The sequence below is a fragment of the Mycobacterium gordonae genome (assembly GCF_001417955.2).
Classification (GTDB): Bacteria; Actinomycetota; Actinomycetes; order Mycobacteriales; family Mycobacteriaceae; genus Mycobacterium; species Mycobacterium gordonae_B.
On record NZ_LKTM01000383.1, the window covers coordinates 1 to 115,343 of the forward strand.

97 protein-coding genes and 1 tRNA gene are annotated in these 115,343 nt (G+C 66.5%); 46 read left to right on the forward strand and 52 right to left on the reverse strand.

Going from position 1 to position 115,343, the window contains the following annotated elements; all coding sequences use genetic code 11:
- The 3 genes from AO501_RS32880 to AO501_RS32885 form a co-directional block, all read left to right on the forward strand.
- On the forward strand, positions 1-1,839 hold a 1,839-nt coding region (locus tag AO501_RS32880), incomplete at its 5' end, for an ABC transporter permease (RefSeq protein ID WP_331457996.1).
- 173 nt (positions 1,840-2,012) lie between these two features.
- Entirely contained in the window at positions 2,013-2,342 is a 330-nt protein-coding gene (locus AO501_RS37595; protein WP_156452914.1) for a hypothetical protein, read from the forward strand.
- A 463-nt stretch (positions 2,343-2,805) separates the two neighbouring features.
- Positions 2,806-4,746: an acyl-CoA dehydrogenase gene (locus tag AO501_RS32885; protein WP_055581750.1), complete on the forward strand. Its 1,941-nt coding sequence runs from the start codon at positions 2,806-2,808 to the stop codon at positions 4,744-4,746.
- On the opposite strand, the gene AO501_RS32890 is transcribed toward AO501_RS32885, so the two are convergent.
- Together AO501_RS32890 and AO501_RS32895 are read right to left on the reverse strand one after the other, a co-directional pair.
- Positions 4,743-6,197, reverse strand: a complete 1,455-nt coding sequence (locus AO501_RS32890; protein ID WP_082658993.1) for a nitrate/nitrite transporter — start codon at positions 6,195-6,197, stop codon at positions 4,743-4,745. The genes AO501_RS32885 and AO501_RS32890 overlap by 4 nt on opposite strands.
- A 142-nt stretch (positions 6,198-6,339) precedes the next feature.
- Complete coding sequence (locus tag AO501_RS32895; RefSeq protein ID WP_082658997.1) at positions 6,340-6,810, reverse strand: LppP/LprE family lipoprotein; 471 nt, start codon at positions 6,808-6,810, stop codon at positions 6,340-6,342.
- 361 nt (positions 6,811-7,171) lie between these two features.
- Here AO501_RS32895 and AO501_RS32900 point away from each other — a divergent pair, with 361 nt between their 5' ends.
- The 3 genes from AO501_RS32900 (at position 7,172) to AO501_RS32910 (ending at position 13,436) form a co-directional block, all read left to right on the forward strand.
- Positions 7,172-11,308, forward strand: a complete 4,137-nt coding sequence (locus AO501_RS32900; protein ID WP_055581751.1) for a bifunctional nitrate reductase/sulfite reductase flavoprotein subunit alpha — start codon at positions 7,172-7,174, stop codon at positions 11,306-11,308.
- 159 nt (positions 11,309-11,467) lie between these two features.
- Positions 11,468-11,725 carry a hypothetical protein gene (locus tag AO501_RS32905; protein WP_055581752.1) on the forward strand — a complete coding sequence of 86 codons (258 nt, stop codon included), beginning with the start codon at positions 11,468-11,470 and terminating at the stop codon, positions 11,723-11,725.
- Positions 11,726-11,789: 64 nt separating this feature from the next.
- Positions 11,790-13,436: an NAD-dependent malic enzyme gene (locus tag AO501_RS32910; protein ID WP_055581753.1), complete on the forward strand. Its 1,647-nt coding sequence runs from the start codon at positions 11,790-11,792 to the stop codon at positions 13,434-13,436.
- A 4-nt stretch (positions 13,437-13,440) separates the two neighbouring features.
- Here AO501_RS32910 and AO501_RS32915 read toward each other — a convergent pair whose 3' ends face one another.
- The 13 genes from AO501_RS32915 to AO501_RS32975 all read right to left on the reverse strand — a co-directional run bounded on the left by AO501_RS32915 (position 13,441) and on the right by AO501_RS32975 (position 27,392).
- Positions 13,441-13,956 (reverse strand): CAP domain-containing protein, encoded by a 516-nt coding sequence (locus AO501_RS32915; protein WP_055581754.1) that lies wholly within the window; start codon positions 13,954-13,956, stop codon positions 13,441-13,443.
- Positions 13,926-14,600 carry a hypothetical protein gene (locus tag AO501_RS32920; protein WP_055581755.1) on the reverse strand — a complete coding sequence of 225 codons (675 nt, stop codon included), beginning with the start codon at positions 14,598-14,600 and terminating at the stop codon, positions 13,926-13,928. Before AO501_RS32920 ends, AO501_RS32915 begins: the two co-directional genes overlap by 31 nt.
- A complete protein-coding gene (locus tag AO501_RS32925; RefSeq protein WP_055581756.1) occupies positions 14,597-15,247 on the reverse strand; it encodes a tetratricopeptide repeat protein in 651 nt (216 codons plus the stop codon). Before AO501_RS32925 ends, AO501_RS32920 begins: the two co-directional genes overlap by 4 nt.
- Positions 15,248-15,274: 27 nt before the next feature.
- Positions 15,275-16,765 (reverse strand): MCE family protein, encoded by a 1,491-nt coding sequence (locus tag AO501_RS32930; protein WP_055581757.1) that lies wholly within the window; start codon positions 16,763-16,765, stop codon positions 15,275-15,277.
- A complete protein-coding gene (locus tag AO501_RS32935) occupies positions 16,765-17,892 on the reverse strand; it encodes an MCE family protein (protein ID WP_055581758.1) in 1,128 nt (375 codons plus the stop codon). Before AO501_RS32935 ends, AO501_RS32930 begins: the two co-directional genes overlap by 1 nt.
- Complete coding sequence (locus AO501_RS32940) at positions 17,889-19,187, reverse strand: MCE family protein (protein ID WP_055581759.1); 1,299 nt, start codon at positions 19,185-19,187, stop codon at positions 17,889-17,891. The genes AO501_RS32935 and AO501_RS32940 overlap by 4 nt, the downstream gene beginning before the upstream one ends.
- The gene (locus AO501_RS32945) at positions 19,184-20,347 is read right to left on the reverse strand and encodes an MCE family protein (RefSeq protein WP_156452915.1); all 1,164 of its coding nucleotides are present in this window, start codon (positions 20,345-20,347) and stop codon (positions 19,184-19,186) included. Before AO501_RS32945 ends, AO501_RS32940 begins: the two co-directional genes overlap by 4 nt.
- On the reverse strand, positions 20,344-21,384 hold the full coding sequence (locus tag AO501_RS32950; protein WP_055581760.1) for an MCE family protein: 1,041 nt from the start codon (positions 21,382-21,384) through the stop codon (positions 20,344-20,346). The genes AO501_RS32945 and AO501_RS32950 overlap by 4 nt, the downstream gene beginning before the upstream one ends.
- A complete protein-coding gene (locus AO501_RS32955) occupies positions 21,381-22,649 on the reverse strand; it encodes an MCE family protein (RefSeq protein ID WP_055581761.1) in 1,269 nt (422 codons plus the stop codon). The genes AO501_RS32950 and AO501_RS32955 overlap by 4 nt, the downstream gene beginning before the upstream one ends.
- An 11-nt stretch (positions 22,650-22,660) precedes the next feature.
- A complete protein-coding gene (locus AO501_RS32960; protein WP_231752699.1) occupies positions 22,661-23,581 on the reverse strand; it encodes an MlaE family ABC transporter permease in 921 nt (306 codons plus the stop codon).
- Entirely contained in the window at positions 23,578-24,318 is a 741-nt protein-coding gene (locus AO501_RS32965; RefSeq protein WP_055581836.1) for an MlaE family ABC transporter permease, read from the reverse strand. Before AO501_RS32965 ends, AO501_RS32960 begins: the two co-directional genes overlap by 4 nt.
- A 277-nt stretch (positions 24,319-24,595) precedes the next feature.
- Entirely contained in the window at positions 24,596-26,470 is a 1,875-nt protein-coding gene (locus AO501_RS32970) for a family 2A encapsulin nanocompartment cargo protein cysteine desulfurase (protein WP_055581762.1), read from the reverse strand.
- Positions 26,457-27,392, reverse strand: coding sequence for a family 2A encapsulin nanocompartment shell protein (locus AO501_RS32975; protein WP_055581763.1), 936 nt, complete (start codon positions 27,390-27,392; stop codon positions 26,457-26,459). Before AO501_RS32975 ends, AO501_RS32970 begins: the two co-directional genes overlap by 14 nt.
- 356 nt (positions 27,393-27,748) lie before the next feature.
- On the opposite strand from AO501_RS32975, the gene AO501_RS32980 reads away from it, so the two are divergent.
- The 6 genes from AO501_RS32980 (at position 27,749) to AO501_RS33005 (ending at position 32,135) form a co-directional block, all read left to right on the forward strand.
- Positions 27,749-29,032: a thioester domain-containing protein gene (locus AO501_RS32980; RefSeq protein WP_055581764.1), complete on the forward strand. Its 1,284-nt coding sequence runs from the start codon at positions 27,749-27,751 to the stop codon at positions 29,030-29,032.
- Positions 29,029-29,961 (forward strand): cysteine synthase A, encoded by a 933-nt coding sequence (gene cysK / locus AO501_RS32985; RefSeq protein WP_055581765.1) that lies wholly within the window; start codon positions 29,029-29,031, stop codon positions 29,959-29,961. The genes AO501_RS32980 and cysK overlap by 4 nt, the downstream gene beginning before the upstream one ends.
- Positions 29,962-29,963: 2 nt before the next feature.
- Positions 29,964-30,671: a serine O-acetyltransferase gene (gene cysE, locus AO501_RS32990; protein WP_055581766.1), complete on the forward strand. Its 708-nt coding sequence runs from the start codon at positions 29,964-29,966 to the stop codon at positions 30,669-30,671.
- Between the two features lie 34 nt (positions 30,672-30,705).
- Entirely contained in the window at positions 30,706-31,125 is a 420-nt protein-coding gene (locus tag AO501_RS32995; RefSeq protein WP_055581767.1) for a thioredoxin family protein, read from the forward strand.
- A 22-nt stretch (positions 31,126-31,147) separates the two neighbouring features.
- Positions 31,148-31,600, forward strand: a complete 453-nt coding sequence (locus tag AO501_RS33000) for a DUF4395 domain-containing protein (protein ID WP_055581768.1) — start codon at positions 31,148-31,150, stop codon at positions 31,598-31,600.
- Between the two features lie 229 nt (positions 31,601-31,829).
- Positions 31,830-32,135 (forward strand): ANTAR domain-containing protein, encoded by a 306-nt coding sequence (locus AO501_RS33005; protein ID WP_055581769.1) that lies wholly within the window; start codon positions 31,830-31,832, stop codon positions 32,133-32,135.
- A gap of 23 nt (positions 32,136-32,158) precedes the next feature.
- Here the strand turns inward: AO501_RS33005 and AO501_RS33010 are convergent.
- A tRNA-Asn gene (locus AO501_RS33010) sits at positions 32,159-32,231 on the reverse strand.
- A 176-nt stretch (positions 32,232-32,407) separates the two neighbouring features.
- Between AO501_RS33010 and AO501_RS33015 the strand changes: the two genes are divergently transcribed.
- A complete protein-coding gene (locus AO501_RS33015; protein WP_055581837.1) occupies positions 32,408-32,698 on the forward strand; it encodes a hypothetical protein in 291 nt (96 codons plus the stop codon).
- A 7-nt stretch (positions 32,699-32,705) separates the two neighbouring features.
- On the opposite strand, the gene dnaG is transcribed toward AO501_RS33015, so the two are convergent.
- Positions 32,706-34,640 carry a DNA primase gene (gene dnaG, locus AO501_RS33020; protein ID WP_055581770.1) on the reverse strand — a complete coding sequence of 645 codons (1,935 nt, stop codon included), beginning with the start codon at positions 34,638-34,640 and terminating at the stop codon, positions 32,706-32,708.
- 4 nt (positions 34,641-34,644) lie between these two features.
- Positions 34,645-35,925, reverse strand: coding sequence for a deoxyguanosinetriphosphate triphosphohydrolase (locus AO501_RS33025; RefSeq protein WP_055581771.1), 1,281 nt, complete (start codon positions 35,923-35,925; stop codon positions 34,645-34,647).
- Positions 35,926-36,137: 212 nt separating this feature from the next.
- On the opposite strand from AO501_RS33025, the gene AO501_RS33030 reads away from it, so the two are divergent.
- On the forward strand, positions 36,138-37,091 hold the full coding sequence (locus AO501_RS33030; protein ID WP_055581772.1) for an esterase family protein: 954 nt from the start codon (positions 36,138-36,140) through the stop codon (positions 37,089-37,091).
- Between the two features lie 58 nt (positions 37,092-37,149).
- Positions 37,150-39,153: a TPM domain-containing protein gene (locus AO501_RS33035; protein ID WP_055581773.1), complete on the forward strand. Its 2,004-nt coding sequence runs from the start codon at positions 37,150-37,152 to the stop codon at positions 39,151-39,153.
- A gap of 142 nt (positions 39,154-39,295) precedes the next feature.
- Here the strand turns inward: AO501_RS33035 and AO501_RS33040 are convergent, their stop codons facing one another.
- The 6 genes from AO501_RS33040 to AO501_RS33065 form a co-directional block, all read right to left on the reverse strand.
- Positions 39,296-39,580, reverse strand: a complete 285-nt coding sequence (locus AO501_RS33040; RefSeq protein WP_055579135.1) for a WXG100 family type VII secretion target — start codon at positions 39,578-39,580, stop codon at positions 39,296-39,298.
- A gap of 61 nt (positions 39,581-39,641) precedes the next feature.
- Positions 39,642-39,938 (reverse strand): WXG100 family type VII secretion target, encoded by a 297-nt coding sequence (locus tag AO501_RS33045; RefSeq protein WP_055581774.1) that lies wholly within the window; start codon positions 39,936-39,938, stop codon positions 39,642-39,644.
- Between the two features lie 129 nt (positions 39,939-40,067).
- A complete protein-coding gene (locus AO501_RS33050) occupies positions 40,068-40,397 on the reverse strand; it encodes a hypothetical protein (RefSeq protein ID WP_306237111.1) in 330 nt (109 codons plus the stop codon).
- A 710-nt stretch (positions 40,398-41,107) separates the two neighbouring features.
- On the reverse strand, positions 41,108-42,301 hold the full coding sequence (locus AO501_RS33055) for a PPE family protein (RefSeq protein WP_055581775.1): 1,194 nt from the start codon (positions 42,299-42,301) through the stop codon (positions 41,108-41,110).
- A gap of 298 nt (positions 42,302-42,599) precedes the next feature.
- Positions 42,600-43,778 carry a PPE family protein gene (locus AO501_RS33060; protein WP_055581776.1) on the reverse strand — a complete coding sequence of 393 codons (1,179 nt, stop codon included), beginning with the start codon at positions 43,776-43,778 and terminating at the stop codon, positions 42,600-42,602.
- Between the two features lie 866 nt (positions 43,779-44,644).
- Positions 44,645-46,060, reverse strand: a complete 1,416-nt coding sequence (locus AO501_RS33065) for a glycine--tRNA ligase (RefSeq protein ID WP_197420009.1) — start codon at positions 46,058-46,060, stop codon at positions 44,645-44,647.
- 172 nt (positions 46,061-46,232) lie between these two features.
- Here AO501_RS33065 and AO501_RS33070 point away from each other — a divergent pair, with 172 nt between their 5' ends.
- Together AO501_RS33070 and AO501_RS33075 are read left to right on the forward strand one after the other, a co-directional pair.
- The gene (locus tag AO501_RS33070; RefSeq protein ID WP_156452916.1) at positions 46,233-46,625 is read left to right on the forward strand and encodes an ArsR/SmtB family transcription factor; all 393 of its coding nucleotides are present in this window, start codon (positions 46,233-46,235) and stop codon (positions 46,623-46,625) included.
- A complete protein-coding gene (locus AO501_RS33075; protein ID WP_055581778.1) occupies positions 46,622-47,029 on the forward strand; it encodes a Fur family transcriptional regulator in 408 nt (135 codons plus the stop codon). Before AO501_RS33070 ends, AO501_RS33075 begins: the two co-directional genes overlap by 4 nt.
- Before the next feature lie 7 nt (positions 47,030-47,036).
- On the opposite strand, the gene AO501_RS33080 is transcribed toward AO501_RS33075, so the two are convergent.
- The 3 genes from AO501_RS33080 to recO are packed head-to-tail and all read right to left on the reverse strand — an operon-like array spanning position 47,037 to position 49,127.
- The gene (locus AO501_RS33080) at positions 47,037-47,447 is read right to left on the reverse strand and encodes a hypothetical protein (protein ID WP_055581779.1); all 411 of its coding nucleotides are present in this window, start codon (positions 47,445-47,447) and stop codon (positions 47,037-47,039) included.
- A complete protein-coding gene (locus AO501_RS33085) occupies positions 47,447-48,337 on the reverse strand; it encodes a decaprenyl diphosphate synthase (protein WP_156452917.1) in 891 nt (296 codons plus the stop codon). Before AO501_RS33085 ends, AO501_RS33080 begins: the two co-directional genes overlap by 1 nt.
- Positions 48,330-49,127, reverse strand: a complete 798-nt coding sequence (gene recO / locus AO501_RS33090) for a DNA repair protein RecO (RefSeq protein ID WP_055581781.1) — start codon at positions 49,125-49,127, stop codon at positions 48,330-48,332. The genes AO501_RS33085 and recO overlap by 8 nt, the downstream gene beginning before the upstream one ends.
- A 61-nt stretch (positions 49,128-49,188) precedes the next feature.
- Between recO and AO501_RS33095 the strand changes: the two genes are divergently transcribed.
- The 3 genes from AO501_RS33095 (at position 49,189) to AO501_RS33105 (ending at position 54,509) form a co-directional block, all read left to right on the forward strand.
- Positions 49,189-50,688, forward strand: coding sequence for an amidase (locus tag AO501_RS33095; RefSeq protein WP_055581782.1), 1,500 nt, complete (start codon positions 49,189-49,191; stop codon positions 50,686-50,688).
- Positions 50,689-50,742: 54 nt separating this feature from the next.
- Complete coding sequence (locus AO501_RS33100; RefSeq protein WP_055581783.1) at positions 50,743-52,383, forward strand: RecQ family ATP-dependent DNA helicase; 1,641 nt, start codon at positions 50,743-50,745, stop codon at positions 52,381-52,383.
- A gap of 146 nt (positions 52,384-52,529) precedes the next feature.
- Positions 52,530-54,509 carry a PE domain-containing protein gene (locus tag AO501_RS33105; RefSeq protein ID WP_055581784.1) on the forward strand — a complete coding sequence of 660 codons (1,980 nt, stop codon included), beginning with the start codon at positions 52,530-52,532 and terminating at the stop codon, positions 54,507-54,509.
- Here AO501_RS33105 and AO501_RS33110 read toward each other — a convergent pair.
- Positions 54,506-55,471, reverse strand: a complete 966-nt coding sequence (locus tag AO501_RS33110; protein WP_055581840.1) for a GlxA family transcriptional regulator — start codon at positions 55,469-55,471, stop codon at positions 54,506-54,508. The two genes, AO501_RS33105 and AO501_RS33110, sit on opposite strands and share 4 nt — an antisense overlap.
- A gap of 76 nt (positions 55,472-55,547) precedes the next feature.
- Here AO501_RS33110 and AO501_RS33115 point away from each other — a divergent pair, with 76 nt between their 5' ends.
- Together AO501_RS33115 and AO501_RS33120 are read left to right on the forward strand one after the other, a co-directional pair.
- The gene (locus AO501_RS33115) at positions 55,548-56,204 is read left to right on the forward strand and encodes a DJ-1/PfpI family protein (protein WP_055581785.1); all 657 of its coding nucleotides are present in this window, start codon (positions 55,548-55,550) and stop codon (positions 56,202-56,204) included.
- 1 nt (position 56,205) lies between these two features.
- The gene (locus tag AO501_RS33120; protein ID WP_055581786.1) at positions 56,206-56,523 is read left to right on the forward strand and encodes a hypothetical protein; all 318 of its coding nucleotides are present in this window, start codon (positions 56,206-56,208) and stop codon (positions 56,521-56,523) included.
- On the opposite strand, the gene era is transcribed toward AO501_RS33120, so the two are convergent.
- The 5 genes from era to AO501_RS33145 all read right to left on the reverse strand — a co-directional run bounded on the left by era (position 56,512) and on the right by AO501_RS33145 (position 61,092).
- The gene (era, locus tag AO501_RS33125; RefSeq protein WP_055581787.1) at positions 56,512-57,411 is read right to left on the reverse strand and encodes a GTPase Era; all 900 of its coding nucleotides are present in this window, start codon (positions 57,409-57,411) and stop codon (positions 56,512-56,514) included. The genes AO501_RS33120 and era overlap by 12 nt on opposite strands.
- A gap of 73 nt (positions 57,412-57,484) precedes the next feature.
- Positions 57,485-58,771, reverse strand: coding sequence for a hemolysin family protein (locus AO501_RS33130; RefSeq protein ID WP_055581788.1), 1,287 nt, complete (start codon positions 58,769-58,771; stop codon positions 57,485-57,487).
- Positions 58,768-59,304, reverse strand: a complete 537-nt coding sequence (gene ybeY / locus AO501_RS33135) for an rRNA maturation RNase YbeY (protein ID WP_055581789.1) — start codon at positions 59,302-59,304, stop codon at positions 58,768-58,770. The genes AO501_RS33130 and ybeY overlap by 4 nt, the downstream gene beginning before the upstream one ends.
- Positions 59,305-59,323: 19 nt before the next feature.
- Positions 59,324-60,382 (reverse strand): PhoH family protein, encoded by a 1,059-nt coding sequence (locus AO501_RS33140; RefSeq protein ID WP_055581790.1) that lies wholly within the window; start codon positions 60,380-60,382, stop codon positions 59,324-59,326.
- 53 nt (positions 60,383-60,435) lie between these two features.
- Positions 60,436-61,092, reverse strand: a complete 657-nt coding sequence (locus tag AO501_RS33145; protein WP_055581791.1) for a TetR/AcrR family transcriptional regulator C-terminal domain-containing protein — start codon at positions 61,090-61,092, stop codon at positions 60,436-60,438.
- Between the two features lie 76 nt (positions 61,093-61,168).
- Between AO501_RS33145 and AO501_RS33150 the strand changes: the two genes are divergently transcribed.
- Positions 61,169-62,053 carry an alpha/beta hydrolase gene (locus tag AO501_RS33150; RefSeq protein ID WP_055581792.1) on the forward strand — a complete coding sequence of 295 codons (885 nt, stop codon included), beginning with the start codon at positions 61,169-61,171 and terminating at the stop codon, positions 62,051-62,053.
- Positions 62,043-62,699, forward strand: coding sequence for a maleylpyruvate isomerase family mycothiol-dependent enzyme (locus AO501_RS33155; protein WP_231752700.1), 657 nt, complete (start codon positions 62,043-62,045; stop codon positions 62,697-62,699). The genes AO501_RS33150 and AO501_RS33155 overlap by 11 nt, the downstream gene beginning before the upstream one ends.
- On the opposite strand, the gene AO501_RS33160 is transcribed toward AO501_RS33155, so the two are convergent.
- The 4 genes from AO501_RS33160 to hrcA form a co-directional block, all read right to left on the reverse strand.
- Positions 62,685-63,209 (reverse strand): ester cyclase, encoded by a 525-nt coding sequence (locus AO501_RS33160; protein ID WP_055581794.1) that lies wholly within the window; start codon positions 63,207-63,209, stop codon positions 62,685-62,687. The two genes, AO501_RS33155 and AO501_RS33160, sit on opposite strands and share 15 nt — an antisense overlap.
- Positions 63,202-63,984: a 16S rRNA (uracil(1498)-N(3))-methyltransferase gene (locus AO501_RS33165; protein WP_055581795.1), complete on the reverse strand. Its 783-nt coding sequence runs from the start codon at positions 63,982-63,984 to the stop codon at positions 63,202-63,204. The genes AO501_RS33160 and AO501_RS33165 overlap by 8 nt, the downstream gene beginning before the upstream one ends.
- Positions 63,985-63,999: 15 nt before the next feature.
- Positions 64,000-65,151 carry a molecular chaperone DnaJ gene (dnaJ, locus tag AO501_RS33170; RefSeq protein WP_055581796.1) on the reverse strand — a complete coding sequence of 384 codons (1,152 nt, stop codon included), beginning with the start codon at positions 65,149-65,151 and terminating at the stop codon, positions 64,000-64,002.
- 71 nt (positions 65,152-65,222) lie between these two features.
- A complete protein-coding gene (gene hrcA, locus AO501_RS33175; protein ID WP_055581797.1) occupies positions 65,223-66,254 on the reverse strand; it encodes a heat-inducible transcriptional repressor HrcA in 1,032 nt (343 codons plus the stop codon).
- A gap of 149 nt (positions 66,255-66,403) precedes the next feature.
- Between hrcA and AO501_RS33180 the strand changes: the two genes are divergently transcribed.
- Entirely contained in the window at positions 66,404-66,712 is a 309-nt protein-coding gene (locus AO501_RS33180) for a type II toxin-antitoxin system VapB family antitoxin (protein ID WP_055581798.1), read from the forward strand.
- A gap of 64 nt (positions 66,713-66,776) precedes the next feature.
- Here the strand turns inward: AO501_RS33180 and AO501_RS33185 are convergent, their stop codons facing one another.
- Positions 66,777-67,277 (reverse strand): hypothetical protein, encoded by a 501-nt coding sequence (locus AO501_RS33185; RefSeq protein WP_055581841.1) that lies wholly within the window; start codon positions 67,275-67,277, stop codon positions 66,777-66,779.
- Between the two features lie 189 nt (positions 67,278-67,466).
- Between AO501_RS33185 and AO501_RS33190 the strand changes: the two genes are divergently transcribed.
- A complete protein-coding gene (locus AO501_RS33190; RefSeq protein WP_156452918.1) occupies positions 67,467-68,840 on the forward strand; it encodes a SagB family peptide dehydrogenase in 1,374 nt (457 codons plus the stop codon).
- On the opposite strand, the gene AO501_RS33195 is transcribed toward AO501_RS33190, so the two are convergent.
- From AO501_RS33195 to AO501_RS33205, 3 genes are read right to left on the reverse strand one after another with little or no spacing between them, the layout of a single operon-like run.
- Positions 68,837-72,352: a non-ribosomal peptide synthetase gene (locus tag AO501_RS33195; protein ID WP_055581842.1), complete on the reverse strand. Its 3,516-nt coding sequence runs from the start codon at positions 72,350-72,352 to the stop codon at positions 68,837-68,839. The two genes, AO501_RS33190 and AO501_RS33195, sit on opposite strands and share 4 nt — an antisense overlap.
- Positions 72,353-72,372: 20 nt before the next feature.
- On the reverse strand, positions 72,373-76,896 hold the full coding sequence (locus AO501_RS33200; protein ID WP_055581800.1) for a non-ribosomal peptide synthetase: 4,524 nt from the start codon (positions 76,894-76,896) through the stop codon (positions 72,373-72,375).
- 8 nt (positions 76,897-76,904) lie between these two features.
- Entirely contained in the window at positions 76,905-81,935 is a 5,031-nt protein-coding gene (locus tag AO501_RS33205) for a non-ribosomal peptide synthetase (protein ID WP_055581801.1), read from the reverse strand.
- Positions 81,936-82,100: 165 nt separating this feature from the next.
- On the opposite strand from AO501_RS33205, the gene AO501_RS33210 reads away from it, so the two are divergent.
- The 4 genes from AO501_RS33210 (at position 82,101) to nbtC (ending at position 87,862) form a co-directional block, all read left to right on the forward strand.
- A complete protein-coding gene (locus AO501_RS33210; RefSeq protein ID WP_231752702.1) occupies positions 82,101-82,685 on the forward strand; it encodes a GNAT family N-acetyltransferase in 585 nt (194 codons plus the stop codon).
- Between the two features lie 73 nt (positions 82,686-82,758).
- Positions 82,759-83,517 carry a thioesterase II family protein gene (locus AO501_RS33215; RefSeq protein WP_055581802.1) on the forward strand — a complete coding sequence of 253 codons (759 nt, stop codon included), beginning with the start codon at positions 82,759-82,761 and terminating at the stop codon, positions 83,515-83,517.
- Positions 83,514-84,806 carry a polyketide synthase gene (locus AO501_RS33220; RefSeq protein WP_055581803.1) on the forward strand — a complete coding sequence of 431 codons (1,293 nt, stop codon included), beginning with the start codon at positions 83,514-83,516 and terminating at the stop codon, positions 84,804-84,806. The genes AO501_RS33215 and AO501_RS33220 overlap by 4 nt, the downstream gene beginning before the upstream one ends.
- Positions 84,803-87,862 carry a nocobactin polyketide synthase NbtC gene (gene nbtC, locus AO501_RS33225; RefSeq protein ID WP_156452919.1) on the forward strand — a complete coding sequence of 1,020 codons (3,060 nt, stop codon included), beginning with the start codon at positions 84,803-84,805 and terminating at the stop codon, positions 87,860-87,862. The genes AO501_RS33220 and nbtC overlap by 4 nt, the downstream gene beginning before the upstream one ends.
- Here nbtC and AO501_RS33230 read toward each other — a convergent pair.
- Both AO501_RS33230 and mbtG read right to left on the reverse strand, forming a co-directional pair.
- Positions 87,859-88,068 (reverse strand): MbtH family protein, encoded by a 210-nt coding sequence (locus tag AO501_RS33230; RefSeq protein WP_055581804.1) that lies wholly within the window; start codon positions 88,066-88,068, stop codon positions 87,859-87,861. The two genes, nbtC and AO501_RS33230, sit on opposite strands and share 4 nt — an antisense overlap.
- Complete coding sequence (mbtG, locus tag AO501_RS33235; protein WP_055581805.1) at positions 88,049-89,341, reverse strand: NADPH-dependent L-lysine N(6)-monooxygenase MbtG; 1,293 nt, start codon at positions 89,339-89,341, stop codon at positions 88,049-88,051. The genes AO501_RS33230 and mbtG overlap by 20 nt, the downstream gene beginning before the upstream one ends.
- A gap of 175 nt (positions 89,342-89,516) precedes the next feature.
- Between mbtG and AO501_RS33240 the strand changes: the two genes are divergently transcribed.
- The 9 genes from AO501_RS33240 (at position 89,517) to AO501_RS33280 (ending at position 100,339) form a co-directional block, all read left to right on the forward strand.
- A complete protein-coding gene (locus AO501_RS33240) occupies positions 89,517-91,142 on the forward strand; it encodes a (2,3-dihydroxybenzoyl)adenylate synthase (RefSeq protein ID WP_055581806.1) in 1,626 nt (541 codons plus the stop codon).
- A 122-nt stretch (positions 91,143-91,264) separates the two neighbouring features.
- Complete coding sequence (locus AO501_RS33245; protein ID WP_055581807.1) at positions 91,265-91,696, forward strand: hypothetical protein; 432 nt, start codon at positions 91,265-91,267, stop codon at positions 91,694-91,696.
- A gap of 35 nt (positions 91,697-91,731) precedes the next feature.
- Positions 91,732-92,130: an MmpS family transport accessory protein gene (locus tag AO501_RS33250; RefSeq protein WP_055581845.1), complete on the forward strand. Its 399-nt coding sequence runs from the start codon at positions 91,732-91,734 to the stop codon at positions 92,128-92,130.
- A 35-nt stretch (positions 92,131-92,165) separates the two neighbouring features.
- Positions 92,166-94,940: an RND family transporter gene (locus AO501_RS33255; protein ID WP_197420008.1), complete on the forward strand. Its 2,775-nt coding sequence runs from the start codon at positions 92,166-92,168 to the stop codon at positions 94,938-94,940.
- Between the two features lie 181 nt (positions 94,941-95,121).
- Positions 95,122-96,114, forward strand: a complete 993-nt coding sequence (locus tag AO501_RS33260; RefSeq protein WP_055581809.1) for an alpha/beta hydrolase — start codon at positions 95,122-95,124, stop codon at positions 96,112-96,114.
- The gene (locus AO501_RS33265; RefSeq protein WP_055581810.1) at positions 96,114-96,980 is read left to right on the forward strand and encodes an SDR family NAD(P)-dependent oxidoreductase; all 867 of its coding nucleotides are present in this window, start codon (positions 96,114-96,116) and stop codon (positions 96,978-96,980) included. The genes AO501_RS33260 and AO501_RS33265 overlap by 1 nt, the downstream gene beginning before the upstream one ends.
- Before the next feature lie 58 nt (positions 96,981-97,038).
- A complete protein-coding gene (locus AO501_RS33270; RefSeq protein ID WP_055581811.1) occupies positions 97,039-97,959 on the forward strand; it encodes a hypothetical protein in 921 nt (306 codons plus the stop codon).
- 2 nt (positions 97,960-97,961) lie between these two features.
- Entirely contained in the window at positions 97,962-99,431 is a 1,470-nt protein-coding gene (locus AO501_RS33275; RefSeq protein WP_055581812.1) for a flavin-containing monooxygenase, read from the forward strand.
- Positions 99,428-100,339 (forward strand): MerR family transcriptional regulator, encoded by a 912-nt coding sequence (locus AO501_RS33280; RefSeq protein ID WP_055581813.1) that lies wholly within the window; start codon positions 99,428-99,430, stop codon positions 100,337-100,339. Before AO501_RS33275 ends, AO501_RS33280 begins: the two co-directional genes overlap by 4 nt.
- Here AO501_RS33280 and AO501_RS33285 read toward each other — a convergent pair.
- The 3 genes from AO501_RS33285 to AO501_RS33295 all read right to left on the reverse strand — a co-directional run bounded on the left by AO501_RS33285 (position 100,326) and on the right by AO501_RS33295 (position 103,673).
- Complete coding sequence (locus AO501_RS33285) at positions 100,326-101,348, reverse strand: acyl-ACP desaturase (protein WP_055581814.1); 1,023 nt, start codon at positions 101,346-101,348, stop codon at positions 100,326-100,328. The genes AO501_RS33280 and AO501_RS33285 overlap by 14 nt on opposite strands.
- A gap of 8 nt (positions 101,349-101,356) precedes the next feature.
- Positions 101,357-102,103 (reverse strand): sigma 54 modulation/S30EA ribosomal C-terminal domain-containing protein, encoded by a 747-nt coding sequence (locus AO501_RS33290; RefSeq protein ID WP_055581815.1) that lies wholly within the window; start codon positions 102,101-102,103, stop codon positions 101,357-101,359.
- 214 nt (positions 102,104-102,317) lie between these two features.
- Positions 102,318-103,673 carry a salicylate synthase gene (locus AO501_RS33295; RefSeq protein ID WP_055581816.1) on the reverse strand — a complete coding sequence of 452 codons (1,356 nt, stop codon included), beginning with the start codon at positions 103,671-103,673 and terminating at the stop codon, positions 102,318-102,320.
- 348 nt (positions 103,674-104,021) lie between these two features.
- On the opposite strand from AO501_RS33295, the gene AO501_RS33300 reads away from it, so the two are divergent.
- A complete protein-coding gene (locus tag AO501_RS33300) occupies positions 104,022-104,243 on the forward strand; it encodes a hypothetical protein (RefSeq protein ID WP_055581817.1) in 222 nt (73 codons plus the stop codon).
- Positions 104,244-104,531: 288 nt separating this feature from the next.
- Entirely contained in the window at positions 104,532-105,785 is a 1,254-nt protein-coding gene (locus AO501_RS33305) for a sodium-dependent bicarbonate transport family permease (protein WP_055581818.1), read from the forward strand.
- Between the two features lie 8 nt (positions 105,786-105,793).
- Here the strand turns inward: AO501_RS33305 and hemW are convergent, their stop codons facing one another.
- Complete coding sequence (gene hemW / locus AO501_RS33310) at positions 105,794-106,966, reverse strand: radical SAM family heme chaperone HemW (RefSeq protein WP_055581819.1); 1,173 nt, start codon at positions 106,964-106,966, stop codon at positions 105,794-105,796.
- Between the two features lie 149 nt (positions 106,967-107,115).
- Here hemW and AO501_RS40950 point away from each other — a divergent pair, with 149 nt between their 5' ends.
- The 5 genes from AO501_RS40950 to AO501_RS36695 all read left to right on the forward strand — a co-directional run bounded on the left by AO501_RS40950 (position 107,116) and on the right by AO501_RS36695 (position 110,809).
- Positions 107,116-107,217 carry an Ms4527A family Cys-rich leader peptide gene (locus AO501_RS40950; RefSeq protein WP_371934948.1) on the forward strand — a complete coding sequence of 34 codons (102 nt, stop codon included), beginning with the start codon at positions 107,116-107,118 and terminating at the stop codon, positions 107,215-107,217.
- Positions 107,218-107,329: 112 nt separating this feature from the next.
- On the forward strand, positions 107,330-109,000 hold the full coding sequence (locus AO501_RS33315; protein WP_055581820.1) for a nitrite/sulfite reductase: 1,671 nt from the start codon (positions 107,330-107,332) through the stop codon (positions 108,998-109,000).
- The gene (locus tag AO501_RS33320) at positions 108,997-109,737 is read left to right on the forward strand and encodes a phosphoadenylyl-sulfate reductase (protein ID WP_055581821.1); all 741 of its coding nucleotides are present in this window, start codon (positions 108,997-108,999) and stop codon (positions 109,735-109,737) included. The genes AO501_RS33315 and AO501_RS33320 overlap by 4 nt, the downstream gene beginning before the upstream one ends.
- Positions 109,734-110,450 carry a sirohydrochlorin chelatase gene (locus tag AO501_RS33325; RefSeq protein WP_231752703.1) on the forward strand — a complete coding sequence of 239 codons (717 nt, stop codon included), beginning with the start codon at positions 109,734-109,736 and terminating at the stop codon, positions 110,448-110,450. The genes AO501_RS33320 and AO501_RS33325 overlap by 4 nt, the downstream gene beginning before the upstream one ends.
- Positions 110,451-110,572: 122 nt before the next feature.
- Entirely contained in the window at positions 110,573-110,809 is a 237-nt protein-coding gene (locus AO501_RS36695) for a DUF6480 family protein (protein WP_082658996.1), read from the forward strand.
- On the opposite strand, the gene AO501_RS33330 is transcribed toward AO501_RS36695, so the two are convergent.
- From AO501_RS33330 to AO501_RS33350, 5 genes are all read right to left on the reverse strand, one after another.
- On the reverse strand, positions 110,810-111,862 hold the full coding sequence (locus AO501_RS33330; RefSeq protein WP_055581823.1) for a sulfate/molybdate ABC transporter ATP-binding protein: 1,053 nt from the start codon (positions 111,860-111,862) through the stop codon (positions 110,810-110,812). It abuts the gene before it with no gap.
- Between the two features lie 22 nt (positions 111,863-111,884).
- Positions 111,885-112,697, reverse strand: a complete 813-nt coding sequence (gene cysW, locus AO501_RS33335; protein WP_055581824.1) for a sulfate ABC transporter permease subunit CysW — start codon at positions 112,695-112,697, stop codon at positions 111,885-111,887.
- Positions 112,697-113,566, reverse strand: a complete 870-nt coding sequence (gene cysT / locus AO501_RS33340) for a sulfate ABC transporter permease subunit CysT (protein WP_055581825.1) — start codon at positions 113,564-113,566, stop codon at positions 112,697-112,699. The genes cysW and cysT overlap by 1 nt, the downstream gene beginning before the upstream one ends.
- Entirely contained in the window at positions 113,563-114,603 is a 1,041-nt protein-coding gene (locus AO501_RS33345; protein WP_055581826.1) for a sulfate ABC transporter substrate-binding protein, read from the reverse strand. Before AO501_RS33345 ends, cysT begins: the two co-directional genes overlap by 4 nt.
- Before the next feature lie 352 nt (positions 114,604-114,955).
- Complete coding sequence (locus AO501_RS33350; RefSeq protein ID WP_055581846.1) at positions 114,956-115,150, reverse strand: hypothetical protein; 195 nt, start codon at positions 115,148-115,150, stop codon at positions 114,956-114,958.
- Between the last annotated feature and the right edge of the window lie 193 nt (positions 115,151-115,343).

The following is a 115,343-nucleotide window of genomic DNA, read 5'->3' on the forward strand; positions in this document are numbered from 1 at the left end:
CCCCAGGACGCCCCGGCCAAGCTGCCAGGGCTGGTCGAACGGATGACCGAGGCGGGCCGAAGGATGCTCCCCGGCGGCGACGACCACCCACTCGACGAGCTCCCGCCCCAGACCAGCCGGTTGCCGCTGCTGCCGGGCGCGCGGACGATCGGGGTCGCCGGTCACCAGCTCGGCCTCACCGTCGACGGCCACGAACTGCTGTCGAACGTCACGTTCACGGCACCCCCGGGATCCCTGATCGCGGTCGTCGGGCCGACGGCGGCGCGCAATTTCGCACTGACCGGCCTGCTCGCCGGACCCCGCCGGCTGACCTCAGGTCTCCTGACCGTGGACGGCCATGACGTGCACGCGGAGCCCGATGTGCAGCGACTACGGATCGGTGCGGTGGCGCGCGACAACCGGGTGCATCCCCGGCTCACCGTGGAGCGAGCCCTGGAATACGCGGCCGCGCTGCGGTTGCCGCCGGACACCTCGCCGGAGAACCGCGACCGGGTCGTCCATCAGGTTCTCGACGAGCTCGAGCTGACCCCGCACCGCACGACCCGGGTCGCCAAGTTGCCGCCCGAAGCGCGCCGGTGCGTGTCGCTGGCGGTCGAGCTGCTCACCAGGCCGTCGCTGCTCGTGGTCGAGGGGCCGGGAGCCGGGCTTGATCCGGCACGGGAGAAGCACGTCATGGCGCTGCTGCGCCGGCAGGCCGACCTCGGCTGCGTGGTGGTGGTGGCCGGCACTTCGCCGGCCTACCTCAACATGTGCGACCAGGTGTTACTGCTCACGCCCGCGGGCCAGTTGGCGTTCGCCGGGCCGCCCTCGCATATCGACTCGGCGCTGGGCACCACCGACTGGTTCGAAATCTTCGGGCGGATCAGCGCAGACCCGCACGGCGCCCACCACGCCTTCCTGATGCGCCAGCAGTCTTCGGTCTCGCCGACGCCGCCGTCGGTAGCCAGGCCGCAGCGGCTCGCGCCCGTCCCCGGCTTCGGGCAGCAGTTCCGGCTGCTGGTCCGTCGTCAGCTGCGGTTGCTGTCGTCGAGCCCGGTGTATCCGCTCTTCCTGTTGGCGCTCCCCTTCGTGTTGGGAGCGTTGACATTGTTGATCCCCGGCAATTCCGGCTTGAGCCGGCCCGGCCCGTCGTCTGCCAACGCCCACGAAGCGATCGAGATCCTGGCCGCGCTCAACTTCGCCGCGGTGTTCATGGGCACCACCGTCACCATTGGCAGCCTGGTCTCCGAACGCCGAATCTTCCGGCGGGAACAGACAATCGGATTGTCCGCATCGGCGTACCTGCTGGCCAAACTCGCTGTCTTCGGTCTGGTCGCCGCGACACAGGCCGCCATCCTGACCGCGTTCGTCATCGTCGGCAAGGGCGGACCCAAGCACGGCGCGGCGCTGCTCGGCACGTCCCCACTGGCGGCGGGCATCGAGCTTTACGTCAGCGTGGCGGCGACGGCCATCGTCTCGGCGATCGTGGGGTTGGCGCTGTCGTCGCTGGGCAAGTCGATGGCCGAGGTGGTGCCGCTGTTGATCCCGGCGCTGCTGGCCTCGCTGTTGTTCGCGGGTGGGTTGGCCTCGCTGGTGGGGACCTGGGGCTACGACCAGGTCTCGTGGTTCGTCCCGGCCCAGTGGGGTTTTGCGGCGGCGGCCGCCACGGTGGATTTGCGCCGGATTGACAAGCTGGCGGACCACAACGCGATGTGGAGCCACTACTCGGGTTGGTGGGTATTCGACATGCTCATGCTCGGGGTCCTCGGCGCGGTGTGGCTCGGGATTGTCCGATATCGATTGCGTCCGCCGGCGGCAGCGCCGCTGCCTCGCGAGAAGCCGGAAATTGCGCGACCTTGACCGGTAGTGGTGGGACCGCACGCAAGAATTCCACAAGTCCCCGAAGCTAATCTCGGCCCGACTGCATTGAATGCCATTTCAAGAATGGAAATGGCGCGCATATTGCGGGACGCGAATCGCGTCAACGAACTTCCCTGCGCACCTGTTTTCTGCCTGCCGAAAGGAGGGCCATCGTGCGACTGGCCCACGCAACAAAGCAAGTCCTGACAGCAACACTGCTGGCGGGGTCCGCCGCACTCGCGGGGTGGGGTGCGGGCGTCGCCCACGCGGAGACGTTTACGCCGCACCAGTGGTGTCCGGGTAACCCCAAGCAGCCGCCCTACATTGTGAACCAGTTCATCGACTGGGACTGGGGCGTTTGCCACACCTGGTATCCGACCAACTACGGGATGGGCAACGTCACCTCGCAGGGCAGCCCGATCTCGATCTGGGACGGTGCCAATCCGCCGATCGAGGCGATCACCAGAAGGGAATGCCCGCCGATCAGCTTCATGTGTCCCTAGTCCGGGAGACGGGTTACCCCACCAATTGCGCGATTTCCATCACCTTCGGCGGTGCCTGATCCACCTGACGCATGAATTTCCCAGCCGACTAAAGTCGCCTCCGTTTCGATGGTGAAGGAACCCTGTGATGGAGGTTCGTCACAATTTGGAGAGATAATCGGCGGGGCATTGCACGTGCCCCTAGGCCGGCTCCGCCGCGGCGGCAATGACGGCCTCGGGCGGCGGCGGTGGCGCCCAGCGAGGGGGCATCCGGCATCGTACACGGAGCGCGGGCGAAACTGCGCCGACGGTCATAAGACCCGGCAATTCCCTTGTGCCGGAACCAAATCAGCATGCCCTGGGCCCGCGCCGCCGATTACGACGAACACGAGAATGCACGTAACGATTGAAAGATTTCTGCGACACACTGTGTTCATAGGGCCGACCTGTTCCTGCCGGGCATTCGAACGACTACGGTCGGGGAATGGCGTCAGACAACAAAAGCACTGCCGACTACATCCGCGACGCGCTTGACGGGCGTTGGCGCGACGTGAAGAACGAGACGCGGGCCAAGCTCTCGCATGAGGCTTTCCGTCCGCACTACACCCCCAACACGGTCATCGCGCGCGCCAAGGTCGCCGAGCAGATGCAGATGATGGCGGCCGCCGGCGTTTCGGACGAAGGGTTCCGCAAGGAGCACGGCGGCACCGGCGACGTCGGTGCGGCGGTCACCATGATCGAGATGCTGGCGATGTCCGACCTTTCGCTGATGGTCAAGGCCGGCGTGCAGTGGGGCCTGTTCGGCGGTGCCGTCGAGAATCTGGGCACCGAGCGCCACGCCTCCTACGTCAGGGACATCATCACCCTGGATCTGCTCGGGTGTTTCGCGATGACCGAGACCGGGCATGGCAGCGACGTCCAGTCGCTGGAGACCACGGCCACCTATGACGTCGAGACCGAAGAGTTCGTCGTCAACTCCCCCACCCCGACCTCGCGCAAGGACTACATCGGCGGCGCGGCCGAAACCGCAACCATCGCAGCGGTTTTCGCCCAACTCATCACGCATCAGGATGGCAAGCCGGTCAACCACGGCGTGCACTGCGTCCTGGTCCCCATCCGCGACGCCGACGGCAACGACCTGCCCGGCGTGACCACCTCGGACTGTCACTACAAGGGCGGCCTGCCCGGTGTCGACAACGGCCGCATCATGTTCGACAACGTCCGCGTGCCGCGGGTCAACTTGCTGAACAAGTACGGCGAGGTCGAACCGGACGGCACCTACACCTCGCCGATCGACAACGCCAACCGGCGCTTCTTCACGATGATCGGCACGCTGATCCGCGGCCGGGTCACCGTCGGTGGCAGCGCCGGCAACGCGGCCCACGTCGCGCTGGACATCGCGACCCGTTATGCGTTGCAGCGCAGGCAGTTCAGCGCGCCCGGCGACGACGACCACGAAGTGCTCATCATGGACTACCTGGTGCACCAGCGTCGGCTGTTCCCGTTGATCGCGAAGTCGTACGCGCTGCAGTTCGCTCAGAACGAACTGGTGTCCAAGTGTCATGACCTGCAGACCTCCGACGTGGTGGACGCCGAGGAGCAGCGGGAGCTGGAGGCGCGTGCCGCCGGGCTGAAGGCGGCCAACACCTGGCATGCGTCCCAGGCCATCCAGGAGGCCCGCGAAGCCTGCGGCGGCGCCGGTTACATGGCCGAGAACCGGCTGATCGCGCTGCGGGCCGACACCGACGTGTTCACCACCTTCGAAGGTGACAACCACGTGCTGACCCAGCTGGTGGCGAAGGAACTACTGACCGCCTACGCCGACGACATCAAGAGCATGAGCCCGGTCGAGTGGGTGCGTTTCGCGGCCAACACCGTGGGCGACCGGGTGAAGAAACGCACTGCGGCCGAAGCGATCATGCAGCGCATCGTCGACTCGCGGCAGGACAACGAGGAGGAAGGCAGCCTGTTCAACCGCGGCACCCAGGTGCAGATGTTCGAAGACCGTGAGGAATACCTGTTGTCCTCGGTGGCGCGCCGGCTGCAGGGCAAGTCCAAGGAGATGTCGGCCTTCGACGCGTTCAACGCGGTGCAGGATCACGTGCTGCACGCGGCGAAAGCGCACATCGACACCGTGGTGCTGGAAGCCTTCGTCGCCGGGATCGAGTCATGCCGGGACCGCGAGGCACGCGAGCTGCTGGGCGTGGTGTGCGACCTGTACGCGTTGACGGTCATCGAAGAGGACAAGGCCTGGTTCATCGAGCACCGGTACCTGTCGACCGAGCGCGCCAAAGCCGTCACCCGGGGCATCAACGACCGGTGCCGGGTGCTGCGCCCGCACGCCAGGACGCTGGTCGACGGGTTCGGCATCCCGGCGCCGCTGCGCTACGCCGAGATGCTGCACCCGGAGAATCTGCCCGACTAAGCCTTGCCCACAACGAGTTCCGCGGACCGCACCACCGGGGTGACGGCTCTGCGGACGTAAGCCTGCCAGGTGAGCGCGGCGGCAGCGGCATAGCAGCACATGAAGATCCAGAATGCCTCGGTCCCGGCCCCGGTGCTCTGATACGACGCCCGCAGCGCGAGGTTGATGCCGACCCCGCCGAGTGCGCCGACGGAGGTGACAAACCCGATGACCACGCCGGAAATGATCCGCGACCATTCCCGCCGATCGGCTTCGCCGACATCGAGCGTGCGGCTGCACGCCTCGAAGATCGTCGGGATCATCTTGTAGACGGATCCGTTGCCCAGTCCGGACAATACGAAAAGTGTTATGAAGCAGGCGAAATAGCCGGCCATGGCGGTACCGCCGTGATGACGGTGCTGATGGGCACTGGTGCTGATCAGTAGCCCTGCGGTGAGCGCCATGCCGAGGAACACCATCAGCGTGAGGCGGCTGCCACCGATGCGGTCGGCCAGCCGGCCGCCGTAAACCCTTGCCACCGCAGCCAACAGCGGGCCCAGAAAGGCGAGTTCGGCGGCGTGCAGGCTGGCCTGCGCCACCGTTTCCCCGCCCGCCACGAAGTTGGTCTGCAACACCTGGCCGAACGCGAAGGAGAAGCCGATGAACGAGCCGAAGGTACCGAGGTAGAGCAGCGAGAGCAGCCAGGTGTCGCGGGACGCGAACATCGCCGCGATGATCGGCCGCAGCTGTGCGGGCCTGACGTGATGCTGCGCAACGGTATTCATGCCTCGGGTCACCCCGATCGACGCGATCACCAGTGACACCGCGTACATTCCGCAGACCAGATACGGTTTGCGGTCGCCTGCGGTGGCGATGACCAGCAGCCCGACCAGCTGGATCGTCGGCACACCGAGATTGCCGATACCGCCGGCCAATCCGAGCGCGGAACCCTTGAGCCGGTGTGGATAGAAGGCATTGGCGTTGCTCATCGAGGCCGCGAAATTGCCGCCACCCAATCCGGTGAGCGCCGCGCAGATCAGGTACGGCCACAACGGCAGACCCGGGTGCAGCAACAACACCATCGTGCCGACGACGGGGACCAGCAAGGCCAGCGACGAAAGCATCGCCCAGTTGCGTCCGCCGAAGACCGCGGTGGCCAACGAGTAAGGCATCCGCAGGCAGGCTCCGACCAACGTCGCGGTCATGCCCAGCAGCAACTTGTCGCCCGTGGAAAACCCGTACACGTTCTGCGGCATGAACAGTTCCATCACCGGCCACAGCGTCCAGACCGAGTAGCCGAGGTGAACCGTGACGATCGACCACAACAGATTCCGTCGCGCGATCAGTTTGTTGCCGGCCTCCCACGCGTCCACATCTTCGGCATCCCAGTGGGAGATGTGACGCGGGCCACGACGACCGCTCGTGATGTTGTCACAAGGCTGCACCCTCGGCGGCAGCGTTTGCTGGTGCATGACCCTCCTTACCGCGTCCTGACCCGGTGTCCGGTACGGAAGCTTCAGCGTGCCAGGCGAACCGGAGTCAAGCACGCCACCAGCAGCCGGAAACTGCTGTAGGTGTGCTGTAGAAGTGCTGAGTGAGGCGAAAAGCGCAGGTCTAGGCGGGCGGCTGATGCGGGATGGGGCTGAGCGCCCTGAGTTTGCCGCCGGGTCCGATCTCGAACTTCACCGTGCCCTTGCCCGTGGGGCAGCATTCTTCGTCACTGCCGTTTCGCCACTGGTACTGCACGGTCACGGTGTCGTCGGCGGGAGGCAGCACGGTGATGTAGGGCTTGGGGTTCGGGGTGGGCGAACCCAACGGGGTGTTGCGATCGAAGAACAACAGCTGTTGCGGCGTCGATTCCGAGGCGATGGTGGGGATGATCTGTACCCAGTTCAGCCGGCATTTGCGCGTGTGGCCGCGGGCGATTTCCACCCAGGCAGACCCCGGCACCTCGACCGGGACGGCGGCGATGGCCCGCCGTACCGTGTCGGCGGTGGGGCTGTCGGACTCCTTGCAGGAATCCGGTTTCGCTTGCGGCGGCGGCGACGAATGGCCACCACAACCTGCCACCGCCACCCCCAGCATGAGCAGGGCAGCGCCGAACCGAGACCGCACCTCGCGAGCTTAGCGAAGAGGCCGGCCGCCGCCCGCCGCAGCTGGGCACACTCTGTGAATGTCCGTCGGGTTTGGTCAAAACCCCAGGTGCAGAGCCTGAAGCGCGGCTCGGCGTGGGTAACCTCGGCGAAGACCACTGGTCGACGAGGACCGGTGTTGCGTTGACGGCGGCGCGCACCGCCACCCGAATTTCACGCCGACCGCACACGGGGCCTCACCCCGTGCGAGAAGTCCGTAAAGCCGCTGAAACCTCGGGTGCGCGGTACCGAAACATCGCTACCGGACGATCAGGACAGTTCCCGGTGCGCGAGAGGAGAGGTCGGAAATCACCATGCGATCCCCCGACGATGCCGTGCGCACCATGTGCGCCTACTGCGGCGTCGGCTGCGGAATGGTGTTGCAGATCACCACGGATCCGGAAAGCGGCCGCCGTCACATCGCGAAAACCGTTGGGCAGGAGAATCATCCGGCCAACTTCGGCCGATTGTGCACCAAAGGCACGACCACGGCTGACTTTCTGGCCGCCTCGGGACGAGCCGAATCGGCCTACATCCGGACCGACCGTGGTCAGCCGTTCGAACCCGTCGAAACCGACACCGCGATCATGCGGTCCGCCAAGCGGTTACGGGGCATCATCGACAAGCACGGACCTGACGCCGTAGCCCTGTACGTGTCGGGGCAGATGTCGCTGGAAGCTCAGTACCTGGCGAACAAGCTGGCCAAAGGTTTCATCGGCACCAACCAGATCGAATCCAATTCGCGGCTGTGTATGGCCGGGGCCAGTTCCGGTTACAAGTTGTCGCTGGGAGCCGACGGCCCGCCCGGCTCATACCAGGACTTCGACCACGCCGACGTGTTCTTCGTCATCGGCGCCAATATGGCCGACTGCCATCCGATTCTGTTCCTGCGCATGATGGAACGGGTCAAGGCGGGTGCCAAAATGATCGTCGTCGATCCCCGCCGCACCGCGACCGCGGCCAAGGCCGACCTTTTCCTGCAGATCGCCCCCGGCTCGGATCTCGCGCTGCTCAACGGCTTACTGCACCTGATCGTGCGCAACGGGCACACCGACCCGGACTTCATCGCCGAGTTCACCACCGGCTGGGAGGTGATGCCCGGCTTCCTGGAACAGTTCACCCCCGAGCGGGTCAGTGACATCACCGGCATTCCGATCGAAGACATCCGCACCGCGGCGCAATGGATCGGCGAAGCCGCCAATTGGATCAGCTGCTGGACGATGGGACTCAATCAGAGCACCCACGGCACCTGGAACACCAACGCGATCTGCAACCTGCATCTGGCCACCGGTGCGATCTGCAAACCCGGCAGCGGACCGTTCTCGCTCACCGGCCAGCCCAACGCCATGGGCGGGCGCGAAATGGGTTACATGGGACCGGGTTTGCCGGGCCAGCGCGCGGTGACCAGCAGCGAGGACCGCGAGTTCACCGAGGACCAGTGGGGCATTCCCCGCGGGTCGCTGCGCACCGACGTCAGCGACGGCGTGATCGACATGTTCACCCGCATGGCCGACGGTCAAATCAAGGCGTGCTGGATAATCTGCACCAATCCCGTTGCCACCGTTGCTAATCGGAAGACGGTGTTGGCCGGTCTGGAGCGGGCCGAACTGGTGATCACCCAGGACGCGTATCTGGAGACCGAGACCAACGAATACGCAGACGTCGTGCTGCCGGCCGCCCTGTGGACGGAGTCCGACGGCGTGATGGTCAACTCCGAACGCAACCTCACTCTGTTCCAGCAGGCAGTCGATCCACCGCCGCAGGCCTTACCGGACTGGCAGATCATCGCCCGAATCGCCTGCGCGATGGGGTTTTCCGACTCGTTCAGCTACTCCTCCGCCGAGGAGGTGTTCGAGGAGATCAAGCGTTTCGCCAATCCCAGGACCGGCTACGACATCCGTGGCATCAGTTACCCGCGGTTACGCCAGACGCCGGTGCAGTGGCCCTGCCCGCCCGACAGCACCACCGACCGCAACCCGATCCGCTACCTCAACGACGGGGTCAGCCAGACCCGCCTGGTCCGGGAGGACGGGCACGTACCCCGGCTCGCGTTCCCGACTCCGCACGGGCGGGCAGTGTTCTTCGCCCGTCCGCACCTGCCGCCTGAGGAGATGCCGGACAACGATTACCCGTTCCTGCTCAACACCGGGCGCCTGCCGCACCAGTGGCACACCATGACCAAGACCGGCAAGGTCGCCAAGCTGAACAAGCTCAACCCGGGGCCTTTTGTGGAGATCAACCCGGAAGATGCTGTCCGTCAGGACATCTGCGAGGGTGATCGGGTTGAGATCGCGTCCCGACGCGGCCGCGCCGTGCTGCCCGCCGTCGTCACCGACCGGGTCCGGCCCGGCAATTGCTTCGCCCCGTTCCATTGGAACGACACCTTCGGCGAATACCTGTCGATCAACGCGGTCACCAATGACGCCGTAGACCCGGTGTCGCGCCAACCGGAGTACAAGGCCTGCGCGGTCACATTGACCAAGGTCGCCGGCCGCACCGCGACGCCGCCCCAGGAGTCGCAGACACCCGACACCGGTCACCCGGCGCCTCTCGTCAGCCTGTCCCAGATCGACGCGATCGCCGAGTTCCTTGGGGTGGCATCCGAACCCGCGCCCGAATTCGACCCGAACGGTCGCGCCTACCTGGCGGGGCTGCTGGCCGGGCTGCGGGTCGAGGCCGGCCGGCCGATGACCGGGTTGCCCACTTTGCCGGTCAGCGCACCGTTCGACACCCGCACCCGGATGTGGCTGGACGGCGTGATCGCGGGGATGTGCTCACGCACCTCGGCACCGACCGCGGATGTCGACACCCACCGCAAGCCCGATGCCGCAGCCGGCCGGCCCGCCGTTGTGCTGCTGTGGGCCTCCCAGACCGGCAACGCCGAGGAACTCGCGGCCGACGTGGCCGCGCGCCTTGCCGACGCCGAACTGTCGGTGGCCGTGCACGCGATGGACGACTTCCCGGTCGGCGACCTGCCGGGCACGCGCGAGTTACTGCTGATCACCAGCACCACCGGTGACGGCGATCCGCCCGACAACGGCGCCGCCCTGTGGCGGGCACTCTCGGGCCAGGAAGCGCCCCGGCTGGCCGAGACTCGCTACGCCGTCCTGGCCCTCGGCGACTCCAACTACAACGACTTCTGCGGCCACGGACGAAGGCTCGACGAGCGGCTCGCCGAACTGGGCGCGACCCGCATCACCGGCCGCGTCGACTGCGAGCCCGACTACGAAGACGCCGCCGCCCGCTGGCTCGACGACATGCTGGGCGCACTGTCGGACACACCCGTCCGCAAGCCCGCGACCGCCACCAGCAGCACGCAGCACTACACCAAAAAGCGGCCCCTGGTCACCGACGTGATCCGCAACATCACACTGAGCCGGCCGCAGTCGGCAAAGGACGTCCGCCAGTTGGTCTTTGACCTGCCCGAGGCGACGGTCGACTATCAGGCCGGTGACGCGCTCGGAGTCTGGCCACACAACAACGAGCAGTTCGTCGACGAATGGCTGACCGTCACCGGCCTGGACGGACATACCGAGGTCGAGGTCGCCGACCACGGCGCGATGTCGTTGCGCACGGCGCTGACCGACCGCTTCGAGATCGCCCATATCAGCCTCGACCTGCTGCGCTTCGTGCAACAGCGGACGGTCGACGCCGGCGCGGCCGCCCGGCTGGACGAGTTGATGAGGACGGAAAACAAAGCGGCGCTGGCGGATTGGTCCTGGGGCCGCCAGGCGGTGGACCTGCTGGCGCAGGCGCCCGTGCACGCGTCGGTAAACGAGTGGCTGAGCGTGCTCAAACCCCTACAGCCGCGGCTGTATTCGATTTCGTCGAGCCCCAAAGTGCATCCCGGGGAGGTCCATCTCACCGTCTCGCCGGTGCGGTACAACTTCCAGGGCGTCCCGCGGCGCGGGGTGTGCTCGACCTATCTGGCCGACCGCGCCCCCCGGGACCGGATCGCGGTCTACGTGCGGACGTCGAAGAACTTCCGGCCTCCCAGCGACCCGCAAACTCCGATGATCATGATCGGCCCCGGCACCGGGATCGCCCCGTTCCGCGGATTTCTGCAGGAGCGGCGCGCGTTGGGCCACACCGGACCCAACTGGCTGTTCTTCGGCGAGCAGCACGCGGCCACCGACTTCTACTACCGCGATGAGATCCAGGCCATGCACACCGACGGGTTGCTCAACGAGCTCGACCTGGCATTCTCCCGTGATCAGCGGGAAAAGGTGTACGTGCAGCATTTGATGCGCAAGCGCGGTGCCGAGCTGTGGAGCTGGCTCCAAGACGGTGCCCAGCTATACGTATGCGGTAGCGCCGACCCGATGGCCAAGGACGTTGACCAGGTAATCTGCGATATCGCAGCCGAACACGGCAAACTCGACGCGGAGGCGGCGAGGGCCTTCGTGCAGGCGCTGAGCGCTGACAAGCGCTACCACCGCGATGTGTACTAAGCGCCACTACTGGGTAATCGCTTAATTTGACGGAAATGTCACACGCCTTTCGCTGAAACATGGGCGTCGCACCATTCACCCAAGAGAACGTGCACTCGAGGGAGGGTCGTACGCGTGGCTCGGGAGTCTGAAGGCAAGTCTGGTAGCTCTGCGACAGATGTGCGCACTGTCTGCCCACGGCACTGCCGAACCCGCCAGGGCACCAGCGCATCGGCTGACCAGGTCGATTGGGCCGGGTTGCCGGTCAACCTGGACCTGGCTTTCTCCCAGAACCAGCGCGACAAGGTCTACGCCCAGCACCTGAAGTTCGAACGCACCGGCCGCTTCCGCCGCCGGGCCCAGGAAATGTGCATCTGCGACCTGGCGGAGCACCCGGACCTGAACCAGGACACGCGCAAATCCGCCTCCGGCTGGTAACCCCCGGTTACTCATTCAGCGCTAACGTGACCTGACACCTCCCTAGTCACGGACGGAGCTGGCCATGAGTGATGCCTGCGTGCCACGGTTCCCGGAAGCACTGTCGACCCCGAGTCTGAACCGCGGCGTGGGATTCACCCACGAACAGCGGCGCCGGCTCGGGCTGACCGGGAGGCTCCCGTCCGCAGTGCTGACCCTGGACCAGCAGGCCGACCGCGTCTGGCACCAATTGCAAACTATGGCAACCGATTTGGGCCGTAATCTGCTGCTGGAACAGCTGCACTACCGCCACGAACTGCTGTACTACAAGGTCCTCACCGATCACCTTCCCGAGCTGATGCCGGTGGTGTACACGCCTACCGTCGGCGAGGCGATCCAGCGCTTCTCCGACGAGTACCGCGGCCAGCGTGGACTGTTCCTGAGCATCGACGAGCCCGATGAGATCGCCGACGCCTTCGCGACGCTCGGGCAGGGCCCTGACGACATCGACCTGATCGTCTGCACCGATGCCGAGGCGATTCTGGGCATCGGCGACTGGGGCGTGGGCGGGATTCAGATCACCGTCGGCAAGCTGGCGCTCTACACGGCCGGCGGCGGCATCGATCCCCGGCGCTGCCTGGCGGTGTCCCTGGATGTCGGCACCGACAACGAGCAGTTGCTGCAGGACCCGTTCTACCTGGGCAACCGGCACGCCCGCCGTCGCGGCGACCAGTACGACGACTTCATCAGGCGCTACATCGAGACGGCTCACCGGTTCTTCCCGCAGGCGATTCTGCACTTCGAAGACTTCGGTCCGGCCAACGCGCGCAAGGTGCTGCAGACCTACGGTGAGAACTACCTGGTGTTCAACGACGACATGCAGGGAACGGGCGCGGTGGTCCTGGCCGCGGTCTATGGCGGCTGCAGAGTCACCGGGTCACCGTTGCGGGATCAGCGCATCGTGGTGTTCGGCGCCGGCACCGCGGGGCTGGGCGTCGCCGACCAGATCCGCGAGGCCATGATCGCCGACGGCGCCACTCCCGAGCAGGCCACGTCACAGATCTGGCCGATCGACCGCCAGGGTCTGCTGTTCGACGACATGGACGACCTGCGTGACTTCCAGGTGCCCTATGCCAAGAACCGCGAGGGGCTGGGCGTGGCCGCGGACCAGCACGTCGGGCTGGTCGATGCGATCAAGCTGGCCGCACCGACCGTGTTGCTCGGGTGCTCGGCGGTGCACGGTGCGTTCACCCGGGAGGCCGTCGAGGCGATGACCGCGGCCTGCGAGCGGCCGATGATCTTTCCACTGTCCAACCCGACGTCCCGGATGGAGGCCATGCCGGCCGACCTGGTGCAGTGGTCAGGCGGCCGGGCGCTGGTCACCACCGGCAGCCCGATGGCGCCAGTCGTACACGAGGGAACGACGTACACCATCGGTCAGGCCAACAATGTGCTGGTGTTCCCCGGCATCGGGCTGGGCATCATCGTCGCCGGCGCCCGCCGGCTCACCCAGTCGATGCTGCACGCTTCGGCGAAGGCCGTCGCGCAACAGGCTGATCCGGTTGCACCCGGCGACTCGCTGCTTCCGGATGTGCAGAATCTGCGGGATATTTCGGCGAAGGTCGCCGAGGCGGTGTATCACGCCGCTGTCGACGACGGTGTCGCCACCAGGACCTATGACGATGTCAGACAGGCCGTGCTCGACCGGATGTGGTCGCCCGTATACGACTGACGCCTCAGCGGGCCGGAGTTGCCGGCTGCCCGTACAGGGCCACCACCACAGTGCGGTCCAGGCTATTGGCGGACCAGACACCCATCGCGGTATTGGCGCAATCCCGCATGATGGCAAGGTATTCGGGGTTGTTGTACCACTGGTTGAATAGCTCGAAGCTGCTGATCGACAGGGCCGGGTTGATGGCAACGGTTTCGGAGACCCGGCCGCGGAAGCCGGCGGCGTTGGCGCGGTCCTGCGGTGTTGAGCCGTCGGATCCGATGTCGTCGTTGATGTTTCGGTTGCTCATCATGTCGTCGGCGTGCCACTGGGCGGCCAGGTAGAGCGAGTTGTTCATCACGACGTCGTTGGTGCAGCCGGCCTGGTGCTGAAGGGTATAGACGCCGGAGACCACCGCGTCATTGAGCCGCTTGTTATCGGCCTGTGCGGACGGGATCGCCAATACTGCTGCCGCCGTGAGGGATACGGCGACTGCCGGCCCGCTCAGGCTTATACCGGGTCGAAATGCGAAACCAGCCATCGGCCGTCGACTTTCTCCAGTGTCACCCGGACTACTGGTTGGGTGTCGGTAGGGGTGCCGCCGTCGCCGATCGTCACAGTCTGGTCGACGAACAACAGCACGACGGCGTGCGTCGCCGTTGCCGATACGGACGCCGCCGCATTCACTTTCGCCACCGCCGCAATGCGTTTCTCTTTCGCACCCGGAATGACGACCTGCCGGGTCAGCGCGGTGTAGGCGTCTTTGAAATCGCCGGTCAGCCGGTCGCGGGCGGCGCTGAGTTGTTTCTCGGCGGTATCGGGGCTGTAGGACAACAGGACTACCGCGTCCTCGCTGGCGACGCGCATCGACTCGGTGCGCGCCTTCGCAACGTCGGTCCCCGACACGGCGACCCACTTGAAGTAGCCCGCGGCGATTGCCAGCAGTAAGGCCAGACCGGGCAGCACGCCGTACGCAAGCACCCGCGACCATGCGATCGGCTTCCTCTTCGGTTCCGGTTCGTCGGGCTGGTCATCGGACGCGTCGAGTTCGGCAACCTCGTTGGTGTCGCTGACCTCGGAGACCTCCGAATCCTGTTGCGTGGCCTCTTCTTCGGTGGTCGGGTCAGGCGTTTCGGTGATGGTGTCCTCCGTCCTTTCGCTGGCCCTTTCGCTCAGTGTCGTCATGGCACGAACACCACATTGGACATCTTGGCATCGTCCCCGACCGCCTTGACCTCGATTTTCATCCGCCATTCCCGGGGCGCCTCTTCGCCGCCCGCCGTGCGTGACTTCACCGCGACCGCGACGAGCACCTGCGCGGAGTCGCCCTGCTGGGACTCCAGACCGGCGTCGGTCACCGTGCCTTCCGACACCGACTGTGCCGCCTTGACGAGTTCCATGAACGGCTTGGACCGGTGTTCGAAGTCGTCGCGGAACGCTCCGGTTGCCAGGTCGAGGATCCGCTGCACGTCCGAATCGATCTCGGTGTAACTGATGGTGGTGAGGTTCACCGCGCCCTGGCGTGCGATCTGCACGAACAGATCGCGCTGCGCCTGCGCTTCCCGCTCCTGGTAGGCGCGGTAGCCGAGCCAGCCGGTCAATCCGGCCAGCGCGGCCACCACGAGCGCGCCGGCCACCAGTGCGCGTGCGGGCTGAGAGAACCGGCTGCCGATCCGCAGCCGTCGGCGGGTTTTGCCTGCCGGGGTGTCCTCGTCGTCTTGAGCCTCCCCATCGGCCTCGGCGTCCTCGTCGGTGTGGGCGTCCTCGGTTTTCACGTCCTCGATGTCGGTTGTCACCTCATCGAGGTCAGGGGTATCAGGTTCTTCGGCCATGTTGCTCCTTGTCTTACGGGACGAGGCTTACGGGGAGGACGGCACCAGCAGTGACTGCCAGTTCTTGGCACGCGGGTGCGCCAGGTCGGCCTCGGTGTAGCGGTGCCCGTCCGGCCCGATGTACTCACCGGAGGACGGGTCGTAGGTGGCGACCGCCACCGGTGGCGGCGGCGCAGGCGCCGGAGGCGCCGGTGCGGTGCCGCGCGGTGGTGGGAGCCGCGGATCCTGTCCCGGCGGGTACTGGGGCACACCCTGTCCACTGGTGGTGGCGTTCGGGTCGCCCTTCCAGTTGTAACCGTCGTTGAGTGGCACGTACTCCTCGTCGCTCTCACACATCTCGACGGTGGGAGCCCGCTTCCAGGGCTTCGTTTCGCACGGAATGTTGCGTGCGCCACGGACATTGAGCTCCGAATCCTGTGGCAGCCGGCAATATAGTTCGGCGGCCGGGCGGTCGGGGGCGTCGACGCTGGCCGGCGAGCGGCGTTGAGTCGGCGGCAAAAAGCCGGTCGTGCAGGGCGGCGGCAGGTTCATGTTGAGGTTGAAGTCCAGATAGAAGCCGGTGTAGTCCTGCTTGGTGCCGGCGTTCGGTACCAGCGAACCGGCCATGACGGCGATCCCCTGCGGCAGCAGCACCAGAATCTGTTCGATGTCGTGGCGGTAGACGTAGGCGATGTCCCCGAGGCTCACCAGGTTCGCGAACAACACCGGGACCGCGGGCGCGACCCGGTTGAGCATCGCGCGGCCTTCCTCCAGCCCGGCACTGCCCTGCGTCAACAGGTCGCGCAACGCGGCATCCTGCGCCTGGAACTGCGCGGTGATGGCCGCGGTCCGCGCTGCCCACGTGGCAATCGCATCGGCCGTCTGGACCTGCGAGTTCAGCACGGGCGGGGCCTGGTCGATCAGCGTGGCCAGCGGATCGATGGTCCGTCCCCCGGCGATGGCCAATGCCGTTGAGCCGTCGACTATCCGAGACAGCTCCGGGCCGAGGCCACCGACGGCGCGGTTCGCCTCATCGGTCACCGTGCGCAGGTTGTCCCGCGGAATGGCCTGCAGCGCACGGTTCGTCATGTCCAGCAACCGCCCGATGTCGACCGGCACGTCGACCTGGCCGGCCGGGATGACGTCGCCGGCACGCAACTGCCGGGCGTTTTCTCCCCCCTTGCCGGGTTGGGGAGTCAATTCGATGAACTGCTCACCGATTGCCGAACGGCTGTGCACGGAAGCCTGCACTTCGGCGGGCACCTTGACACCGGATCGCATGGCCAGCACCGCGCGGACCCCGTTGGCGGTGACGTTGACCGACTTGACCTGGCCGACGTCGGTGCCGCGATAGGTCACCACCGAGTTCTCATACAACCCGCCGGACTGGGGCAGGTCGACCGTGACGTTGTACTCGCCGATCCCGAACAGCGTCTCCGGCAGCTTCATGTAGTTGAAAGCCATTGCGCCACAGGAAACGATGGTCACTAGGGTCAGCACGGCCAGTTGAATCCAGGTCTTGCGGTTCAGGCGCAGCATCAGTATCCCCCGTCGTGGTAGGGGAAGGTCAGCGGGTTGCCCGCGGTGGCGGGACTGGGCTGCATGCCGATGGTGCGTCCCCACTGCATCTCGAGTTGGGTGAGGTTGCCTTCCCACCGGGAGCCGGTGAAGATTCCGGTGTCGATGCGGCTCAGCGTCAGATCGACGATCATCGTGAGGTTGGCGTAGTCACCGCGGAACCAGTTGGTGACCGTCGAAGTCGGCCACGGGTAGGTGGCCAGGCCGTCCAAACCCTTGGTGAGCGCGGGGCCGGCATCCGCGAGATGGCGCAGCACCGGCGCGATCTGGCGCAGATTGTTGACCAGAGACTCCTTGCTCTGCCGCACGGTATCGGCGGCTATGGCGCTGAACTTGCCGAGCTGATCGATCGCATCCGCAATCTGGCCGCGCTCCCTGGCCAGCACCGCCAGCGCCTTCGGCACGGTGGTCAGCGCCCGGTCGACAGCCGGGTCCTTGGCGGCGAACTGTCCCACCAGCGCGTTGAGGTTTTCGGAGGCGGCGATGATGTCGTCGGTTTGCTTGTTCGTCCCGGCGATGAACTCGTCGATTTGGTGCAGCAGGCTGCGCATGTCATTTTCGCGGCCGGCGAAGGCCTTCGCGATCGACTGGGTGATCTCCTGCAGCTGGGCCAGCCCGCCGCCGTTCAGCAGCACCGACACCGATGCCAGTGTCTGCTCGGTGGTGGGATACATGCTGGCGTGCGACAACGGGATGACCGACCCGTTCTTGAGCTGCCCCACCGGCGGCTCGTCTTTGGGCGGCGCCAGTTCGATGTGCATCGAGCCCAGCAGGCTGGTCTGCCCGATCTTGGCGGTGGCGTTGGCCGGCAGGTGGACGTCGCCGTTGATCTTCATGGTGACCAGCGCATGCCAGTCCTGCACTTCGATTTTGGTGACGTTGCCGATGTTGACGTCGTCGACCCGGACCCGGGTGTTCTCCTGGATGTTCACGACGTCGGGCAGTTCCGCCTGGATCGTGTAGGAGCCCGGCCCACCGCCGGATGTGCCCGGCAGCGTCAGTGAATTCAGGCCGTGCCAGTCGCTCCCACATCCCGGGAGCACCGCGACGCTTGCCATGCTCAGCACGGCAACGATGGCGCGCCTCATGAACCGGCACCCTGCGGAACCATCAGGCCCTGCAGACCCAGGCTCGGGTCGACGACGGTCGGGGCCTGAGCAGGTGCGGGCTGTTCGGCCGGCAGCGGCTCGGGTGGCGTCGGGGCCTGATAATCCGGGCGCAGCCGGTCGTCGCTGTAGGTGATCTCGCTGGGGCGAGCCTGCGGCCCGACGAACGGGTTGAGCCCCGCCGGGACGTAGTTGTAGATGCGGTTCTTGATGATCGGCTCGACGTACTGCAGGCAGAGTTTCGACACCCGGTCCAGGCCCCGCCGGGACGCGGCTTCGATTGAGCTGCAGATCCATTGGGGGATGTCGGCGAAGTTGTTCAGCGCAATGATGCCGGTCATGGCGCCCTGCGCCGGCTGATAGATGTTGGTGAAGTTCTGGAACACGGTGGGAACCACGTGCAGGATCTGCTTGATATCGGCCCGGCTGCCGTTCAGGGCGGTGGTGATCGAACTGAATCGGTCGAAGGTGACGCCGATCGACTCGCGGTTCTCCGCCAGAAAGCCGCGCAGGTCCGCCAGGGCTCCGTCGAGGCCCTGGACCGCATTGGCGACCTCGTTGGGGGTGTTGGACAGCACCGTCGTGACGCTGGCCAGGTTGCGGTTGAACGACGCCAGCAGGTCACTGCTGGAGTACAGGGCCGACACCAGTAGTTGCAGGTTGCGCACTGTGCTGAAGATGTCGTCGGCGTGATCGCCGAGAGCGGAGATTGCGGCCGAGAGTTTGATGATGGTGTCGCGAGCGGTATCGCCCTCACCCCGCAGGTTTTCTGCCGTCGAATTGACCAGCTCGCCAATCGAATTCACGCCGCCCGGACTGGTGGGCTGCAGGGCTTCGGTGAGCTTCTCCAACTGCTTGCGGAAGTCGTCCCATTCGACGGGTACCGCGGTCCGGTTCAGCGGAATCGACGCTCCGGCGGCGAGTTTGGGACCACCCGAGTAGGCGGGGACGAGCTGAATGGCTCGCGAGGTGACCAGCGACGGCGACAGGATGGCGGCACGTGCGTCGGCGGGAATCGCGTACTGCTTGTCGACGGAGAAGACGACCTTGGTGCTGGCCGGCTGCGGTTCGATGCGGTCCACGGTGCCGACGCCGACGCCGAGGATGCGGATCTCGTCGCCGGCGAACAGACCGTTGGCGTTGACGAAATACGCGGAATAAGTGTTGGTTTCCACTTCTTTCCACAGATTCCGGCCAACCAGAAACGAAGCGGCGACGAGGGTGACGGCCAGGCTGACCGCGGTCACTTTGCGGACGATGCCGCGATTGATGTTCATCGGCCCCCCGTTTCTGCGGGTTCAGGAGGCGGACCCGGCGCGGGACCGGGTGAGGGTGGCTGCGACCACAGCGGCACCGGCGCGGCCTCCGGCGGGACGGGAGGGGTTCCCGTCGGCGGGTCGACCGACTCCGACGGCAGGCCCTGGTTGGGATCCAGATACCGGTCATACATCCGGGAGTCGAGAATGGGGCCGCTGAGCTGACCGGGAACCAGGTTCGCCACGTAGGCCTTGAAGAACGGCCCGGAACCCAGCACCTCACCGAAAGACATTGCGTACCTTTTGAATTTGGGCAAAGTCCGCTGCAAGTCTTCCTTGCGGTTGTCGAGTATCTCCAACACGCCGTTGAGCTTGTCGAGTGCCGGTTTGAGCTGAGTGCGGTTGTCGTCGACTAATCCGGAGATCTGATGCGACACCGCGGTGATGTTGTTCATCAGGGCGTCGATCGAATCGCGCTCCTGCAGCAGGGCCACCAGTAGGGCATTGGAATTCGACACCAGCGTGGCGATCTGTTGGCTGCGCCGTCCGAGCACTCCGGAGACGCTGTTGGCGTTGCTCAACAGGCTGCGCAGCTGGGCGTCGCGATTGTTCAGGGTGTCCGAGAATCGGGCGACACCCTCGAGCGCAGGCCGCAGATTCGGCGGTGTCTCTTTGAACGTATCGGCCAAAGTCGCTAGAGATGAGGACAATTGGGTGGTGTCGAGGCCGCTGATCTGGGTGGTGAGATCGCCCAGCGCATCGGGTAGATCGTAGGGCGAAGTGGTTCGCTGCAGTGGAATGGTTTCCCGCAGCCGGCCTTCGCCACGCGGCGTCAGCTCCAGCATCTTGGAGCCCAGGATCGTCTCCGTCTTGATCGCCGCTTCGGTCCGGTCACCCAGCTCGACGCTCTTGCGCACGGTGAAACCGACCCTGACTTTGGTGCCCTCCAACCGGACATCGGAGACTCTGCCGACGCCCACACCGGAAACCCGGACCTGATTCCCGGGTTTGATGCCGCCGGCCTCGGAGAAGAACGCGGCGTAGTTGTCGTAGCCGTTGACGAACGGCAGTTTGTCGTACTGGAAGGCGACGATGACCGCGCATGTCACCAGCACGGTGCCCATCACTCCCAACAGGACCGAGCTGCGGCCCTTCCCCGGTGTGCGTTTGAAGCGGCTCATTGCGGTGTGCACCGCCCGGAGGGCTGGTTCAGCAGCTTGACGTAGATCGGGTTGCCCCCCTTGCCGTTGAGCTTGAGCAACACTTCGCAGAAGTAGAAGCCGAAATAGTCGCCGTTGAGTCCCTGCCGGGACAGCACCTGATACACGTCGGGAAGGCTGTGCAGCAGGTTGTCCACGTATGGCCCGTCAGCGAGGATCTGGCCGGATGTGCGGTCGGTTTCGTGCACCACGTCCTTGATCGGCTGGCGTGCCTGCACGAGCAGGTCGGATATCGATCCGGCGGCGGCGTTGACATACGCCAGTCCCGTCGAGATGTCGTTCTTCCGTTGTGCCAGCCCGTCAACGAACTCGGACAGCTTGTCCAACCCGTCGGCGAACTCGTGATCCCGGGTGGCGAAGGTGTGCAGCACGGTGTTCAGGTTGGTGATCAACTCGCTGATCAGTTGGCTGCGGCCGGCCAGCGTGGACGTCAGCGTCGCGGTCTGCGCCAGGACCGAGGACAGGGTGCCGCCCTGCCCCTGGAAGATACGCAGCAATTGGCCGGACAGCGCGTTGACCTGATCGGGATCCAGTGCGCGGAACAGGGGACGGAAGCCGCCGATCAGCACGTCGACGTCCAGGGCCGGCGCCGTCCGCGACAGCGGTATCGTCGCGCCGGGCGCCAACCGGTGCGGTGAGCCGGCGTCCTGTTCGAGCGCGAGATACCGGTCACCGATCAGGTTTTCGTACCGGACGACGGCGCGGGAGCCCTCGGTGAGTCGCACACTCCTGTCGATCGCGAAATCGATGCTGACCGTGCCGTCGCGGTGCAGATTGATGTCGCCGACCTTGCCGACCTCCGCTCCGGCGATGCGGACGAAGTTGCCGGATTTCAGCCCGGAGATGTTGGTGAACACCGCGTGGTATCCGGTGCGGTCCTCGAATCGGAGCTGCCCGAACACCGCGATCAGCGTAAAAGTGAAGACCAGGCAGACGACGGTGAAGAGCGCGACCCTGGCCCAAATTTTGAAGGTGCTCGGCCTTCCTTCTGGACTCATGGTGGCGGTTGTCCTCCACGGTAGAAGTAACGCGGCGGCTCGGGCGGGTTCTTGGTGGTCGGGAAGTAGTTGGACCACCAGGGATTTCCGACGGCCAGGTTGGTGCGGATCTCGTTGGGCGCGGCGCCCCATCCGGTGTCGGTGACCAGCGCACGCACCGGGTAGTTGGCGCTCGGGTCGGGCAGCGAGCCACACCCGGGCTTTCCACCGGGACCTCCGGTGGCATTCACCTTCGGCAGGTGTTTGGGGTAACGGTACGGGTCGTCGCCGAACAGCAGGCCGGCGTCCATGATGAACGAGTAACCGTTGCCGCCCAACGTGTGTCGGCCGCCGTGCTCCACGTACCACTGCGCGCCCTGGAAGAGGCAGGTGTAGGTCGGCGAGTACATGTCCAGCAGCCTGGTGGTGGGGTCGAGCAGGTTGATCGCCTGCACGATGTTGCCTTCGTTGCGGCCGATGACCCCGATGCCGGTCTGGCTGAAGCCGATCGCCGACATCAGCAGCGCGTCCAGGGACTGCTGGTTCTCGGTGATGGTGACGCTGGTGGTGGACGCCGAGTCCAGGATCGACAGAATGTCTTGCGCTGCAGCCGAATACACTGCAGCGGTCTTACCGAACAGTTTCCAGTCCTTATGGATGGTCTCCAGCCGGGGATTGACGGCCAACAACAGGTTGTTGGAATCGGTGATGGCCTGGCCGATCCGATCCCCCTTGCCGCGCACCGACTGAGCGAAGGCCGACAGGATCGCGTTCAACTTGGCGGGGTCGATGGCCTGAACCAGTGACTGCAGATTCTCGAAGACCGTGTTGACCTCGACGGTCACATTGCGGGAGTGCAACACCGCGCCGGGTTTCAGGGCTACCGGACTGGGGTGTTCGGGCACGATCAGGTCGACGTACTTGGACCCGAACGCGGTGGTCGACCTGATCTCGGCCTCGATGTTGCTCGGCAAGAACTTGAACGCGTCAGGCTGCATCTTCAGTTGCAGCTGAGCGGCTTTCACGTCGGTACCGATCGAGGCGACCTGCCCGACCTGCACGCCGCGCAACTTGACCTTGGCGCCCTGCTCCATCACCAGCCCCGCCCGGTCCGAGACCAGGGTGAGCGGGATCGTCTGCTGGAACTTGCCCGAGAACGCGCCGGTGGTGAAGGCGATGAGGCCCGCGACGACGATGAACAGGATCGGCGCGTACCAGATCGGATCGATCTTGGCTGCTCGGACGCGGTTGGGCCGGAACGCACCGCTGGGGTATTGGTTGCTCACTCTCGCAGAACCTAACCCGACAGGTTGAAATTGCCGTGCTGCCCGTAGACGGACAGCGAAATCATCAGGCAGACAAAGGCAGTGACGATCATCGATGACCGCACCGAGCGACCGACCGCCTCTCCCACCCCGGCCGGACCGCCGGAAGCGGTGAAACCGTAGTAGGTGTGCACGACCATCACACCGGTCGCCATCGTCAGCGCCGACAGGAACGACCACAACAAGTCGTTGGGGTGCAGGAAGGTGCCGAAGTAATGCTCGTAGACACCACGCGACTGGCCGTACACCGAGATCGTCAGGAACTTCGCCGCGATGAACGACATCAGCACGGCGACGGCATACAGCGGAATGACCACCAGCACACCGGCGATGATGCGCGTGGATGCCAGGTAGGTGATGGCCCGGATACCCATCACTTCGAGGGCGTCGATCTCCTCATTGATTCGCATGGCGCCCAGTTGAGCCGTCGCACCCGCACCGATGGTCGCCGCCAGGGCCAGACCCGCCGTGCAGGGCGCGATCATCCGCACATTCAGGAACGCGGACAGGAAACCCGTCATCGCTTCGACGCCGATATTGGACAACGTGTCGTAGCCCTGAACGGCGACCAGGGCACCGGTGGTCAGCGTGAGGAAACCGATGATGCCGACGGTGCCACCGATCACCGCCAATGCGCCTGTGCCCATGCCCATTTCGGCGATCAGGCGGAGTAGTTCGCCAGGGTAGCGGCGCACCGCTTCGCCGATATTCGCCAGTGCCCGCCCGTAGAACGCGGTCTGCTCACCCAGTTGTCGGGTGGCGGCGGTCAGGCGGGGCCCCAGCGTAGACAGCCACGACGGCTCATCGACGACGGCTTCCTTGCGTTGCGCCGTTCGCCCCGGCTCAGCGGGCGGCGATATCCCGTGGCGCGCGGCGGGCGCATCCACGCTCATTTCGCGGTCACCTTCACACCGAGCGCGGTGGTCAAGATGTTGATGAAGAACAACGCCATGAACGAGAACACCACAGTTTCGTTCACCGCGCTGCCTACACCGGCCGGGCCGCCCCCGACCGAGAGGCCTTTGTAGCAGGCGATCAGGCCCGCGGAGATTCCGAACAACGTCGCCTTGATCAGCGAGATCACCACCTGCGGCAGCCCCGTCAGCAGGGTCATCCCGGCCACGAACGCACCGGGTGTGACGTGCTGGACGTAGACCACGAAGATGTAGCTGCCGACCAGTCCGGTGACCGCGACCACCGAGTAGAGCAGCACCGCGACGAAGGTGGCGGCGATAAGACGCGGAACCACCAGCGCTTGGATCGGGTTGATCCCGATCACCTTCATGGCGTCGATCTCCTCGCGGATGGTGCGCGCGCCCAGGTCAGCGCACATCGCGGTGGAGCCGGCCCCCGAAACGACCATCGCCGTCACGACCGGACCGACCTGCGTCACCGACGCGAGTCCCGCGCCGGCGCCGGAAAGGTCGCCGGCGCCGATCTCGACGAGCAGGATGTTGAGCACGAACACGATCAGCACCGTGTACGGAATCGACAACATGATGGTCGGGAAAATCGACACCCGGGCGACGAACCAGATCTGCTCGAGAATCTCGCGCCAATTCCAGGAGCGCCGGACCAGGACGACAAAAGTCTCGGCGCAGAACTTGAAGAACTCGCCGAGCGCATTCATAGGCTTGGCGATGGTCGATGCGGTCGTCACGGTCTGCACCCCCCCAGGTCAATCCGCAGTTGCAAAAGGCTCATCTCGGATCCATTACGCCGAGCAGCAGGGAAAATCCGGCTTATCTTGTAATCCCTTGGCCTGCAACAACTTAACAGCATCCGAGAGTGGAGCCACGTCGCGCCGCCTGAATGCAGATAGAATCACGTCGCCAGCTTACGAGCAACCCGAAATGGATCCCAGCTTTGCAATCAGCGGGAAATCAACTGTCAAATGCGCGCGGGATTCAGCCTACGGTCGTGCCGCCTTCGGCAATGCGGCGCACTGCGCGCAGAAATACATCGAGCTCCTCATAGGTGTTGTAGAACGCGAATGAGGGACGCACGGTCGCCTCCAGACCGTAGCGGCGCAGGATCGGTTGTGCACAGTGATGTCCGGCACGTACCGCGATGCCTTCGGCGTTCAGGGCCTTGCCCACCTCGAGTGGCTCATGCCCGGCCAGTACGAACGACAACACACTCGCCTTCTCGTCCGCGGTGCCCACCAGGCGCACACCCGGGATGTCGGCCAGTCGCGGCGTCGCATACTCGAGTAGAGCGTGCTCGTAGGCGGATATGCGTTCGATGCCCACTTTCTCGACGTAGCGCAGCGCCTCGCCCAGACCGACCGCGTCAGCGATGTTTCCGGTGCCTGCCTCGAACTTGTTGGGCAAACCCTGGTACAGCGAGCGTTCCAGCGTGACGTCGGCGATCATGTTGCCGCCGCCCTGCCACGGCGGCGTCTCGGCCAGCGCCTCCTCGCTCCCGTACAGCACCCCGATGCCGGTCGGGCCGTAGATCTTGTGCCCGGAGAACACGAAGAAGTCCACCCCGAGCTCAGCGACGTCGATCGGCAGATGCGGAATCGACTGCGCGCCATCGATCAGCACCCGCGCGCCGTACCGGTGGCCCAGCGCCACGATCTTCTCGACCGGCGTCACGGTGCCCAACGCGTTCGAAACCTGAGTCGCGGCAACGAGTTTGGTCTTCGGACCGAGCAGGTCTTCGAACTCCGACAGCAGCAGGTTGCCGGCGTCATCCACCGGCGCCACCTTGAGGACCGCGCCGGTCTGCTGCGAAACCAGTTGCCAGGGAACGATGTTGGCGTGGTGCTCCAGATGGGTGATGACGATCTCGTCGCCCGGCTTCAGGTGCTTGCCGCCCCAGGCATAGGCGACCAGATTGATCGCCTCGGTGGTGCCGCGCACGAAGATGTTCTGCTCGGACTTCGGCGCGCCGATGAACCGCCGTACCGTGTCGCGGGCCTCTTCGTAGGCGTCGGTGGCCCGCGCGGCGAGTTCGTGCGCGGCGCGGTGGATGTTGGAGTTCTCGTGGGTGTAGAAGTACGACAACCGGTCGATGACCGCTTGCGGCTTCTGGGTGGTGGCGGCGTTGTCGAACCAGATCAGCGGCTTGCCGTTGACCGTCTCCTTGAGGATCGGGAAGTCGGCCCGCACCGCATTGACATCGAACACCTCGTGTTCGTCCGGTAGCTGCGGCACCGGTTCGGAGACGGTGAGGAAGTGATAGTTCGACTCGTCGCCCGTCAGCTCGGCGGCGGGCGCGTCAGACCAGCCCAGATCGACGACGGACGGCGCCTCCTGTGGCCACCCCGGTGCCGAACCGCGCGGCGCCACCGGGGCGGTGGGCGGCGCGCCGGCCAGCACGCCGGGAACGGTCGGCACGAAGCCCGTTGTCGGTACGGCGAACGCGCTGAAATCACCGGGCAGGAAGGGGTCCGCCACCGACGCGGCAGCTTGTGCCGCCGACGGTACGGCGGTGGTGTCCGGAACGTTCCCGCGGGGCGCAACCGGCACCGTCTCCGGCGGGAGGGGTTCCGGCCCGGGCGACGTCGGCGCCGGGAGATAGATGTTGGAGACGCCGATGAACGGCACGGGGTTCGGCAGCGCATCGGACGTCCCGAAAGCCGTCGCTCCCGCCGACGTGGCAGCTGTGGTATCCGGGACACTCCCGCGGGGAGCGACGGGCACCGACTGCGGCGGACTGTCCGGACCCGGCCGGATGCTGGCCGCGTACAGCTGGCTGGCCAGCGCCGCCAGCTCTGCGGCGCTGACCGGAAGGTCGCTTTCGGCGTCTACCGAGCGGTACTCACTTGTACTCATGGAACTGGTCCACCGCGACGTCGTCGAGCACAGCCAGAGCATCGTCGGTGAGCACGGCCAGGGACGTGTACAGCGTGACCAGGTAGGTCGCGATGGCCGACTTGTTGATGCCGGTGAACCGCACCGACAGACCCGGGGCCTGCTCACCGACCAGGCCCGGCTGGAACAGACCCACGACGCCCTGGCGCTCCTCACCGGTGCGCACCAGGATGATCTTGGTTTTGCCGTCCTCGACGGGCACCTTGTCCGACGGAATGATCGGGATGCCGCGCCAGGTGATGAACTGGGCGCCGAAGAGGCTCACCACCACCGGGGGCACGCCGCGGTAAGTAGCTTCGCGGCCGAACGCGGCGACGCCCAGCGGGTGGGTCAGAAAGAAGCTCGGCGTCTTCCACACCTTGGTGATCAGAGCGTCCAGGTCATCGGGGGTCGGTGCACCGACCAGCGTCTGAATGGTCTGCTCCGGGGTCGCCTGCGCCAACAGCCCGTACTCGGGGCTGTTGACCAGCTCGAACTCCTGGCGCTCCTTGATGGTCTCGATGGTCAGCCGCAGCTGCTGAGCGATCTGGTCGTGCGGGCTGGAATAGAGGTCGGAGACCCGGGTGTGGATGTCGAGCAGCGTGGAAATGGTCCGCAGCGTGTACTCGCGCGGGCTGGTCTCGTAGTCGACGTACGTCTCGGGCAACGGCTCGTCGACGCTGGCGCCGGCCTCGGCCTTGACGGCGACCTGATCGGGGTTGATCACGCGGTTGACCCGGTAGATGCCGGCTTCCACCGGCACCCAGCTCAGCAGGTGCAACAGCCAGCGCGGCGTGATGGTGGAGAGCTGCGGGACTGTCTTGGTGGCGTTGGCGAGCTGGCGGGCCGCGAGGTCACCCAGCGCTTGAGACTCGTTCTGCGACCCCTGAGCTGAAGAAGTCATGGTCGTCCTTTCCGTCTGTGGTCGGACACGCGCCGAGTGCACGGCCTTCAAACAGAGAAGTCATCATGCCGCACCGGTTGCGCGAATGCGCGCCGAGCCTACGTAGGCGCGTGCACACCCGCCAAGGGTTAAAAACGCGACTGAGCCGAACCACGACATTTCGCGCATGCTTTATAGTGGACCCCATGCAACAGGCCGTCCAGCAGCGTTTTGTCCGCACGCGCTGTTCCGCCATGAACTGTTGTTGTTGTTGTTCCTGTTGATTCCTGACGAAATCTGACCGTCCAGAAATCACCGCGCTCCGCCGTAATTCGGTGATGTCGCGCGCTATCTGCCCTCAGGAAGAGCAACTATCCATGACTGTTTTGTCCATACCCACCCGTACTCCGGCGCCGGTCGCGACCCGCAAACGTGTGCGGGTGCGTCCGGCGGCCGAGCCGCCACGCATGACCCGGTACCGCGGCGGCACCTATTCCCACACGGTCGACAAGATCGTTTTCACCGACGGCAGCACCGCCCGCACCGATCTGATCAGGCTCAATCCCAACCTGCAGGCGTACTCCCTGGACTTTGCCGGCATCGCGCCGCACCACCCGTCGCCCTATCAGCTCGGTACCTGGTCGGCGCTGCCGCATCTGCGCACCCGCGGCTGCGAGGCCGAGGTCGAATGGATATTGCGGCACTCCTTCCCGATGCGCTCCACCGTCGAGCTCAGCCGGCGGTTACGCGAGGCCGGTTACCCGCTCGGCGCGTCCAACATCAGCGAACACGAAGCCATCGCCGGTACCCAAGCCGCGATCTGGCACTTCACCAACGGCCTGGCCCTGGACACCCGACCCCTGCACGCACCCATCGCGGTACACCGCGGCCGCGGGGTGCTCACCTTCGAGTTTCAGGGGCAACCGCAGCTCGGCGGCTTTTCGTTGTGGTCCTCGTCAGAGGTCCCGTTCAGCGTCCGACTGCAGAAATCGGCAGACGGCGTGGCCTGGCAGGACGTGTCCGGTTCGCAGTTGGCCGTGGACGCCGGCAGGGGCCGCTACCAGCGCACCCTCGGTGTTGGCAGCACCTTGTCCAGTAGCAGCCACGGCCTCGGTAGCAGCGGCTACCGGTACTACCGATTCGTCAGCTCTGAAGCCGCCGGCGCACCCGCGATCGACCATGTCGACTTCTGGCTCACCGGCACCGGGCACTACCGCAACAGTGACCGCACCGTGCACCTCTACAACTATCTGTTGGCCGGCGCGTACACGGCTTTGCGGGCGACCCGGGAACCGCTGATCGACACTGCCGCAGTAGTTGACCACGACCTCGTCGGTCCTTTCCAGGTCAGCGTCCCGCTGGCGGTCAGCGCTACTGGCGAGCACGCGCTCGTCGACGCCGACGGAGCGTCGATCTCCGGGACGATCGAACCGGGGACCGACTTCTATCTGCGTTTCACTCCGGGTAGCCCGGGAATAAGACTGACGGCAACCACGTCCGATCTACTCAGTGGACGAGTCGTGACCGGGGTCGCGCTAGCAGGGCCATCCCACCGTCTGACGCCGGTTGCCCTCACCACCCCCACACGCGTGACAATTGAGTTCGACATCACCTGGGATGCCGACCAGCCCTGCCCCGACGTCGTTGGAGAATGTGGATGACCATCGCGGAGAACATCACACAACTGATCGGCAACACCCCCCTGGTGCGATTGCGAAAAGTCACCGACGGGGCGGTGGCCGATGTGGTCGCAAAGCTCGAGTCGTTCAATCCCGGTGGCAGTGTGAAGGACCGCATCGGCGTCGCGATGATCGACGCCGCCGAGAAAGCGGGCCTGATCAAGCCCGACACCATCATTGTCGAGCCCACCAGCGGAAACACCGGCATCGCGCTGGCCATGGTGGCCGCCGCGCGCGGTTACAAGTGCGTGCTGACCATGCCGGAGACGATGAGCACCGAGCGCCGGATCCTGTTGCGGGCCTACGGTGCCGAGCTGGTGCTGACACCAGGCTCCGAGGGGATGGCCGGGGCGATCGCCAAGGCCGAGGAGCTCGCCAAGAGCGACCAGCGCTACTTCATGCCGCAGCAGTTCGAGAACCCGGCGAACCCGGCCGTCCACGCCGTCACCACGGCGGAGGAGATCTGGAAGGACACCGACGGCAAGATCGACATCTTCGTGGCGGGCGTCGGAACCGGCGGCACCATCACCGGCGTCGCGCAGACCATCAAGGAACGCAAGCCATCGGTGCAGTTCGTCGCCGTGGAGCCGGCCGCGTCGCCGGTGTTGTCCGGCGGCCAGAAGGGGCCGCACCCGATTCAGGGCATCGGCGCCGGGTTCGTTCCACCGGTGCTGGACATGGGGCTGGTCGACGAGGTCGTGACCGTCGAGAACGAGGACGCCCTGACCCTGGCCCGGCGGCTCGCCGCCGAAGAGGGACTATTGGTCGGCATCTCCTCGGGAGCGGCCGTGGCGGCCGCCCTGGAGGTGGCCCGGCGGCCCGAGAACGCGGGCAAGCTCGTCGTCGTCGTCCTGCCCTCATCCGGCGAGCGCTATCTCAGCACCGTCCTGTTCTCCGATCTGAGCGACTAACCATGCTGGACGCGATACGGCGCGACATTCGAGTGGCCAGGGAGCGAGATCCGGCCGAGCCCACGGCACTTGAGGTGATCTTCGCCTACCCCGGTGTGCACGCGGTATGGGGCCACCGGATCAATCACTGGCTGTGGCAGCGCGGCAGGCGGCTGCTGGCGCGGACGTTGGCGGAGTTCACCCGGATCCTTACCGGCGTCGAGATCCACCCCGGGGCCACGCTGGGCCCGGGACTGTTCATCGACCACGCGACCGGCGTGGTGATCGGGGAAACCGCGGAGGTCGGCGAGGACGTCACCATCTTCCACGGCGTCACTCTCGGCGGCACCGGCCGCGATCGGGGCAAACGCCATCCCACCATCGGTGACCGGGTGACCATCGGGGCGGGAGCCAAGGTGCTCGGCGCGATCAAGATCGGTGATGACAGCCGGATCGGCGCGAACTCCGTCGTGGTCAAGGAGGTGCCGGCCAGCGCGGTGGTGGTCGGCGTTCCGGGACAGATCGTCAGCCGTCCGGGCCCGGCCAGCGAGGACGAATCGAAGCTGCCGGACCTGGTAGGTGTCAGCCTGAAGTCGCTGCTCACCAGGGTGGCCCGGCTGGAGGGCAGCAAGTCAGGAGCGCCGAACGGCCAACAGCCGGGCGCACCGACCGACCGTGTCATCCGTCCGCCGGAGGCGGGCGTCTGGTACGGCGAGGACTTCTCCATCTAGGGAATATCAGGTTGAAAAAAGTGTTGGTGCGCTCGTGAGTTCTGTCGTCATCGCCGGATTGGCAATCGCTGCGGCCCTGGTTGCGGCCTGCCTGATCGGCTGCGTGGTGAACCAGCGCTCGGGCGTGCTCCGAGAGGCCAAGGACGGCGCCGGACAGGACAACTCCGACCTGGGTCTGTCGGAGACGGGTCCGACGATCCTGCATTTCAGTGCCGACTGGTGTGGGCCGTGCGCCGCGGTACGACGTGTGGTCGATCAGGTGTGCGCCGAACTTCCCGACGTGGCGCACGTCGAACTGGACATCGACGCGAACCCGACCGCCGCCAAACGCCTGTCGGTGCTGTCGCTGCCCACCACGTTCATCTTTGACGCGCAAGGACAGCAGCGCTACCGCACCGCCGGCGTCCCCAAAGCCGTCGACCTGCAGACGGCCCTGCAGCCACTGAGGGTATGAGTTTCAGCGAAAGGAGCAGTTGATGTCGTCCGATATCAGCCAAGTAGACGTCCGTGGTCCGCGTTTCGCGGCGTGGATCACCACCACGGTGCTGGTGGTGACTCTTTTGGTGTCGGTGGTCAGCTCCCGCGCCGCCGCGGTGATTCTGGCTGCGCAGGCCGTTGTCTTCGCGATCAGCGCCGTCCGCGGCCCGCGCAACAGCCCGTACGGGTTGTTGTTCGCCAAGCTGGTGGCACCGCGACTGAGTCCGGTCAGCGAACGCGAGCCGGTGGCGCCGCTGAAGTTCGCCCAGCTCGTCGGGCTGATCTTCGCGGTCATCGGAGTGCTCGGTTTCGCGGCCGGTTTGCAGCTGGTCGGCGTGGTGGCGACCGCCTTCGCCCTGTTCGCCGCGTTTCTCAACGCCGCCTTCGGCATCTGCCTGGGCTGCCAGATGTACCCCTTGGTCGCCCGATTCCGGCGTGCCCCCGCCGCGTAACAACGCGAATCCCTCGGTCGCGGAACCACTTTGGCAAGGGAAAAACCTCTGGTGCGCCAAAGCTGGTCGATCGTGCTGACCCCGACCCGGATGGCCTATTGTGGGGTGATGCCGGGGGCCGATTTGTTGTGTTGTTGTCTGCCGATCACCTGACGCCAATTCAGCGATTTTCCTAACACGTTGCAGCGCAACGTTTTCGCTGACTCCTCCAACGACAGGACGTCCAGACATGAGCGAGGCTCACAACGACGAAGGCCAGAGCACCCGGGCGATCGACATGGCCGTGGGGATCCTGGTCGGGTGGCGCCGCTGCAGCACCCAGACCGCGTTCCGCGAATTGCTGAGCGCCAGCGAACGACAACAGGTTCCACTGTTCGCCATGGGCGGAGCACTGGTCAACCTGGCCGGCCGGCACGCCAACGCCCAGCCCGCCGGTGCGGCGGCAGAGCAGGGCGCCCAGCGCGAATGGGGCGAGGAATTCCTCACAGAAGCCGCCGGAGCTTCCAAGCGGCGCCCGGTCAACAGATGGCTGTGAAGACCGATCACGACGACCGTCGGCTCCCCCGGAAGGACTCGAACCTTCAACCCTTCGGTTAACAGCCGAATGCTCTGCCAGTTGAGCTACAGGGGACTATCAGTCCAGCGAACGCTGGTGCTGACCGCGGGACGACTCTAGCGTACTGGCCGCGCCCGCAGCCAACCGGCACCAGCTGACCCATGTCGGGGCAGCCGCAAGGATCGGGCACGCCACTTTCCGGACGGATGAGGCAGGATGGAACGAACGCACTTCTTCTCGGAGGGATCGCTTTGATCGGGTATGTCGCCGTGTTGGGCGTGGGCTACGTGCTGGGCACCAAGGCCGGACGCCGCCGTTATGAGCAGATCGCCGGCACCTACCGTGCGCTGACCGGCAGCCCCGTCGCCAGATCGATGATCGAGGGAGGCCGGCGCAAGATCGCCAACCGCATCTCCCCCGATACGGGTTTCGTGACGCTGACCGAGATCGACAGCCAGACGGCCGTCATGGAGCACCGGGCAGCTGGCGACGAGGTGGACGACGTCGAGGTCGTCGCTCCGCGGGTGAACGCCGCGCGCTGAAGCGCACTCAGGCGGTGAGATCGTTGCCGCTGGCCTGCTCCAGCAGGCTGCGCCGGTAAGCCTCCATGGCGACCAGGTCGCCGAACAGCGCGTGGTATTCGTCGCCCTGCTCGATCGGTGACATGCGCTGCAGCTTGGACTTCACCTCGGCGATCTGGCGGCCCATCCAGACCTCCTGCAGCCGGGCCAGCACCCCGGAGATGTACCGGGGCAGTTGCTCGTCTTCGGCGTTGATGCTCTCGACCCCCAGTTCGCTGACCAGACCGGCGGTAAGCGCCGAGTTGGTGTGCTGGCGCACCATGTCCAGCCATTGCGCCCCGCTGACTCCGGTCGAGGTGCCACCGGCCGCCTCGATGGCGGCCCGCACGGCCGCGTAGCCGGGGTGGGTGAAGCTCTCGACCGTCAGGGTGTCGAACACCGGGCCGGCCAGCGCCGGGAACTGCAATGCCGATTTGAGGGCCTCACGCTGCGGCCACAGCGTCGGGTCACGCGGGTCGGGACGGGCGGCGGCCGACGCCGCACCGACCGCGTCAGGCGCCGTCTGAGCGGGCTGTTGCGCGCCGCGGCGCGCAGTTCTGGTGCCGGTGCCGGCCGCTCCGCCAGCCGGCGACTTCTTGGCCTGGCTGCGCACCCGGTCGACGACCTGGGCGACGTCGTCCCAACCGACCCAGCCGGCCAGCTGCCGTGCGTACTCGTCGCGCAGCGTCGAGTCTTTGATCTGACCCACCATCGGCACGCACCGGCGCAGGGCGGCTACCCTACCCTCGGCGCTGTCCAGGTCCACTTCGCCGAGAGCGGTGCGAATCGCGAACTCGAACAACGGGGTTCGGCGGGCCACCAGGTCACGCAGCGCGCCGTCACCGGATTTCAGCCGCAGGTCGCACGGGTCCATGCCGTCGGGCGCGACCGCCACGAACGACTGGCCGGCCAGGTTCTGTTCGCCGCCGAAAGCCTTGAGCGCCGCGGCCTTGCCGGCTTCGTCGCCGTCGAAAACGTAGATCAGTTCGCCGCGGAAGAAACTGTCGTCCATCATCAGCCGGCGCAGCATGGCCAGGTGGTCGTCGCCGAACGCAGTGCCGCAGGACGCCACCGCGGTGGTGACCCCGGCCATGTGCATCGCCATCACGTCGGTGTATCCCTCGACGACCACTGCCTGGTGACCCTTGGCGATATCGCGTTTGGCCAGGTCGATCCCGAACATCACCTGCGACTTCTTGTAGAGCAGCGTTTCGGGGGTGTTGACGTACTTGGCTTCCATCGGGTCGTCGTCGAACAACCGGCGCGCGCCGAAACCGATGACCTCACCCGAGGCGGTGCGAATCGGCCACAGCAGCCGACGGTGGAAGCGGTCCATCGGGCCGCGGCGGCCTTCCCGGGACAGGCCGGCCGCCTCCAGCTCCTTGAATTCAAAACCTTTGCGCTGCAGGTGCTTTGTCAGCGTCTCCCAGCCCGAGGGCGCGAAGCCGCAGCCGAACCGGCGGGCGGCCTCGGCGTCGAAACTGCGATCGGTGAGGTACTTGCGGGCCGGGGCGGCCTCGTCGGACTGCAGCGCCTGCGCATAGAACTCGGCGGCGGCGGCGTTGGCCGCGATCAGGCGGCTGCGGCTGCCGCGGTCGCGCTGCACGCTGGTGGCCGGACCGGTGTAGGTGATGGTGTAGCTGACCCGGTCGGCGAGCAGTTCGACGGCCTCGACGAAGCTCACGTGTTCGATCTTCTGAATGAAGGCGTACACGTCGCCGCCCTCACCGCACCCGAAACAGTGGAACTGATGGTTCAGGGGCCGCACGTGGAATGACGGTGACTTCTCGTTGTGAAACGGACACAATCCCTTGAGCGAGTTCGCGCCGGCGCTGCGCAGCTGCACGTAGTCGCCGACGACGTCCTCGATGCGGGCAAGTTCACGGATGGCGGCGATATCACGATCAGAGATCCGGCCGGCCACGGGCTCAGTCTAAGGCCGCGGGCCCGCCGAGTTGGCCGGCGTCGATACGTTCCAGCCGGCCCTCGGTGTAGGACGCGATCTGATCGACGATGACCCGCAAACGGGCACCGTCGTCGGCGGCCGCGTTGAAGGCCGCGGCGAACACCGGATCGAGGGTGTGCGGCGCGCCGGCTTGCAGCCACTGCGCCACCCGGTGGATGCGTTCACGCTGTTGGGCCTGGGTTTCCAGATGCCGCGGGTCGGACATGATGAACTGCAGGGCCAGGATCTTGAGCAGCGCGACCTCGGCGCGCACCATGTCCGGCACCTGGAGGTCGGCCTGGTAGCGCACCAGCGGACCCGGGCCGGACGCCGCACGGGTGGTAGCGATCGCCGCGGTGGCGAAACGGCCCACCAACTCACTGGTCAGCCGCTTGAGCGCCACGGCGGCCGCCAGGGTTGCGTCGTACTTGCCGACCGAGGCAACCACCGGCAGCCCCGAGAGCCGCTGCGCGGCCTGGATCAGCTCGTCGGCCTTGATCCGGGGGAACTCACTCTCCCCCAGCTTGGCCAGGGCGGCCGCCTCGTTCTCGTCGGCCAGCACGCGCAGGTCGATCCGTTCGGAGACGACGCCGTCCTCGACGTCGTGTACCGAATAGGCGACGTCGTCGGCCCAGTCCATCACCTGGGCTTCCAGGCAGGTCCGGCCCGCGGGCGCACCCTGGCGGACCCATTCGGCCGCGGCGCGGTCGTCGTCGTAGAAACCGAACTTGCGCGCCCCTTGCGTCCGTTCCCACGGGTATTTCGTGACCGCGTCCAGAGCGGCGCGGGTGAGATTCAAACCGGCGCTGCGGCCTTGTGCGTCAAGCACTTTGGGCTCAAGGCTGGTGAGGATGCGAAAGTTCTGCGCGTTGCCCTCAAAACCGCCGTAGTCGGCGGCGACCTCGTTGAGCGCCCGCTCGCCGTTGTGCCCGTAGGGCGGGTGGCCGATATCGTGGGCCAGGCCGGCCAACTCGACGAGGTCCAGGTCGCAGCCCAGCGGGATCGCCATGCCGCGCCCGATCTGGGCCACCTCGAGCGAATGGGTCAGCCGGGTACGCGGAGTGTCACCCTCGCGAGGCCCGACGACCTGCGTCTTGTCCGCCAGGCGGCGCAACGCGGCGCTGTGCAGCACCCGCGCCCGATCACGCGCGAAGTCGGTGCGGAGCTGACCCTCGGTACCCGGCAGACCCGCGGTTTTCGGCGCTTCGAGTACCCGCCGTGCGCGGTCGAAGTCGTCGTAGGGGTCGTGTTGATCGGTACTCACCGACCCACAGTCTGCCAGGGCGAACCTGGCGGGTGCGTGCAGTGCTGCCGACGGTTAGCCCGCCTGGTTGTGGGTAACACACCGGTCACTGGGTCGGATCCAGGGTTGCAGAAGGCCGGCGGGACGAGCGCCTCGTCCCGCGACGCAGTTCGGTTGGCGAGAGGCACCCGCGGCGAGCCCGCCAGACCGCATCCCAGGCAAGAGGAGTCACCATGCACAAGCACACACACCATTGGATTCGTCGACTGACCACCGCCGCGATCGCGGCCGCGGCGCTGCCCGGTCTGCTGGGTATCACCGGCACTGAACCGACCGCGCGAGCGGCGGCGCCCGAATTTCTGCAGGTTCCCTCCGCGGCGATGGGCCACAACATCACCGTGGAGTTCCAGCAGGGCGGTGCGCCGGCGGTGTATCTGCTGGACGGCCTGCGTGCGCGCGACGACCGCAACGGCTGGGACATCGAGACGAACGCCTTCGACGAGTACCAGGGCTCGGGCATGTCGGTGGTCATGCCGGTCGGCGGCCGGTCCAGCTTCTATGCCGACTGGTACGGGTCGGCCAACGGTGCCACCTACAAGTGGGAGACGTTCCTGACCAGCGAGTTGCCCAGCTTCCTGGCCGGCAAGGGCGTCCGATCGACCCGCAACGCGGTGGTCGGTGTCTCGATGTCCGGATCTTCGGCATTAATTCTGGCGGCCTACCATCCCGGCCAGTTCGCTTACGCGAGTGCTTTGTCGGCGTACCTGACACCCTCCAGCGGGAACGGGCCCACCCTGATCAAGTTGGCGATGAACGACGAAGGCGGCTACAACCCCGAAGACATGTGGGGACCGTCCGGCGGGCCGGGCTGGCAGCGTCATGACCCCACCGTCCAGGCCGGCCGGCTGGCCGGAAACAACACCCGCCTGTGGGTCTACAGCGGCAATGGCACACCGTCGGAACTGGGCGGGGGCGGCGGCAACCTGCCGGGCCAGATCATCGAGCAGGTGGTGTTGCAGAGCAACGTGGACTTCAAGAACGCCTATAACGCCGCCGGCGGCCACAACGCCACCTTCAACATCGACGGCAGTGGGCAGCACGCCTGGGGTTACTGGAACGCGCAGTTGGTGGCTATGAAGGGCGACATGCAGCGCACCCTGGGCGCCGGGGGCGGCGGGTCGAGCTGATCACCCCGGCGCACAGGCCAGTCGCTGAATAGGCGGCCGCCCACGTTTAATTAGCGGTATGCGCATTGCTCGCCTGATCGGCGTGTTCCTGACGACGGTGACGGTGGGGCTGGGCGGGGGGCTGCTGGTGGCTCCCCCCGCCGGTGCGCAGCCGCCGTTCCGGTTGTCTGAGTACCTCACCGACAACGCGCATGTCCTCGGCGATGCGGACCGCGCGGCCGTCACGGCCGCGGTCGACAGGCTCTACACCGACCGGCACATCCGGCTCTGGGTGGTCTATGTCGACAACTTCTCCGGCCAGAGCGCCGAGAACTGGGGCCAGCGCACCTTCCGAACCAGCGAACTGGGCAACTACGACGCGCTGCTGGCGGTGTCCACCGGTGGTCGGGCGTACTCCTTCCTGGTGCCCAACGGGATGCAGGGCGTCACCGCGAGTCAGGTCGACAACCTGCGGCACAACGAGATCGAACCCGCGCTGCGGAACGCCCAGTGGGGCGCCGCGGCGATCGCCGCCGCACAGGGACTCAATCAGACGACCAGCTCGACGAGTCGTTATGTGCTGCTGGCCGCGCTCGGCGCCATCGTGCTCGCGGTGGTCATCCTGCTGTTCGTGATGCGCCGACGCGCGCGCCGACGGCGCGCCAAAGCAGTGGCTGCGGCTCGGCGGGTGGATCCCACCGACGCGACCGCACTGGCAGCGGTTCCGCTGGACATCCTTGACGAGCTGTCCCGGAGCAAAGTGGTAGAGGTCGACAACGCGGTGCGCACCAGTTCCAACGAGCTCGCGCTGGCGATCGACGAGTTCGGCGAAGCGCGGACCGCGCCCTTCACCCAGGCCGTGAACAACGCCAAAGCCGCCCTGGCCCAAGCTTTCACGGTGCGCCAGCAACTCGACGACAGCACCCCCGAGACGCCGGCGCAACGGCGCGAGTTGCTTACCCGGGTGATCGTGTCGGCTGCCAATGCCGACCGCGAACTGGAGTCGCAGACCGAAGCGTTCGAGCAGTTGCGCGATCTGGTGATCAACGCCCCGTCCCGGCTCGACGCGCTGACCCAGCAGTACGTCGAGCTGACCGCCCGGGTTGATCCGGGCGAACAACGCCTGGCCGAATTGCACCGTGAATTCGGTGCCACCGCGTTGACTCCGGTGTCGGGCAATGTGGCCACCGCCAAGGAGCGCCTGGAGTTCGCCGACCGCAATATCGGCGTGGCGCGTGAGCTGGCCGCCCACGCCGTCAGCGGGCAGCAGAGTCGTCTGGTAGATGCGGTGCGGGCCGCCGAATCAGCTCTCGGACAGGCCCGCTCGCTACTCGATGCGGTCGACAGTGCGGCCGGCGACATCCGGCAGGCGGTGGCGAATCTGCCGTCGGTGCTGGCCGACATTCAAACGGCGATCAAGCGGGCCAACGAGCAGTTGCAGAAGACCCAGGGCAACAAGTCCGCGCACACCGGCGATCTCATCGCCGCGCGCGACGCGGCCGCCCGGGCACTGGACAGCTCCGGCGGCGATCGCGGCACCGCCGACCCACTGGGTGCCTTCGCGCGGTTGTCCAAGGCCGACGCGGAGCTCAATCAGATGCTGACCCTGGTGGCTCAGGAGCAGGCGAATGCCGAACGTCTCCGTCGGTCGTTCGAGCAGGCGCTCTTCACGGCCGAATCACGGGTTCATGCGGTTTCCGAGTACATCGACACCCGGCGCGGCAGCATCGGACCCGAAGCCCGGACCCGGCTGGCCGAGGCCAAAAGACAATTGGAGGCCGCGCACGCCCGGAAGTCGTCCAACCTCCCCGAAGCCATCGCGTACGCCAACGGGGCTTCGACGCTGGCTGCACAGGCCCAGTCGCTGGCCAACGCCGATGTCCAGGCGGCGCAGCGCGCCTATGCACGTCGGGGCGACGGCGACACCGGCGCCATGCTGGGCGGCATCATCATCGGGGATCTGCTCAGCGGGGGCCTGCGAGGTGGTTTCGGCGGCTGGAGCCCGACGTCGTTCGGCGGGTCCTCGAGCACGTCGGGCGGGTCATCCGGCGGTGGCTTCATGGGTGGCGGCGGGCGGTTCTGAGCCCACGCGTCAGCCCAGCCGCACAAAAAAACTGCGCACGCCCACCAAGAGGTAGGCGTGCGCAGTCTTGCTCAGTTCAGATGGCTCACGACGGGCGCACCGGGTTTCGGCCCGATGCGCCGCCGCGAACCGAGAACTTCTATCAGGCCCAGCTGGACCCGACGGCGCTGTCGGTCTGCGCCATGTTGCTGCCGGCGCTCTGGACCTTCTGGCCGTGAGCGTTGGCCTGCTCGTAGATCACCTGGAAGTTGCGGCCCAACTGGGCGATGAACTCCTGGCAAGCCACCGAACCGGCGCCGCCCCAGAAGTCACCGGCAGCCAGCACATCGCGAACGATGGCCTGGTGCTCGGCCTCCAAGTTGGCGGCCTGTGCGCGGATCAACGCGCCGTGCGCGTCGACGTCACCGAACTGGTAGTTAATGGTCATTGAACTGGTCTCCTTAGTTTGTGAAAGTTTTTAAGCTGCAGCGGCTTTCGCCGCCATCGGGCTAGCTGCTGAGGATCTGCTGCGAAGCCTGCTCTTGCTGCTCGTAGTTGTTCGCGTCGCGGATCAGTCCGTCACGCACTCCGTGCAGCATGTTCACAATGTTGCGGAAGGCCTGGTTCATCTGGCCCATCGTGTCCAGCGAGGTCGCCTGAGCCATACCGCTCCAGCCGGCGCCGGCGATGTTCTGCGAGGACGCCCACATACGACGGGCCTCGTCCTCAACGGTCTGGGCGTGCGTCTCGAAACGGCCCGCCATGGCCCGCATAGCGTGCGGGTCGGTCATAAAACGAGTTGCCATCTTGGCTATCTCCTTTGGGTTCGTGGATGTGTTGCTAAAAACTCAACCAGTTTGATTGATGTGATCACCGGGTCCGGACTTTCCGGATCCGCTAATCACCCGTAAACATCGACAGTCTTTCCCTTTCTCTCATCCGGCTGCCGGCGAATGCGGGACCACGCTGCTTCCGCGTGGCATCTCGAAACGTGGTTCGGCGTTTTCCGCTTCCCACTGTTTCCACTCCGCCCATTCATCCCACTCGTCGTTGGCCGGTTCGATCGGTTCCGGATCGACCGCACCTGGCACCACGACGACGTCCTCGACACCTGATTCAGACTCCTTCGCCCAGTGGTCGTAGTCGTCTGGTGGAACAGCCGTACCCCAGCTCAGCGGAACCGTCAGTCCGCCCAGCATCCCCGACTCGCCCCGTTTCGCCGCCACAGAATCGGGCGGCAAGGGCGGACCTAGAGGCAATAGCACGCCTGTCCCCTTTCAGTGCCGATCTCATCTTCTTGCTCCATGTAAGTACACACCACCGAGCACCAGCATCGTAAGACAATCTCGCAACAAATATGGGCGAAATCCGAGATTTCACCGTCGCTAGAGCGCTCTATCGGGTGTCTACGCCCCCACCAGCAGGGTTTGACCGCCCACCACCGACACCCGCCGCCTTGACATCCTGGTGAGCCGAAGCGGTCCAGGAGCCACCCGGCCGCGGCCGGCAGCGGACGGAACGGGGCCGCGTGGCGCTTTCGGACAGTGGCAACGGCGCCCGGTTTGGCGATATCGAATGCCGTTGACCGCCAACGACACCGTCACGGCAGACACGGCCGGTTTCAATGCCGGTACGGCTAAGGCGACTCGTGACGAGCGGCCCGGTCGCACGGCTTTCGCGCGGTAGTGCCGCGCCGCCGGACTGCCGTACCGTTCGGCCCTTTGATCACACCGTTCACCGGAAGCGGCGCAGGTATTCGAATGCGGCGCCTTGTCAATTGGATTGACAAGGGCATACGAAAAACTATTAACGGAGTCGCATATTCCTGAGCGTGGCTCAGAAACGCGATCCCCGTATCGACCACCTAATCCGGCGACCATCGCTTTTTGTTGGTCAGCGCCCCAGGCATCGGTTCGCAAAAAAAAGCGCGGGCGACGCAACCCCCGTGCGTCACCCGCGCTTACGATCGACTGGTTTATCCGACGCCGGTCCGCGGGATCACGCTCGGCCGGTTCTGCACCACATGCGGACTTGCGCCGCCGCGGCCCAGCATGCCGCCGGGCATGCCCCCTCCAGCACCGCCGGCGCCCATCGGCATCGGCATCATCGGCATGCCGCCGCCGGCGCCCATGCCCGCGGCTCCAGCCGCCTGCGCCATCTCGGCGGCGTTTGCGCCCAACCCCGACATCGCGCCGGTGGCCATTCCCTTGGGAACCGAACCCTGCCAGGTCGGCGGCACCGACATCGAGCCGACCAGACGCGCGTTGCCCAGGCCGGCCGACATCCCGCCACCGAGAGCGGCCCCGCCGCCACCCAGACCCTTCATCGGATTGACGTCACCGACGAACTTCGGCGCGTCCACCAGCCCGGCGGCCGTCGACGCACCGGCCAGTCCGGCGGTGCTGGAAGCCGAGGTACCCGCCTGCATCAGCGGACCGATCAGCATGCTGGCGGGCATGGCACCCAGCTGTGCCACCGACGAGAGCGACTGGATCGGTAACGCCGCCGCGGCCGACTGCACACCTGCCACCATGCCGGGAGCCGCCGCCACCACACCTTGCAGCGCCGGGCTCACCGCGGCCGAAGCCGAGGTCGCCAGCCCGGTGAACTGAGCACCGACGTTGGCGGCCAGGCCGGCCAGGTCCATCGGCGGAAGAGAGAACGGGGTCAGACTCTCGGCCACCGCGGTCGCACCGCCGTGATACCCGAGCATCGCGGCCACATCCTGGGCCCACATCTCCACGTAGTCGAACTCATTGGCGAAAATCGCCGGGGTGTTCAGCCCCAGGAAGTTCGTCGCAATCAAAGTCATCAGCGAGATCCGGTTGGCCTCCACCACCGCCGGGTGGACCGTCCCCGTCAACGCACCCTCGAACGCCGATGCGGCCGCACGCGCCTGCAACCCCGCAGCGTCCGCCTGGCCGGCCGCGGCCGACATCCAGTCCACATACGGCAACGCCGCGGCCGCCATCGCCGCCGATGCCGGTCCCGCCCACGGTCCGCTGGTGAGACCCACGATCACCGAGTTGAACGACGATGCTGACGCCGCCAGATCCGCCGCCAGGCTCTCCCAGGCTGCCGCGGCCGCGTGTAGGGGACCCGGTCCGGCTCCGCTGAAAATCCGCAAAGAGTTGATCTCCGGCGGCAACCACGCAAAGTCCAAAATCATCGCATCCCCAAATCAGCCAGCCGCTTCAACGGCTCCATCACTGCATCAACCATCACTACTGCCCCAACCTGCGAGCCCGCCCCTACAGATCGTAAAACAATCCTCCAGCAGCAGTGTGGAGTTTGGCCAAACTGGCTGCTTTTGGTATTCACGCGCGGAGGCGGCTTTAGTTACTCGCTTAGTGTATTCGCTTTCTGACCGGGCCCGGACACCAAAACCGTCCGGCCGCCGGACCTTCAGGCCCAGCTGACGCCGATGCTGCTAATGAATTCAAGCCGGGTCCGGACAAATTTCGCTGTTATCCGACGCCCGTCCGTGGGATCACACTGGGCCGGTTCTGCACCACGTGCGGGCTGGCACCGCCGCGGCCCATCATGCCGCCGGGCATACCTCCTCCGCCGCCGCCCATACCCATCGGCATGGGCATCATCGGCATGCCACCGCCGCCGGCGGCCTGTGCCATCGCTGCCGGATTCGGCATCGCACCCAGCCCGGCCATCGCCGAGCTGCCCATTCCCTTGGGGACCGAACCCTGCCAGGTGGGCGGCACGGACATCGCGCCTACCAGGTGCGCCTTGCCCAAGTCGCCCGCCATTCCGGCGCCGAGCGCGGCACCGCCCAGGCCCTTTGCGGCCGGCGCGATGTCGCCGACGAACTTCGGAACGTCCGCGAGATCGGCGGCCGCCGTTGCGCCGGCCAGACCGGCCGTGCTGGTGGCTGACTGTCCCGCTTGCATCAGCGGTCCGATCAACATGCTGGCGGGCATGGCACCCAGCTGTGCCACCGAGGACAACGTCTGGATCGGCAATCCCGCCGCGAGCGCCTGCGCTCCCGTTGCCAAACCGGCACCCGCGGCCACGGCGCCCTCCACCACGGGGCTGACTGCGGCCGACGCGGTGGTCGCCACCCCGGCGACCTGCGCACTGACGTTGGACGCCAGGCCGGCCAGGTCAAACGGCGGAATAGCGAACGGGGTCAGGCTCTCGGCCACCGCGGTCGCACCCCCGTGGTAGCCGAGCATCGCAGCCACATCCTGAGCCCACATCTCCACGTAGTCGAACTCGTTGGCGAAAATGGCCGGCGTGTTCAGCCCGAGGAAGTTCGTGTTGATCAGCGTTGTCAGCGATGTGCGGTTGGCCTCCACGAGCGCGGGGTGCACCGTCGCCGTCAAGGCACCCTCGAACGCAGAGGCCGCCGTCCGCGCCAAACTCGCCGCCGCGTCCGCCTGGCCGGCGGCCGCCGTCATCCAGTCCACATACGGCAGTGCCGCGGCCGCCATCGACGCCGACGCCGGTCCCGCCCACGGCCCACTGGTCAGACCCAGGATCACCGAATTGAACGAAGACGCCGACGCGGCGAGATCCGCCGCCAAGCCCTCCCAGGCCGACGCCGCCGAATGCAGCGAACCCGGCCCCGCACCAGCGAAGATCCGCATTGAGTTGATCTCCGGCGGCAACCACGCAAAGTCCCAAATCATCGCAACCCCAACCCCAGCCAACCGATCCGACTAGTCACGGGCGGCTCGCGACGCGAACCAGCCCTGGGCGGATCGTAAGCCAGATCACAGAAAAAGTCTGTAGTTTCGCGAAAATTGTCTTGATGAATTTGATAAGACCGGGTCCAGCCGGGCTGGGCCGGACGCCTGCCCAGCCCCTGTCCATCAATTCGACAGCAGCACTGCAATATAATTCTGGAATCCTACCGGCGATAAAGCACTGAAATGCCGTTCCGAGAAACGTCCGCGGGCGGGTTCGGCAGGGCGCATTGAAAATTCTGAGGACCCCGATACCCGGAATTTGCAACCCCGAACTCCCGGTTCCGAACACGGAAATTCCGGAATTCGCCACGCCCGCGCTGAGAGGACCCACGTTCGGACGTGTTGGCCATTCCGCGTCGCCGGGGTTGGGCGCACCGAAGGTGGCCACACCTGCCCGGAGTACCGAATCCCGAGTTCTGCCAACCACAATTAACGCTGCCCGATTGGCAATAGTGACCCGAGCGGAAGGTGCCGGTGCCGGCCCTGAGGGGCGCTGGGCCGGACCCCCGCTCGGCTCGCCGGACCGACTGCTCCGGCGCGAGGTCGCGGGCGCCACGGGCGCTGGTACGGGTACCGCAAACTTTTACCGACGCCGGTCCCGAATTACCCGCGTCAGCGGCTCCGGAATGGCTACCTCCGCTTGGAGAAATCCGATGTCGACGGCTCTGCGAGTTACCGACGCGGGTCTGCGATCAGAGAAGTCGACGCTGCCGCCGCTGGAATTGCCGGGGTCGAAGAATTCGAAATGCCGGGCGCAGCCGGAATGCCGAAAGCGAGGTTGCCCCGGTCAACGGGCAGATTCGCCGTTAACCGCCCTTGAGCCGCACAGCCAGATAGTCGGCGACATTGTCGATCCCCACCCGCTCCTGCGTCATGGCGTCGCGCTCGCGCACCGTCACGGCGTTGTCCTCGAGCGAGTCGAAGTCCAACGTCACGCAGTAGGGCGTGCCGATCTCGTCCTGGCGACGGTAGCGCCGGCCGATCGCTCCGGCGTCGTCGAACTCGATGTTCCAGGATTTGCGTAGCTCGGCGGCCAGGTCGCGGGCCTTCGGACTCAGGTCGGCATGGCGGGACAGTGGCAGCACCGCCGCCTTGACCGGCGCCAGCCGGGTGTCCAGTCTCAGCACCGCACGCTTGTCCACGCCGCCCTTGGCGTTGGGCGCCTCGTCCTCGGTGTAGGCATCGATCAGAAACGCCATGAACGACCGGGTCAGGCCCGCCGCGGGTTCGATGACATACGGCGTGTAGCGAGTGTCGGTGGCCTGGTCGAAAAACGACAGCTCTGTTCCGGAATGCTTGCTGTGCGTGGACAAGTCGAAGTCCGTACGGTTTGCGACGCCCTCCAGCTCACCCCACGGGTTGCCCTGGAAACCGAACTTGTACTCGATGTCGACGGTGCGGTCGGAGTAGTGCGACAACTTCTCCTTGGGGTGCTCGTACAGTCGCAGGTTCTCCGGATCGATGCCGAGGTCGACGTACCACTGGCGCCGGGTGTCGATCCAGTACTGGTGCCATTCCTTGGCGGTGGACGGCTCGACGAAGAACTCCATCTCCATCTGCTCGAACTCGCGGGTGCGGAAGATGAAGTTGCCCGGGGTGATCTCGTTGCGGAAGCTCTTGCCGATCTGCCCGATACCGAATGGCGGTTTCTTCCGGGAGGTCGTCATGACGTTGGCGAAGTTGACGAAGATGCCCTGCGCGGTTTCGGGGCGCAGATAGTGCAGCCCTTCCTCGGTCTCGATGGGGCCCAGGTACGTCTTGAGCATCATGTTGAACTCGCGCGGTTCGGTCCACTGGCCCTTGGTACCGCAATCCGGGCACACGATCTCAGACATCGGCACTGAGTCGGGATCACCGCCCTTTTTTGCCGCGTACGCCTCTTGCATATGGTCCTGCCGATGCCGCTTGTGGCAGTTCAGGCACTCCACCAGCGGGTCGTTGAAAACCTCGACGTGGCCGGAGGCCACCCACACCTCGCGCGGCAGGATGATCGAGGAGTCGAGTCCGACGACGTCGTCCCGGCCGGTGACGACCGAGCGCCACCACTGCCTTTTGATGTTCTCCTTGAGCTCCACGCCCAGCGGGCCGTAATCCCAGGCCGACTTGGTGCCCCCGTAGATCTCTCCCGAGGGGAAGACGAAGCCGCGCCGCTTGGCCAGGTTGACTACGGTTTCGATAACGGACGCCACGGGGGTGTGCGCTCCCTTCCGGGGACTCGGCAGACACGGGCAGCGACGACCGCTGCCCGCAGATCATCCGTCATGGTAGCGATCGACGTCAGGTCTTTGACATGCATCATCATGCATGTGACAGTGGAGGGCAGTCGGGGCTGGCTCGACCGGACCCGCGCATCGGCCCCAATGCTTCGAACTCCAAAGGTGGTGACTCGACACGGTGACATCGCCGTCGACCCCTACCGCCGCTGATGACGAACTGGCCGGTCATCACGAGCACAGCGCTGACGGCGTCGCTGCGCACCCCGCGTACCCGACGCCGCCGCCGCGCGAGATTCTGGACGCCGCCGGTGAGTTGCTGCGTGCGCTGGCCGCGCCGGTGCGCATCGCGATCGTGCTGCAATTGCGCGAGTCCCAGCGCTGCGTGCACGAACTGGTCGACGCGTTGGGGGTGCCGCAGCCGTTGGTCAGCCAGCATCTGAAGATCCTGAAGGCGGCCGGGGTGGTTTCCGGGGAGCGGTCCGGCCGTGAGGTGATGTACCGGCTTGCCGACCATCACCTGGCCCATATCGTGGTGGACGCGGTGGCGCACGCGGGTGAGGACGCGCCGTGACCTCCAGCGAAGGAACCACCGTCCGTTCCACGCGTCAGCGCGCGGCCATTTCCACGCTGCTGGAAACGCTCGACGAGTTCCGCTCGGCCCAGGAACTGCATGACGAGCTGCGGCGTCGCGGCGAGAACATCGGCCTGACCACTGTGTATCGCACGCTGCAGTCGATGGCCGCGGCCGGCATGGTCGACACCCTGCGCACCGACACCGGAGAATCCGTCTACCGCAGGTGCTCGGATCACCACCATCACCATCTGGTGTGCCGCAGCTGTGGCTCGACCATCGAGGTCGGCGACCATGAGGTCGAGTCCTGGGCGGCCGAGGTGGCGGCCAAGTACGGATATTCGGAAGTCAGCCACACCATCGAGATCTTCGGCACGTGCTCGGATTGCAGGCGCAACGGTTGAGCGCTCGCTAAGCGGTCAGCTCGCTCCGGATCCGCGCACCGGTGTCCAGCACCAACAGGATGAGGGTGCGCAGGGCGTCGTCGGTGAGGCCGGCGCCGGGAAAGTTGTAACGGAGCATCACGTCACCGGTCTTGGCGGTCCTGCCGCCCTTGGCGGGGGTCTTCTCCAGCAGAGTCAGCGAGCCGAAGTTGACCTCTCGCGCCTGGGCGGCCACCTGGTCGCGGACCTTCTTGGTCAACGGCAGATCCCAGGCCAGCACCTGGGTCAGCGACATCAGGTCGAGGTCCTCGACGATGCGCACCACCCGCAGCGAAGCGAACGTGCCGTCGTGGCGGAGCGTGAGCGCTCCGTCCGGCTCGGACTCCACTGAGACGATCTTGCCGAGTATCGCCGCCAACCGATCGTGCAGAGGTGTCATCAGGCGCTCCCAAACCGTCGGTTGCGCGACGCGTACTCCTCGCAGGCCGCCCACAGATCGCGCCGGTCGTAGTCGGGCCACAGCTTGTCCTGGAAGACGTATTCGGCGTAGGCGGCCTGCCACAGCATGAAGTTGCTGGACCGGTGCTCGCCCGACGTCCGCAGGAACAGGTCCACATCGGGGATGTCCGGTCGCTGCATGTGACGGGAGATCGTCGACTCGTTGACACGCTCCGGGTTGAGCCGGCCGGCCGCGGCCTCGACGGCGATTCTCCGGGCCGCCTCCGCGATTTCCGTGCGGCCCCCGTAGTTGACGCAGTAATTGATGGTGATGACGTCGTTGTTCTTCGTCACTTCCTCCGCGACGGCCAGTTCGTTGATGACGCTGCGCCACAGTCGCGGCGCGGAGCCCACCCAACGGATCTTGACGCCCATCTGGTTCAGGATGTCGCGCCGTCGCCGCACCACGTCACGGTTGAAGCCCATCAAAAACTTGACCTCTTCGGCCGACCGCTTCCAGTTCTCCGTGGAGAAGGCATACAGGCTCAGCCATTTGATCCCGATTTCGACTGCGCCACAAGCGATGTCGATCACCACCGCTTCGCCCATCTTGTGCCCCTCGGTGCGGCGCAGGCCGCGCTGGGTGGCCCAGCGGCCGTTGCCGTCCATCACTATGGCGACGTGATTGGGCAGCTGAGCGGCCGGGATGCGCGGTGCGACCGCCTTCGATATGTGCTGCGGAGGCCGGCGCGGTCCCCCGCCCGGCGCCGGCGGCAGGTCGGGGAAGACCACGGGCCAGGTCGACGTGTCGGGGAAGACCGGGTAGTCGTCGGGCGCCGGAGGTAGCTGCGGGAAGTCGGAGGACTTCAGTCGGTCGGCCTTTTTAGCCACACTCGGCATCCTGCCCGATCAGCCCGGCCCGGCGTTCGGCGACCGTGCGATCAACCTGGTACACCCGCTCCACCAACGGCAACGTTTTGAGTTGCCGCTCCAGATGCCATTGCAGGTGCGCGGCCACCAGTCCGCTGACGTAGCTGCGATGCGACGGCGGGGACTGCTCGGCAGCCTCCCAGTCACCGTCGTGCAAAGCCGACATCAGATCCAGCACGCCCAACGGCGGGGTGGTGGCTCCGGCCGGACGGCAGTGCGCGCAGACGCTGCCTCCGGCGGCAATGTGGAACGCGCGATGCGGACCGGGGGTCGCGCAGCGGGCGCACTCGGTCAGGGCCGGCGCCCATCCGGCGGTGCCCATGGCGCGCAGAAGGTAGGCGTCCAGCAGCAACTCGCGGGGGCGGCGCCCGTCCGCGACCGCCCGCAGCGCGCTTACCGTGAGCCGGTGCAGCACCGGCGCGGGCGCCCGCTCCTCGCCGGCCAGACGTTCGGCGGTTTCCAGCATCGCGCAGCCACAGGTGTAGCGGCCGTAGTCGTTGACGATGTCGGTGGCGAACGCATCGATCGAGACGACCTGGGTGACGATGTCGAGGTTGCGGCCCGGGTGCAGCTGCGCGTCGATGTGTGCGAACGGCTCCAACCGCGCGCCGAATTTGCTGCGGGTGCGCCGCACCCCCTTGGCCACCGCACGGACCAGCCCATGATCACGGGTCAGCAGGGTGACGATCCGGTCGGCTTCTCCGAGCTTGTGCTGACGCAGCACAACAGCCCGGTCTCGATACAGCCGCATCACAATAGTTTTGCACCCCGCCGCGACATCGCGGGTATCCGCGCCGATAGTCTCGTACCCCGTGGTCAGCGCTTCTGGGTCAGTTTCCGGGGTCGATTCCGGCTCCGACAACCGGCGCTTGCCCACGTTAACCGACCTGCTGTACCAGCTCGCGACCAGGAAGGTCACGGCTGCCCAGCTGGTCCGCCGCTCCCTCCATGCCATCGATGTGAGCCAGTCAACACTGAACGCGTTCCGGGTGGTGCTCACCGAGTCGGCCCTGGCCGACGCGGCGGCGGCCGACCGGCGCCGCGCCGCCGGCGACACGGCACCGCTGCTGGGCATCCCGATCGCGGTGAAGGACGACGTCGACATTGCCGGTGTCCCCACCGCGTACGGCACCGACGGCTACGTCCGGCCCGCCACCGCAGACAGCGAGGTGGTGCGCCGCCTCAAGGCGGCCGGCGCGGTCATCGTCGGCAAGACCAACACCTGCGAGCTGGGACAGTGGCCGTTCACCAGCGGGCCGGGTTTCGGACATACCCGCAACCCCTGGGCGCGCCGGCACACCCCGGGAGGGTCGTCGGGCGGGAGCGCGGCCGCGGTTGCCGCGGGCCTGGTGACCGCGGCGATCGGCTCCGACGGCGCCGGCAGTGTGCGCATCCCGGCGGCGTGGACGCATCTGGTGGGTATCAAGCCGCAACGCGGACGCATCTCCACCTGGCCGGAGCCCGAGTCGTTCAACGGCATCACGGTCAACGGTGTGCTGGCCCGTACGGTCGCCGACGCGGCGCTCGTCCTGGACGCGGCGTCCGGCAACGTCGAGGGCGACCTGCACAAGCCGCCCCCGCTCACGGCGTCCGACTACGTCGGCATCGCGCCCGGTCCGCTGCGGATCGCGTTGTCGACCGGCATCCCGTACACGTTCTTCCGGGCCAAGCTGCATCCCGAGATCCTGGCCGCCATCCAGAAGGTGGGCGAGCAACTCGAACTGCTCGGCCATACCGTGGTCAAGGGCAACCCGGACTACGGGGTGCGGCTGTCGTGGGATTTCCTGGCCCGATCGATGTCCGGGCTGTGGGACTGGGGAGAACGACTCGGCGAGAACGTCAACTGGGACCCCCGCACGCTGTCCAACATGCGCACCGGCCACATGCTCTCCCAGGCGACCCTGCGCACCGCGCGCCGCCACGAGGCCGCCGATCAGCGCCGGGTCGGATCGATTTTCAACATCGTCGACGTGGTGCTGGCGCCGACCACCGCGCAGCCACCGCCGCTGGCGCGGGCCTTCGACCGGTTGAGCGGCATCGCCACTGACCGGGCCGTCATCGCCGCCTGCCCGTACGCGTGGCCGTGGAACGTATTGGGCTGGCCGTCCATCAACGTTCCGGCAGGTTTCACCTCCGACGGACTGCCGATCGGCGTGCAGCTGATGGGCCCGGCCAACAGTGAGGGCATGCTGATCTCACTGGCCGCCGAACTGGAGGCGTTCAGCGGCTGGGCGTCGAAACAACCCAAGGTCTGGTGGAACACCGGCAACAGCACTCCCCCGCTGCACAGCGTGCCGGAGCCGCGCGCCTGAAACCGTCGACACCGCTTCGGGTTTGGCGATTGCCCCGTGGGGTAATTGACCGCGATGGATCGATCGGCAGGCGACACCGGCGAACTCGACGCGGTTGCCCGCAGTCACTTCGGCTGGGACGAGCTCACCGATCATCAGCGGGCGGCGATGCGGGCGGTACTGCACGGTCGGGATCTGCTCGCCGTCATGCCGACCGGCTCCGGGAAGTCGGCTATCTACCAGATCCCTTCCCTGCTCACCGACGGTGTGACACTGGTGGTCTCGCCGCTGCTCGCGTTGCAGAAGGATCAGATCGCCGCGATCGAGGAGAGCGATGCGGGAACGGCGGTGGCGGTCAACTCCGCGCTGCGCGCCGCCGAGCGCCGTCGAGCGTGGCAGGCCATCGAGAACGGCAGTGCGGACTTCGTTTTCATCTCGCCCGAACAGTTGGCCAACGATGACGTGGTCGACCGATTGCGCCGGGCGCGGCTGTCGCTGTGTGTCGTCGACGAAGCGCACTGCGTGTCCGCGTGGGGCCACGACTTCCGCCCGGACTACCGGCGGCTCGCCGATGTCTTTCGTCAACTGGGACAATCGATTCCGGTTGCCGCCCTGACGGCGACCGCGTCGGTGGTGGTGCGACGGGACATCGTCGGGCGGCTGGGACTACGCGAACCCACCGTCGTCATCGCCGGTTTCGACCGGCCCAACCTGCGTCTGATCGTCGAACGGTACCTCGACGAGGAGAACAAGCGCTCCGCAGTGATCGACTGGGTCGCGGCGCTACCTGGCCCCGGCCTGCTGTACACCGCCACCCGCAGCGATGCCGAGTCCTATGCGGAAAGTCTGCGCGAGAAGGGCATTGCCGCGGCGTGCTACCACGCGGGCATGTCCGCGGCGCAGCGCGAGGAGGTACACGCCGGTTTTCGCGATGACACCTATGAGGTAGTGGTGGCGACGTCGGCGTTCGGGATGGGCATCGACAAACCCAACGTGCGGTTCGTCGCCCATGCGTCGACTCCGGACTCTCTGGACAGTTACTACCAGCAGATCGGCCGGGCCGGCAGGGACGGCGAGGACGCCCACGCTCTGCTGTTCTATCGGCCCGAAGACCTAGGCCTGGCGCGATTTTTCACCGCCGGCCGACCGGACGAGCAGTTGCTCCGGGCGGTGTTCGGGGTGCTGGACCCGGTGCAGCCGACGAAACTGAAAGACCTGCGCGGCGCGTTGGCCGTGCCTGGCCGCCGACTGACGAGCGCGGTCAACATCCTTGAAGAGGCGGGCGCGGTGCGCTCCACGCGGAGCGGCTTCGTGCGGGCGACGGCATCGCCTGACGCGGTCATCGCCGCAACCACGGAGGTGATGGAACTGCGTGAGCGCGTTGACCTCAGCCGGGTCGAGATGATGCGGGGCTACGCCGAAACCTATTCGTGTCGAAGGGTTTCCCTACTCTCCTATTTCGGCGAATACCTGGACGACCCGTGCGGCAACTGCGACCGGTGCCTGGCGGCCGGGCAACCGGACGAAGTCAGGACCGAGCGGCCGGCGTACCACGTCGGGACCGCCGTGCGGCATTCCCAATGGGGTCCGGGACTGGTCATCGGCGGCGACCGCGAACGTGTCACCGTCCTTTTCGACGAGTTCGGGTACCGGACTCTGTCGATGGCCGCGGTGCGTGAGAAAGGTCTGCTGAAGGTCGCAGGCGGCAGCGGCTGAGGGCGCATCTGACACCCTCGGCGGCTCGCCGGTTCATGTCATTCACAAATCTTTCGTTTCTCCGGGTCAAACGTGTTGGAAGCGTGTAATTATGGGCAGCGCCCCGTGTTCCGGTGGTTGACAATTCAACGGGTTGGAGGACAACGATGTCGTATCTGATCGCTGCACCGGATGTGTTGACGTTTGCGGCGGCAGAAGCTGCGGGCATCGGCTCATCGATCCGGGCGGCCAGCCTGTCGGCACTGGCTCCGACCAGCACGCTGGCAGCTGCTGCCGCGGACGAGGTATCAGAGGCGATCGCTTCGCTGTTCTCCGGCCACGCTCTGGACTACCAGGCGCTCAGTAAGCAGGTGGCAGCGTTCCACGAGGAGTTCGTGCTCGCGGTGAACGCGGCCAGCGGGGCGTACGCGGCCGCGGAGGTGATCAACGCCGGTCCGTTGCAGCCCGTCGTCAACGGGGTCCTGGACGTGATCAACACGCCGACGAACCTCTTCCTCGGCCGTCCGTTGATCGGCGACGGATACAACGGCACACCCGGCACCGGACAGGCCGGCGGGGACGGCGGAATCCTCTGGGGTAACGGCGGCGCCGGCGGCTCGGCCGGGCTGGCAGGCCAGACCGGTGGACGCGGCGGCAACGCGGGCCTGATCGGCAACGGTGGGGCCGGTGGTACCGGCGGCTTCCGGACCGGGACCGGCGGTGCCGGCGGCACGGGTGGGTTGTTATGGGGTAATGGCGGGGTCGGCGGCACCGGAGGCTATGGCGGTGTATTCGTCCCAGCGGGGACCGGCGGCATCGGCGGCTGGTCTCTGTCCCCCTTCGGCAACCCAGGCGCTCCCGGCCAGCCCGGCATTTACCTCAACATGGTCACTCCGGACGAGGCCAACATCCTGCAGATGTTGGCGCCGGACAGAAACTTCCTGTTGATCGGCACCGACGGCACCAATCTGAGCAGAGTGCTGGCCGACCCACTCAACGTGAACTTCCGCGAATTCATGTCCCAAGGCGTCACCTCGGCGTCGACGATCGTCGGGCACACCAGCGTCTCCAACCCGTCGTGGACAACGATGCAGACCGGTGTGTGGAGCGAGACTGCCGGCGTCACCAACAACGTCTTCACGCCGTGGACATACGACAGTTGGCCGACGGTGTACAACTACCTGGAAGCCGCTTACGGCAACAGCATCGACACCACGGTGATCGCCAACTGGCCGGTGATCACCGACATCGCCGGCGCCGGTGCGTTCCCCGCCGACAAGATCACCTTCGTCGGACACTCGGCGAACGACCCGCTCTGGTTCGCATCGAACAACGAGGTCGGCACGCTGAGCCAGAACGCGATATCGGTCGCCGACAAGAACAAGGGCAACTTCATCTTCTCGTACTTCGTCGGTGTCGACGAAGTGGGCCATGCGTACGGCGGCGCCTCGCCCGAGTACGCCGCGGCTCTCCGGAACATGGACGCCAACCTCGGCCACTACGGCGACGGCGTGAACCCGAATACCGGCAGTGGCCTGCTGGGGGCGGTATCCAATTGGGAACTCGCCAACAACGAGAACTGGGATGTGCTCATGGTCACCGACCACGGCCACATCGACCCCAACCAGTTCAACCGCGGCCACGGCTTCCAATCACCTTATGAGACAGCCACATTCCTCATCTGGGACCAGGCCGGTTCTGTACTTCCCAGTCAGAATGGGCTGATCAACAACTCGTGGCAGATCGTGAGCACCACGCCGACGATTCTCGACCAGTTCGGGCTCACTCCGCCGTCGTACATGCAGGGTGCGCCCATCACGTCCTCCGGCTTCGACCCCTTCTACGTCAATCCTGGCGCGAACCTGTTCAGTGTGGTCAGTGCCGATTTCGGCGCCCAGGGCTACCCAGACCCCATCACCAACTACAACCTGGACGCGCGCACCGTCGCCGCCACCATCCCCTACCTGGTATTCGACCCGATACAGAACATCGTCGACTCGGTGCCCAGCTTCCTGCAGGCACCGGTCTCATGGCTGGGCGCCGGCGTCTATCAGGCACTGAACATCCCCGCACAGGTCTTCGTCCGGCTCACCGGTGTGACCGGCAACCAGATCATCCCGCCGATACTGAACCCGTTCCTCGACTAGCAAGCCGCTGAGTCCGCCGCACCCCGCTGCTCCCGAAACGTGGTGCGGTAACTCAGTGGGGCGACGCCGGATACCCTGCGGAACTGTTCGCGAAAGTTGGCCGCCGAGGCGAATCCCACTCGGCGAGCGATGGTTTCGACGCCGTCGTCGGTCGCTTCGAGTAGTTCCTGGGCGTGGCGGATCCGCACCCCGTTGACCCACTGCATGGGCGTCTGACCGGTCTCGCGCCTGAAGCTGCGGTTCAGTGTCCGCACACTGGCGGACGCATGGCGCGCGATGTCGGCGAGCGTCAGCGACCGGTGCGCGTTGTTCTCGATCCAGGCCAGGACCGAGTCGAGTTCGGTGTTGGCTTCGCGCCGGTTACGGATGATGAACTGAGCTTGCCCACCGGTCCGGTGTAACGGGGCTACCGCCAACCGCGCGGCGTCGGCAGCCACTGCCGAGCCGTAGTCGCGCGCCACCATGTGCAGGCACAGGTCCAGGCCCGCGGACGCGCCGGCCGAGGTGAGGATCTGGCCTTCGTCGACATACAGCGCGTCGGCGTCGAGCCGGACGGCGGGGTAGGCAGCCGCGAACAATTCGGCCGCCATCCAGTGCGTGGTCGCCCGTCTGCCGTCCAGTACCCCGGCGGCAGCCAGCGTGAACGCGCCGCTGCAGATCGACGCTATCCGAATTCCCTTGCCATGGGCGGCCTTCAGGGCACTCACCACATCGGCGCGAACCGCGGCGCTGACGTCGTTGCGTCCCGGCACGATGATGGTGTCGGCGGTCGTGAGCTCGTCGAGCCCGAAATCGGTGGTGATCCCGATCGGCCCTGCGGGGACAACGCGTTGCGCACCGCACACCCGCACGCGGTAGCCAGGTCCGCCGTCCGCCAACCGGACTCGGCCGAACGTCTCTATTGCAATAGACAGGTCGAACGCGATGACGTCCGGCTCAGCCAGGACGGCGACGGCGTGCATGACTTGGCAATATACCGTCGCATCATGGCTTTCCGGCCACTGGTCCAAAACACCGATCCGGGCGAGCATTGCCGGGATGCATGCGCAAATAGTGCTTTACGACGGGTTCGACCCGCTGGATGTCATCGGTCCTTTCGAGGTGCTCGCCGCGGGCAGCGAGTTCGTCGGCGGTGAACTGGCGGTATCACTGGTCTCGGCGCAGGGAGCCCGCAGCGTCACCAGCGGAACCCTCGGCCTGACCCTGACTGCCACCGATGCGCTCGATCCGCGCCGGGCGGGTTGCGTGCTGGTGCCCGGTGCCGCCGGCCCGATCGCCGGTGACCCCGATGACGGCGTCGAAACCATCCCGGTGTTGCTGGCACGGGCGGCCGGCACGGAGCTGAGCCCGTTGTTGGCCAAGGCTTTTCACAATCCGGAGGTCACGGTGGCAGCGGTCTGCGGGGGGTCGGTGATCATGGCGATGGCGGGCCTGATCGAGGGGCGCCACGCGGTGACCCATCACCTGGGCCTGGACTTACTGGACGCGGCCGGGGTCAACGCGGTGACGGCCCGCGTGGTCGACGACGACGACCTGGTCACCTCGGGCGGGGTGACGTCCGGCCTGGACCTGGCGCTGCATCTGCTGGAGCGGTGGTACGGCCCACGGATCGCGCATGCCGTCGAGGAGCTCTTCGAATACGAGCGCCGAGGCATCGTGTGGCGCAATACCGGCCGGGAACCACAGGAGGTTTGAGTTGAGCATCGAAGGCGACTGGGACGTCACGATCAAGACCCCGATCGGCACTCTCGAAGTGCAGTACGTGTTCACCCAGGGGCCGTCGGGTCTCACCGGAAGCGCCACCTACAAGGAGGAAACCGTTGCGCTGCAGAATATTTCGAGCATGCTCGAGGACGGCGGCACGCGGTTGACCTGGCGGCAATCGGTGCGCAGGCCGATGCGGCTGAACCTGGATTTCGATGTGCTGCAAACCGGCGACGTGCTGCGCGGGCATTCCCGCGCCGGCCGGCTACCTCGATCGGCCGTGGCCGGCACGCGTCGGCTAGAACCCTAGGCGACCAAGCTGTTTGGGGTCGCGTTGCCAGTTCTTGGCGACCTTCACCCGCAGGTCGAGGTAGACCTTGGTCCCGAGCAGTTTCTCGATCTGGGTGCGGGCCGCGGTGCCCACTTCCCGCAGCCGGGCGCCGCCCTTGCCGATGACGATGCCCTTCTGGCTGTCCCGTTCCACGAACAGCACCGCGTGCACATCGATCAGATCGTCACGGTCCTCCCGCGGGTTGACCTCCTCGATCACCACCGCCAGCGAGTGCGGCAACTCGTCGCGCACGCCCTCGAGGGCGGCCTCGCGGATGAGCTCGGCCATCAGCACCTCTTCGGGCTCGTCGGTGAGCTCGCCGTCGGGGTAGTACGCCGGGCCGGGCGGCAACGCGGCCGCCAGGACATTGATCAGTACGTCGACCTGGTCTCCGGAAACGGCTGACACGGGCACGATTTCGGCAGCCTCGGGCACCAGTTCACTGACCGCGACCAGCTGTGCGGCCACCCGGTCCTTCGGCACCTTGTCGATCTTGGTGACGATGGCCACCAGGGTGGTTTTCGGCGCGAGGGCACGTACCTGTTCGACGATCCAGCGGTCTCCCGGGCCGATCGGCTCGTCGGCGGGTATGCACAAGCCGATGACGTCGACCTCGGTGTAGGTGTCGCGGACCAGTTCGTTGAGCCGCTTACCCAGCAATGTGCGGGGCCGGTGCAGGCCAGGGGTGTCCACCAGGATGATCTGAAAGTCTTCACGATGCACGATGCCGCGGATCGTGTGGCGCGTGGTCTGCGGCCGCATCGAGGTGATCGCCACCTTCGCGCCGACCAGCGCGTTGGTCAGGGTCGACTTGCCGGTGTTGGGCCGGCCTATCAAACACACGAATCCGGAACGGAACTCGCTCACGCCGCGGCCTTCGTCGAACGTGAACGTACGGCGGTTTCGGGCGCGTTTTGGCGCCGTGGGTGCACGTTCGGCGTCACTGGATGTCCTCCTCAGATTCCACCGGGCTCAGCAGCACGGTGCCGATACGGACCCGCCCCCGGTGATCGCGGCCGCCTTCAGCCTGCAGGCGCAGACCGTGCGACACCACCTCAGCGCCCGGCAGGGGGACACGACCGAGTTCCAGCGCCAACAGCCCACCCACCGTGTCGACATCGAGGTCGTCGTCGAATTCCACCCCGTACAACTCGCCCACGTCCTCGATCGGCAGCCGCGCCGAGACCCGGAAGCGCTTGTCCCCCAATTCTTCAACCGGGGCGGTCTCGGCCTGGTCGTATTCGTCCGCGATCTCGCCGACGATCTCTTCGAGCACATCCTCGATGCTCACCAGCCCGGCGATCGCGCCGTACTCGTCGACCAGCAGGGCCATGTGGTTGCGGTCGCGCTGCATCTCCCGCAGCAGCGCGTCCAGAGGCTTGGAGTCCGGCACGAAGACCGCCGGCCGCATCACCTGCGCCACGTTGCTTCCGCGGCCCCGGTCGGTCGAATAAAAGATGTGCCGCACAAGGTCTTTCAGGTAGACGACCCCGAGGATGTCATCGACGTTCTCTCCGATCACCGGGATCCGGGAATACCCGCTGCGCACGGCCAAGGCCATCGCCTGACTCGGTGACTTGTCGCCCTCGATCCAGACCATCTCGGTACGCGGCACCATCACCTCGCGCGCCGGGGTGTCGCCGAGCTCGAAGACGGACTCGATCATGCGGCGCTCATCGGCGGCCACCACACCCCGCTGCTGGGCCAGGTCGACGACTTCGCGCAGTTCGATCTCGGAGGCGAACGGGCCATTGCGGAAACCGCGACCGGGGGTGAGCGCGTTACCCAACAGCACCAGCACCCGGCTGATCGGCATCAGCAGCCACGAAACCGCTTGCAGCGGAAGGGCAGTCGCCAGCGAGATGGTGTAGGCATGCTGGCGCCCGAGGGTGCGCGGGCCAACACCGATCACCACGAAGCTGGTGACCACCATGATGGCGGCGGCCCAGAACAGACCCCAGCCCACGCTCAGGCGCTGCTGGAAATAGACCGCCAGCAGTGCGGTAGCCGTGATTTCGCAGACGATGCGCAGCAGCACCACCAGGTTGATGTATCGCGGGCGGTCTGCCATCACCTTGAGCAACGAACGGGCGCCCGGCCGCTCGTCGCGGACCAGTTCTTGCACCCGGGCCAGCGACACCGTGCTGAAGGCCGCGTCCAGCGCGGCGAACAATCCGCCCAGACCGATCAGCACGATCACGCCGAGCAGCTGATAAAAGCCGGTCACGGCTGGTCGAAAAACCTTGACTTGTCCAGCAGCCGGCGGTCCCGTTCGTGCTGCCGGTCGTTCTGGTAAGCCTCTACCTGATCGGCGACCCATTCTTCGAGCAGCCGGTCCTGCAGCGCGAACATCTCCCGCTCTTCGTCGGGCTCGCCGTGGTCGTAGCCCAGCAGATGCAGCACGCCGTGGATGGTGAGCAGCGCCAGTTCGTGTCCGAGGCTGTGCCCCGCCGCCGCGGCCTGCCCGGCGGCGAACTCCGGGCACAGCACGATGTCGCCCAGCATGGCCGGACCCGGCTCCGGCGCGTCGGGACGGCCACCCGGCTCGAGCTCATCCATGGGGAAGCTCATCACGTCCGTCGGCCCGGGCAGGTCCATCCAGCGCATGTGCAGATCGGCCATTGCCGCGGTGTCCAGCAGCACCATCGACAGTTCGGCGGCGGGATTGACGTCCATCCGGTTGATGACGAATTTCGCGACGCTGACCAGTTCGGTTTCGGAGACGTCGATGCCCGACTCGTTGGATACCTCGATGCTCATAAGGCGCTCACGCACTCAATCATCGACGATTGCGACTGCCGGATGCCCGCCGAGCCGCCCGGTTCAGGCCCGAGCCGGGCTCCTCGTAGCGGGCGTAGGCGTCGACGATCTCCGACACCAGTCGGTGGCGGACGACGTCCTGGCTGGTCAGCTCGGCGATCTCGATGTCCTCGATGTCTTCGAGAATGTCGACGGCCGCCCGCAGACCCGACTGTGCGCCGCCGGGCAGATCGATCTGTGTGACATCCCCGGTGATCACCATCTTGGAGCCGAACCCCAACCGGGTCAGGAACATCTTCATCTGCTCGGCCGTGGTGTTCTGCGCCTCGTCGAGCACGATGAACGCGTCGTTCAGCGAGCGGCCGCGCATGTACGCCAGCGGCGCCACCTCGATGACCCCGGCCGACATCAGCTTCGGGATCAACTCGGGGTCCATCATGTCGTAGAGCGCGTCATACAGCGGCCGCAGATACGGGTCGATCTTCTCGCTCAGCGTGCCCGGCAGAAAGCCAAGGCGCTCACCGGCTTCCACCGCGGGGCGGGTCAGGATGATCCGGGTGACCTGCTTGGTCTGCAGCGCGTGCACGGCCTTGGCCATGGCCAGATACGTCTTGCCGGTACCGGCCGGCCCGATGCCGAACACGATGGTGTTGGCGTCGATCGCGTCGACATACCGCTTCTGGTTGAGCGTCTTGGGCCGGATCGTCTTGCCGCGGCGGGACAGGATGTCGAGCGTCAGCACTTCGGCCGGCGATTCGTTGCCGGTCCCAGTCAGCATCGCCACGCTGTGCCGCACCACCTCCGGCGTCAGCGCCTGCCCTCTGGACACGATCGCCACGAGTTCGGAGACGACCCGTTCAGCCAGCGCGACATCGCCCGGCTCACCGGACAGGCTGACCGCGTTGCCACGAACATGCAGTTTGGCCTTGAGGGCGCGTTCCAAGGCGCGCAAGTTCTCGTCGGCCCTGCCGAGCAGGCCCACCACGAGGTCGGGCGGAACATCGATGCTGCTGCGAACTGAGGCGTCGGCCTGCCTGGCTACACCAGTTTCAGCGGCGCGGGTCTCGCGGGGCGTCACGTGGTTTCTGCTGCCTGCTTTCTGGCGTATGGGGCTTGGTTGAGACGACGGGCTCAGTCTACCGCCGTCCGGTGACCGCTTCCCAGGGATTTGATGCCGGCCAGCAAGATCGCCAAGCCGCGTTCGAAGTCGGCCGCCGCCGTCGATCTCTGGCTGACCTGCGCCAAGGCGGCGATGTGCGGGTGTTCGGTACCGGCCAGTCCGCCGATCCGCGCAGCAACCGCGGTCTGCTCACGCTCGCGTCCGTCCCCGGACAACGGGCCGGCCAGTTCGGCTTGAGCGCTGCCCATGACCAACCCGAGCACGGCCCGGAAGCTCGCCAGTAGGTCGTCGTCGGCAAGTCCCGCGCGCTTGAGCGCACCGATCAACCGGTCTGCCGCCACATAACTCGACGCCGAAACGGTGCGGCGGGTGAGTACCAGCGGCACGGCGTTGGGATGACGTCGTACCGCCTCCCAGATCGCCAACGCGATCCCACGCACATCGGCGCACCAATCTTCGGATGCCGCAGGAACTTTCACTTCGGCGATGACCGCTTCGGCGACGAGCTCCTCGAGTTCACCGCGGTCCCTGACGTAGTTGTAGAGCGTCATCGGGCCGGTGCCCAGGGCGGTTGCCAACGACCGCATGCTCAACCCGCCCAAGCCGTCGCGGTCGACGATCCGCAAAGCGGCCGCGGCGATGTCCGAGACCGTGAAGCGTGCCCGCACGAGGACTCCCTTCCGATTGACACGTACATCGTACGTAGGATACAACACGTACATCGTACGTATTGGAGGCTCCGTCATGACTCACCCCACTGAATTTCTCTCGCACGGCACGCGCTGCGCTGCGTGGCTCACCCGCCCGTCCGGCCCGGGCCCGCATCCGGCGGTCATCCTGGCTCACGGACTGGGGGCCAACCACACCATGGCGCTCTCCCGCTACGAGCGGCATTTCGCCGCGGCGGGGATAGCCACCCTGGCTTTCGACTACCGCAATCTCGGAGCCTCCGACGGCACACCGCGGCAGCGTCTCAGCCTGCGCCGTCATCGCCAGGACATCGCGGCAGCGGTCGAGTACGTCAGTGGCCTGCCCGAGGTCGACGCGGGCCGGGTCGCCCTGTGGGGAACGAGCCTGGGGGCCATGCACGTCCTGCGGGTGGCGGCCGACCGACGCGACATCGCCGCGGTGGTGGTGCAGTGTCCCATCGTCGACGGTCCGGCGACGCTACGGCGACTCGGCCTCGCGGCGACACTCCGGATCGGCCCTGCGATCGCGGCGGACATCATCCGGGCCGCGCTCGGACGCGGGCGCCGATACGTCCCGATCGTCGGGCCGCCGGGAAGTCTCGCCGCGGTCACCGTGGCCGGAGCTCAGGACGGCTGGGACTCGACGGTGGATCCCGGTGGCAGGTTCGACAACCGCATCACCGCGTCCAGTGTCGTCGAGATCGCGGTCAGCACGGCCAAGCGCGCGGCCCGCAACATCACCGCACCCCTGCTGGTGTGTGTCTCGCGACGGGAGACTCTGATGGATCCCCGTCATGCCGAGGAGGTGGCCCGCCGCGCCCGGCGTGGCACTGCGCGGCACTACGACGGAGACCATTTCCAGATCTACCATCCACCGCTGCTGAGCCAGTTGCTCACCGACCAGACCGCATTCCTGCGGGAGCATCTCGATGTCGCGTGAAATGTCGGCGCGTGAATTGTTGTCCACCAACGACCTTCGATTCCTCGACGTGGCCCGCAGCCTGCCCGACGCTGCGTGGGCACAACCCAGTCTGTGTACAGAGTGGAGCAATCAGGAGGTGCTCGCGCACCTGGTGCTGGGATACCGAATATCACTGCGGGAGTTGACCGTCGGGATAATCAGCCATCGCTGCTCGTTCGATCGGGCGAACACCGCGGCGGCCGTGGATCTGGCACGGCGGCACAGTCCGACCGAATTGGTCGACCAGTATGCGACGTTGATCCACCGACCCCGGGGCGTCGGCCGGGTGTTTCCGCGACCTCTGCTGTTGGGCGATCACGTGATTCACGAACTCGATATCATCCTCGCGCTGGGCAGGCGCCCGGGCATCGGACTCACGACGTTGGCCGCGGTGCTCAATACACAGGTGCGGGTGCCGAATCCGTTCGTGCCCGCGGCAGCCCGGGCGCGCGGCCTGAAACTTCAGGCCAGCGACACGGATTGGACCTACGGTGAGGGCGCGCCGACGGTCTCAGGTACCGCCGCACATCTGGCGTCGGTGCTGGCTGGGCGTCCGTGGGCGCTGGACAAGCTGAGCGGCGACGGTGTCGACGAATTGCGCGAGCGGGTGTCAGCGGCCCAGTAGGGAGTTGGACGGCAGATCCTTGTCCAGCACCTTGAGCGCCTGAGCGACGCCGGCGACCGGCAGCGACGTCTCGTCCAGCAGGCCGATCTGCACCAGCAGCGAGGCTTGATCCCAATAGATCCGCTCGTATGCCACCCGGGGCCCTTCGAAGCCCATCACCACCACCAGCGCAAGCCGGACCGGACGACCGGTGGGCGCCACGCCGGGAAGAAATGTCGGCATCGCGATGTCGTGCGTGAACGAGATGACCATCTCTTCGACCACCCGGTCGGCGCCGACGGTAAGCGAGACCGGCGTGATGGCGGTGTCCTCGGGCCAGTGCCCGATGAAGTACCGGGCATAGAAGTCGGCCACCGCCGCGGCGCCGACCCCACCCATCATGGTGGGAACGTGGTTGACGAACGGATCGGCCGTCATGGTCGCCATGGTCGCGGCCACGTCCTTGGTGACGAACTCACTGGCCACGTGCTCATCGAAAACCAGGCTCAGATCGTGCGCGGCGTCACTCATGACCGTTCCTTCCGCCGTCGAGCGGTGGTGCGTCCCAGCGCGAGGTCAGCACGCCCAGGGCGCCCAGCGCGACCGCGGCCGCGGTCGAGGTGCGCAGCACGGTGGGGCCCAAGCGCACCGTGACCGCGCCCGCGCGGGTCAGTGCGTCGATCTCCTCCGGTGAAATTCCGCCCTCGGGTCCGACCACGAGTATCACCGAATTGGCTTGCGCCAGAGCCACATCGGCGAAGCGCACGGTCGCCGATTCGTGCAGCGCCAGCACTACCCCGCCGGCCGCGACCTCGGTGTGTACCCGCTCGGTCAGCGCCTTGGTGGACAGCACCCCCTCCACCGGAGGGATGTGCGCCCGACGGGACTGGCGCGCGGCCGAACGCGCCACCGCCCGCCACCGGCGCAGGCCCTTGTCGACACGCGCGCCTTCCCAATTGGCGACACAGCGCGCCGCCCGCCATGCCACGAATGCGTCGGCACCGGCCTCGGTAGCCAATTCGACGGCAAGCTCCGACCGTTCGGATTTGGGCAGCGCCTGCACCACGGTCACCGGGGGGGCGTTGTCCCCGAGAGTCCAGCGGGACTGCACCCGCGCCCGAAGTCCTTCGCGCCCGGCTTGTTCCACCACGCACCGGGCCAGCCCGCCGACACCGTCACCGAGCACCAACTCCTCGCCGGGACGAATCCGCCGGACGGTGGCCGCGTGGAAGCCTTCGTCGCCGTCCACCACGGCCAAGCCGCCGACGTCGGGCAGCGCATCGACGTAGAACAGCGTGGCTACCACGGGAGCCCCGACAGGTCAGCGGCCGGTGAAGGTCTCGCGCAGGCGGCTGAAGAGGCCGCCGTTGTTCGCGTGCGAGGAGCGGACCTCGGCCACGTCGCGGTTGCGGCGGTTCTTCAGGTCGCGCAGCAGTTCGGTGTCGTGGTGGTCGAGGCGGGTGGGAACCACCACCTCGACGTGCACGTGCAGGTCGCCGCGGGTGCTGGACCGCAGATGCGGCATCCCGCGGCCACGCAGTGTGATGACCGCGCCCGGCTGGGTTCCGGGGGGTATCACGATCTCGCTGGTTCCGTCCAGGATGGCGTCCAGGCTGACGCTGACGCCCAGTGCGGCGTCGACCATCGGCACCGACACCGTGCAGTGCAGGTCGTCGCCCTCCCGGGCAAAGATGTCGTGGGCCTGCTCGTGCACCTCGACATACAGGTCGCCGGCCGGTCCACCGCCGGGGCCCACCTCACCCTGCGCGGCGAGCCGCACCCGCATGCCCTCGGCGACGCCGGCCGGGATCTTGACGGTGATGTCCCGGCGCGCACGCACCCGCCCGTCGCCCATGCACTGGTAGCAGGGATCGGGAATGACAACGCCAACGCCGCGACAGGTGGGGCACGGGCGCGAGGTCAGCATCTGCCCCAGCAGCGAGCGCTGGACGGTCTGCACCTCGCCGCGGCCCGCACAGGTGTCGCAGGGCACTGGTGCGGAATCGCCGTTAGTGCCTTTGCCCTGGCACCGGTCGCACAGCACCGCGGTGTCGACGGTGACCTGCTTGGTGACCCCGGTTGCGCACTCCTCGAGATCCAGCCGCATCCGCAGCAGCGAGTCCGAACCCGGCCGCACCCGGCCGATCGGACCGCGGCCCGCGCCGCCGCCGAAGCCCCCGCCGCCGCCGAAGAACGCCTCGAAGACGTCACCCAGGCCGCCGAAGCCGCCGAACCCGCCGCCGCCGGCGGCAGCGTTCTCCAGCGGATCGCCACCCAGGTCGACAATGCGGCGCTTCTCCGGATCGCTCAGCACCTCGTAGGCGACGCTGATGTCCTTGAATCGCGCCTGCGCTTCCTCGTCGGGATTGACGTCGGGGTGCAGTTCGCGCGCCAGCTTGCGGTAGGCGCGCTTGATCTCCGCGTCGTTGGCGCCTTTGCTGACGCCGAGTAGCCCGTAGTAATCGCGTGCCACGATTCGCCTTTCTAGGCTGTTAGTGGCCGCCCCTCAGGCGGCCATCCAAAAATTCTGCAGCGGGTGCGCGCTCATCGAGCACCCAGAACTTCGCCGATATACATAGCAACCGCGGCAACACTGGCCATAGTTCCCGGATAGTCCATGCGCGTGGGTCCCAACACACCCATGCCGCCGTAGACCGTGTCGTTGGTGCCGTAGGCGGTGGACACCATCGAGGTGCCGGCCATCTGCTCGGCCTCCGTCTCGTGGCCGATGCGCACCGTGACCTTGCCCGCCTCCTGCTGGGCCGCCAGTAGCCGCAGCACCACGACCTGTTCCTCCAGCGCCTCCAGGATGGAGCGCAGCGAGCCCCCGAAATCGGCGGCATTACGGGTCAGGTTCGCGGTGCCGCCCAACAGCAGGCGTTCTTCGGTGTGTTCGACCAGCGATTCGAGCAACACCGTCGCGGAACGCCCGACGGCATCTCCGAGTCCGTCCCCGCCGTGCAGCCGTCCGGCGAGATCGGCCACCGCGACCGAGGCCGCTGCGAGCCGCTTGCCGACCAGCGCCTGGCCGAGCATCTCCCGCAGCTGGGAGAGCTGGTGGTCGTCGATGACGTCGCCGAGTTCGACGATGCGCTGGTCCACCCGGCCGGAGTCGGTGATCACCACCATCAGCAGCCGGGCCGGGGTCAGCGCGATCACTTCCAGGTGGCGGACGGTCGAGGTGGACAGCGTCGGGTATTGCACCACGGCCACCTGGCGGGTCAATTGCGCGAGTAGCCGCACCGCGCGACGCAGCACGTCGTCGAGGTCGACGCCGGACTCCAGGAAGCCCTGGATCGCGCGCCGTTCCGCGGATGAGAGCGGTTTGACGTTGTCGAGGCGGTCGACGAACTCGCGGTACCCCTTCTCGGTGGGGACCCGTCCGGAGCTGGTGTGCGGCTGGGTGATGTAGCCCTCGGCCTCGAGCACCGCCATGTCGTTGCGGATGGTCGCGCTGGAAACGCCCAGATTGTGGCGTTCTACCAGGGACTTCGAACCGATGGGTTCATGAGTGGAGACGAAGTCGGCGACGATGGCGTGCAACACCTGAAAGCGACGCTCGTCAGCGCTACCCATTGCCTATCACCCCCATCTGCAGATACCGGCCGCGTCCATTTTACGGTCTCGACAGGATCTGACCTGCCAACGGCTGATCCGAGGCTTACCGCCCACCGGTCGGGCGCGGCAGATAGCCTTTGGCGAAACTCAGGCGAAAGCGACTGTCGATGATTTTCAAGGGCGTACGCGACGGCAAGCCGTATCCCGAACACGGATTGTCCTACAAGGATTGGTCTCAGATACCACCGCAGCAGATCCGTCTCGACGAACTGGTCACCACCACCACGGTGCTGGCGCTGGACCGCCTGCTGTCGGAGGATTCCACCTTCTACGGTGACCTTTTCCCGCATGCGGTCAAGTGGCGCGGCATCATCTACCTCGAGGACGGCCTGCACCGCGCCGTGCGGGCGGCCCTGCGTAACCGGGTCGTGCTGCATGCCCGGGTCTACGACATGGACATGGGGGCGCCCAACTAGGCCGAGCAGACGCAAAATCGCCCTTTTCGAGCGCGAAAAGGGCGATTTTGCGTCTGGTCGCGGGTCAGCGTGAGGCGGCCTGCAGCAGTTCCATCGCGGAACTGCGCGACAGCACCCAGCTGCCCTGGTTGACGAACGTGACGTTCTGGGTCACCGGGGGCGAAAGCTTGGGACCGGAGACCGCCACGTCCGCGGTGGCCGAGTTGGCCGCGGCCGGCTGGATGTTCGCCACGCTGAACGACAACGGCAGGTCGCCGTTCTTGGCGGCCTTCTTCAGCTGGTGGTCGGCGATGTGCGCCTCGGTGCCGCCGATTCCGCCCTCGACCAGATCACTCTTGTTGGCGAATGGCACGTTCGGGTCGGCGAGGCTGGTGAGGATGCCCGTCAGCTGCGCGGAGGTGGGCAGGCCGGCCGGCGCCGGCGCCGGGTCCTGCGGGAGCGGCGCACCGAAGACGACGGGCTGCACCTGGTAGGCGACCGGGCCGGCGAACGCCGTCGCTCCGGCCGCCGCGGCACCGATTGCGGCGACGGCCGCGGCACCGATGGCCAGTGACTTGATGGTCATGGGATCCCCCTCGTATTCACGCAGAACGTTCCGGACATCGATGTGCCGCACCGCCCGCGTGTGTTGTGTTTGTGCATCTTGTGACTGATGTTTCGTTTGGTAGCGTGTCTATGTTACGTCCACGCTCCCGCGGACCCGATTGTGGCGGCTGTGATGCAGCTGTGCGGGAGCTATGAATCCGGGGGCCGAATGTTTGCCAGCAGATACCCGGAGGAAACAAGATTCGCGTTTCGCCCCGGCGTCACCTGCATGACCACCGGTGCCGGAGCGGTGCTGCTGAAGCCCCCGCACAGTGAAAAGCTGGCCCGGTTGAGCGCCCAGCAGCTGACGGCACTGAAGGCCCTGAACCTCGGACCGGCGACGGCGACGGAACTGGCCGGGGCCGGTGCCCAGCGTCGTGAGATCGACGCATTGATCGACCACCTGGCCACACGCGGCTATCTCGCCGTGACGGTCTGCGCCGGCGGGACGGATCTGTACTCGCTGATTCCGTTCGGCCAGCCCCCGCCGCGACCCGAACCGCTGCCCGACGGGTCCACGGTGATATCGAAATTTGCTGTGCTGCATAGTGATTCAACTGGACTAGTTCTCGAGAATCCACTGGGCTGGTGTGATGTGCGCATTCACCAGCCGCGATTGCTCGCCCTGCTGGGCGGCCGCGCGCCGGACTGCCCCGATCTGCCGCCGACCGTCGCCGCACAGTTCATCGACGACCTGCGCTGGGCCGGGGCGCTGGTAGGTCCGGACGACGAGACGTCGTTCGAGGCGCAGAGCTGGACCGCGCCCGACCTTTGGTTTCATCGGCGCAGCACCCTCGGCCAGCGCACCGTCACATGGGACGACTTCGGTCCGACCAAATGGGCCAAAGGCCGGTTCCCGCAACCACCGGGGCGACGGACGCCCTACCCGGGTGAACCGATCGCACTGCCGATCCCCGACTTGGATGCCAGACGGACTCAGGACCCGTCCCTGGCGGCCGTCATTGAAGACCGGGTCACCACAAGGGCATTCGACGACGAGCGGCCCATCAACGCCGGGCAACTCGGTGAATTGCTCTACCGCACCGCGCGGACGCGTAGCACCCAGGCCGTGGACGCAGGCGAGGAACTGCTGTCCCGGCCCTATCCCGCCGGCGGGGGCCTCTACGAACTGGAGATCTACCCCGTGGTGCGCAGCGTCGCCGGCCTGGAACCCGGCGTCTACCACTACGACTCGTTCGAACACGCACTTCGCCCGGTTGCCACCGCTGACGCGCCCGCCACCTCCCAACTCATCAGGCCGGCCGCGGCGACCCTGTCCGGCGGCGCCGAGCCACAGGTCCTGCTCGTCATCGCGGCCCGCGGCGGCCGGGTGATGTGGACCTACGAGCAGATCGCCTACGCCACCATCCTCAAGAATGTCGGCGTCCTGATGCAGACGATCTACCTGGCGGCCACCGCCATGGGTCTCGGCGTTTGCGCGCAAGGGTTTTCCGACACCGCGGCATTCACCGCGGCTACCGGAGTCGACGAGCGCCAGGAGTGCAGCGTCGGCAGCATCATCGTCGGCTCGCGCATTCCCTAGCCCTGCGCCATTACTTCCTCATCGGTCAGCGCCGCGACGTCGAGGTAGTGACGTGCGATAGCGGCCAGTCGTTGCGGTGTGCCCCGGGCCGCCTCGCGGTTGTCCAGTCGGGCGGCCAGGCCTGCGACCGTGCGGGTGGCGAAGATGTCGGTGACCACCGCATGATCGACGTCCAGCCATTCACGGACCAGCCCGATGACGGCGGTGGCCAGCACCGAATCACCCCCGAGGGCAAAGAAATCATCATGGACGCCAACGGATTTCGGACTGTCCAGGCCCAGGACGTCGGCCACGATCTCGGCCAGCGCGGCCTCCAGATCGGTGCGTGGTGCGGTGTCGTGGTCTGCGGGTTGCGGTTGCAGAAGCGCGAGGACGGCACGACGGTCGAGTTTGCCGTTGGGTGTCAGGGGGATTCGTTCGAGAACTTCGATGCGGGCCGGAATCATATAACTCGGCAGCAGGTCGGCGAGGGCCACGGAGAGGGCCGCGGTGAGGTCCCCGCTGAGCTCACCCGCCGGGTCGCCCGCCGGGTCGCCCGCGATGGCCGCGACCAGCACGGGCGCGTTGGCGCCGACGACGGCCGCCACAGCCTGGTGCACATCGGGCAGGCTACGAAGTGCGTTCTCGACCTCGCCGAGCTCGACGCGGTAGCCGCGGATCTGCACCTGATGGTCTGCGCGGCCGAGGAATTCGACGGTGCCGTCGGGCCAGTACCGGGCGGTGTCGCCCGTCTTGTACCAGCGGATGCCGTCGTGCTCGACGAAGCGTTCCGCGGTGCGCCGGGGATCGTGGCGGTAGCCCGCCGCGACATTCGCGCCGCCCACCCAGAGTTCACCCGGGACCCAGTCCAGGCAGTCGCGACCAGACGGTGACACCACTCGACACCGGACATTGCGCAACGGAACGCCGAACGGCACGGTTACCCAGTGCGCCGGTGGTTCACCCACCACCTCGCAGACGGTGCTGTGGATCGCCGTCTCCGTCGCTCCGCCGAGGCCGGCAAACCGGCAGCCAGGTGCCACCTGCTGCAATCTTCGGGCCAACTCCGCTCCTACCCAGTCGCCCCCGAGCAGCACCGCCCGCAACGAATCGCCGAGACCGTGCGCGCCGCAGGCCAGAATCATGTCCAGGATGCCCGGAACACAGTTGAGAATCGAAACCTTATGCCGGCGAATCACTTCCGCCCAGGTGTCGGCGGCATCCGGGTGCCCGGAGTCGACCACGACGATTGCACCGCCGACGGAGAACATGCCGAAGATGTCGTACACCGACAGATCGAATTCGAGGGCGGAGACGCCGAGGGTCCGATCGGTGTCGCCGACTTCGAACCACTCGTTGACGGCGTCGATGGTGTTCAACGCCGCGCTGTGCGGAACTTCCACCCCTTTGGGCACCCCGGTCGATCCGGATGTGAACAGGACGTAAGCGATCGTCCCGGCGTCCGGAAAAACAGCTTCGCGCAACGGTTCCCGATGGTTCCGCGCGACATCGATGCTGACACAACGGATGCCCGAGCCGAATTCGGCACCCTCGACGGTCAGCGCCGCGACGATATCGGCGGTCTGCAGGATCTTGGCGCGGCGCTCAGCCGGTTGCTCGTAGCCGATCGGCACATACGTCGCACCGGCGGCGAGCACACCGAGTACGGCCGGGATCTGGTCACGCCCTTTGGGTAGCTGGACTGCGACGGCGTCGCCCGGCCGTACCCCGCACGCGCGCAAGGCGCCGGCCACCGCGAGCGAGCTCTCCGACAGCTCCCGATAGCTCCAGGCGCCGGCCTCCTCGCCGAGTCCCCAGAGCACGGCGGGATCATCGGGATGGGTATCGGCGTGCTCGAAAAAGCCCTGGTGCAAACACCGTCCGGTCACCGGGCCGTCGGTGGCATTGACGGCCGCCCGCACCTTCGCCTGGGCGCGGGGCAGCCGCACCGCGGCTTCGGCGTCCCAGCCCGCCGCACCGTCGGTCAGCCGCGTGACCGCCTCGGTGAACCTGGCGAACATGGCGTCCACCATGCCGGCCGGAAATGCGGATTCCCGGACATCCCAGTTGATCAGCAACCCGCCGCGCAGTTCGGTGATCTGGACATCCAATAGCACCTGCGGCCCCTGCGAGATGATCCACACCGGTTCACCGAATGTCTCGATGACGGCGTCGGCGAACAGTTCGCCGAGATCGAGCGCACTGGTGAAGACGACCGGGGCCAGCACCGGTTCGCCCCGCTGCCGACCCAGATCGCGCAGCACCTCCAAACCGGAATAGGCGGAGTGCGCGCCGCTTTCGTACATGCTGCGCTGCACGGCCCGGGCCCGGTCGGTCACCGACATGTTCTCGCTGACGTCGACCTCGAGCATGATCGACGACGTGAAATCTCCGATCACCCGGTCGATGTCGGGGTGCACCGATTCCCGGTGAAACAACGGCACATTGAGCAGGAACCGATCCCGCGCGGACCATCCGCCGATGGTGTCGGCAAAGACCGCGGCTAGCGCGACGGCCGGGGTCACGCCACGAGCGTGGGCGCCGGAGACCAGTCTGCTCTTGGCGTCCGGAGTCAGCCAGTGGTCGTATCGGACGGTCCGCCGGGCCGACCCCCGGGCGCCCGCCGGTGCGGCGGGAAGTTCGGGTGCTCCGGGCATCTCCGGCAGGCGTCGCTGCCACCACTGGCGATCCCGCTCCCGCAACGCATCTCGGTCGTGACGCTGTTGGTCCTCGACGCGGTATCTCTGGTAGCTGTAGCCCGGGGGTTGCGGTGTGGCTCCGCGATACATGCCGGCCAGTTCGGAGATCAGCACGCGGTAGCTCATCGCGTCGCCGGCCAGCATGTCGACGTCCAGGTGCAACCGGCTGCGGTCCTCGTCGTAGCGGGTTAGCGTGACGTCGATGACCTGGCCCTCTTCAATTGCCAGGCGCTGATGCGTTTTTCGGTCCCGCAGCGCGGCCAGCGCGGTCTCGGCGGCGGACACGCCCTGGCCCCGCAGATCCACCACGCTGAACACCGGGCGTCCCGGCCGCGGCATCGTCTGCTGGGTTCCGTTCGGCAGGAACCGCGTTCGGAGCATCGGATGAGCCTCGACGAGATCGGTCACCGCGCGCTCCAGCCGCACCGGGTCGATTGCGCCGCCGTCGAATTCGACGTACAGATGGGCCGCCACCCCGCCCAGTTCCTGCTCGTCGGATCGACCGATCCAGTAGGCGTGCTGCATAGGAGCCAACGGGAACGGCGCGTCTTCGACGATCGCCGGTTCCGTCTGGGGCGCCGGGGCCGCCGTGGCCGACGGTTGTCCGCCGAGCAGGGCGTGCCACGAGTCGACGGTGGGGTTGGCCGCCAGCTCGGCAAAGGTGATGGCGGCGCCGCGTTTACGCCAGCCGCCGGCCATCGCCATCATCCGGATGGAGTTCAGTCCCAATTGGATGAGATCGTCATGGTCTGCGACGTCTTCGGCAGGGCAGCCGAGTTGGGCCGCGATCGTGGCCTTGATCTCGTCCCTGCTGATCTGTTCCTCGCCGAGCACGTGTGATGACCCTTCCCTTGTCAGGCGGTGGCTGCCAGCCCGGCGGCCAGCGCGGCCAGGGTGCGCTGCCACAGCTGTGTCAGGTGATCGATTTCGGCCGGCGTGAACAGCGCCTCGCTCCACAGCACAGTGTTGACGAGTTGCTGGCCGGCCGGGGTGCCGCGGACCAACAGACTCATGTTGAGCGCGAAACGCAGCGGCAGATCCGGCTCGGGATCAACTGGCAAAGCGTCGATTTCCTGTCCGTCGATCAGCGTCCACGGTTCCTCGGTCACCACCCCGAGGTCCAGCCGGCCCAGGTAGTTGAAAAGCAGCTGCGGCTCGGGCGCCTGCTGCAATTCCGGGACGCGGGCGACGTATCGGAGTAACCCGTAATCCAGGCCGTCGCAGGGAACCGCTCCCAGCTGCGAGGTCACCGAATCCAGTAACGCCCGGGCCACCTCTGGCGCCGCCTCCAGGCGCTCGATGTCCACGGCGGTCGCCCCCACCCCGAGCCGAACGGGGAATGCCGCCGTGAACCAGCCGACGGTGTTGGTGGTGTCGGTGTCCATCAGGGCATCGGCGCGACCGTGGCTGTCCAGGGCGATCAGGGCTCCCCCGGACGGATCCTGCGACCGCAGCCGGCGCCAGCTCGCCAGCATGACCGTCACCGCGCACAACAGGATTTCGCGCATCCGGTCATCGCGGTTGAGGGTGCCCACCAGACGCTCAGTGACGTCGACCGGCGTCATCAGGTTGCTGACCCGCAGCGTGGACCAGGTGTCCCGGGTCGGGTCCGGGTGGCGCGTACCCAGCGCGGGATCGGCCTCGCGCAGCTGCGCACCCCAATACTCGCGCTGCGCGAGGACTTCGGGAGCCACCGCCCTGTCCCACATCAACTCCGACCATCGGCGGTAGGACGTGAACTCCGGCAACGCCTTCGGCGCGGCGCCCGCGCGCAGCGATCGCCACCCCTCCGCGATGTCGCTGAGCAGGATGTGCCAGGACACCACGTCCACCACCAGGTGGTGGATGGTCAACAGCAGCATCTGGCGCTGCGCAGCGCCGTGAAACCACACCGCGCGAATCATCGCGCCCGCGCTCGGGTCGATCTCCTCTATCGCCCGGCGCGCCGAAGTTCGCACCAGCGACGCTAATTCGGTATCGGTCGAGACGTCGACCCGCGAGAGCAGTTCGGCAGCGGCCACGACACCGGGTTCCCGGGTGACCAGACGAGCGCCGTGGGGTGTATCGGTCAGGATCGATCGCAGGGACTCGTGCCCGTCGAGCACGAGCTGAAGCAGCTGCTCTATCGTCACGCGGTCGATGCCGGCGGGCAGCCGCAGCAGGACCGTATTGGTAAAGCGCCGGAAGTTGCCGTGCTCGTTGACCCAGGACACGATCGGCAGCGGCGGCACCTCACCGTATTCGGCACCGATGACCGCCGGTCCGGCCAACTCAGCCATGTCGACCGCGGCGGCGAGCTCACGAATCGTCGGTGCGGTGAACACCAATCGCGGGCTCAGCGCCAGGCCGCGTCGCCTGGCCTTGTGCACCAGGCCGATCGCCACGATGCTGTCCAGCCCGAGCGTGAAGAAGTCGTCGTCCAGGTGGGGTGCCACACCGTTGAACTGTTCGGCGAACAGCTCGCTCAGCACTCGTTCGCTGTCGGTGGACGGCGTTACCGGCCCGCGGCTGCCAGTGGCGAGTTCGTCGCGGGCCAACCTGTCGAGCGCGTGATTATCCAGCTTGCCGTTGGCATTGACCGGCAACCTGGGTAGCGCCACGATGCGCGCCGGGACCATGTACGCGGGCAGTCGTTCCGCGAGAGCGGCACGCAGCGCATGCGGCTCAACCCGCGTATCATCCTGCCAGACAACGAAACTCACCAACGTCGCGCCCCCGGCACGCCGCACCACCGACACGGCCGCGTCGTGGACGCCAGGCTGGGATCGAAGTGCACCCTCGATTTCGCCGATCTCGACCCGGTAGCCGCGGATCTTGACCTGACTGTCGCCGCGCCCGAGGTAGGCCAGACCACCATGCGGCAGGCGACGCACCAGGTCGCCGGTGCGGTACATACGTTGTCCGGGCCGGAACGGATCGGCCACGAAGCGGGCGGCGGTCATCGCCGGCTGACCGATGTAACCCCGAGTCAACTGGTTGCCGGACAGGTAGAGCTCGCCCACGACTCCGTGCGGAACGCTGCGCAACGCCGAATCCAGGACGTAGCCGAGGGTTCCGGCGTTGACCGTGCCGATGGTCGGTGCCGGGTACTCCCGCACGGCGGCCACCACCGCCTCCACGGTCGCTTCGGTGGGCCCGTAGCAGTTGTACACGGCACCGGCCGGCAGCGAACACAACTGCTGCCACAGCACACTATTGATCGCTTCACCGCCCAGTGCCAGCACCGCGAGGTGGTGATCCGGCAGTCCGGCGGCCCGCAACTGGACGAGCATCGAGGGCGTGGTGTCGATCATGTCGATCTGGTGATCGGCCATCCCTTTCAATAACTGGTCCGCGTCGCGCATCTCCTCCGCGTCGAACAGATGGATCCCGTGTCCGTCGAGCAGCCCGACCATGGGCTGCCACGACGCGTCGAAGCTCATGGACCAGGCGTGGGCGATGCGCATCGGGCGGCGCAGGCGCCGTCGCGCGGGCCGGTAGACGCGGTCGCGGTGGTCGGCGAAGTAGCTGACCAACGCGCCGTGGGTGCCGATCACGCCTTTCGGCTCACCGGTGGACCCGGACGTGAAGATGACGTAGGCGCTGTGCCCGGGATGGCGGGGCACGACGGGAGCGACGGCGTCACGACGCGAAATGCGCTCAGCCACCGCCGGGTCGTCGAGCACCAGGGCGGGGACTCGGCCCTCGATCAGTGCCGAACCGGCTTCGTCGGTGATCGCCAACGCCGGATCCGCCTGGCGCAGCATGGATTCGATACGGGCGACCGGCAGGGTGACGTCCACCGGCAGATAGGCGGCACCGGCGCCCAGTACGCCGAGAACCGCGACGATGGACCGCGCCGAACGGGACAACACCAGTGCGACAACGTTTTCCGGACCGATCCCCCGCTCGCTGAGCTCGCCGGCCAGCCGCGCCGCCTCGGCATGCAGTTCGGCGTAGGTCCAGCGGCCGCCGTCGCCGGCGGTCAGGGCGGTGGCCCCGGGCGTGGCGCGCGCTTGTCGTTCGAACGACTCCCACACCGTGGCGTCGACCGGCGGCACTGCCCGGGTGCGGCGGTCACACTCGGCGCGCTCGGCCGCGGTCAGCACGTCCAGCGCCTCGGGCGTTCGGTCGCCGATGCCGGGCAGTTGGCGCAGCACCGCGACCAGGCGCTCGCAGAGCTGTGTGCCCGAAAGGTGGGGCAGGGCTTCCCTGATCGCCTCGACCACCACGATCAGTCGATCGTCGATCAGGTGCGAGACCACGGTCAGCGGGTAGTGGGTCAGGCTCTCGCCGGCCACCGGGGAGAATCGGGCGCCGTCGGCGGTGGTCACCGGGTGGACGGCGTCCTGCAGCGGGGCGTTCTCGAACACGAACAGGGTGTCGAACAGGGCGCCGGAACCGTGCGCGCGCTGCAGTTCCGAAAGGCTCAGGTAACCGATGCCGCGCATCACCGACGAATCACGTTGCAGCTGCGCGCATTGTTCCACCACCGGCACCGTGCCGTGCACTGTGTGCACCACCGGAACGGTGTTGATGAACATTCCGACCATCGTCTCGACGCCGGGCAGTTGCTCGGGGCGACCGGAGACCACGGTGCCGAAGACGATGTCCCGGCGGTCGGTGAGCCGGCTGAGCACGAGCGCCCAGGCGAACATCACGGCGGTGTTCAGCGTCAGGCCGTTGCGCCCTGCCCAGTCCCGCAGCCGGCCCGTGTCACCGGCCGACAGCAGCAGATCCGATTTCTCCGGCACCCCTGGCGCGGCGGTGCTTTCGGCCAGCATCAGCGGTGCTGAGACACCCCGCAGATACTTCGTCCACTCGCCCTTGGCCGCCGCCCGGTCCTGCGTCGCGAGCCAGGCGATGTAGTCGCGGTACGGGCGGGGGGCGGGCAGGCCGTCGGCGCTGCCCCCCGCTTGGTAGACCGCGAGCATCTCGGTGAAGAACACTCCGAGCCCCCAACCGTCCACCAGAATGTGGTGGGCGGTGACGATCATCCGGCGCCGGGTCTCGCCGGGCACCGTGAGCAGCACCACTCGCAGCGCGGGACCGCGACTCAACTCGAATGGGCGGTGCCGCTCCGAACGGGCTATCGCGTCGAATTCTGCTGCCGTGGCGGTTCTTTCAGACCAGGGCAGCTCCGCGTGCGCGGGCACGATCTGCACCGGCCTGGGCACGTCTCGATCCCAGAACGCCGCACGCAGGTTCGGGTGGCGCACCAGCATGGCCGCGGCGCTGCCTCGCAACAATTCGACGTCGACCGGGCCGTCGATGTCGACGACGATCTGCATCGTGTAGATGTCGAGGCTGTCCTGCGCAAGGCGGGACAACGCGAACAGCCCTTCCTGTAAAGGACTGAGCGCCAGTACATCCTCGATCTGCGGCGGGGCGGAAGTCACGGGCGCCCCTACTGCTGCTGCCACGACGCGTTGAGCGCGGCCAGGGCGTCGGCATCCAGTCCCGACGCACTCATCGGCGCGCTCTGGAAGTCCCGCTCCCCGGTATCCGCCTGCGCCGCAGCCACGTTGGCGGCCACGTCCACCGCGCCGGCCACCTCGGCGAGGGTCATGTGCTCGAAGAGCATCGCCGGGGCCAGCGCGAGGCCCGCCGCGTTGGCCCGCGCCGACATCTGCACGGCGATGACGCTGTCGCCGCCGAGTGCGAAGAAGTTGTCTTCGCGGTCCACGCCGGAGATCTCCAGCAACTCCTCCAGCAGGGCGATCAACGCTTGTTCGGTCTCGGCGGAGCCGACGGCCTTCGCGGGTTGCGTTGCCAGCGGGGCGGGCGCCGCCAGCAGGGCCGCCATGACGTCGTCCGGCAACAGCTCCAGCTCCGACACCGGCCGGTCCGGGGCCGTCACGAAGGCGTCGAGCACCGCACCGAATGCGTCGGCCAGATGCCGAACCGTCTGCGGTTCATACAGATCGGCACTGGCGAGGAACCGCACCTCCAGTCCCCCGTCGGGTTGCACGCTCACACTGACGTCGAGGTCGAGCAGCGAAACCTCGAACTCCATGGGGATGGGCACCACCGTCGTTCCGCCTGTCACCAGTTCACGTGGCGCCTGCGCCCAGTCCTCGGTGCGGAAGTGCAGCGAGCATTGGAAGAACGGATGGTTGCGGGCACTCGAGCGTGGCGGGTTGAGCGCTTCAACCAGCCGGTCGATCGGAAGTTCCTGGTGCGACAACGCGTCGAGTGCCGTTGCGCGGCAACGCGCCAGGGCACTTCGCAGACTGGGATCGCCCGTCAGGTCGTTGCGCAACGCCAACACATTGGCGAACGGTCCGTCCACATTCGCCACGGCCAGGTCATCGCGGGACGCGACCGGAGTTCCGACGGCGATGTCCGTGGCTCCCCCGACCCGGTGCAGCAACACGGCCAGGGCGGTCTGATAGACCATGAATTCACTGGCGCCGCTGTGATCCGCCAGCTGAGTCAGCCGGGCACGCCGCGCCGCCGGCACCGTGAACGTCACGACCTCGGCGCGTTGTCCCACCACCGGTGGACGCGGATGGTCGGCCGCCATCGGGATTTCGGCGGGCAGCCCGGCCAGCGCCTCGCACCAGTGGGCCAGCTCGGCCGCGGCCCACTCACCCGGCGTGTCGAAGGTATCCCGTTGCCATAGCGCGTAATCGACGAACTGCAGTGGCAGCGGTTCCCACTGCGGCGCCCGGCCCGTCGCACGTGCCCGATATGCGGTGACGAGGTCTTCGTAGATGACGCCGAGCGAGTTGTGATCGGTGACGATGTGGTGGATGAGCACGACGAGTATGTGCGTGCCGGGGTCGAGCACCAGCAGGGTCGGCCGGATCAGCGGGCCGGACGTGAGGTCGAACAGGTAGCGGCGCAGCTCGGCGGTCGTCGCGTCGGCCCGGTCGGCGCTGATCTCGGTCACCGCGAGATCCAATTTCAGGGTGGGCCGCACCGACTGATACGGAATGCCCTCGTGCTCAACGAAAACGGTGCGCAGCGCCTCGTGCCTGGCCACCACGTCGTTGAGCGAGGCGGTGAGGGCGGCGATATCCAGCGGTCCGGTGAAGCGCAGCGTGAGTCCCAGGTTGAAGACGTCGTTGGGCCCCCGCATCCGGTGCTGGAACCACATGGCCAACTGGGAGTAGGACAACGGGGGACGCTCGGGGCGGATCGTCGCGGCGAGTTCCGGACGGCCCGACGGCCCTGCCGATAATCCGGTGCCGAACTCCTCGTCGAGGTCCATACCGTCGATGTCGATGTCGTCGAGGTCGATGCCGAACAAGGCACGGAACTGCTCGACCAACAACGCCGCCAAACCTGCCGGCGTCGGCGCATCGAAAACGGTGCGCACGCTGCAGTCCACCCCGACCTCGGAGCGGATCTGGGCGACCAGACGAGCCGCCAGCAACGAGTGGCCGCCCAGATCGAAGAACGAATCGTCGGCGCCGACCCGCTCCAACTCGAAGAGGTGGCCGAAGATCGCACACACCCGTCGCTCCGTCGGCGTCACCGGCGCGCGGAAACTGCGGGCGTTCACCGGGGTCGGTGCGGGCAGTGCGCGTCGGTCCAGCTTGCCGTGCACGGTCAAAGGAATTTCCGAGATCACCGCGGCCGCGGTCGGCACCATGTAGCGCGGCAGGATGGCCGCGGCATGTGCGTGAATGTCGTTGACGTCCAATTCAGTTGGACCCGCCATAGGGGACGCCGCCGGCACCACGTAGGCGACCAGTCGCGCTCCGGCCGGGGATTCCTCCGCGAGCACCAGGCAGTGCCGCACCGCCGGGTGCGAGGCGATCACCGACTCGACTTCACCGAGTTCGATCCGGAAACCGCGCACCTTGACCTGTTCGTCGGCGCGGCCGACGAATTCCAGGTTCCCGGCCAGGTTGCGCCGGACCAGATCTCCAGTCCGGTAGAGCCGCATCCCGGGATTGAACGGGTCGGCGACGAATCGTTGCGCGGTCAGCCCGGGACGGCCGAGGTAGCCACGGGCCAGCTGCGCACCGCCCAGGTACAGCTCCCCGACCACTTCGGCCGGCACCGGCCGCAATTCCTGGTCGAGTACGTAGGCGTAGACGTTCTGGTTCGGCCTGCCGATGGGCACGACGCCCGGGCCCTGGCGGCCCTCGACGGGCATGTGCGTGGCACAGATGACCGCCTCCGTCGGACCGTAGTGGTTGCGCAGCGTGGCATCGAAGTGACCGGCGAACCTGTCGGCGACCTCGCCGGGCAGCGCTTCCCCGCCCACCGGCACCTGCCGCAACTGCCGCCACTGGCTCGCCTGCGGCAGCAGCAACAGGGTGCTCAACATCGACGGCACCATGTGCAGCACAGTGACCCGGTGGCGGTCGATCAGATCCGCGACGTACGAAACTTCGCTGAAGGCATCGGCTTTCGGCACGATCAGCCGCGCGCCGATGGACAGCGGCGCGAAGATCTCCATCACCGACGCGTCGAAGCTCACCGATGACGTCTGCAACAGCCGGTCCGTTGCGGTCAGGCTCCATTCCTCGAGGAACCCGGCCATGTGTTCGGCGATCGCATGATGCGGGACCGCTACACCCTTGGGCTGTCCGGTGGAACCGGACGTGTAGATGACGTAGGCGAGGTGCTCCGGCCGTAGCGGGCGGCGCCGGTCGGTGTCGGTGGGCGCGGCGCTCGACAACGCGGCGGCCTCCTGCTCCGCCTTGCCGAACTCGTCGTGACCGATGACCAGTGCCGGGCGGGCGTCGTCGAGCAGGTAGTCGATGCGCTCGCGGGGAAAGGCCGGGTCGATCGGCAGGTAGGCCCCGCCGGCCTTCAGCACGGCGAACATGGCGACCACGAAGTCGACGGACGTCGTCATGCGCAGGCCGACAATGTCGTCGGGCCCGATCCCGTTCCCGATCAGCCAGTGCGCCAATCGATTTGCCCGATCATGCAGTTGCGCGTAGCTGAGCTCGGTGTCCTCGAACACCAACGCGACCGCGTCCGGGGTGGCCGCGGCAGCCGTTTCCAGCGCGGCAACGGCGGTGCTCGCCGGTCTCTGGACCAGGACGCCGTGGGACTGCGTCAGCACTGCCTCCCACTCGCCCGGCTCCAGCAGATCCAGCCTGTTGACCCGGCGTCCAGGGTCGGCCAGCGCGCTCGTGAGCAGCTGCCGATAGTGCCGCAGCAACTGCCCGACAAGCTCGTCGCACAGCACGTCGGTCTGATATTCGAATTCGGCGGACATGCCCTGCGGGTCGAGCACCACCGCCAGCGCGAGTGGGATCGGGGCGGACACCGCGCCCAGTTCGAGCTGTCGGGTCGTGACGCCCGCGAATTGGAGTCCGGTCACGCTCTTGCGCATGCTGAAGCCCAGCCGGACCAGTCGGTCCATCCCGTCGTGTCCGGCGCTGCGCTCCGGGTTCAGTTCGCGCACAACGCGATCCAGGCCGACCGACTGGTGGGCGAAGGCTTCGAGGCAGGTGTCCCGCACGCCGTCGACCAGTGAGGTGAACGTATCCTCGGGCCGTACGCGGATGCGCAGCAGCAGCGTGTTCCCGAAGTATCCGATCGCCCCCTCGGTCGCGGCCCGGCGCTCGGTCACCGGAACCGAAACCAGGAAGTCGGCGGCGCCGGTGTACCGCCGCACCAGGGCGCCGTATGCCGCCAGCAACACCATGAACGGCGTGGCGGAACGTTCCCGGGCGAAGCCCTCGAGCCGGGAGGACAGGTCCGCGGGCAGTGTCGCCGTTCGGTGTGCGGCCCTGGTCGATGGATTCGGCGCGGCGCCGCCGGGCAACTCCAGCGGATCAGGCACCGGTGACAGAGTCGAGCGCCAGTAGTCGACGTCGGCTTCGGCGACGTCCGGGGATCGGTCCACCACCTCGACCGCGATGTACTGCGGCGGTTCGGCATCGGTCAGGCTGGAGTCGTAGGCCGCACTCAGCTCGCCGAAGAAGACGGCCCAGCAGTCGTCGTCCCAGCAGATGTGATGCGCCACCAACAGCAACACGGATTCGCCCGCAACGCCGCGCAGCAGGGTCATCCGCAGCGGCAACTCACTGGTGAGGTCGAACGGCTTACCGAATTCGCCTCGTGCCAGCGCGTCGATCTGCTGCCGTTCACCCGGAACATCCCGCACCTGCCAGGGCAGGTCGACATCGTCGCGGAAGACCTGGTACGGCTCACCCTCGGAATCGACGCCATAGGTGGTGCGCAAGATGGCATGCCGCGCAACGACAGTCGCGAAGGCCGCGCGCAGCCGCGCCTCGTCGAGCGCGCCGGTCAACTGGTAGGCGACGCAGATGTTCAGCGTGGCGTCCGAGGGGTTCATGGCCTGCACGAACCACATCCGGCGTTGTCCGGCCGACAGACCGTAGCGTTCCCCCGCCGAGATCACCGTCCGTCGGGCTGATTCGGCCGTCGCCAAACCACTTTGGGCGATCCGCTGACGCAACAGCTCGCGCCGGCGTTCCTGCACGGTCCTGGCATCGGCCATGGCTGGTTCACCTCCTCCTCCCAGGCGGGCGCTCAGCCCCGGCCGACCTTCCTCGTCGGACCCCGGCTGTCGGCCAGTAGATTATGTTAGCCTTCGCTAAGTTGGGGGCTGGATGCGGGCAGCACCGCCGAACCTGCCGCCGTGTTCGCGCGAGAGGACAATTCCGTGCCGGAAGTAACGGGGATTGACCCACTGGACCTGCTGCACCGGCGCGCCACGCCCGAGCACGACGGACTACCGGGCACTTTCGCGCTGCGGGCGCTGGATCTGGACCGCGACCTCGATGCGCTGCACTCCTGGATGAACGACCCCGAAGTCGCGCGCTACTGGAACAAAGCCTGGCCACGCGACCAGATCGCGTCCTACCTGCGCGAACAGCAACTCAGTGCGCATTCGGCCCCGTACGTGGGCGAACTGGACGGCGTCCCGATGAGCTACTGGGAGCTCTACCGCGCCGATCTCGATCCGCTGGCGCAGTACTACGACGCCCGCGAGCACGATGCCGGCGTTCATCTACTGCTGGGTCCCGCCGACTGCCGCGGACGCCGACTGGCCGCGGATCTGTTACGCGTGGTGTCGGGCTGGCAATTGGATGCCGACCCGCTCGCCACCCGGGTGATCGGTGAACCGGACGCCACCAACGTGCGCCTCATCCGGGTCGCCGCACTGGCGGGCTTTCGGCACGTCACGGACATCGACCTGCCCCACAAGCGGGCGGCCCTGCTGGTACGGGCACGGGACTCAGGCTGAGCGGATCGGCCCGATCCGGTCCGGGCAGCTTATGTTAGCCTTCGCTTAGTTAGCAGAGGAGAGGTAGGGCGGCATGCCGCGCACGCTTGGTTGGATCAGGCAGTTTCACCAACCTGATTCACCCGAGAGCCCGATACTGCTGGTCTTCCCGCACGCCGGCGCGGGCGCCTCGGCCTACCGCTCCTTCTCGAAGGCGCTGAGCAGGCATTTCCGGGTTCTGCTCGTCCAGTACCCGGGTCGCCAGGACCGCGCCGGCGAACCGCCGCTGGCCACGCTGCCGGAGATCGCGGCCGGCGCGTTCGAGGAATTCGCGGCATCCGAGCACTGCGGTGCCGGTCCCGTGGCCGCATTCGGCCACAGCATGGGCGGCTGGGTTGCGTTCGAGTTCGTCCGGATCGCCGAATCCAGGGGCTTCGACGTGCGCGAACTCACCGTCTCGGCAGCGGTCGCACCCGGCAATGCCGTCACCAAGCCACCGCATCCGACCGATGACGAGTCGATCCTGCAGCACCTGACCGCACTGGAAGGCACCAACTCCGCCGTCTTCGGCAACCAGGACCTGATCCGGCTGGCGCTGCCGGTCATCAAGGCCGACTATCGTGCCTGCGACGCGTACTCCTGCCCGGACGACGTCAAGATCGCGGCCCGCATCCACGCGCTCGGAGGCGACCAGGACCCGATCGTCACGCTCGGCGATCTGTATGGCTGGGGCAAGCACACCGACAGTGCCGAGGTGACGATGTTCGACGGCGGGCACTTCTTCATCAACGATCACGTGGACGCCGTGGCCGAACTGCTGGCCGGGAGCACGCAGCCGGAGCAGACGCGGTGACCGATCCGGTCGTCGTTGCCGGACTGGCTGTCGAGACCCCGGGCGGCATCGACACCCCCGCCGCGTTGTGGCAGGCCCTGTGCGACCACCGGGAACTGCTGTCCCCGTTTCCGCGGGATCGCGGCTGGCCCATCGACGAGCTGCTGTCGCTGTCCGAGGCGGACGGCTGGGGACGGGTCCCCGATTCGGGTGGATTCCTCTCCGGTGCAGCGAATTTCGATCCCCCGTTCTTCGGCATCACGCACCGCGAGGCACTGGTGATGCACCCCCAGCAGCGGGTGGCGATGCGCGTCGCGTGGCGGGCACTGGAGAACGCCGGCGTCAATCCCGGTTCGGTCGAGGGCGAATTCGGCGGATGCTACGTCGGAATGTCGATGACCGAGTACGGCACCCGTACCGCCGTCGCCGATGATTACAGCGGCCACCGCACGGTCGGTATGGGACAGCTCGGTGGGGCCGGACGGATCTCGCACGGACTGGGCCTGACCGGACCGTCGATGTGCATCGACTCGGCGTGCGGATCGTCGCTGACCGCACTGCAATTGGCCGTCAATGCGATCTCGATGGACGAGTGCGAGTGGGCGCTGGCCGGCGCTGTCTGCGTATTGGGTTCGCCGGCCGCCTTTTTCGAGTTCGCCAAACTGCACGCCCTGTCCGACGACGGACACTGCCGCGCCTATGCCGAGGACGCGACCGGCACCGTCTGGGGCGAGGGCGCGGGAATGCTGCTGCTGGAACGGGAGTCGCGCGCCCGGCGACTCGGACACCGGGTCTACGGACGGATCCTGGCCGCCCGCACCAACCACAACGGCAAGGGGAAACCGATCCTCGTCCCCCGGGTGCACGCTCAGGAACAGGTGGTGCGCAAGACGCTGGACGCCGCCGGCATCGATCCCGCCGACGTGGGAATGATCGAGGGGCACGGCACCGCGACGCCGGCCGGTGACCCGGTGGAATTGCTGGCCCTTTTCAAGACCTACGGCGCCGCGGGATCCGAGGCCCTGCTCGGCTCGATCAAGTCCAACGCCGGGCACGCGCAGGCGGCAGCGGGAATTCTCGGGCTGATCAAAGTCCTCCTCGCCGGCCAGCACGGCTACATTCCACCGACTCTGTTCTCGGACAACCCCACCAAGAAGCTGGACTGGGATCTGACCGGCATCCGGCTCGCCACGAAGCTGACTGAATGGCAACCCAAGGACGGCGTTCGATACGGCGCCGCATCGTCGTTCGGCGCCGGCGGCGCCAACGCCCACGCGATCGTCGCGATGCCCGCGGACGGTGACACGTGACCAATTACCGGCTCCCCAACGGCGTTGTCCCCGTGCTGCTGACGTCGGACACCCCCGAACTCATACCGGTCGATGCCGCCGCCCTGCTCGCCTACCTGGCCGACCACCCCGAAGCGATGCCGCACCAGATCGCCGCCATGCTCTTCCGTACCCGGGTCGCTCGCAAACACCGCGCCCTGGCGCTGGTGGGCAACCGCGAGGAGCTGATCGAGGCGCTGCGAAGCGTCGTCGAGGGCCGCGAGCATCGCTTGGTGCTGCGCGCGGACGCCGCCGCGGCGGCCCGGCGTCACGCCTATGTCTTTCCAGGTCAGGGCAGTCAGCGACCCGGCATGGGCAGGCGCTGGTACGACTTTTGCCCGGCGTTCCGGACCGAGGTCGAGCGCTGTGCCGAGGCCTTCGCCGAGCAGACCGGGCAGTCCCCGCTGAATTACCTGCTGGACGACCAGTTTTCAGTCGAAGACGACGCAAGCACCGTCCAGCCCGCCTTGTTCACTCAGATGGCGGGTCTGGCCGCGACGTGGCGCTCGTTCGGCATAGCGCCCGCCGCCACGATCGGGCACAGCCAGGGAGAGGTTGCCGCCGCATACGTCTCGGGCCGGATCACGCTGGCAGATGCGGTCCGCGTGATCGCGCGACGGGCGCGCGCCGCCGACGGGCTCGGCGCCGGTGATTACGCGATGGCCGTGCTGGCCACCGACCGGGAGACATGTGAGGACCTGCTGGCCCGCTGTTCGGGCTGGGCTGAGCTCTCGGTGGTGAATTCGCCTGGAATGCATGCGATCTCGGGTGACCGGGAATCGGTACAGAGCATCGTGGACACGTGTACCGCGCGCGACATCTTCGCCCGGACGATCAGTGTGCGATACCCGGCGCACACGGGGTTGATCAACGGCCTGCATGACGAGTTGTGTGCCGGCATGCAGCGCGAACTGTCCAGCCTGACGTTCTCCGACAGCGAGACCACCTGCGTCGGCGCCACTCTCGGCGCTCCCATCACACCGGAGCAGCCCGCGGACCGTTACTGGTTCTGGAACCTGCGCAACACCGTGCGGTTCGACAAGGCGATGGCCGTCGCGCAGTCATTGGACATCGACACCTACATCGAGCTGGCCGAGCACCCGACATTGCAACTGGCGATCCAGGAGAACCTGACCGCCGCCGACGCCGAACACGCCGCCCTGGTGGTCGGCACGTCCAGAAGGACAGACGACGACCTCACCGACTTCACCAGCAATGTGATGCGGTGTGCGCTACATGATCTGAACTACCCGTGGGAAAGCCTGCTGACGCAAACCCAGGGACCTCCGCCGCTGCCGTTGCCCGATTTCCCGAACACCCCGATGAACGAGACCGCGCTGTGGATGCCCTACGAACAGGGCCTGTCCCCGGCCGCACGCACCACGTCCGACGCGCCGATCACCGCCGACCCGGAGTCCGGCCCAGATCGGGCGGCGCCACGGCTGCTCACCGAGAAATGGGTGCGACTCTCACGGCGCTCCCTGGTACCGCCGCGCTCCATCGGCATCATCGATCACACCGGAGCCGCCGCCGATCTCGCCGCGGCGCTGACCGTCGCGGCCGGTGACGTCGGTGCCACGGCCCGGACGCTCAGTGCCGACGAATTCCGCACCGCACCAGGTGATCTCGATACGTGTATCATCCTCCTTCCACAGCCGGTGCGCCATGACGCCGCCGGGGCGGTGAACAGCCTGGCGACCTTTTTCGCCGAACGGCGCTGGTGGCCCGGGGCCGTCGCCGGTGTCACCGACTACTGGCTGGTGACCGCGGGCGGCGAGACGGTGGTGACCGACGATCCGCCGCCCGATCTGGTGCACGCGGGGGCGAGCGCCGGATTCCGTTGTGTGGGTGCCGCCTACCCCGGTGCCAGATTCCGCCACCTCGACATCCCGGACCCACCGCCTACCGGCCCGGCCGCAGCGGTGGCGATCGTCGCGGCGCTGCATACCGCGGAGGAATCCGAACTCGCGCTTCGTGACGGCGCCCTGTATGCCAAGCGGGTGGTCGACGACGACGCACCTGTGACCGGCGCCAGTGAGCGTCCTGCCGGGCACGTCCTGATCGTCGGTGGCACCGGAAACCTGGGTCTCGAATTCTGTGAGCACCTCGCCCGCGGTGGCGCCCGCGAAATCACCTTGCTGAACCGATCGGGTGAAACGGCCGTCGTGACAGAGCGATTGCGGAGCATCCGCTCGGGCACCCCGGCCCGGATCCGGGTCACCGCGTGTGATCTCAACGACGCCGCGGCAGTGTCGGCGCTGGCCGCACGAGCCACGGCCGCCGATCTGATAATCCATGCGGCGGTGGAGTATTCGGGTATCGAACTGACGGACATCACGGTCGGGGATGTCGACCACGCCCTGCAGGCCAAGGTGGTCGGGATCGCCCGGGTACTGGACACCTTCCCCCGGAGCGAAGACTGCCGGGTGGTGCTGTGCTCCTCGATCTCAGCCTCGGTCGGTGGGCGCGGCCTGGCCCTGTACGCCGCCGGCAATCGGATGCTCGACGCGATGGCGCATCACCTCCGAGCCGAGGGCCTGGATTGCGTTTCGGTGCAGTGGGGTCACTGGCGGGTCCATCTCGAGGAGTCCGGATCGGCGATGCTGGCCGGCCTCGGCGTCGTCCCCATGCGTCCCGCCGACGCACTCGCGGTGGACGTGACCGGGTTGCGCGAGAACAAGATTGTGGCCGCGTTCGAACTGGATCGCGCACGCTCGGTGCTCGGAGCCTGCGGTCGCGGTTCGTTGCTGTCGCAACTGGACTCCGCTGCGCCCCGCCCGGTCGAACCACCGGTCCGGCCGCGGGAAAACCCCTCGGGACTCACCCAACGGTTGGTGAGCCTGCTGGCGCAGGCGATCGGGGCCGATAGCGCCGACACCATCGACACCGCGGTCCCGATGGTGGCGATCGGCCTGGATTCGTTGCAGGCTCTGGAGTTTCGGCGCCGCGTGAAGATGGAGCTGAATCACGACCTGGAGGTGGCCGACCTGCTCGGCGGGGCGTCGATCGCGGAAGTTCTGGCGAAGCTGGACGCTTAGCTCATCGCCTCGCGCAGGCTTCGTGGGCGCATGTCGGACCAACTGCGCTCCACGTAATCGAGGCACTCCGCGCGGGTGGCCGCACCGAAGACCGTCTGCCAGCCCGCGGGCACCTCGACCACGACCGGCCACAGGCTGTGCTGATCCTCGGCATTGACCACTACCCGGAACAGGCCGGCGTCGTCATCAAACGGGTTGGTATGCACCGCTTCTCCCGACTGGCGAATTGGATCCGGCGGCCACCGCCCCGGCGCCGAGGACCCGATCAGACAACAGGCCCAGGCAGCTCAGATTGGGGAAGCCCGGGCCCTCGTTCAGTCCGGACAGGTTGGGCAGCAACAGCCGCGGGGTGACTCCGGTGACGGCGAGGTCGGGACCGATCGACTCCTCGATCCGTTGCCCGGTCAACGGGCCGCCGAGCTCCAGTTCCAGCAGGTCGACGGCGTCCTGGCTGAGCAGCGGCAGGAACCACAGCGCGTCCGCGCCGGAACCGTCGATGACGAGGTCGAAATCATGCACGCTTTCCTGTAGTTCACCGCAGTGGTCGGTCTGCAGGGTGATCCAGATGCGCTCGTGACGGTCGACGACTTTCGCGACCCGCCCGCGCAGATGCTTGATTCGTTCGTCGGCGAGCAGCAGTTCCTGTACCCGCGCGGAGAACACGCCCCGATCGGTGCGGGCAATGCACTCACGACGCTCGGACAGTGTCAGGGTGCGCCAGTGGGTGGGATCGGAGAACAGGGAATTCTCGAAGAAGCCCTCACCGCGGGTGAACAAGGTGGCCTGCGGCGAGATCGCCGTGATTGTCGAAACACGGTGATGGAAAAGCTCATTGAGCATCGATGCGGCCGTCTCGCCACCACCGATCACCGCCACGTTCTCGGCGACGATGCGGTCGTGACACGACGTGCGCTCCCAGAACTGAGCGATGGACAACATCCGCGGATCACCGGAGAGGATGGACCGTTGCGGCTGGCCGGGACCGGTGATCATCACCGTGTCCGCTGCCAGCACCGCATCCCGCGTGTGCAACTTCCACTGCTGCCCCTGCACCGACATCTGAATCAGTTCGCCGCGAACGACTTTCAAATCCGCCATCTCGGCCACCCAGCGCAGATACCGCGCCCAGCTGTCGTGCGTGGGAGCGGGCCTGCCCCGATCGACCCAGCCGACGAACTGATCGATGGCGACCAGGTACGCCTGCCAGCTCCACCGCATCATCCGCTCGTCGACTTCGGTGTCGCGCCCGGGCACCAGCGACGAGCGGTAGGGAAAGCCCACGTCCTTCTCCGGACTGGTGCCCAACCGCTGCCGCCCGTCGGTCCAACCGCCGCCGGCGATCCAGTTCGCCGCGACACCGGAACGCTCGATGGCGACGATGTCAGGGGTGTCCACGCCCATTTCGCGCAGTGCCGCCGCTTTTGCGGCCACTGCCACGGCCTTTGCGCCGGCCCCGATGATCGCGAGGGTTTCACCCATCGTGCACCCGACGAGATTCTGAGGCACGGTGGCGGCATCCCCCGCTTGCCAGTGCGTCGGCGAATGATGCGCCGCCCACGACCCCACCTCCCCGGCTTAGCTCAGGCTGTCCTAACTTTCTGTACGCTACCTTATATTCGTGGGGCATACACCCCCGGCCCGAGGGAGCGTCGAGTTGTCTTCTGACTCTGGTCCGGCGCCGCTTGACGGGTTCGTCGCGTTTCCACCCGATCGGGCCGCCGCCTACCGGGCCGCCGGCTACTGGTCGGGCCGGAGCTTGGGCTCGGTGCTTGGCGAAGCCGCTTCGAACTGGCCCGATCGGCCGGCAGTGGTCGATGCTGCCAGCAGCTTCACCTACGCCGAGCTGGACCGACTGGCCGACGAGGCGGCCGCCGGGTTCGCCGCCCTGCCCATCGGCCCCGGTGACCGTGTCCTGCTCCAGCTGCCGAACTCATGCCGGTTCGCCGTAGCACTGTTCGGGCTGCTGCGCGCCGGTGCTATTCCGGTGATGTGCCTGCCCGGTCACCGGCTGGCTGAACTGACTCATTTCGCGCACATCAGCGGTGCGGTCGGCGCGGTCATCCCCGATGTCGTGGGCGGATTCGATTACCGGCAGCTGGCCGCGGCGCTGGCAGCCGGGCATCCAGGCCTGCGCCACATCGTCGTCGACGGGGACCCCGGTCCGTTCCTGCCCTGGTCGGTCCTGACCGGCCGACCCGATCCGCCCGCCCGGGTGATCGACACCTCCGCACCCGCGCTGATGCTGGTATCCGGCGGCACCACCGGGCTGCCCAAGCTGATTCCGCGCACGCACGACGATTACGTCTACAACGCCACGGCCAGTGCCCGGCTGTGCCGAATGACCGGCGCCGACACGTACCTGGTGGCGTTGCCGGCGGCGCACAACTTCCCGTTGGCGTGCCCCGGCATCCTGGGGGCGATGACCGTCGGAGCGACGGTGGTGTTCGGTGACGACCCGAGCCCGGAGGCGGCCTTCGGGCTCATCGAGCGGCACGGCGTCACCGTCACCGCTGTGGTCCCGGCACTGGCGAAATTGTGGGCCCAGGCCTGTGATTGGGAGCCGGTGACCCCGAAAACGTTGCGGCTGTTGCAGATCGGCGGGTCCAAGCTGGAGCCCGAGGATGCCCGCCAGGTGCGCGGGGCGCTGTGCCCGGGGCTACAGCAGGTGTTCGGCATGGCCGAAGGGTTGCTGAACTTCACCCGGCTGGACGACCCGCCCGAGATACTCGAGCACACCCAGGGCCGGCCGCTGAGCCCGGCCGACGAAGTGCGCGTCGTCGGCGCCGACGGCTCGGCGGTGCCCGCGGGAGGCGAAGGCGAACTCCTGGTGCGCGGGCCCTACACGATCAACGGTTACTTCCGCGCCGAACGCGACAACGAGCGCAGCTTTGATACCCAGGGCTTCTATCGCAGCGGAGATCTGGTCCGTCGCCGCGAGGACGGCTACCTGGTGGTCACCGGCCGGATCAAGGACGTCATCTGCCGATGTGGTGAAACCATCGGCGCGCAGGACATCGAGGAACAGTTGCTGACCCACCCGCGCGTCTGGTCGGTGGCGGCGGTTCCGCTTCCCGATCCCGATCTCGGCGAAAGAGTTTGCGCAGCAATTGTTTTCACCGGTGAGCCCGCCGGATTGACGGAGCTGAACGGGCACCTGGACCGCCGCGGATTGGCCAGCCACGCCCGCCTCGATCAAGTCGTCGCGTTTTCGGCACTGCCCACCACCGCGATCGGCAAGGTCGACAAGAAGGCGATCGTCGCCCAGCTCACCGCCTCGTAGTTCCGCGCAACTGGACCCGCCCGCTTCGAAGCGGCGCGGGCAATTGCGGTAGCTTATGGAAATTGTCGATAGCAGACGGTAGTGTTCTCTAAGTTCACTGGCGAGGGGGAAGGGATCACCACATGATTCCGGGTCTGTTCGGCGCTCTGACAGTGATTTCCCTCGCGCTGATGCTGGTGCTGGCCGCAGTCGCTTCGCTGTACGTGCGACGGCTGAGCAACCGGGAGTCGAACCGGCTGAGCGAAGAACTGGGGAGCTCCCAGGTCGTTCTGGGCAAACTACGCAAACGCGAACCGATGTCGCAGGACGAATTGACGTACGCGAGGCAGATCGTCGCAGAGCGCACGTCGCCGATGGCACTGGCCATTCCCGGCATGATCTTCATGCTCGGGTGCTTCTACGTGTTCGGCAGCCTGGAGCATCTGCACGGTGCGCGGCCCTCCGAGCGGACGTTCCTCGGAGTGATCCCGATGCTGACTTCTACCAATCTCGCACTCCGCATGCTCAGCAGCAGGCGATTGAAAAGACGTCTGCGCACAGCGGTGTCGGCCTGATGGCGACCGGCCGGGCTGTGTTGCGGCGCGTCTGGATGCCGCTGGTCGCCGTCGTCGTCGTCGGCGTCGGCCTGGTGTCCATGTGGAAGGTGCACCAGTTCTCCGAGCCAACCCCTGTCCCCACGGTCAACGGGCCGCAAGCACCACCGGACTTCAATCCCAAACAGCTCACCTATGAGTTGTTCGGCTCCCTCGGGGACGGAGGGATGCTGGTCTACGCGGACGTCGACGGGCATCCCCATCGCGTCGATATCACAGCTCTGCCGTGGTCACACACCGAAACAACCACGCTCACCGTGGTTTCCGGCAGTATCTCGGCGCAGGTCCATGGCGGTCAGCTCGGCTGCCGGATCCGGGTGGATGGCGTTGTCCGCAACGAGCAGTCCGATGACCATCAGGATGCCCACGTCTTCTGCATAGTGAAGTCCGCATGAGCGAGCACCAGCGGAAGCGACCTTTTGTCCCGAGAATGGTTCGGGCCCTTGCTATCCCGATCATCGTCTGCTGGGCGCTCATCGCCGTGACGACGAACACCTTTATGCCCCAGGTGGAAAAGGTTGCCGAGGAACTCGCCGGACCGATGGTGCCGCATTACGCACCCTCACAACGGGCGTTGCTGCACATCGGGGAGAAGTTCCGCGAATCCGACTCGACCAACCTGACCATGGTCGTGTTCGAAGCCGACCGGCAGTTGGGCGATCAGGACCATCATTATTACGACGATTTGATGCTTCGGCTCAAGCGCGACACCGCACACGTGCAATACGTGATGGATCTGTGGGGAAAGCCGTTCACGGCGGCGGGAGCGCAGAGCGTCGATGGAAAGTGCACCTACGTGTTGCTTCGGCTGGCAGGCGACATCGGCCAGATACAAGCCAATGCGTCAGTGAATGCCGTCCGGGACATCATCAAGAAAGACCCGCCGCCACCGGGGCTCAAGGTTTACGTCAGCGGCGCGGCTCCGCTCGCCTCGGACACGCTGAGTATCGCGAACGCGAGCCTGAACAACGTCACGATCGTGACGATTTTCCTCATTCTGGCGATGTTGCTGCTGGTCTATCGCCGCTTCTCCACCCTGCTGGTGCCGCTGGCCGGAGTACTGATCGAGATGCTGGTCGCGAAAGGAGTCATTTCGACCCTCGGCCACCTCGGCTATATCGAACTCTCGTCGTTCGCCGTGAACATCGTCATCGCGCTGACGCTGGGGGCGGGAACCGACTACGGCATCTTCCTGCTGGGCCGCTATCACGAGGCCCGACAAGCGGGCGAAAGCAGGGAAGACGCCTACTACATCGCCTACAAGGGTGTCGCGCCGATCGTCATCGGCTCGGGGCTGACCATCGCGGGCGCTTGCTACTGCCTGACTTTCGCGCGGCTCAACTACTTCCACACGATGGGGCCGGCCGTCGCCATCAGCATGCTGTTCACCATCGCGATGGCGATGACGCTCGGCCCGGCGATTCTGACCGTGGGCAGCCTATTCGGTCTCTTTGATCCGAAATCGAAGGCGAAGGCCACCCTGTATCGCCGAATCGGGGCGAGCGTCGTGCGCTGGCCGGTGCCGATCCTCGCGGCCAGTTCCGCCGTCGTCATGATCGGGGCGGTCTTCGTGCCGACCTACCGGCAGAATTACGACGACCGTCAGTACCAGCCGGCCGGTGCACCCGCCAACCTGGGCTTCGCGGCGGCGGATCGGCACTTCCCCAAGAGCAAGCTCTTCTCCGAGATGCTGATGATCGAGACGGACCACGACATGCGCAACTCGGCCGATTTCATCTCGCTGGACCGGGTGGCGCGAAGTCTCATCCGCCTGCCGGGAGTCGCGATGGTGCAAAGCATCACCAGGCCCATGGGCCGGCCGTTGGAGCATGCCAAGATTCCCTATCTGTTCACTACTCAGGGCAGCGGGAGCGGTCAACAGCTCCCGTTCAGCATGCAGCAGAACGCCAACACCGACGAACAGGCCCAGATCCAAGCCCACTCGGTCGCGTTGTTGCGCAAGGAAATTGAGTTCTTTCAGCAGATGTCGGACCAGCTGCACCAGACGGCGCTCACCGTCGAGGATCTGCAGCAGATCACCGACCAGATGAATTCGCAGATCTCCAATCTCGACGATTTCTTCCGGCCGATCAAGAGTTACTTCTACTGGGAACGCCACTGTTTCGACATCCCCGTCTGCTGGGCATTCAGATCGCTGTTCGACGCGCTCGACAACATCGACAAGCTGGCCGAAGACATCAACGCCGCCAAAGCCTCCATCGAGGCGATCGACCGGATCGTGCCGCAGATCATCACTCAGCTCAAACTGACCGCCGATGACACGGAGGCGTTGGCGGCGCTCCTGGTCAAGTCCTACGGGTCCGCGGACTTGCAGGCTATGCAGACGGATCAGACGTTCAACGACTCGGTCAACGTCGGCCTGGATTTCGACGCCGCCCGCAGTGACGACTTTTTCTATATACCCCGGGAAGGTTTCGACAACGAAGACGTCAAGACCGGCATGAAGCTGCTGATGTCGCCGGACGGCAAGGCCGCGCGGTTCATCGTCACCCACGAGGGGAACGCCATGGGCCCCGAAGGCGTGGAACACGTCGACAAGTTCCCCGGCGCGATCACCACCATCCTCAAGGAGACCTCGCTGGCCGGCGCGCGGGTCTATATCGGCGGCTCGGGATCCAACGACAAGGACATCAAGGCTTACGCCGCAAACGATCTGCTCATCGCGGCCATCGCGGCATTCGTGCTGATCTTCTTGATCATGATGGTGATCACGCGAAGTTTGTTCGCCGCCATGGTTATTCCCGCCACGGTGGCATTCTCCTACGCCGGCGCATTCGGCCTTTCGGTGCTCTTCTGGCAGCATCTCGTCGGCCTGCACCTGCATTGGCTGATTTTGCCGCTGACGTTCATCATCCTGGTGGCCGTCGGTTCTGACTACAACCTGCTGCTGATCGCGCGCGTCAAGGACGAAGTGCACGCCGGGATAAACACCGGTCTCATCCGCGCACTGGGGAGCACCGGTGGTGTCGTCACGTCCGCGGGACTGGTATTCGCATTCACCATGCTGGCGATGCTCAGCAGCGACCTACGCACCATCGGTCAGATGGGTTCTACGGTGTGCATCGGCCTGCTGCTCGACACGCTGATCGTGCGTTCGTTCGTGGTGCCGTGCATCATCAGGATTCTCGGGCCGTGGTTCTGGTGGCCGACGCTGGTGCGTGCGCGTCCGCTGCGGCAAAGCTGATCCCACCCTTTCGAGGGTCTTCTCGCGAGTTCCCCCTCGCGAGCGACCCCAAAATGCCGGCCCCGCCGGCGTGTCCGTGGCAACACACGAGCGCTCACCGCCCCGGGCCGCGACACGCTCGCCAGCAGCAAGATCAAAGCTGCCATTGACGAATGTCACCATTTGCGATTGACTCAGTCGCATGACGGACGTCGTTCCGGCGTGCGGGTCACTGCGGTCCCGCACCGCGATAGCGGTGAGCACTGTGCTGATCCGCCCGATCACCGCGGCCATACCGCCGGAGCGCGCGTGGGGCATGTGGATGACGCGCCAGCTGGTCGCCTCGTTGATGGGCACACTCGGGCCATCATTGGCCGGCGCCCACGTGAAGCAGGTCAATTCCGTTCTGCCAGATGGGCGTCGGATCGTCGGCGAATGGGTCTACGGACCGCGGGTTTCACCCGCGGCCGACGGCGCCGTCTACTACGTGCACGGCAGCGGCTACGCCATGTGCTCACCTCGCACCCACCGCAGGCTCACCTCCTGGCTGTCCTCGCTGACCGGGCTGCCGGTGTTCTGCGTCGATTACCGACTGGCGCCGCGCCACCGCTTCCCCGCTGCCGCCGATGACGTGCGCACGGGTTGGGACTGGCTGCCGCGCGCAACCGGCCTGCCCCCGGAACGCATTGCGATCGCCGGGGATTCGGCGGGCGGGCACCTGGCGGTGGACCTGCTGCTACAGCCCGACGTCGCCGCGCGACCGCCCGCCTCGCTGGTGTTGTTCTCGCCGTTGATCGACCTCACCTTCGGGCTGTGCGCGGCGCGTGAACTACAGCGCCCCGATCCGGCGCTGCGAGCGGCCGCGGCCGCCAAGATCGTGGCCCTTTACCACGCCGGGATGGATCCCACCCACAACCGTCTGACACTGAACGTCGCCGGCGGTCCGCCGCTGCCACCAACGCTGATCCAGGCCGGCGGGGCCGAGATGCTGCAGGATGACGCACGCCAGCTCGCAGCGGACATCCAGACCGCGGGTGGACGTTGCGAACTGCAGATCTGGCCGCACCAGATGCACGTGTTCCAGGCCCTCCCCCGCATGTCCCCAGAGGCATCGATGGCCATGGCGCACGCCACGCGATTCATCACCGACACACTCCGGCAGAGCCCGGAAACAGCTGCGACGGAGGCGGTTTGATGCTCGGACCATTGGATCGGCTGCTGGGCCGAAAGACCCCGAGTCGCGGGGCTCGGGCGGTCGTCACCGGCGCGGGCAGCGGCATCGGCGCCGCCTTCGCCGTCGAACTCGGCCGCCGGGGCGGCAAAGTGGTCTGCAGCGACATTGACGAGATGGCCGCCCAGCGGACCGCCGACGAACTCATGGCGCAAGGTGCCAAAGCCACGGCGGTGCGCTGCGACGTGTCCAAGATTGAGGACGTGCACGCCCTGGCCGACAAGGCGCAGGAATGGTTCGGCGCGCCGCCGACACTGGTGATCAACAACGCCGGCGTGGGCGCTGGCGGCGAGCCGATCGGCGATGTCCCACTGGATGATTGGGTGCGCACACTCGGAGTGAACCTGTGGGGACCGATTCACGGTTGTCACGTCTTCACGCCCATCCTGCGCGAGTCGGTCGGGTCCGGCCAGCCGAAGGCGATCATCAACGTCGCCTCGGCGGCGGCGTTCGGGGCCGCCCCCGGCATGGGCGCCTACAACGTCAGCAAGGCCGGGGTGCTCTCGCTGTCGGAGACACTGGCAGCCGAATTGTCCGGCACCGGAATCAAAGTCACAGTACTGTGCCCGACTTTCGTCAAGACCAACATCGTCGAATCAGGCCTGCAGGCCGGACGCATCAGCGAGGAGTCCAGCGCGCTGGCCAACAGACTGATGCGCTGGACCGGATTCTCCGCCGAGAAGGTCGCGCGGATCTGCCTGGACGCCAACGATCGCGGCGAGCTGTACTGCATGCCCCAGCTGGAGGCCAAGCTCGGCTGGAATGTCAAACGCCTTGCACCGGGCGCATATACGCGCGCGGTCGGTCTGGTGTCGCGCGTAGGGCACTGAAAGTAGGGCACTGAAAGTAGGGCACTGAAACATCCGTCCACCCTGAAAGGACATCGTTGTGGCCATCGAAATGGAAGCCATGCTCGCCAAGATCAAGGATCGCCAGTGGGCGCTCGCCGACATCGACTGGGAGGCGCCGGGGGCCGAAACGATCCGCCCCGAGTTCCGTCCGAAGCTCAAGGCGTTCATGGCCGATCTGTGCTGGATCGAGAACATCGGCGCCCGGGGTTTCGCGGCACTGGCCAAGAAGGCGCCCAACCCGACCATCGCCGAAATCTACCGGTACTTCCATGCCGAGGAACAGCGGCACGCGAACGCCGAACTGGCGCTGATGAAGCGCTGGGGCATGCTCGAGGACGGCGAGATCCCCGAGCCGAACGTCAACATCCGGCTGGCCATCGAGTGGCTGGACACCTTCGCCGACGACATGCCGCTGTCCGTGCTGGGCACCGTGATCCCGATGCTCGAGGTGGCGCTGGACGGTGCGTTGCTGAAGTTCCTCCTCGAGTCCGTCGAGGACCCGGTCTGTCACCAGGTGTTCGAGAAGATCAACAACGACGAATCTCGGCACATCGCAGTGGATTTCGAGGTGCTGGAGATGATCGGTCACGCTACCGCGCGCCGGCTGGCGATCGAATTCGTCGGCCGCTTCGCGTCGCCGGGTCTGATCCTCGGGATGGTCATGTACGTGCCGCTGCTCAACCGGGTCCGCAACGAGATGGCCGGCATGGGGATGGAGCCGGAGCGGCTGTTCAACGCGGTCAACCGGTTCAAGCAGCTCGGTGAACGCGGTGCCCGCACCCGCCGGGTACCGACCTACAAATTGCTCAAGCGACACGGCATGTGGGTGGTCAACCCGCGGCACCCCTACCAACTGCTGGCCAACTCCTTGGTATGGCTCTCGGATTACTATCCCAAGCCGCTGCTGAGGCCGATGCCGACCTGGTCGCGGGAACTGACCCACGAGCCGGCGGCGTAAGCATGGCAACCATCCACTCCACGCTCATCATCGGCGCCGGTTTCACCGGGCTCGGCGCGGCGATCCGATTGGCCGAAAAGGGCGTCCAGGATGTTGTGATTCTGGAACGTTCCGACCGGGTCGGCGGAACCTGGCGCGACACCCAGTATCCCGGTGCCAGCTGCGACGTCCCGTCGCTGCTGTACTCGTACTCGTTCGTCAAGAACCCGAAGTGGTCGCGCACCTACTCGCCGGCACCGGAGATCTATCGACACATCGAGGAGATGGCGAACAGGTTCGACGTCCGCCGCAATATCCGGTTCGGTCATGAAGTGACAGGTCTGACGTTCGACGAGGACACCGGAGTGTGGACCGCAACCACGAAGAACCGCAAACGCTTCCGCGCACGCACTGTTGTGCTGGCCTCCGGCCCGCTGTCGGACGCCAGCTTCCCCAACATCCGCGGCCTGGACAGCTACCAGGGACACAAGATCCACAGCGCCCGGTGGGACTCCGACTACGACTTCACCGGCAAGCGGGTGGCCGTCATCGGCACCGGGGCAAGCGCCATTCAGATCATCCCCGAGCTGGTGAAGCAGGCCGGCTTCGTCAAAGTGTTTCAGCGCACGCCCGGCTGGGTGTTGCCACGGCTGGACGTCGCCACGCCGCCGGCGGTGCAGGCTTTGTTCGCGAAAGTCCCTGCCACCCAACAACTTGCCCGGCAGCTGTTGTTCTGGGGTCACGAAGCCACCGCGACGGCGATGGTGTGGAACACCCCGTTGACTTCAGTGGTGGCCCGCCTGGGACAGGCCCACATCCGGGCCCAGGTCAAAGACCCCTGGTTGCGACGCCAGCTGACGCCTGACTTCGCACCCGGATGCAAGCGCATGCTGATCTCCAGCGACTATTACCCGGCCCTGCAGCGCGACAACTGCAAGCTGATCGACTGGCCGATCGCGACGCTGAGCCCGGTCGGGATCCGTACCAGCGACGGCATCGAACACCATCTGGACTGCATCGTGTTCGCCACCGGTTACGACGTCCACCTCACCGGACCCCCGTTTCCGGTCACCGGACTCGGCGGCCGGTCCCTCAACGACGAATGGGCCGGCGGCGCGCAGGCGTACAAGAGCATCAACGCACATGGATACCCGAATCTGTTCTTCATGACCGGACCCAACTCGGGCCCCGGCCACAACTCCCTGCTGGTCTACATCGAAGGGCAGCTCGATTACGCGGTGCGCGGTATCACCACCATCCTGGACAACGACCTGTGCTATCTCGATGTGCGCGAAGACGTCCAGCGTCGCCACAACGAGCACATCCAGCGCCGGCTGACCAGGACGACGTGGAACTCCGGATGCAGCAGTTGGTATCTGACCAAAGACGGGTACAACGGGTCCATGTACCCGGGAACCGCGACCCAGTATCTTCGCCAGATGGGTGACTTCCGAATGAAGCATTACGACGCGGTCACCCGCGTCTGCGCATGACATCTCCCCGGCCCGAACCCGGGACGATCGCCAGCGTGCTGTACAACGTGCGGCGGGCGCCGCAGCGCGTGCGGCGCCAGTCACGCGATTTCGTGGAAACGGCTGTCACACAGCTCTTCGACGCCGCGGTGCGCCACCCACAGGGCGCCGCGACGTCCGGCGAGTACCGAATCGAGGAACTGGCCCAGCTGGCCGGAACCACAACGCGCAACATCCGGGTCTACCGCGACCGCGGGTTGTTGCCGCCACCGCTGCGGGTCGGGCGGATCGCGCTGTTCAACGACACCCATCTGACCCGGCTCCGGCTGATCACCTCGATGCTCGACCGCGGCTACAACATCGCCCACGTTCGCGAGATGCTCAGCGCCTGGGAGGAAGGCAAGAATCTGGGCGATGTCCTGGGGCTGGAAACCGCGATCGTGGGCACCTGGACCACCGAGAAGTCCCAGACCATGCCACTGCCGCAGGCCCGCCAACTCGTCGACGACGCAACGGCTTTCGACCGGCTGGTGGCACTGCACGTCATCCGTGTCGACGGCGAGCAGGCCACCGTCACCCGACCGAAGCTCATCGAGGCGTTCAACGAGGTCCGCGGCTACGGCGTGAGTATCGACAAGCTCATCGACCTGCACGAGCAGATCCTGCCCAAGGTCGACGAGATCAGCGACCTGCTGGTCCGCGCCGGATTCGAACACGTCGCGGACCGGATCAAGCCCGGCGAGGCGCTGCCGGCGGACGCGGAGGTCGCCGAACTGATCACCATGCTGGTCCGCTTCCGCACCCAGGCGGTGGCGACCGTCACCGCGACCCTCGCGTCATCGATCGAATCGAACATCGAGACCCTGGTCAGCCGCCTCCTGGCGGAGTATCTCGAGCGGGCGGCTGAGCCCGATGTCAGTGCCCGCTGAGGGTCAGCGTCCCTTCGGTTTTGAGCACCCGGGCGGCGGTGATGCGCTCGGCCTTGCGCGCCTCCCGGTCCAGATAACGCTGCTTGGATTCGTCGAACTTTTCCGCCGCCTGCTCAATTTCCTTGATCAGGACCGCAAGGTCGTCACGCATCCACGCCGCCTCGCCGGTGAAGTCTTCACGCTCGAAGATCCGCCACTTCTTCAGCACCGGCATCACCACCTCCTCGAGGTGGATACGTGGGTCGTAGACGCCGCCGACGGCGATGACGACGGCTTTGCGGCGAAATTCCGGCACCGTGTATCCAGGCATCTTGAAATTGCGCAATATTCGGTGCACCGACTTCATCGCCTGGTTGGGTGCGATGTCGAGGCCCGCTTCGCTGACGTCGCGGTAGAAGATCATGTGCAGGTTCTCGTCCGCTGAGACCCGGGCGAGCAACTGGTTGGCAATGGTGTCGTTGCAGGCCTTGCCGGTGTTGCGATGCGAGACGCGCGTAGCCAGTTCCTGGAACGAGACGTACATCACCGAGTCGAACAGGCTCTCCGCGAACAGGTTGCCCTGCTGGTTCTGGCCCGGGCTGAAGCCGCGGGTGATCTGCTCCATCCGCAGTTTCTCCAGTTCGACAGGGTCGACGGCGCGCGTCACCACCAGGTAGTCGCGCAGCGCCACACTGTGCCGGTTCTCCTCGGCGGTCCACCGGTTGACCCACTGGCCCCACGCGCCATCGAGGCTGAAGTTCATCGAGATCTCGCGGTGATAGGACGGCAGGTTGTCCTCGGTCAGCAGATTCTGGACCATCGCCACCTGAGCCACGTCCGAGAGTTGACTCTGCCCCGGCTCCCAGTCCTGACCGTCGAGGGCATAGAAGTTCTTGCCGTCGGACCAGGGAATGTAGTCGTGTGGATGCCATTCCTTGAACATCGACAGGTGCCGGTTGAGCAGGCGCTCGGCGACGGGTTCAAGTTCTTGCAGCAGTTGCAGATTCGTCAATTCCTTGGGCACAAGCATCTCCAGGGTTACTTGGTCGGCGTTAACAGGCCGAGGTTGCCGTCGTGGCGGGGATACAACAATTGACCGCGACCGGTTTCCCGGTCGGTGTAGAACAGCAGGCGCAGGCTGTGTTCGCAGGCACGGCGTACTGCCTCGGATTCGCCCAAAGTGGGTGTGGCACGGGAATTCACGATCAGCGGCACCTGAGGTCCGGGCACCTCCGCCGACCAGGCCCACGCCGGCGGGAAGACATGCCGCTGCCGGGCCAGCCGCAGACCCGACGGCCCGGCCCGGTAGACCAGCGCGTCCTCGCCGGTTTCGGCGTCGGTGAACAGATGCGCGTCGTAGTCCATGCCGTCCATCACCGCTACCGCCCGCAGGGGCGTGGTGCGTTGCAGCGCAACCGGTTTGCGGCGCGCCACCGAGGCGTCGCAGCCCACCGTCAATATCCGTCGCGTCGGATCCGGCCATGGTCGAGGCCGCCACGGCGCAAGCATCCGGCGAATCTGGCCGTCGAGCCTGTCCAGTGCCGGCGACAACTCGTCGACGCCGGCGGTGACGGCGGCGATGCGTGCCGGGAGTTCGCCGACCGACAGGTTCACCTGCATGACCATCGGGCCGCGGCCACAAGTTCCCGTCTTGAGGCGTACCCGAGCGCCCCCGATGATCTCGTGAGAGGCCAGGACCTCACCGACCGCTTGCGCCACGCGGTCGGCCTGGGCGAGGGTGACCGGGCCGTCGGACGTCACGTCGACGTCCGGGAATTCCCGCACCGACCTCGCCTTGAGTGCCCTCACGCCGCGGCGACCCTTTCTCTTCTTTTCGCGACTTGGAATGCCGCGGAAAAAAGTTTCGCCGTCCGACGCCACCGTCAGATAGAGCCGAAAGTCCCACCGGGAGTGGCTAAAGTCCCGAACGAATGCATGGGCGATAAATCCCCGTGGCGAACATCACATTCTGCCGCACCTGGGCGTATTATCCGGCCGCTTAAATCTGACTTTCCACCAGATACGGCGCCAGCGTCGACAATTTCTCGCAAGTCTCCTCGAATTCCCGCTCGGGATTCGAGGCTTCGATGACCCCGGCGCCCGCCCGCAGCCAGGTGCGGCCGTCGTGCTCGTAGGCGGCGCGCAGGGCCAATGCCGCATCGAGCGCACCATCGGCGGAAAACTTCACGACCGCGCCGGAATACAGGCCTCGCGGACCTTCGTCGAGACGCAGGATGGCCTCGACACCGTCGGCTTTGGGAATCCCCGAGGCGGTCACCGCCGGGAACAGTGTTTCCAGCGCGTCCATCCGGTCGCTGGACGGGTCCAGTCGCCCGGTGATGGTGGAACCGAGGTGCTGCACGCTCCCCCGCTCGCGCACCGCCATGAAGTCGACGACGGAAGCGGTGCCGGGCGCCGCGATCTCGGTGACCTCCTGCAACGAGGTGCGCACCGAGATGGCATGCTCCACAATCTCTTTGGCATCTGACTGGAGGTCCTCGCGAGCCTGCTTGTCGGGCACGGCACCGCGTCCCAGCGCACGCGTGCCGGCCAGCGGCTCGGTGATCACCAGGCCGTCGGCCCGGACCGATGTGACGAGTTCCGGACTGTAACCCAGCGCGCGAATACCACCGAGCCGCAACAAGAACGAGCGCACCGGTGTGTTGTGCCGGCGACCGAGCCGATAGGTGGCCGGAAAATCAAGGGCGAACGGCACTTCCAGACAGCGAGACAGAATCACCTTGTGATAGCTGCCCGCGGCGATTTCATTCACGGCGACCGCCACCCGGTTGCGGTAGCCGGACGGGTCGGCATACAGATCGACCGCGCGGGAGGGGCGCACCTCGCGCACCCCGGCCGCAAGCAACTCCTCCACCGCCTCACGCTCGCGGGTTCCACCACCGACGAGCCGGATGTCGTCCCGGGTGATCGCGATGCGCAGCCGGGGCCAGAAGACCCGGGCCAGCGGAGTGTGCGGTGCCAGCCGCGTCTGCAGGCCGTACCGGTACACGCCGAATTCGAAAGCGACCCAGCCGAAAGCCTGGTCGGTCTCCAATAACAGCCGGTCAATCGCTTCCCCGAGCACGGCTCCCGGTCGGCCCGACCATTCTTGCCGGCGAGTCACGCCGTCGCGAACGACCCGCAGTTCGTCGCTGTCGAGTTCCACCATCGCCTGCACGCCGGCGGCAAGCTCCCACTGCCCGTCCTGCTCGTACAACAGGTACTCCTCGCCAACCGGCTCGACGAGCACCGCGGCCAGTTCAGCTGCGAGGTCGGCCGGTTCAACCCCGGCGGGAAGAGGTAGGCACAGCGACGCCGCGCCGACAGAACTGGTCTGCACACCGGCGTCCGTCACGTAAGTAAATGTAGCCTAACCTATTACAGGTTGCGCCACCCCCGGCACTTTTCGTCTGATGGACCGTTTACGCCTCATACCGAACTAAAAGGTGGCTCACATCCGGCTAGTCTCCGTGCCCAGGCCGGCGGACATCCGTTCCTGCTGGTAGGGACTGTAAAACGGCTCGAGGCCGCGAGCGCTATGTGACCGGTACACGCCAAACGTTTCCCCACCGTTCACCCCGCGTCCGCCGGCGTGACGGGTCGACAACTCCGTGCGCTCCTAGCATCTCAACGGAATCCGTGGGGGGTTCGCGGCCGTCACGGCCGTCACCTGGCCATCACCAAAAAGGGGAGGACCGTCCCAATGTTCGTCATCCGAATGACCGACGGTGAAGAGATCAAGGGCGACGTCGAGAACCTGACGTTCAACGAGGAGACCGGCGTGCTCACCGTGTGCACCGTCGACGGGTTCGAAGAGACCACCACGCACTACTCACCGGCGGCATGGCTCTCGGTGACGCACCGTAAGCGCGACGTCGCAGTTGGCGGGGATGTCAAGTCATCGCGGCTGTCCTCTGTTCGCTGACGCGACACGGAATCTCCCAGCGAATTAACAGGTAATTGGTACCTGGCCCACACAAATAAGGCCCAAAACGCCTTAGCCAGCGCACTTCTGCCTTTCGCTCGTTACGTCCGTGTTTCAGCAATCGCAACACCACGAAAACTGGGTCCAAAACGGCTGTTAGACGCAACATTCTGGGTGGCGCCCGGCATAGGCCCGGGCTAAATTCGCACCGTTATCTGGAATGTGACGTGGTCGCCATGACGGTCAGTACTTCCTTCGAATCGGCGCAGGATGCTCGAGAGGTGCTCAATGCTGCACGAGTTCTGGGACAACTTCACCCACAACCTGTTCAAGCCTTTGCTGCTGTTCTTCTACTTCGGGTTCCTCATTCCGATCCTCAAGGTGCGTTTCGAGTTCCCCTACGTCATCTACCAGGGCCTGACCATGTACCTGCTGCTGGCCATCGGCTGGCACGGCGGCGAGGAACTCGCCAAGATCAACGCCTCCAGCATCGGTGTCATCGTGGGCTTCATGGTGCTCGGCTTCGTGCTGAACTTCGCGATCGGCGGGCTGGCCTACCTCCTGCTGAGCAGGCTGAAAGGGATGCGGGCAGTCGACAAGGCCACCGTCGCCGGTTACTACGGGTCGGACTCGGCCGGAACCTTCGCAACCTGCGTCGCGGTCCTGACCGCCGTCAACATCGCCTTCAACGCCTACATGCCGGTGATGCTGGCCGTCATGGAGATTCCGGGCTGTCTGGTCGCCTTGTACCTGGTGGCGCGCCTGCGGCACCGCGGCCTGGACGCAGCGGGCTACATGCCCGACGAAGCCGGCTACACCCCGCCGGTCAGGGCCGCGATCGGCCCCGGCACTCCCGCGAAGCCGGCACCCGGCCAGAGCCTGGATCAGGAGGCCGACCGAGCGGCGCTGCGCGCCACCGAGCTGGAGCGGGAACTCTCAATGGAGAAGCTGGACCATCCGGACTGGGAGCCCGACCAGAGCCCGCCGCGGCCGCGGGCCAAGCGGATACCGATCTTCTCCCGCGAGCTGTTTCAGGAGGTGTTCCTGAACCCCGGACTGGTGCTGCTGATCGGCGGCATCGTCATCGGCCTGATCAGTGGGATGCAGGGGCAGAAGGTCGTAGCCGACGACGACCGCTTCTTCGTCCTGGCCTTCCAGGGCGTGCTGTGCCTGTTCCTGCTGGAGATGGGCATGACGGCTTCCCGCAAGCTCAAAGACCTGCGATCGGCCGGCCTCGGTTTCATCTTCTTCGGTCTGCTGGCGCCCAATCTCTTTGCCACGATTGGGATTGCGGTCGCCTGCACCTACGCCTCCCTCACCCACACCGACTTCAAGCCCGGCACCTACGTGCTGTTCGCGGTGCTGTGCGGCGCCGCTTCGTATATCGCTGTTCCGGCGGTGCAACGGCTGGCGATTCCCGAAGCCAGCCCGACGCTGCCGTTGGCCGCGTCCCTGGGGCTGACGTTCTCCTACAACGTCACCGTCGGGATTCCGCTCTACATCGAGATTGCGCGCATCTTCGAGCAGTGGTTCGGCGTCTGAGGTGGACGTCAGCCCAGCACGGTGCGCACGACCGCGTCGGCCAGTAGCCGGCCCCGGTCGCTGAGGACCAGGTGGTCGCCGACAGACTCCAGCAACCCATCGGCGACCACCTGCTCGGCGCGTTCGCGTTCGGCGCCGCTCAGCCGAGCCACCGGTAACCCCTGGCGCAGCCGGATCTGCAGCAGCACCTCTTCGGTGTGCAGGGCGTCGGCACCCAGCTGCTCGAAGCCGGCCACCGGCAGCCCGCCGTCGGCGAGCCTGGACCCATAAGTGTTGGGGTGCTTGACATTCCACCACCGGACGTTGCCGACATGGCTGTGCGCGCCGGGTCCGGCGCCCCACCACTGACCGCGATCCCAGTAGCCCAGATTGTGGCGACACTCACCGCCGGGACGGGCCCAGTTGGACACCTCGTACCACGCCATGCCGGCGGCCGAGAGACGCGCGTCGATCAACTCGTAGCGGTGCGCCAGCACGTCGTCGTCCGGCGGCTCGAGCTCTCCGCTGCGGACCCGCCTGGCCATCGCCGTGCCTTCCTCGACCACCAGCGCATAGGCCGACACGTGGTCGACACCCGTCTCCACCGCCGTGTCCACCGAGCGCAGCAGATCCTCATCGGATTCGCCGGGGGTGCCGTAGATCAGGTCCAGGCTGACGTGCTCGAAGCCCAGCTCGAGCGCCTCGCGGGCCGCCGCGGCGGACCGATTGGGTGTATGCACCCGGTCCAGCACCCCCAGCAACCGGGGCACCACCGACTGCATGCCCAGCGACACCCGCGTGTATCCGGCCTCGCGGATCTCCTGGAAGAACTCCGGCCACGTCGACTCAGGATTGGCCTCGGTGGTGATCTCGGCACCGGGTGCCAGTGTGAAGTGATCGCGCACCATGTCCAGCAGCGTCGCCAGACGCGTCCCGCCCAGCAATGAGGGGGTGCCGCCGCCCACGAACACCGTGTCCACCGTCGGGCCGCCGAGTCGGGCGGCCGCGCGCTCCAACTCGGTGCGCAGCGCCGTCAGCCAGGCGTCCGGGTTGACTCCGCCCAGTTCCGCCGGGGTGTAGGTGTTGAAGTCGCAGTACCCGCACCGGGTTATGCAGAACGGGACATGGACGTAGAGGCCGAACGGCCGTCCGGGGGTGGGCTGGATGGCCGGCAGTTCCACCGGCGCCTCGACAGGAGCCATGCCAAATCTTGGCACGGCGGCCCGGCTCGGGCCGTTTCCCAGGCTCTTCCCGGCTTCGTTTACCGAATCACCCAGGTTCGGCTCCTAATTTCAATCACTGTGAGAAGAATTTTGACCTGGTAACAACGGTGGCAGGGATCCATGGCAGAATGGCAGCCGTGACCGCCGCCAAGTCGAGCCCGCGAGTAGCGCTGGTGGTGCGACGGCATATCGACCTCAAGCGCGTTTGCAGCTGTTGCTGTCTGCCTTGACGTCGTAGACCCAGCCCACCCGTACCACCTGCTGGCTGCCGGATCTGCGCCGCCGGAATCAACGGTGAGTTGCGCGCGTTCCAGCCGGCATGTTCCGAAGGAGAACTGCCCCATGACCACTGCACGCCCCGCAAAGGCGCCCCGCAATGAGGGCCAGTGGGCGCTGGGCAATCGCGAGCCGCTGAACCCCAACGAGGAGATGAAGAAGGCCGGCGCGCCGCTCGAGGTGCGCGAGCGCATCGAGAACGTGTACGCCAAGGGCGGATTCGACAGCATCGACAAGAGCGACCTGCGCGGGCGCTTCCGGTGGTGGGGCCTCTACACCCAGCGCGAACAGGGGTACGACGGCTCGTTCACCGGTGACGACAACGCCGATCTGCTCGAGGCCAAGTACTTCATGATGCGGGTGCGGTGCGACGGCGGGGCGATCTCGACGGCCGCGTTGCGCACGCTCGGCGAGATTTCGACCGAGTTCGGCCGCGACACCGCCGACATCTCCGACCGGGAGAACATCCAGTACCACTGGATCCGGGTCGAGGACGTCCCGGAGATCTGGCGGCGCCTGGACGAGGTGGGACTGCAGACCACCGAGGCTTGCGGCGACTGCCCCCGTGTGGTGCTGGGCTCCCCGCTGGCCGGCGAGTCGCTGGACGAGGTCATCGACCCGACCTGGGCGATCGACGAGATCGTGCGCCGCTATATCGGCAAGCCCGAATACGCCGACCTGCCGCGCAAGTACAAGACCGCGATCTCGGGGCTACAGGACGTCGCGCACGAGATCAACGACATCGCGTTCATCGGCGTCAACCACCCTGAGCACGGTCCCGGGCTGGATCTGTGGGTCGGCGGCGGACTGTCGACCAACCCGATGCTGGCCCAGCGACTCGGCGTGTGGGTTCCGCTCCAAGAGGTGCCCGAAGTGTGGGAGGCGGTGACGTCGATCTTCCGGGACTACGGGTACCGACGGCTGCGGGCCAAGGCGCGGCTGAAGTTCCTGGTCAAGGACTGGGGCGTCGAGAAGTTCCGTGAAGTTCTCGAGACCGAATACCTCAAGCGGCCGTTGATCGACGGCCCGGCGCCCGACCCGATCGCGCATCCGATCGACCACGTCGGCGTGCAGCGCACCAAGAACGGGCTCAATGCCATCGGGGCCTCCCCGATCGCCGGGCGGGTGTCCGGCACCATACTCACCGCGGTCGCCGAGCTCGCAGAGCGCGCCGGCTCCGACCGCATCCGCTTCACCCCCTACCAGAAACTGGTCCTCCTCGACGTTCCCGACGACAAGGTCGAAGAGACGGTTGCCGGGCTGGAAAGCCTTGGCCTGCAGGTGCGGCCGTCGCAGTGGCGGCGGAACTTGATGGCGTGCAGCGGAATCGAGTACTGCAAGTTGTCCTTCGCCGAAACCCGGGTGCGCGCACAGTCTTTGGTGCCCGAGCTGGAGGGCAGGCTGGCAGACATCAACTCCCGCCTGGACGTGCCGATCACCGTCAACATCAACGGCTGCCCCAACTCGTGCGCCCGAATCCAGATCGCCGACATCGGGTTCAAGGGCCAGATGGTCGACGACGGAGAAGGTGGCTCGGTCGAGGGCTTCCAGGTGCATCTGGGCGGCGGCCTCGGTCTGGACAGTGGATTCGGACGAAAACTGCGTCAGCACAAGGTCACCAGCGACGAGCTGGGCGACTACATCGATCGGGTGACCCGCAACTTCCTCAAACACCGCCACGAGGGCGAGCGCTTCGCGCAGTGGGCCGTCCGGGCCGAGGAGGACGATTTGCGATGAGCCAGGCGCCCAAACTGACCGAAGACGAGCTGCGCGAGCTGGCGGCGCGCGGCGCGGCGGAACTCGCCGGCGCCGGCGCCATCGAGCTGCTGAAGTGGACCGAAGAAAACTTCGGCAACATCAACGGACCGCGCGGCTGGGCGACGTGCAACTACGTGGTGGCCTCCAACATGCAGGACGCGGTGCTGGTGGACATGGCGGCCAAGGTACGACCGGGTGTGCCGGTGATGTTCCTGGACACCGGATATCACTTCGTGGAGACCATCGGCACCCGTGACGCGGTCGAATCCGTCTACGACATCCGCGTCGTCAACGTCAACCCCGAGCACACGGTTGCCGAGCAGGACAAGCTGCTGGGCAAGGACCTGTTCGCCCGTGACCCCGGCGAGTGCTGCAGATTGCGCAAGGTCGCTCCGCTCGGCAAGGCGCTGCGCGGCTATTCGGCCTGGGTGACCGGCATCCGGCGGGTGGAAGCGCCGACCCGGGCCAACGCCCCGCTAATCAGTTTCGACGAGGCGTTCAAGCTGGTGAAGGTCAATCCGCTGGCGGCCTGGTCGGACGAAGACATGCAGAACTACATCGACGAGCACGACGTGTTGGTCAATCCCCTTGTCTACGAAGGTTATCCGTCGATCGGCTGCGCTCCCTGCACGGCCAAGCCAGTCGAGGGCGCCGACCCTCGTAGCGGACGCTGGCAGGGATTGTCGAAGACCGAGTGCGGTCTGCACGCGTCGTGACCACCTCGCTGGTGCTGACCGCGCACGGCAGCGCGGACCCTCGTTCGGCGGCCAATGCCCGGGCCGTCGCACGGCAGGTGGCGCGGCTGCGTCCGGACCTGGACGTGCGGGTCGCTTTCTGCGAGCACAATGCGCCGGGGTTGGTGGAGGTGCTGAACACGTGCCCGGGCGAGGCCGTCGTCACGCCCCTGCTGCTGGCGGACGCGTACCACGCCCGCGTCGACATTCCCGCCCAGATCGCCGAGTGCGCCGTCAGCGACCGGGTCCGTCAGGCCGGAGTGCTCGGAGAGGATGACCGACTGATCTCGGTCGCGCGCCAGCGGGTGATGGAGTCGGGGGTCTCCCCGCTTGACGACACCCTCGGCGTGCTCGTGGTGGCCATCGGTTCGTCGAATCCCGCCGCCAATAGCCGGACAGCCGACGTCGCGCCCCGGCTCGCGGCCGGAACCCGTTGGGCCGCAGTGACAACCGCGTTCGCCACCCATCCGAAGCCGTCGTTGGCGGAGTCGGTGCAACGGCTGCGCGACCGGGGTGCGCGGCGGGTGGTCGTCGCGCCGTGGTTCCTGGCGCCGGGTCGGATACCGGACCGGGTGGAGCGCTTCGCCGCCGAGGCAGGGGTGGCCATGGCCGCGCCGCTGGGCGCACACCCATGGGTCGCCCACACCGTGCTGGACCGCTTCGACCACGCCGCCGCGGAGCGCGTCGCGGCGTAGCTCGCTCAGCCTGCAAATCTGCAGCCAAAGTGCGAGAACGCCCCTGCGAAAACGCAGGCTCGAGGACACACAGCCGCCGGACGACCGGTGTGACGCGCGCGTGACCGGATACCCGCGCACCCATGACGGCTATGCCACCAGATCCGAATCCAACTCAGGTACCGGGCCTCGAGCCCGGCGGGGGCGTCCCGCCCGGCTCGACACCGCCCGATTCGGCACAGACCTCAGGACTGTCGGCGGAACAGCCACGTCCGAAGCGAATACTCACTCCGCTGGTGCTGACCAGCATCATCGCGGTGATCGTCTTCGTCTTGTTGTTCGTCGCCGTCGCGATGTGGATGCTGGCGCACCTGCCCTGATCACGCAGAGGTGAGCGTCGATTCCGCCGGCGCCTCGTTGGCGATCGGCGGCACCCGGGTGGCCCGCACGTACACCTCGTCGCCCGACTTCAGGGCCAGCGCCTCGGCGTCGCCGCGAGTGATCTGAGCGGTGAACGGGCCCCCGGACGCTGCGCTGGTCAACTCGACCCGGACCTCGAAGCCGAGCGTGACGACACGGTCGACCGTGGCGCGCACGACGCCGATCGACTCCGCCGTGCCGTCGCCGCCGGCGATCGCCATTTCGGGGTTGCGGCCTACCCGGATGTCGTGGGGGCGGACCAGTGCACCGTTCAGGGCTGACACCGCGCCCAGGAAGGACATTACGAAGGCGTTCTCCGGGGCGTCGTACACGTCGGTCGGGGAACCGATCTGCTCGATACGGCCCTTGTTGAGCACGGCGATACGGTCGGCCACGTCCAGTGCCTCGGCCTGGTCGTGGGTGACCAGCACCGTGGTGACGTGTACTTCGTCGTGCAGGCGCCGCAACCACGACCTCAGGTCCTCGCGCACCTTGGCGTCCAGCGCGCCGAACGGCTCGTCGAGCAGCAGCACCTCCGGGTCGACGGCCAGCGCGCGCGCGAGTGCCATGCGCTGACGTTGACCGCCGGACAGCTGATTGGGGTAGCGGTTCTGAAAACCACTGAGCCCCACCACTTCCAGCAGATGATCGACCTTCTCGTTGATCTCGGCCTTGGGACGCTTGCGGATCTTCAGCCCGAACGCGACATTGTTGCGCACGGTCAGGTGTTTGAACGCCGCGTAGTGCTGGAAGACGAACCCGATCCCCCGGCGCTGCGGCGGCACCCGGGTGACTTCGCGGCCGTTGATCGTGACGGTTCCCGAGTCGGGTTGGTCGAGGCCGGCGATGGTGCGCAGCAGCGTCGACTTGCCCGAACCGCTGGGACCCAGCAGCGCGGTCAGTGACCCGGTGGGCACCACGAAGTCCACGTGGTCCAGCGCGACGAAGTCGCCGTAGTGCTTGTAGGCGTCCCGAACGACGATCGCGTTCTTGCCCTGGTCGGTCTCGGTCATGTCTCCAGTCTCCTTGTCCGGCCTATTTGCTTGCTTTTGCCCGACGAGCGTCGAGCACCACTTGAACGATCAGCACCAGCACGGCGACCCCCATGAGCAACGTCGACAGCGCGTACGCGCCGTACTCCGCGCCGCGGTTGTAGCGGTCGGACACCAGCAGCGTCAGCGTCTGCGACTGCCCGGGCAGGTTGGACGAAACCATGATCACCGCGCCGTACTCGCCGAGCGTGCGCGCGATGGTCAGCACGATGCCGTAGGTCAGGCCCCAGCGGATGGACGGCAACGTGATCCGCCAAAAGGTCTGCCACCAACCGGAACCCAGCGTCGCGGCGGCCTGCTCCTGATCGGTGCCCAGTTCGTGCAGCACCGGTTCGACCTCGCGCACCACGAACGGAAGGGTGACGAAGATGCTGGCCAGCACGATCCCGGGGAAGCCGAAGATGATTTTGAATCCGAGGTCACGCTCGACGAACCCGAGGGCGCCGGCGCTGCCCCACAGCACGATCAGCGCCACGCCCACGATGACGGGCGAGACCGCGAACGGCAGGTCGATAATGGCCTGCAGGATGCCCTTGCCGCGAAAACGGTTGCGCGCGAGCACCAGTGCCGTGGGGATACCGAACACCACATTGAGCGGCACCACGATCGCCACGACCAGCAGCGACAAGTTCAACGCCGACACCGCTGCCGGCGTGCTGACCCAGTCGTAGAACTGGCCCAACCCGGGCTGGAAGGTACGCCACAGGATCAGCAGCACCGGAACCAGCAGCAGCGCGAAGATATACGCCAGAGCGGTGTAACGGAGCAGGTAGCGGACCGTTCGCGACGAAGCCACTAGGACATCTCCTCACGCTTGGCCGCCCGGCCACCGATGACGCGCAGAATGAGCAACACGATGAACGAAAGTGACAGCAGTACAATGGATATCGCCGCAGCCCCGGTGCGGTCGTCGTTCTCGATCAAGGTTCGAATCCACTGCGAGGACACTTCGGTCTTGCCCGGTATCGCACCGCCGATCAGTACTACCGAACCGAACTCACCGATGGCACGCGAAAATGCCAGCCCCGCACCGGACAACAACGCAGGCAATAAGGACGGCAGCACGACGGAAGTGAAGATCTTGAGTCCACTGGCGCCGAGCGACGCCGCCGCCTCCTCGGACTCTTTGTCGATCTCCAATAAAACCGGCTGCACGGCGCGCACCACGAACGGCAGCGTGACGAATGCCAGCGCGATCCCCACACCCCACTCCGTGTGCTGCAGGTGCAGGCCGATGGGGCTGTGGTTGCCGTACAGGGCCAGCATCACCAGGCTCGCGACGATGGTCGGCAACGCGAACGGCAGGTCGATCACCGCGTCGACAATGCGCTTGCCAAAGAAGTTGTCGCGCACCAGCACCCAGGCGATCAGAAGACCGAACGCGGTGTTGAGCAGCGTCACCCCGGCGGAAATCGTCAGCGTCACGCGCAACGATTCCAGCGCCGCGTGCGAGGTGACCGCCAGCCGGAAGGCGTCCCAGCCGCCGCCGGCCGCCTGCCAGACGATGGCGGCGAGTGGCAGCAGCACGATCACCGACAGCCAGATGGTCGCCACGCCGACCCGCAGGGAGGTGCTGCCCGCGCGTCCTCCGGCGGGGGCTTCGGCGTCGGCCTCGAGTTCCGGCCGGATCGCCTCAGGATTCGGGTTTGTCGTCACGGCGGTCATCCGGTGGCCTGCGTGTAGATCTTGGTGATGCTGCCCGAGCTCTTGTCGAACAGTTGCGGGTCGACGGTGCCCCACCCGCCCAGGTCGGCGATCGTCCACAGTTTCAGCGGAACCGGGAACTGATCGCGGAACGAGGCCGCGACGGACGGATCGACCGGCCGGAAACCGGCTTTCGCCCACAGCGTCTGCGCGGCCGCGGTGTACTGAAAGTTCTTGAACGCGACGGCCGCGGCAAGGTGAGTACTGGTGCTCAGCACCGCCATCGGGTTCTCGATTTTGAAAGTCTGTGGCGGCGTGACGTGTTCGACCGGCTTGCCGGCCCGCTCCGCGGCGATGGCCTCATTCTCGTAGCTGATCAGAACATCTCCACTGCCCTGGACGAAAACGTCCGTCGCCTCTCGCCCCGAGCCCGGACGCATTTTGACGTGTTCCCTCACCAATCGGTTGACAAACTCGATCCCGGCCTGGCCGTTGCGGCCGCCCTCACTCTTGACGGCGTACGGGGCCAATAAATTCCACTTGGCCGAACCCGAACTCAGCGGGCTGGGTGTCACCACGTCGACGCCCGGACGCAGCAGGTCGTCCCAGTCGTGGATGTTCTTCGGATTTCCCTTGCGCACCACCAACGTCACCACCGAACCGAACGGGATGCCCTTGGTAGCGCCGGTATCCCAGTCCTTGGCGACCTTGCCGCCCTTCACCAGTCGGGTGATGTCCGGTTCGACCGAGAAATTCACCAGATCGGCCGGCTTGCCCTCGGCCACGCCGCGCGACTGGTCCCCGGAGGCGCCGAAGGAGGTGATGACCTGCACACCCTTGCCCTCTTCGGAGGCGTTGAAAGCCGGGATCACCTTGCTCCAGCCAGGTTCGGCGACCGAGTAGGCGACCAGCGTGATGCTGGACTTGGCGTCGGCCAGTCCTCCGCCGCCAACGACATCGCTGGGACCGCCGCTGCACGCGGCAACGACACCGGTGATGAGCGCCAGGGCGGCGAACTGGCGCCAGCGCCATCGGATGCCGGAGAACCTCTGCGACATTGATTGCCTCTCAGTGCGGGACTGTCGGATTGCGGGTCCCGTGCTGCGGAAAGGCAATTAGTCAGTAACGACGGAGGTCACGAACTCCATCCCAGACCGCACACGGTTTCAGGGAGTCAGCGACAACAGCGTGCGTCGACCGCGGCGCAACCCACCACGGCGAAAACAGCGCAGCCGAACGCCGGAACGCGGCGCTCCAAAGCGGTGGCTGCGGCATGCATGTCGCGAAGCCTAACAGAGTTCACGCCGCTGGCAATTTGGCGGGGGAATCAGTGTGTGACCAGCCAGGTGACGATGACCAGTGCCACCAGCGCGACAAGAATGAGGGTGACGTGTGAACGCGGCATTGTGATTATCCGGAGCTCTCATCGGAATGCCGGGCGCGCCGCAACAATTCAATGCCACGGCCGAGCAACCCGTCCAGCAAGGTCGCCAGCAGGTACGCCAGGGCAAGCACCACCGGCATTACCGCCAGGGCCTGCAGCACGAACGGCAGACCGGAGAGCCACAGTTCAACGCCGTCCCACCAATTCAGGAAGCCGTTCACCGTGACCACCCTAGTCCTGGCCGGGATGGGTACGCGCCCACGTAACACCTCGGTTGCGGAGGTGGACGCGAAGTGGGTCCACGGTCGATGATGTCGGGATGGCCTTGCACCCCGATGCCGCTGATACAGCTAACGACGAGGTGGTCGATTCGGTCGAGGAGGCAGCCACGATCTCCGCGTCCACCGAGCTTCA

Bases quoted from the DNA above. Each gene is read 5' to 3' on its own strand.
- AO501_RS32885 (WP_055581750.1), top strand. From the start codon at position 2,806: ATGGCGTCAGACAACAAAAGCACTGCCGACTACATCCGCGACGCGCTT.
- AO501_RS32890 (WP_082658993.1), bottom strand. From the start codon at position 6,197: ATGCACCAGCAAACGCTGCCGCCGAGGGTGCAGCCTTGTGACAACATC.
- AO501_RS32895 (WP_082658997.1), bottom strand. From the start codon at position 6,810: ATGCTGGGGGTGGCGGTGGCAGGTTGTGGTGGCCATTCGTCGCCGCCG.
- AO501_RS32900 (WP_055581751.1), top strand. From the start codon at position 7,172: ATGCGATCCCCCGACGATGCCGTGCGCACCATGTGCGCCTACTGCGGC.
- AO501_RS32910 (WP_055581753.1), top strand. From the start codon at position 11,790: ATGAGTGATGCCTGCGTGCCACGGTTCCCGGAAGCACTGTCGACCCCG.
- AO501_RS32915 (WP_055581754.1), bottom strand. From the start codon at position 13,956: ATGGCTGGTTTCGCATTTCGACCCGGTATAAGCCTGAGCGGGCCGGCA.
- AO501_RS32920 (WP_055581755.1), bottom strand. From the start codon at position 14,600: ATGACGACACTGAGCGAAAGGGCCAGCGAAAGGACGGAGGACACCATC.
- AO501_RS32925 (WP_055581756.1), bottom strand. From the start codon at position 15,247: ATGGCCGAAGAACCTGATACCCCTGACCTCGATGAGGTGACAACCGAC.
- AO501_RS32930 (WP_055581757.1), bottom strand. From the start codon at position 16,765: ATGCTGCGCCTGAACCGCAAGACCTGGATTCAACTGGCCGTGCTGACC.
- AO501_RS32935 (WP_055581758.1), bottom strand. From the start codon at position 17,892: ATGAGGCGCGCCATCGTTGCCGTGCTGAGCATGGCAAGCGTCGCGGTG.
- AO501_RS32940 (WP_055581759.1), bottom strand. From the start codon at position 19,187: ATGAACATCAATCGCGGCATCGTCCGCAAAGTGACCGCGGTCAGCCTG.
- AO501_RS32945 (WP_156452915.1), bottom strand. From the start codon at position 20,347: ATGAGCCGCTTCAAACGCACACCGGGGAAGGGCCGCAGCTCGGTCCTG.
- AO501_RS32950 (WP_055581760.1), bottom strand. From the start codon at position 21,384: ATGAGTCCAGAAGGAAGGCCGAGCACCTTCAAAATTTGGGCCAGGGTC.
- AO501_RS32960 (WP_231752699.1), bottom strand. From the start codon at position 23,581: ATGAGCGTGGATGCGCCCGCCGCGCGCCACGGGATATCGCCGCCCGCT.
- AO501_RS32965 (WP_055581836.1), bottom strand. From the start codon at position 24,318: ATGAATGCGCTCGGCGAGTTCTTCAAGTTCTGCGCCGAGACTTTTGTC.
- AO501_RS32970 (WP_055581762.1), bottom strand. From the start codon at position 26,470: ATGAGTACAAGTGAGTACCGCTCGGTAGACGCCGAAAGCGACCTTCCG.
- AO501_RS32975 (WP_055581763.1), bottom strand. From the start codon at position 27,392: ATGACTTCTTCAGCTCAGGGGTCGCAGAACGAGTCTCAAGCGCTGGGT.
- AO501_RS32980 (WP_055581764.1), top strand. From the start codon at position 27,749: ATGACTGTTTTGTCCATACCCACCCGTACTCCGGCGCCGGTCGCGACC.
- cysK (WP_055581765.1), top strand. From the start codon at position 29,029: ATGACCATCGCGGAGAACATCACACAACTGATCGGCAACACCCCCCTG.
- cysE (WP_055581766.1), top strand. From the start codon at position 29,964: ATGCTGGACGCGATACGGCGCGACATTCGAGTGGCCAGGGAGCGAGAT.
- AO501_RS33000 (WP_055581768.1), top strand. From the start codon at position 31,148: ATGTCGTCCGATATCAGCCAAGTAGACGTCCGTGGTCCGCGTTTCGCG.
- AO501_RS33005 (WP_055581769.1), top strand. From the start codon at position 31,830: ATGAGCGAGGCTCACAACGACGAAGGCCAGAGCACCCGGGCGATCGAC.
- AO501_RS33030 (WP_055581772.1), top strand. From the start codon at position 36,138: ATGCACAAGCACACACACCATTGGATTCGTCGACTGACCACCGCCGCG.
- AO501_RS33035 (WP_055581773.1), top strand. From the start codon at position 37,150: ATGCGCATTGCTCGCCTGATCGGCGTGTTCCTGACGACGGTGACGGTG.
- AO501_RS33040 (WP_055579135.1), bottom strand. From the start codon at position 39,580: ATGACCATTAACTACCAGTTCGGTGACGTCGACGCGCACGGCGCGTTG.
- AO501_RS33045 (WP_055581774.1), bottom strand. From the start codon at position 39,938: ATGGCAACTCGTTTTATGACCGACCCGCACGCTATGCGGGCCATGGCG.
- AO501_RS33055 (WP_055581775.1), bottom strand. From the start codon at position 42,301: ATGATTTTGGACTTTGCGTGGTTGCCGCCGGAGATCAACTCTTTGCGG.
- AO501_RS33060 (WP_055581776.1), bottom strand. From the start codon at position 43,778: ATGATTTGGGACTTTGCGTGGTTGCCGCCGGAGATCAACTCAATGCGG.
- AO501_RS33080 (WP_055581779.1), bottom strand. From the start codon at position 47,447: ATGACACCTCTGCACGATCGGTTGGCGGCGATACTCGGCAAGATCGTC.
- recO (WP_055581781.1), bottom strand. From the start codon at position 49,127: ATGCGGCTGTATCGAGACCGGGCTGTTGTGCTGCGTCAGCACAAGCTC.
- AO501_RS33100 (WP_055581783.1), top strand. From the start codon at position 50,743: ATGGATCGATCGGCAGGCGACACCGGCGAACTCGACGCGGTTGCCCGC.
- AO501_RS33105 (WP_055581784.1), top strand. From the start codon at position 52,530: ATGTCGTATCTGATCGCTGCACCGGATGTGTTGACGTTTGCGGCGGCA.
- AO501_RS33110 (WP_055581840.1), bottom strand. From the start codon at position 55,471: ATGCACGCCGTCGCCGTCCTGGCTGAGCCGGACGTCATCGCGTTCGAC.
- AO501_RS33115 (WP_055581785.1), top strand. From the start codon at position 55,548: ATGCATGCGCAAATAGTGCTTTACGACGGGTTCGACCCGCTGGATGTC.
- ybeY (WP_055581789.1), bottom strand. From the start codon at position 59,304: ATGAGCATCGAGGTATCCAACGAGTCGGGCATCGACGTCTCCGAAACC.
- AO501_RS33150 (WP_055581792.1), top strand. From the start codon at position 61,169: ATGACTCACCCCACTGAATTTCTCTCGCACGGCACGCGCTGCGCTGCG.
- AO501_RS33155 (WP_231752700.1), top strand. From the start codon at position 62,043: ATGTCGCGTGAAATGTCGGCGCGTGAATTGTTGTCCACCAACGACCTT.
- AO501_RS33160 (WP_055581794.1), bottom strand. From the start codon at position 63,209: ATGAGTGACGCCGCGCACGATCTGAGCCTGGTTTTCGATGAGCACGTG.
- hrcA (WP_055581797.1), bottom strand. From the start codon at position 66,254: ATGGGTAGCGCTGACGAGCGTCGCTTTCAGGTGTTGCACGCCATCGTC.
- AO501_RS33180 (WP_055581798.1), top strand. From the start codon at position 66,404: ATGATTTTCAAGGGCGTACGCGACGGCAAGCCGTATCCCGAACACGGA.
- AO501_RS33185 (WP_055581841.1), bottom strand. From the start codon at position 67,277: ATGACCATCAAGTCACTGGCCATCGGTGCCGCGGCCGTCGCCGCAATC.
- AO501_RS33190 (WP_156452918.1), top strand. From the start codon at position 67,467: ATGTTTGCCAGCAGATACCCGGAGGAAACAAGATTCGCGTTTCGCCCC.
- AO501_RS33205 (WP_055581801.1), bottom strand. From the start codon at position 81,935: ATGGCCGATGCCAGGACCGTGCAGGAACGCCGGCGCGAGCTGTTGCGT.
- AO501_RS33215 (WP_055581802.1), top strand. From the start codon at position 82,759: ATGCCGCGCACGCTTGGTTGGATCAGGCAGTTTCACCAACCTGATTCA.
- mbtG (WP_055581805.1), bottom strand. From the start codon at position 89,341: ATGGGTGAAACCCTCGCGATCATCGGGGCCGGCGCAAAGGCCGTGGCA.
- AO501_RS33245 (WP_055581807.1), top strand. From the start codon at position 91,265: ATGATTCCGGGTCTGTTCGGCGCTCTGACAGTGATTTCCCTCGCGCTG.
- AO501_RS33250 (WP_055581845.1), top strand. From the start codon at position 91,732: ATGCCGCTGGTCGCCGTCGTCGTCGTCGGCGTCGGCCTGGTGTCCATG.
- AO501_RS33255 (WP_197420008.1), top strand. From the start codon at position 92,166: ATGGTTCGGGCCCTTGCTATCCCGATCATCGTCTGCTGGGCGCTCATC.
- AO501_RS33260 (WP_055581809.1), top strand. From the start codon at position 95,122: ATGACGGACGTCGTTCCGGCGTGCGGGTCACTGCGGTCCCGCACCGCG.
- AO501_RS33265 (WP_055581810.1), top strand. From the start codon at position 96,114: ATGCTCGGACCATTGGATCGGCTGCTGGGCCGAAAGACCCCGAGTCGC.
- AO501_RS33275 (WP_055581812.1), top strand. From the start codon at position 97,962: ATGGCAACCATCCACTCCACGCTCATCATCGGCGCCGGTTTCACCGGG.
- AO501_RS33280 (WP_055581813.1), top strand. From the start codon at position 99,428: ATGACATCTCCCCGGCCCGAACCCGGGACGATCGCCAGCGTGCTGTAC.
- AO501_RS33285 (WP_055581814.1), bottom strand. From the start codon at position 101,348: ATGCTTGTGCCCAAGGAATTGACGAATCTGCAACTGCTGCAAGAACTT.
- AO501_RS33300 (WP_055581817.1), top strand. From the start codon at position 104,022: ATGTTCGTCATCCGAATGACCGACGGTGAAGAGATCAAGGGCGACGTC.
- AO501_RS33305 (WP_055581818.1), top strand. From the start codon at position 104,532: ATGCTGCACGAGTTCTGGGACAACTTCACCCACAACCTGTTCAAGCCT.
- hemW (WP_055581819.1), bottom strand. From the start codon at position 106,966: ATGGCTCCTGTCGAGGCGCCGGTGGAACTGCCGGCCATCCAGCCCACC.
- AO501_RS40950 (WP_371934948.1), top strand. From the start codon at position 107,116: ATGGCAGCCGTGACCGCCGCCAAGTCGAGCCCGCGAGTAGCGCTGGTG.
- AO501_RS33315 (WP_055581820.1), top strand. From the start codon at position 107,330: ATGACCACTGCACGCCCCGCAAAGGCGCCCCGCAATGAGGGCCAGTGG.
- AO501_RS33320 (WP_055581821.1), top strand. From the start codon at position 108,997: ATGAGCCAGGCGCCCAAACTGACCGAAGACGAGCTGCGCGAGCTGGCG.
- AO501_RS36695 (WP_082658996.1), top strand. From the start codon at position 110,573: ATGACGGCTATGCCACCAGATCCGAATCCAACTCAGGTACCGGGCCTC.
- AO501_RS33330 (WP_055581823.1), bottom strand. From the start codon at position 111,862: ATGACCGAGACCGACCAGGGCAAGAACGCGATCGTCGTTCGGGACGCC.
- cysT (WP_055581825.1), bottom strand. From the start codon at position 113,566: ATGACCGCCGTGACGACAAACCCGAATCCTGAGGCGATCCGGCCGGAA.
- AO501_RS33345 (WP_055581826.1), bottom strand. From the start codon at position 114,603: ATGTCGCAGAGGTTCTCCGGCATCCGATGGCGCTGGCGCCAGTTCGCC.